Here is a 112,005-nt window from a genome sequence, read left to right on the forward strand (position 1 = left end):
GGGTGCGGCGGCGGCCGGCTGCGGCGCGGCGTCCGGCCCGGCGGGCCGTGGCGCCGGCTGCGCCACCTGGGCCCGCAGCGCATCGAGGCGCGGCCCCTCGGGCTCCGGCGCCAGCCGGGCGCTGCCATTGCTGGCCGGGCCGCGGTTGCGCTCGAAGATCAGTTCGTCCTGGTTCGGTACGCGCAGCCCGCCGGGATCGTCCGGGCGGACCTTGAAGGGCCGCGGGTCCGGTTCGATCAGCGGCACGGATCGCGGCCCGCCGCCCATGCGCGTCATGCCCCAGACCAGCGCGGCGCCGACCAGCAGCGCAGCCGCCAGCCCGCCGCCGATCGCGAGCAGGCGCCAGGGCGGCCCGCCATCGTCGGAAGGCCGCACCCGATAGGACGGCACAGGTACATCGGTCACGCCCCACCCCCTGACTGCCGAGGGGCCTGGGCCAGCCCGTCAGCGCATCTCCTCGACCGGCGTCACCCCCATGACGCCCAGGCCCGAGCGGATCACCGTTGCCGTCGCGGCAACAAGGGCCAGCCGGGCCCGGGTCGCCTCCGGTTCGTCGGCCCGGATGAACCGGAGCGTCGAATCGTCGCGACCACGGTTCCACAATACGTGAAAGTCCGAGGCCAAGTCTTGGAGAAAGAACGCGATCCGGTGCGGTTCACGCGCTGTTGCGGCCGCTTCCACCGTGCGCGGCCAGGCGGCGATGCGCCGGATCAGCGCCATTTCCGCCGGATCGGTCAGCGCATCGAGCGGTGCTGCCTCCAGCCCGACCGGGTCGCCTGCCTGCCGCAGCACCGACCGGCAGCGCGCATGGGCGTACTGCACATAGAACACCGGATTGTCGCGCGACTGCTCGACCACCTTGTCCAGGTCGAATTCCATCTGCGCGTCCGACTTGCGCGTCAGCATGGTGAAGCGCACCGCGTCGCGGCCCACTTCCTCGATCAGGTCGCGCAGCGTGATGTAGGTGCCGGCGCGCTTGGACATCCGCACCGGCTCGCCGCCCTTCACCACGTGCACGATCTGGCACAGCACGATCTCGAGCGGCACCTCGCCATCCGACACCGCGCGCACCGCCGACTGCATGCGCGAGACATAGCCGCCATGATCCGCACCCCACACGTCGATCAGCAGCTGGTGGGCGCGGCGCACCTTGTCGACATGATAGGCGATGTCGTTGGCGAAATACGTGTTGCTGCCATCCGACTTGCGCAGCGGGCGGTCCACGTCGTCGCCGAATTGCGTCGCGCGGAACAGGGTCTGCGGGCGCGGTTCCCAATCGTCGGGCGTCTTGCCCTTGGGGGGTTCCAGCACGCCCTCGTAGATCAGGCCCTTCTCCTCGAGCAGCCGCACCGCGCCCTCCACGGCGCCGGCCTGCACCAACGCGCGCTCGCTGACGAACACGTCCTGCGTCACGCCCAGCAGCGCGAGGTCCTCGCGGATCTCCGCCATCATCATCGCCACCGCCATCTCGCGCGCGGTATCCAGCCAGGCCGATCGCACCAGCCAGCCGCGGTCGAGCGCGGGGGCAAACGCCGAGAGCGTCTCCTCCGCCGGCAGCATCCCCGGCTGGATGCGCTGCGCCATCAGCGATTCGCCGAAGCGTTCGGCCAGCGCGTCGCCCACCGCCACCAGGTAGTCGCCGCGGTATTGCAGCGCGACGCCGAAGCGCTGCTCGGTCGCCTCCGCGGTCCAGTCGCCGTCGTCGAGCGTGACCGCGCGCAGATACCGCCAATACGCGGCCCAGCCCAAGGCCACCACCTGGTTGCCGGCATCGTTGACGTAGTATTCCTTGCTGACGTCCCAGCCGGCCTTGGCCATCAGGTTGGCCAGCGCATCGCCCACCACCGCGCCGCGGCAATGCCCGACATGCATCGGCCCGGTCGGATTGGCCGAGACATATTCGACATTCGCCCGCACGCGCGCGCCCAGCGTGCTGTCGCCGAAGGCCTCGCCGGCGCGCAGCACGGCGGGCACCTGGCCGCGCAGGAAGGCTTCGTCCAGCCGCAGGTTCACGAAGCCCGGCCCGGCCGGCGTCGCTTCCACCACCATGGGCAGCGCCACCAGGCGTTCGGCCAGCGCGGCGGCCAGCTTCTGTGGTGCGAGGCGCGCGGGCTTCGCCGCGACCAGCGCGGCATTGGTCGCCATGTCGCCATGCGTCGCGTCGCGCGGGGGTTCCACCTGCACGCGCGCCAGCGTCTCGGCCGGCAGGTCGGGCACCAGGGCGGCCAGCGCGCCGCGCACCTCCTGCGTGAGCAGGGTGAAGATGTTCTCGGTCATGGTGCGTCAGCCTGGAATGTCTGGGTCGTTCAGGCGCCGGTGTTCCTCCAGCGCGTAGCGGTCGGTCATGCCGGCGATGTAGTCGCACACCACCAGGGCGCATTGCGCGGTCCCCGCATCCCCGGCGCGCGCGCGCCAGATCGGCGGCAGCATCTGCGGCCCGCCATGAAGGTGGCTGAACAGCATCTGCACCACGCGCTTCGACTTCGCCATGGTGCGATTCACACGCCAGTGGCGGTACATGCGGGTGAACAGGAAGTCGCGCAGCGGCAGGTTCGCCTCGGCCATGGCGTCGGAGAAGGCGATCACCGGGCGGTCGGCGCGGCGGATGTCGTCCACGCTGGCGGGTGCGAGGGCGGCGATGCGGCGGCGCGATTCCGCCACCACGTCGCGCACCATGGCGTTGATGACGCGGCGGATCATCTCGGGCGCCAGGCGTTCGGCCGGCGCGTCCGGGGCGGCGGCACGGGCCTGCGCCAGCGCCTCGCGCACCAGCGGCAGCGCGCCCACTTCCTCCAGCGTAAACAGCCGGGCGCGCAGCCCGTCATCCAGGTCGTGGTTGTTGTAGGCGATGTCGTCCGCCAGGGCGGCGACCTGCGCCTCGGCCCCCGCATGGGTGTGCAGGTCGAGCGGGTGCTTCGCGTCGTACTGCGCGATATAGGGCGCCGGACGGCGCAGCGGGCCATTGTGCTTGGCCAGGCCCTCCAGCGTCTCCCAGGTCAGGTTGAGCCCGTCGAAGCCGGCATAGCGCGCCTCCAGCAGCGTCACCGCCTTCAGCGACTGCGCGTTGTGGTCGAAGCCGCCATGGGGCTTCATGGCGCTGTTCAGCGCATCCTCCCCGGCATGACCAAACGGCGGGTGGCCCAGGTCATGCGCCAGCGCCAGCGCCTCCGCCAAATCCTCATCGAGCGCCAGCAGCCGCGCGATCGACCGCGCGATCTGCGCGACCTCGATGCTGTGGGTCAGCCGCGTGCGGAAATGGTCTCCCTCGTGATAGATGAAGACCTGCGTCTTGTACTGCAGCCGCCGGAACGCGGTCGCGTGGATGATCCGGTCGCGGTCGCGCTGGAAGGGCGAGCGCGCATCGCCCCCCGCTTCCGGATACAGCCGGCCGCGGGAGGTCTCGGGCCGGACGGCGTGGGGCGCGAGGGACATCGCCCCGGGCCGTAGCACCCGCCCCCACCCCCCGGCAACCGCGCCACGGCGTTGGAACCACGCCGCACAGGCCCTATGTTGGGCATCCGAGGAGTCCCACCCGCCATGCCCGACGGCACGACCACCCTGCCCGCCTTCCGCGTGACCGAGCGCGCCGCCGCCCAGGTCGCCGAGATCGCCACCCGCGAAGGCCGCCCCGCCGCCGGGCTGCGCCTGGCGGTCGAGGCCGGCGGCTGCTCCGGCTTCCAGTACAAGTTCGGCCTGGAGGACAGCCCCGCCGAGGACGACCTGGTGGTCGGCGACGGGCCGGGGCGCGTCTTCGTCGATCCGGTCTCGCTCGACCTGCTGGCAGGCGCGGAACTCGACTGGGCAGAGGAACTGATCGGGGCACATTTCGCCATCCGCAATCCGCAGGCGGTGTCGGCGTGTGGGTGCGGGACGTCGTTCTCGGTCGGCTGAAGAAAAAAGGTCGGGGGAGGACACCTCCCCCGAATCCCCCACCGTTTTCTGGAAATTGCACCGGTTGCCAAACCAGGCGCGGGGCGCTTCCCTCGCAGCCGCATGAAACTCGCCACCTTCAACGTCAATTCCATCCGCCAGCGCGCCGGGCATGTCGCGCGCTTCCTGCAACGCGCGCAGCCCGACCTGCTGTTCCTGCAGGAAACCCGCTGCACCGCCGAACAGGTGCCCACCACCGAATTCGAGGCGCTGGGCTACCACACCCACGCGGTCGGCCAGGGCGGCGGGCGCAACGGCGTCGCCGTCATCGCCCGCATCCCCTTCGACCTGGTGGCCGACCACCTGCCCGGCGACACCGAGGACACCCAGGCCCGCTACATCGAAGTCCAGGCGGGCGGCATCAACGCCGCCGGCATCTACCTGCCCAACGGCAATTCCGGCGGCGAGGCCGGCTACGCCTACAAGCTGGCCTGGATGGACCGGCTGCGGGCGGTGGCGGCGGACCGGCTCGATGGCTTCACGCCCTTCGCCATCCTGGGCGACTTCAATGTCTGCCCGACCGATGCCGACCTCGCGCCCGGCACCTTGCCGCCAACGGATGCCCTGGTGCGCCCGCAGACCCGCGCGCGCTTCCGCGCCCTGCTGCACCTCGGCCTGACCGACGCGCTGCGCGCCCTGCATCCGAAGGACACGCTGTTCACCTACTGGGACTACGGCGCCGCCTTCGAGACCAACCGCGGCCTGCGCATCGACCACGCGCTGCTCAGCCCCGACCTGGCCGAACGCCTCGAAGCCTGCGAGGTCGACACCATGCCGCGCAGCGAGGCCCAGCCCTCCGACCACACCCCGGTGATCGCCACGCTACGCTGAGCGACCGCTGACGACGACGCCGCGCGCCCACGCCCCGGCACCAACCTTCGCGACGGGTCTCCAGGTCAGATCGCGTTCAGATGGAACCCTCTGAACGCGTGAAGATGCTCTGAAAACGACCGGCCAGGGCCTGCGACGTGAGCGCGAGGGAACGCAGCATGCTCCACGCGCGCCCTACCAGCGCCGGTAATACGGCCGGCCCCAATAGCCGCCGGGCCGCGGCCCCCAATACCCCCTGCCCCAGCCAAGGCCCACGCCGATCCCGACCGCCGGCGCGACCACCACCGGCGGCGGCGCGGGGGCCGGCACCACATAGGTCGGCACCCCCTGGTAGGGCACGTCGTAGCCATGGCCGTAGACCGGCGGCGCATAGGCGACGGGCGGCACCGGCGCCGGGATCGGAACGCCAGGCGCCGGCACCGGCCCCAGGCTGCCATCCGGATAGACGACGCAGCCGCCCAGCAGCAGGCAGGCCAGGGCAGTCAGGACAGGGCGCATGGCGCTCCCTCCATGGCGCGTCAGCGCCAGTAGCCGCCCCAGCAGCGACCATAGCCGTCGCAGCGCCGCGGCACCCATTGCCGGCGGGGGCGCGGCTGAACATAGACCCGCTCGGGCGGCGGCGCGACATAGACCGGCCCCGGCGCCGCATAGACCGGGCGCGGCGGCGGCGCATAGGCCACCGGCTCCTGATAGGCCACGCAACCGGCCAAGCCGGCCCCGGCCAGGCTGACGCAAATCAGGCGGCGCAACATCATGGGCATCCTCCGGGTGCGACAGGACGAACGTTCCGCCACACCGGGAGTTTCTGCCGCGCGCTGATGGCAGCGCGATGGCATGCGAAATGTAACGCTACTGGTCGGCGTAGCAGTGCGTCTCGGCCGCGCCGCCCGGATGCGTCACGGCGCCCAGGTGCGCCGGGCCGACCAGCTGCGCATATTTCCACAGCCCGCCGGCATTGTAGTCGTGGCCGCGCGGCGCCCAGGCGGCGCGGCGGCGCGCGATCTCCTCCTCCGGCACCATCATGTCGATGGTGCCCTTGTCCGCGTCGATGACAATCCGGTCGCCATTCTGCAGCAGCGCGATCGGCCCGCCGACAGCGGCTTCCGGCCCGACATGGCCGATGCAGAAGCCGCGCGTCGCACCGCTGAACCGCCCATCGGTGATCAGCGCCACCTTGTCGCCCATGCCCTGGCCATAGATGGCGGAGGTGGTGGACAGCATCTCGCGCATCCCCGGCCCGCCCCTGGGGCCTTCGTAGCGCACGATGATGACGTCGCCCGCCTTGTAGGCGCGCGCCTCGACGGCGGCGAAGGCGTCTTCCTCGCAGTCGAAGCACAGCGCGGTGCCGTCAAACCGAAGGTTTGCCATGCCCGCGATCTTCACGATGGCGCCATCGGGCGCGAGGTTGCCATGCAGCGCCACCACGCCGCCGATCGGGCTGATCGGGCTGCTGGTCGGGTGCACCACATCCTGGTCCTGCGGGATGATGACGTCGCGGTGGTTCTCGCCCAGCGACTTGCCCGTGACCGTCAGGCAATCGCCCTTCACATAGCCGCCATCGAGCAGCGCCTTGATGATGACCGGCACGCCGCCGATGCGGTGCACATCCGCCGCGACGTATTTCCCGCCCGGCTTCAGGTCCGCGATATGCGGCGTCTTGCGCATGATCTCCGCGACATCCTGCAGCGTGAAGCGGATGCCGGCTTCGTGCGCCATGGCCGGCAGGTGCAGCGCGGCATTGGTGGACCCGCCGGTGGCACCCACGATGGCCGCGGCATTGTGCAGGGCGTCCAGCGTCACGATGTCGCGCGGTCGCAGGTTGCGACGGATCAGTTCCACCACCGCGCGGCCGGACGCCACGGCATACTCGTCGCGTTCCTCGAACGGTGCGGGTGCGCCGGCCGAGAACGGCAGCGCGAGCCCGATGATCTCCGACACGCAGGCCATGGTATTGGCGGTGAACTGCCCGCCGCAGGCGCCCGCGCCGGGGCAGGCGTGGCGTTCCAGCTCGTCCAGCTCCTCGGGCGACATGTTGCCCGCCGCGTGCTGGCCGACCGCTTCGAAGATATCGAGCACCGTGACGTCCCGCCCATGGTGCTTGCCGGGCATGATCGACCCGCCATACATGAACACGGACGGCACGTTCAGCCGCAGCATCGCCATCATCACGCCCGGCAGCGACTTGTCGCAGCCCGCGATGCCCACCAGCGCGTCGTAGCAATGCCCGCGCATGGTCAGTTCGATCGAATCCGCGATCGCCTCGCGCGAGGCCAGCGAGGACTTCATCGACTGGTGCCCCATGGCGATGCCGTCGGTCACCGTGATGGTGGTGAATTCGCGCGGCGTCGCCCCGCCTTCCTTCACGCCCTTCTTGGCCGCCTGGGCCTGGCGTGACAGCGCGATGTTGCACGGCGCGGCCTCGTTCCAGCAGGACGCCACGCCGACCAGCGGCTGGTCGATCTCCTCGCGCGTCAGGCCCATGGCATACAGGTAGGACCGGTGCGGCGCGCGCTCCGGCCCCTGGGTGGTGTGGCGGCTCGGCAGGCGGGACTTGTCCCAGGTGGTCATGGCGTTGCTCCCCAGCGGTGTCGGCGCGGTCCGCCGAACGATGTCATGCGATCCAGTCGGGCTGCGCGCTCAGCCGGCGATGCGCGCCATCGCGGCATCCAGGCGCGCCACCTCGGTGCGCTGGGCGTCCAGCCGGTCGCGCATTTCCTGCACGATCTCCTCGGGCGCGCGCGAGACGAACACCTCGCTGCCGAGCTTGGCCGCGGTCTTGTCGGCCTCGGCCGCGATGCGCCCGCGTTCCTTCGCCAGCCGCGCGCGTTCGGCGGTCAGGTCGATCACATCGGCCAGCGGCAGCATGACCGTGGCCTCGCCGACCACCGCCTGAACCACGCCCCTGGGCGGTTCGCCCTCCAGCGCGCGGATCTCCGTCGCGCGGGCCATGCGGCGGATAGCGTCGGCCCAGCGGCCGGCGCGCGCCAGGCTCTCGCCCGACGCGCCGGACAGCAGCAGCGGCACGGTGATGGACGGCGCGACATTCATCTCGGACCGCACGGTGCGGACCTCGTTCACCAGCCGCACCACCCAGTCGAGTTCCGCGCGCGCCTCGGCCGCGCCCTGCACCACGGACGGCTCCGGCCAGGCCTCGCGGATCAGGCTGCACTCGGCGCCATAGCCCATGCGGTGCCACAGCTCCTCGGTGATGTAGGGCATCACCGGGTGCAGCAGGCGCAGGATCACGCCCAGCACATGCTGCGCGGCGCCCTTCACCTCATCCTTCTCAGGCCCGTCGGGGCCGAGCAGCACCGGCTTGGCGAATTCCAGGAACCAGTCGCAGAAGCCGCCCCAGGTGAAGCGGTAGCAGGCGGCCGCGTAGTCATCGAAGCGGAAGGCTTCCAGCGCCGCATTCGCCTCGGCCACCGCGCTGTTCGCGGCATCCAGGATCCAGCGCGACAGCGGCAGCGTGGCGGACGCCGGGTCGAAGCCGGGCATCGGCGCGATCCCGTTCATCTCGCAGAACCGCGCCGCGTTCCAGATCTTGGTGGCAAACGCGCGATAGCCGTCGATGCGCTGCTTCGCCAGCTTGATGTCGCGCCCCGGCCCCGCCAGCGCGCACAAGGTGAAGCGCACCGCGTCCGCGCCATGCGCGTCGATCAGCTCCAGGGGATCGAGCACATTCCCCTTCGACTTCGACATCTTCTGGCCCTTCTCGTCGCGCACCAGGCCGTGGATGCAGACGGTCTTGAAGGGCACCTCCCCCATGACGTGGATGCCCATCATCATCATCCGGGCGACCCAGAAGAAGATGATGTCGAAGCCGGTCACCAGCACGTCGCCGGGGTAGTACTTCGCCAGCTCCGGCGTCTTGTGCGGCCAGCCGATCGTGCTGAAGGGCCACAGCGCGGAGCTGAACCAGGTGTCGAGCACGTCCTCGTCGCGCACCAGCTCCACGTCGCGCCCGAACTTCGCGCGCGCCAGCACCGCCGCTTCCTCGGCGGTATGCGCGACGAACACCTCGCCATCCGGCGCATACCAGGCCGGGATCTGGTGCCCCCACCAGAGCTGGCGCGACACGCACCACGGCTGGATGTCGCGCATCCAGGCGAAGAAGGTGTTCTCCCACTGCTTCGGCGTGAACACGGTCTGCCCGGTCTCGACCGCCTTGATCGCGGGCGCGGCCAGCGTCTTGGCATCGACATACCACTGCATGGTCAGCCGCGGTTCGATCGGCACGCCCGATCGGTCGCCATGCGGCACCGCATGGGTGTGGGGTTCGATCTTTTCGACCAGTTCCAATTCTTCAAGCCGCGCCACGATCGCCTTGCGCGCGGCGAAGCGATCCTGCCCCGCCAGCCCGCGCACGAAGTCGATGTCCGCCACGCCCTCAACCGCGACGAAGCCCGCCGCGATCTCCTCCAGCATCACGCGGCCTTCCGCATCCAGCACGGAGGGCATCGGCAGGTCGTGCCGCTTGCCCAGTTCGAAGTCGTTGAAGTCATGCGCCGGCGTGATCTTCACCGCGCCCGAGCCCTTCTCCGGGTCGGAATACTCATCCGCCACCACGGGAATCGCGCGCCCCACCAGCGGCAGGATCACCTGCTTGCCGACCAGGTCGCGGAAGCGCTCGTCATCGGGATGCACCGCCACCGCGGTGTCGCCCAGCATGGTCTCCGGCCGCGTGGTGGCCACCACCAGGAAGCGGCCAGGCTCGCCCTCGACCGGGTAGCGCAGGTGCCACAGATGGCCCTTCACCTCCTTGCTCTCGACCTCCAGGTCGGAAATCGCGGTGAGGAACTTCGGGTCCCAGTTCACCAGGCGCTTGTCGCGATACAGCAGCCCTTCCCGGTACAGCCGCACGAACACCTCGCGCACCGCCTCGGACAGGCCCTCATCCATGGTGAAGCGTTCGCGCGGCCAATCGAGCGAGGCCCCCAGCCGCCGCAACTGCCGCGTGATGGTGCCGCCCGATTCAGCCTTCCAATCCCACACCCGCCGGATGAAGGCCTCGCGCCCCATGGTGCGGCGGTCGGCATTGCCTTCCTGCGCCAGCAGCCGTTCCACCACCATCTGCGTGGCGATGCCGGCATGGTCGGTGCCCGGCTGCCACAGCGCATCGCGCCCCTGCATCCGCCGCCAGCGGATCAGCACGTCCTGCAGCGTGTTGTCGAGCGCATGCCCGATATGCAGCGACCCCGTCACATTCGGCGGCGGAATCATGATGGTGAAGGGCTTGGCCGGGGATGCCGGGTTCGCCGAGAAGGCGCCGGCGCTCTCCCAACCCTGGTACAGGCGGTGTTCGATCGCGGCGGGGTCGAAGGACTTGTCGAGCATGGCCGCATCCCTTCCCCGGCCGGGGGGGCTGCGTCAAGGGCGCGGGGCGCGGTTCAGCCCAGCGCGCGGCCCGTCACGCGCTCGATCTCGGCGCGCACCAGGCGCTCGACGATGGCGGGCAGGTGCTGGTCCAGCCAGGACTTCAGCAGCGGGCGCAGTTCCTCGCGCACCACATCCTCGATCGACGGCCCGCCGCGCGTCACGGTCGCGCCGCGTTCGGACGAGACGGCCCGCAGCAACTGCCCGACCGAAGCGGTCGCCGCGGCCGCGACCGCCGGCGCCAGGAGCGAGTCCAGCCCGGCCTCAGGCAGCGCGATGGCGGGCTGCGCCGCGGGCAGGGCCGGCGCGGGTGCCGCCGGCTCGGGGACCATCATGTCCTCGGTGAGCAGCAGCGGCTCAGGCTCGCCGGGGGCGGCCGGCGCGGCGGCGGGCGCGGGCGCGGCCTCCTCGGCGGCGGGCGCCGCGGCGCCATCGGGCGAGGGCTGCGCCTCATCCTCGTTGAGGATGCGGCGGATGGAGGCCAGGATGTCCTCCATCGACTGGTCGGAAGCGACACCCGCGGGGGCGGCGCCGGCCGGTGGCGTGGTCTGTCCGCTCATGGGCTTCTTCGCACGGGGGTTGTGGGCGCCAGGGTCTGCACCTGCACCACGCCGGCAGGCGGCGGGGTGCCGGCGCCATCGGAGAAATCCCCCGTGCCGAACCAGCGGTCGCGCACCGCGTTGTAGTAGTTGCGCGGGTCATACACCTGCACCGGAAGGCCCAGGTCCTGCGCGGTCAGCCGGCCCATGGTGGTGGCCAGCGCATAGGACGCGTTGATCAGCGTGGCCAGCGACCGCACCAGGTTGACGCGGGCCTGGAGCAGTTCCTGCTCGGCATTCAGCACATCGAGCGTGGTGCGGCTGCCGACGATGGCCTCCCGCTGCACGCCATCCAGCGCGATCTCCTGCGCGCGGATCTGCGCACGCACCGATTCCACCTGGGCGCGGGAGGAGCCGAGCGTCTCCCACGCCTCGGTCGCCTGCTGCGCGGCCACGCGGCGCGCATCGGCCACCTGCTGGCGGGCCTGCTGGGCCTGCTGGCGCGCCTGGCGCACCAGCGCGTGCTCGGCGCCACCCTGGTACAGCGGCACATTGAGGTTCAGCGTGACCTGCGCGCCGGTCTGGCGCGACCCTCGCGCGGCGTTGTTGTCCAGCCGGAAGGCCGACGCATTCGCCGTCACCTGCGGCAGCAGCGCGGCGAACTGCACGTCGATGAAGTCGCGCGCCGCGGATTCGTCGAACAGCGTGGCGACCACGGTGGGGTTGTTGTCGGTCGCGAACCGCACCGCTTCCTGCTGCGAGCGCACCGGGGGCGCCAGCGGCGGCGGTGCCGTCACGCGCAGCGGCTCAAGCCCGGTCCAGCGGATGAAATTGGCCCGCGAGCTCTGGGCCACGCCCTGCGCCTGGTCCAGCTGGAAGCGCGCCAGCGCCAGGCGGGATTCGGCCTGCGCCACGTCGGTGCGGGTGATCTCGCCGACGCGGAAGCGTTCGTTGGTCGCCTGCAGCTGGCGCACCAGAACCTGCACGTTGTTGGTATTGAGGCGCACTTCCTCCTGGTCGCGGATGAAGAACACATACGCCCGCACCGATTCGAACAGCACCTCCTGCTCGGCGATCAGCAGGCGGGCGCGCTGGGCATAGACCTGGTTCTCGGCCCGCCGCGTCGATGCGGTGGTGCGCCCGCCGCGGTAGATCGGCTGGCTGACGGTCGCCTGCAGCGTGCCGGTGCCGCGGTTGGAATCCGTGTAGTTCGAGAACGGCACCTGCGGCGTGCGCCCCAGCCCGGTGACGAAGCCGGTCGCCGGGTCGGTGACCGGGAAGATCGCGCCGCCGGCGGTCTGCTGGGTGCGCGTGGTGGTCTCGGTATAGCCGGCGGCGCCGGCGATCACGACGGTCGGCCGCCAGCCGGCCAGCGCCTGGGGCACGTTCTCGTCCACCGCGCGCGCGGCGGCGCGCGCCGCCAGCAGGCGCGGATTGCCCGAATAGGCGGCGGCCAGCGCCTCCTGGAGGCTCTGCGACCATCCCGGGGTGCTTGGCAGCACCGCCAGGGTGGCGGCCAGGGCGGCCGATTGAAGCATTTTGCTGCGCAGGCTCATGATCACCTATGCCGTCCCCCGGGAATGGCCGGCCGGACACGCAACCCGGGATGAACCCCGCGCCGCGCGCCGGAAGTCTCGCCGAAATGTCTTAACGCACCGCAACAGCGGCGCGCCACCCCTGCTCCGGCAAAGAAGTGTGTCGCCCGATGCCGGGCGCCCGGCAGCGCGCGGACGCCGGCCATTGCGCGCCAGCAGGATACGCGACCGGACCAATCGATCCGGCGGTTACCGTGTCAGAAGGCGAAGGCCGGCGCGGCAGCGAAGCCGGGCAGCACCGGGGCATGCGCGTCGAATTCGCGCGTCGTCGAGACGGTGCCCCCCGCGCGGCGCGCCAGCAGCGCCCGCCCCGGCGGGCCGCCCTGCAGGCTGATCGCGACCAGGCGCCCGCCCTCGGCCAGTTGGTCCTCCAGCGCGCGCGGCACCGCCGCCACGCCGCCTTCGACCATGATGACGTCATAGGGCGCGCCGGCGGCGTGGCCCAGCGCGGGATCGCCCTCGATCAGCGTCACCGCCCCGGCCGGCACCGCCGCGGGCAGCGCGGCGCGCGCCATCGCCAGCAGCGCCGGGTCGGCCTCGACCGCCGTGACCGACCCGCCGATCGCCGCCATCAGCGCCGCGCCGAAGCCGGTGCCGGCGGCCACCACCAGGGCGCGTTCGCCCCGCCGCAGGCCCGCCAGCTGCACCAGCTTCGCCAGCACCATCGGCTGCATCATCGCGCGCCCGCCGGGCAGCGGCAGGTCGGCATCGGCATAGGCGCGGGCGGCCAGCGCGGGCGGCGCGAAGCGTTCGCGCGGCAGGTCGCGCAGCGCGGTCACGATGCGCGGGTCCTCGATGCGGTTGGGGCGCAGCTGGCAATCGACCATGAAGCGGCGCGCCTCGGCAAAATCCATCGTGCTCGGCCCTGTGCAGGAACGCCCCGGTTATAGGTCGGGCGGCGGCGGCACGCCAACCCGGCGCTTGACCGCGCGTCGCGCGCGGCCGATATGGGGCGCCCGCGCGGTCCGGTGGCCGAGTGGTCAGGCACAGGTCTGCAAAACCTGCTACGTGGGTTCGATTCCCGCCCGGACCTGATCGCGCGGGCGACTTTACAGTGGTGGCGCCCCACACTATACGCGGCGCCCGGCTCCTGATCCCCGATAGCTCAGCTGGTAGAGCGCGGGACTGTTAATCCCTAGGTCGTTGGTTCGAGTCCAACTCGGGGAGCCAGAGCACCACCCCCAAGGTTTATGCGGCACGCGGCGGCTCACCCGCCCCGCGCCGCGATCCCTCGCGTCGCCAGCATCACCGCCGAGAGCAGCGCGAACAGCCCGATCGCGCCGGCCAGCAGCGCCATGCTCTCCATCCGCAGCACCACGTACAGGAAGCCGAACAGCGCCGCGAGCACGCCCCCGAAGACCGCGGCCAGCCGCACGCGCCCCGTCACGCCCGCCGTGTAGAGGCACGCCTGCGCCATCACCATCGCCGCGCTGACCGCATAGGCCAGGCCGAAGCCGACCGCCTCCGAGATCGCCAGCAGCAGCATCGGGAACAGCACCATCGACAGCCCCAGCAACCCGTACTGCAGCAGGTGGATCCGCACGCGCGAGACGAGTTCGAACAGCCAATAGGTCATCACCGCCAGCAGCACGAACAGCGCCGCGTATTTCGCCGTGCGGTTCACCATGCGGTAGGTCGGCACGCCCTCCAGCAGCGCCACGCCCATCCCCGCGCCGCGACCGAGCACCGCGCCGCACCCATCCGCCGGCAGGCGCAGCGACCGCTCGGCCATGCCGCCCACCCATTCGGCGCGGAAGCCGGCGCCATCGCCGGAGGTCCGGTGCGGCAGGCTGCTGCCGAAATAGCTCGGCGTCTCCCAGGCCGCCTCGGCCGAAAAGCGCAGGCGCCGGGCGATCGGCAGCATCGCCAGCGCCTCGGTGCCGCGCAGGTCCATGCTGCCGGCGAAGGCCAGGCCGGGCTCCGGCGGTCCCTCCAGGCCAAGCGGCCAGCGTAGCGCCTCCACCGCGCCGCAGCGCGCGGCTCCCTCGCGCTCGACCGGCAGCGCGCGCCCGCCCAGGCTCAGCGTCGGCGCCTCGGCGGTCGGGCGCAGGTCGGTGGCACCGGTCAGCAGATAGGCGCCGCGCCAGTCGGGCGTCACATCCGCGGGCAGCGCGGCCGCGGCATCGCCGAGCCGCCCGGTGATTTCAATGCGCGCCGCATACACGATCGCCTCGAACAGCCCGCGCCGCCGGGCCTCGGGCCGCAGCGTCGCGGCCATGGACAGCTCCGCCGCGGGAATCGCGATCGCCCCCGGCTCGCTTCCGCGCACCGCCGCCTGGAGCACCGGCACCACCAGCACCGGGCCTAGCACGGTCTGCGGTGCGCCCCAGGCGCGGCCGATCTCGGCGCGCACCTCGCCCTGGCGTTCCTCACGCTCGGCGATCAGCCCGGCGACCATGTATTGCGGGACCAGCAGGGCAACGACCAGCGCGCCGACCAGCGCCAGCTTCAACCCCGCCGGGCCGAGCAGGCGCGCGCCTTCGGCCAGCGGGTTGGCGGCCGGCGGGGCGGGTTCCGGCGGGGCGGCGGTGTCGGACATGATGGGACCTCCTGCAATGTCGGTCCGCCCAGCCTGGCGCGCCGGCATGCAGGGGCGGTGTCGCGCCCTTGCAGGTGCCAGGGATGTTTGGTGCAAATGTCGTGCAGACCATGCCGAAGATCCTGATCGCCGACGACGACCCGCATATCCGCAACGTCATCCGCTTCGCGCTGGCGCGCGACGGGCTTGTGGTGGTCGAGGCGGCGGACGGCGCCGCCGCGCTTGCGCTGATCGCGCGCGAGGCGCCGGACCTGGTCATCCTCGATGTCATGATGCCCGAGCTGGACGGCACCGAGCTGTGCCGCCGGCTGCGCCGCGACAGCGACGTGCCGGTGATCTTCCTCTCCTCGCGCGGGGAGGAGGTGGACCGCGTGCTCGGCCTCGAGCTCGGCGGCGACGACTACATGACCAAGCCGTTCAGCCCGCGCGAGCTGGTCGCGCGCGTGCGCGCCCTGCTGCGCCGGCGCGAGGGCCGCGTCACCGACGCACCGCGCGCCCCCGCGCCCTTGCGCCGCGGCGCGCTGAGCCTCGATGCCGATCGCTTCGAGGCGCGCTGGAACGCCGCACCGATCCCCCTCACCGTCACCGAGTTCCGCCTGCTGCAGGCGATGGCCGCGCATCCCGGCCGCGTCTTCACGCGCGACACGCTGATGGGCGCGGCGCATGCCGAACCGCGCATCGTGGCCGACCGCACCATCGACAGCCATGTGCGCCACCTGCGGGCGAAGCTGGCCGCGCTCGGCGCCGCGCCGATCGAGACGGTGCACGGCCTGGGCTATCGCTACCGGGACGACCCCTGAGCATGCGGCACCACAAGCCGCGCATCCTGGCGGTCCTGCTGCTGGCCAACCTGGCGCTGCTCGTGCTGCCGCTCGGCGGGTTGTGGATGCTGCGCCTGTACGAGAGCGCGCTGGTGCGCCAGACCGAGACCGAGCTGATCTCCCAGGCCGCCATCATCGCCGCCGCGCAGCGCGCCGCCTGGCTGCGCGAGGCCGGCCAGGACGCCGCCCCGCAGGCGATCGACTGGGCGCCGCGCTTCGCCAGCCTCGACCTGGCGCGCGACCCGATCCTGCCGCCGCCGCCCGATGCCGCGGCGCCGGACCGCCCGGCCGATCCGCTGGCGCGTGCCGCCGGCGCGGCGATCGCGCCGGTGCTGGCCGAGGCGCAGCGCGTCACCCTCGCCGCCATGCGCGTGACCGACCAGGCCGGCGTGGTGGTGGCCAGCACCGGCAGCGAGGACGGCCTGTCGCTGCGCGCCCTGGAAGAAGTCGCCGCCGCCCTCGCCGGCCAGCCCGCCGCCCGTGTGCGCGCGCGGCGCGAGGCGGTTCCCGCCGGCGCGGGTTCGATCAGCCGCGCCGCGCCGTTTCGCGTGTTCGTCGCGCTGCCGGTGCAGGCGGGCGAGCGTGTGATCGGCGCGGTGCTGCTCTCGCGCACGCCCTCCAGCCTGCGCCAGGCGCTGCACGGCAAGCGGTGGGAGCTGGCGGCGCTCAGCCTGGCGATGCTGGTCGTCGCCGGCGGGCTGGCGGGCTTCATCGCCTATACCGTCAGCCGGCCGATCCGCGCGGTGGCGGACCAGGCCCGCGCGGTCGCCGCCGGCGCGCGGGTCGAGGTGCGCCGCGTGCGCCGCAGCGCGGTGCGCGAGGCCGACGAGCTCGCCACCGCGATCGCCGGCATGGCCGAGACGCTGGAACGCCGCGCCGCCTATATCAGCGACTTCGCCGCCGCGGTCAGCCACGAGTTCAAGACACCGCTCGCGGCGCTGCGCGGCGCGCTGGAACTGCTGCAGGACCACGGGCCCGGCATGTCCGCGCAGGAACGCGCGAATTTCCTCGCGCAATGCATGGAGGATGTGCAGCGCCTGGACCGCCTGGTGACGCGCCTGCTCGACCTTGCCCGCGCCGAGACGCCGCAGCCGCAGGACACCGGCCGCGCCGCGATCGGCGACGCCTTCCGCGACGCCGCCGCCGGCCGCGACATCGCCTTCGCCGGCGACGCCACCGCCGAGGCCGCCATCGCGCCCGAGGCGCTGCGCAGCATCCTCGGGATCCTGTTCGACAACGTCCGCCAGCATGCCGGCCCGCAGGCACGCTGCGCGGTCGCCTGCCGGATCGAGGGCGATGTGGTGCGAATCGGGGTCAGCGACAACGGGCGCGGCATCTCCGGCGCCAATGCGCGGCGCGTCTTCGACCGCTTCTTCACCACGGCGCGCGCGGCCGGCGGCACCGGGCTCGGCCTCGCGATCGCGCGCAGCCTCGCGGAAGCGGCGGGCGGCGGGCTCGACCTGCTTCCCGGGGCGCCGGGTGCCACCTTCGAACTGCGCCTGCCGGCCTGGCCGCGGCGCTGACCTGTCGCGCGACTTGACGCGGCGTGCCCGCGGCGGCTCCCATGCCGCGCCCCGGGACACGAAGATGGACACCGCGCCACCGCCGATCGCGCCACATGCGACCCTGCCGCGCCACTATGCCGACGACCGCCAGCGCGACCGCTTCGTGCAGGCGCTGTTCGACCAGGGCGCGCCCTCCTACGACCGCATCAACGCGATCTTCTCGCTCGGTTCCGGCGCAAGGTATCGCCGCGACGCGCTGCGGCGCGCGGGGCTCGCGCCCGGCAAGCGGCTGCTGGATGTCGCGACCGGCACCGGGCTGGTGGCGCGCGAGGCCGTGGACATCCTGGGCGGGGCGGCGGATGTGGTCGGGCTCGACCTCAGCGCGGGCATGCTGCGCCAGGCGCGCGCGGCGCTGCCCATCGCGCTGGTGCAGGCGCGCGCCGAGGCGCTGCCGCTGGCCGATGCCTCGGTGGACCTGGTCAGCATGGGCTATGCGCTGCGCCACGTGCCGGACCTGGTGCGCGCCTTCGCCGAATTCCGCCGCGTGCTGCGCCCGGGCGGGCGGGTGCTGCTGCTGGAGATCGACCAGCCGTCGAACCGGGTCGCGCTGGCGGCGCTGCGCTTCTACCTGGGCGGCGTGGTGCCGGCGCTGTCGCGCCTGGTCGGGCGCGGCCAGGCCGACCAGCGCATGATGCGGTATTTCTGGGACACCATCGACGCCTGCGTGCCGCCGGCCACCATACAGGCGGCGCTGGAGCGCGCGGGCTTCACCGGGATCGGCTGCGACGTGCAGCTCGGCGTGTTCCGCGCCTATGGCGCGCAGCGGCCGGCGGAGGGTTGAGGCAGCGGCTGGTGCCGCGCGCGATGCGCCCCGTTTCTCAGCGCGCGATGCGCCCCGTTTCTCAGCGCGCGATGCGCGACGCCTCCCCCGGCGCGATCCAACCCAGCCGCCCCGCGGCAAAGACCGCGACCGGCGCGCGGGCTGCCGCGTCGACCACCACCACATCCCCGCGCAACCCGGGCGCGAGCCGCCCGCGGTCCGCCAGCCCGCAGGCACGCGCCGGATTCTCCGACACCAGCGCCCAGGCGCGCGGCAGGTCGAGCACCCCGCGCTGCGCCATCGCGAAAGCCGCCTCCATCATCGCCGGCCAGACATAGTCCGACGCCAACACGGTCACGATGCCACGCTCCGCCAGCGGCGCCGCGCTCGCCCAGCCGAGATGGCTGCCGCCGCGCACCACGTTCGGCGCGCCCATCACCACGGGCTCGCCCGCATCGCGCGCCGCCGCGCCGACCGCCTCGGCCATCGGGAATTCGCAGATGGTCGCGCCATGCGCGCGGTAGTGCTCGCGGTCCTCGATGGTGGCGTCGTCGTGGCTGAGCACCGGGATGCCGGCCGCGCGCGCCGCCGCCGCCAGGCGCGCGCGTGCCGCCGGCACCTCGTCGCGCCGCGCCGTCACCGCCGCCGCCAGCTCGGCGAAATCCGCCGCCGCCATGCCCGCGCGCCCGGCATATTTCGCCACCTGCACCGGGTCCTTCAGCCGCTTCACGATGGCCGGCGTGTGGTCGTTGAAGCCCAGCAGATGCACCGACCCGTCGGCGATGCCCGCCAGCGCGTCGTCCAGCGCGTCCAGGTTGTCGGCCTCGAAGCGCAGATGCACGCGCAGGTCGGTCGCCGCGCGCGCGCGCGCCGCGGGCAGCGCCGCCTTCAAGGCCCGCCAGGCTGCCAGCGACCGCAGCCCCGGCTCCCAGGACAGCGTGACGCCAAGGTAGGCGGTGGTGATGCCGCAGGCGATCAGCTGCGCCGCGGAATCGCGCAGCGCCAGCGCGGTCGGCAGGTCCACCCCGGGGCGCGGCTGCAATTGCCGTTCATGCGCGTCACCATGGATGTCGACCAGCCCCGGCATCACCAGCAGGCCGGTCGCGTCGAACCGCGCGGCACCAGCCGCCGGCTGCTCCGCCACCGCGCCGCCGGCCAGCGCCAGCGCAGCCTGCGCCATCGCGCCGTCCCTCAGGACGGTGCCGCCCGTCACGATCCAATCCATCCCTCAGGGCTCCACCACCAATTGCACGCGTCCCGCGGCATAGACCGCGAGCGTCCAGTCCACCGGCTGGCCGTCGGGGTCGACATTGATCGATTCCGCCACCATCACCGGGCGCGAGCGTGACTGCTGCAACAGCGCCGCTTCCTCCGGCGTCGGCAGGCGGGCGGTGATGCGCGAGGAACGCCGCCGGTAATCCGGCACGCCGCAGGCCGCGAGCGCCGCGGTGATCGACGGGTCGCTCTCCAGCGCCTCGGCCACCCCGGCGCAGCGCGGCAGCGGGAAGTGATGATGGCCGAGCACCATCGGCCGCCCATTCACCAGCCCAAGCCGTTCAGCCCGCAGCACCAGCCGCCCGCGCCGGATGCCGAGGGCTTCGGCGAGCTGCGTCTCGGCGGGCATCTCGCTCACGCGCAGGATGCGCCCGGCGGGTTCGCGATTCTCCCGCCGGATCAGCTCGGAGAACCGCGTGCGAGGACCGAGGCGGTAATCCACCACATCCTCGGCCACGAAGGCGCCGCGCCCCTGCTCGACGCGGATCAGACCGCGCGCCTCCAGGTCCTCGAGCGCACGGCGCACCGTGTGGCGGTTCACGCCGAAGCGCGCGGTCAGCACCGCCTCGGTCGGCAGGCGTTCGCCGGCGGCGGCGCGGCCGCGGCTGATCTCGGCTTCCAGCGTCGCGGCGATCTGCCGCCACAGCGCCACCCCCTGTCCGCGCGCGATGCCGGCGCCTGTCATCGAAACTTCAACCATGCGCGGTCATGTCCGTGGGATATCCGTGTGGACTTTCTCGGGCATGGACGTCTACATGTCCAGACAAATCCGATGACCCAGCCCATGCCCCACCCTGCACCGGAACGCCGCGCCTGGATGGCCGTGCTGGCGCGCGCGCCGGCCGACGACATCGCCGCCCTGCTGCCCGCCCTGCCCGCCCACGACCGCCTGCGCGCGCCCGAGACCGGCCTGGTCATGGTGCGCGGGCGCGCGGGGGGCGACGGCGCCCCCTTCAACCTCGGCGAGATGACCGTCACGCGCTGCGCCGTGCGGCTCGGCGATGCGGTCGGCCACGCCTATGTCGCGGGGCGCGACAAGCGCCAGGCGGAACTCGCCGCGCTGGTCGATGCCGCCTTGCAGGACCCGGCGCACCACGACGCGCTGATGGCTGCCGTGATCGCCCCGCTCGCCGCCCGCCAGCAGGCCGTGCGCGACGCCGAGGCCCGCCGCGCCGCCGCCACGCGCGTGGAATTCTTCACCATGGCGACCATGCGATGAACGCCCTGACCCCCGGCTTCGCCGACCCCGTGCTGGACGCCCAGGCCGCCTTCCGCGCGGTGCTGGAGGCCATGAGCCGCCCCGGCCGCGTGGTCGTGGCCGGCAGCGCGCTGCAAGCGCCCGCACCGCTGTGCCGCGCCGCCGCCGCCGTGCTGCTGGCGCTGGCCGATGCCGATACGCCGCTGTGGTCGGATGCCGGCGCGGATGCGCAGGCCTGGCTGCGCTTCCATTGCGGCGCGCCCATCGTCGCCATGCCGGGCGATGCCGCCTTCGTGCTGGCCAGCGGCGCGCCGCCGGCGCTGGCGGCGCTGCAGGCCGGCACCGAGGAACAGCCGCAGCGCGGCGCCACGCTGGTGCTGCAGGTGGCGGCGCTGGAACCGGGGCGCGGCTGGCGCCTGACCGGCCCGGGAATCGAGCACGAACACCGCCTGGCCGTGACCGGTGCGCCGGACGGCTTCATCGCCGCCTGGGCCGCCAGCCGCACGCGCTTCCCGCGCGGCGTCGATGTCGTGCTGTGCGCCCACGACCGCCTTGCGGCGCTGCCGCGCACCGTCGCGATCGCGGAGGGCTGAGCGATGTATGTCGCGGTCAAGGGCGGCGGGCGGGCGATCAGCGCCGCGCATGCCTGGCTCGACGAAACCCGGCGCGGCGACCCGTCGCTGCCCGAGCTGGGCGTCGCGCAGATCGAACAGCAGATGGGCCTGGCGGTGGATCGCGTGATGGCGGAAGGGTCGTGCCACGACCGCTTCCTCGCGGCGCTCGCCATCAAGCAATCGAAGGGCGACCTGATCGAGGCCGCCTTCCTGCTGCGCGCCTATCGCACCACGCTGGTGCGCTTCGGCGCGTCGGACCCCATCGAGACCGCGGCGATGCGCCTGCGCCGGCGCATCAGCGCCACCTACAAGGACCTGCCCGGCGGCCAGGTGCTGGGACCGACCTTCGACTACACGCATCGCCTGCTGGACTTCGCGCTGGCGGCGGAAGGCGCGCCGCGCGAAGCGGCGCCGGAAGCCGGCGCGCCGGTCGGCGAGGTGCCACGCGTCACCGAATTGCTGGCCCGCGAGGGGCTGATGCAGCGCGAGGTGCCCGACGATGCCGAGCCCGGCGACCTGACGCGCCAGCCCCTCGCCTTCCCCGCCGCGCGCCCGGTGCGGCTGCAGAACCTGGCGCGCGGCGACGAGGGCTTCCTGCTGGCGCTGGGCTATTCCACCCAGCGCGGCTATGGCGGCAACCATCCCTTCGTGGGCGAGATCCGCGTCGGCCATGTCGCGGTGGACTTCACCCCGCCCGAGCTGGGCTTCGCCATCGACATCGGCGACATCGCCATCACCGAATGCCAGATGGTCAACCAGTTCGCCGGCAGCCGCACCGAACCGGCACAATTCACGCGCGGCTACGGGCTGGTCTTCGGCCATGGCGAACGGCGTGCGATGGGCATGGCGCTGGTCGATCGCGCGCTGCGCGCCCAGGAGCTGGGCGAGGACGTGACCGCGCCCGCGCAGGATGCGGAATTCGTGCTCTATCACTCGGACAACATCGAGGCGACCGGCTTCGTCGAGCACCTGAAGCTGCCGCACTACGTCGATTTCCAGAGCGAGCTCGAGAACCTGCGCACCATCCGCCGCAGCGCGATGCAGGACCTCGCCGAATGACCGCGCCCGAGACCGGCTACACCTTCGCCTACCTGGACGACGCCACGAAGCGGATGATCCGCCGCGCCATCCTCAAGGCGGTGGCGATCCCCGGCCACCAGATCCCCTTCGGCGCGCGCGAGATGCCGCTGCCCTATGGCTGGGGCACCGGCGGCATCCAGGTGACGGCGTCGATCCTTGGCCCGGACGATGTGCTGAAGGTGATCGACCAGGGCTCGGACGACACCACCAACGCGATCTCGATCCGCCGGTTCTTCACGCGCGTCGCCGGCGTCGCCACCACCGAGCGCACGGCGGACGCCACCATCGTGCAGACCCGCCACCGCATCCCCGAGCGCGCGCTGCGCGAGGACCAGGTCATCGTCTACCAGGTGCCGCAGCCCGAGCCGCTGTCGAAGCTGGAACCCCGCCGCGCCGAGACCGAGCGCCTGCACGCCCTGGCCGACTACGGCCTGATGCATGTGCGGCTGTACGAGGACATCGCGCGCCTCGGTCACATCGCCAAGGCCTACGACTACCCGGTGATGGTGAACGGGCGCTACCTGATGTCGCCCTCGCCCATCCCCGCCTTCGACAACCCCAAGATGGACCGCATGCCCGCGCTGCAATTGTTCGGCGCGGGGCGCGAGAAGCGCATCTACGCCATCCCGCCCTACACGTCCGTCCGCAGCCTGGACTTCGAGGACCACCCCTTCCGCCCGATCCGCGCACCCCACGCCTGCGAATTGTGCGGCAGCACGGACAGCTACCTCGATGAGGTGCTGACCGACGATGCCGGCGGGCGGATGTTCGTGTGTTCCGACACGGATTACTGCGGCGAACGCCAGGCCGGCGCGAACAAGGCGGCCGCCGAATGACCGCGCTGCTCACCGCCACCGGCCTGGACCTGCGCTTCGGCGCCATCCCCGCGCTGGTCGATGTGGCCATCGACATCTCGGCCGGCGAGGTTGTGGCGATCGTCGGCGAATCCGGCTCCGGCAAGACCACGCTGCTGCGCGTGCTGTCGGGCATGATGGCGCCGGATGCCGGCACGGTGCTCTGGCAGGGCCAGGACCTGCGCGCGATGGGCGAGGCCGCGCGCCGCCGCCTGATGCGCACCGACTGGGGCTTCGTCCACCAGAACCCGCGCGACGGGCTGCGGCTGAATGTCTCGGCCGGCGGCAATGTCGGCGAACGCCTGATGGCCGTCGGTGCGCGGCACTACGGCAACATCCGCGAACAGGCGCTGGACTGGCTGAAGCGCGTCGAGGTGGATGCGTCGCGCATCGACGACCTGCCGCGCACCTTCTCGGGCGGCATGCAGCAGCGCCTGCAGATCGCCCGCACGCTGGTGACGCGCCCGAAGCTGGTCTTCATGGACGAACCGACCGGCGGGCTGGATGTCTCCGTGCAGGCGCGCCTGCTCGACCTGATCCGCGGGCTGTCGCGCGAACTGGGCCTGGCGGTGCTGATCGTCACGCACGACATCGCGGCCGCGCGGCTGCTGGCCGACCGCATGCTGGTGATGCGCCGGGGGGAAGTGGTGGAACAGGGCCTGACCGACCGCGTGCTGGACGATCCGCAGCATCCCTATACGCAGCTGCTCGTCTCCTCGGTGCTCGCGGCATGAGCGCGGCGCTGCGCACCGAAGGGCTCGGCAAGGCCTTCACGCTGCACCTGCAGGGCGGCGTGCGGATACCGGTGCTGGGTGGTGTCGATCTCGCCGTGCATGCGGGCGAATGCGTGGCGCTGTGGGGGCCGTCCGGGGCGGGGAAATCCACGCTGATGCGCTGCCTGTACGGCAACTACGGCGCGGGCGGGGGGCGCATCCTGCTGCGCCATCGCAATGGCGAACTCGACCTTGCCACCGCCACGCCGCAGCAGGTCATCGAAGCGCGGCGGGAGACGATGGGCTATGTCTCGCAATTCCTGCGCGTCATCCCGCGCGTGGCCACGCGCGACATCGTGGCCGAACCGCTCATCACGCGCGGCATGGCACGCGAGGACGCCGCCGCGCGCGCGACCGACTTGCTGCACCGGCTGAACCTGCCCGACCGCCTGCACGGATTGCCGCCCGCCACCTTTTCCGGCGGCGAACAGCAGCGCGTGAACCTCGCGCGCGGCTTCGCCCCCCACTACCCGGTGCTGCTGCTGGATGAACCCACCGCGAGCCTCGACGCCGCCAACCGCGCAGTCGTCATTGGACTGATCCGCCAGGCCAAGGCAGAAGGCAGCGCCATCATCGGCATCTTCCACGACACCGAGGTGCGCGAGGCGGTGGCCGACCGCCTGTACGACGTGCTCCCCCAGCAGGACGCCGCATGACCGCCGAGACCATCCTGACCAACGCACGCCTCGTCCTGCCCGACGCGGTGATCCACGGCACACTGATCATCCGCGACGGCCGCATCGCCGAGATCGCCGCCGGCCGCAGCCACGCCGCCACCGCGCGCGACCTGGATGGCGACCACCTGATCCCCGGCGTGGTGGATGTGCATACCGACAACCTGGAACGCCAGGTGCAGCCGCGGCAGAACGCCCGCTGGCCCTCGCGTTCCGCGATGATCGCGCATGACGCGCAATGCGCCGCCGCCGGCGTGACAACCGTGTTCGATGCGCTGTGCCTGGGCGACCTCGGCTTCGACCAGGGGCGCGGGCAGACCTTCCTCGATGGCGTGGCGGACCTCGACGCGCTGGCCGGCACCGGCGCGCTGCGCGCCGACCACTACCTGCACCTGCGCTGCGAATTGCCCGCGCCCGACATGATGCCCGCCGTCGATCCCGTGGCCGACCACCCGCTGGTGCGCATGGTCAGCCTGATGGATCATTCGCCGGGTGTCGGCCAATACCGCGACCTGGTGCGCTATGTCGCCATGCGCATCCGCCAGACGCAGATGACCCAGGCCGAGGTGCAGGACCGCATCGCCTTCCTGCTGGACCAGCGCGAGCGCATCCGCAGCCCGCAGCGCGCCTGGCTGCTCGACCGCATCCGCCATCGCGCCCTGCCGCTCGCCTCGCATGACGACGACACGCCCGACGATGTGCGCGCCAACCTGGCCGACGGCATCACCATCAGCGAATTCCCGGTCACCATGGACGCCGCGCAGGCGGCGCGCGACGCCGGGGTCGAAGTCATCGCCGGCGCGCCCAACATCGTGCGCGGCGGCAGCCATTCCGGCAATGTCGCCGCCGCCGACCTGGTGCGCGCGGGTGCGGCCGATGCCTTCGCGTCGGACTATGTGCCGGCCTCGATGGTCGAAGCCGCCTGGCGCACCGTGCAGGACACCGGCATCAGCCTGCCGCGGGCCGTGGCGATGATCACCGACCGCCCCGCCCGCATGGCGCATATGCCCGATCGCGGGCGGCTCGAAGCCGGGCTGCGCGCCGACCTGGTGCAGCTGCGCGACGTGCAGGGCATCCCGGTGGTGCGGCGCGTGTGGCGCGAGGGCACGCGCGTCGCATGACGCCCCATCGCCTGGCGCTGTACTGGGCGCCCGCGGTCGACGACCCGCTGCATGCGCGCGGCTCCGCCTGGCTCGGCCGCGATGCCGAAGCGGGCGCCGCGATGGCGCAGCCCGTGGTCGATGGCATCGACCTCGCGCAGGCCACCGACGACCCGCGTCGCTATGGCCTGCACGCCACGCTGAAGCCGCCCTTTCGCCTGCGCCACGGCTACGCGGCTGCGCGCGAAGCGACCGTGGCCTTGGCCGCGCGCATCGCCCCCTTCGACCTGCCGCCGCTGGCGGTCCACGACCTCGACGGTTTCCTGGCTTTGCGCGAGACCACGCCCTCCCCGGCCCTGCATGCGCTCGCCGATGCCTGCGTCATCGCGCTCGACGACCACCGCGTCCCGCCCGACGCCGCCGAGATCGCGCGCCGTCGACCCGAACGCCTGAACACGGCGCAACGCGCACATCTCGACCGCTGGGGCTACCCCCATGTGTTCGAGGAATGGCGCTTCCACGTGACGATGACGCGGCGGCTCTCACCGGACGAGAAGGCCGTGCTCATGCCGGCCGTCACCGCCTTCCTGGGCGATGCGCCCGCCCTGCCGCGGCGTATCGGCGCCATCAGCCTGTTCGTCCAGCCCGCGCCGGGCGCGCCCTTCACGATCGCCGAGCGTCTTCCGCTGCGCGGCTGAGCACGGCCGCCACCCGCGCCGCGCCGTCCTGCGGCGTCGCGTCGTTCATCACGGTGGTGACATCGAGACCCTCCGGCAGCACCGCCTCGCGCGCCAGCCGCGCGGCGATGTCGGACGCCGCCTCGCGCCCGCGCGCGGCAAGGCGCGCCGCCAGCACCGCGACCGGCGCGGTGATCACCAGCACCCGCAGCCGGTAGCGCGTCGCCGCCTGCGCCAGCACGCCGCGCGACAGGTTCGCCACCACCACGCGCCCGGCCGCCATGTCGTCCTCGATGCCGCGCGGGATGCCATAGGACAGCCCATGCGCCGCCCACCACAACGCGAAGCCGCCGGCGGCGCGTTCGGCCGCGAATTCCGCCGCGCTCACCGCGCGATGATCCTCGCCGCCGGCCTCCGCCGGGCGCGTGATGGCGCGCTGGACAAACACGAAGCGCGCATCGCCCGCCAGCTGTGCCCGCGCGGCGCCCATCAGCGTGTCCTTGCCCGCCCCGGACGGGCCCACGACAGCCACCAGCATCGCCTTCGCTCCCGCAGGATTGACGCGCCCCGTGTGCTGCGCGACGACATTCCACGCAAGCCCTGAAGGATGCGCGCCGATGCCCTTCGACCGACTGGCGACGATCGGCTTCCCGGCCAAGGAGCCGCCCAGCATGTTCACCACCCGCCCCGAGATCATCGGCACCTTCGGCGCCGTCGCCTCGACCCACTGGATCGCCAGCCAGGTCGGCATGTCGGTGCTGGAACGCGGCGGCAATGCCTTCGACGCCGCCGCCGCCGCCGGCTTCGCGCTGCAGATCGTCGAACCGCACCTGAACGGCCCGGGCGGCGACTGCCCGATCATCCTGCACAGCGCGCGCATCGGCACGCAGCAGGTCATCTGCGGGCAAGGCCCCGCACCGGCGGGCCTCACGGTCGCGCATATGCGCAGCCTGGGGGCGGAGATCATGCCCGGCACCGGCCTGCTCGCCACCCCCATCCCCGGCGCCTTCGACGCCTGGATGCTGATGCTGCGCGACCACGGCACCTGGTCGGTGCGCGACGTGCTGTCCTACGCCATCGGCTATGCGCGGCACGGCGCGCCGATGGTCCCGCGCGTGCGCGCCACCATCGAGAGCGTGCGCCCGCTGTTCGAATCCGAATGGCCGACCTCGGCCGCGCTGTGGCTGCGCGATGGCGGGCCGGAGCCGAACGGCCTGTATGCCAACCCCGTGCTGGCCGATACCTACGACCGCGTGGTGCGCGAAGCCGAAGCGGTCAGCGGCCGCGAAGCGCAGGTCGATGCCGCCCGCAACGCCTGGTATCGCGGCTTCGTCGCCGAGGCGATCGGCAGGTTCGCCGCCACGACCGAGGCGATGGACACCTCCGGCCAGCGCCACCGCGGCGTCATCACCGCCGACGACCTGGCCCGCTGGTCCGCGACGATCGAGGCGCCGCTGACCTACGACACCCACGGCCACACCATCCTGAAATGCGGCCCCTGGAGCCAGGGCCCCGCCATGCTGCAGACCATGGCGCTGATGGCGGGCTTCGATGTCGCGGCCATGGACCCGCTCGGCGCCGAATTCATCCACCATGTGCTGGAATCGATGAAGCTCGCCTTCGCCGACCGCGAGGCCTTCTACGGCGACCCGGCCTTCACCGACGTGCCGATGGCGACGCTGCTGTCGCCCGCCTACACCGATGCCCGCCGCGCGCTGATCGGCGCGCAGGCGAACAACGCCTTCCGCCCCGGCAGCCCCGATGGCCGCGAAGCGCGCACCGACTACGCCGCCGCGCTGCGCCGCGCGCAGGACCTCGCCGCCGCGATGGGCTCGGGCGAACCGACCGTCTCGCGCCTGGGTGCCGCGGGCGGCGACACCTGCCACGTCGATGTGATCGACCGCCACGGCAACATGGTCAGCGCCACGCCATCGGCCGGCTGGCTGCAATCCTCGCCGGCCATCCCGGAGCTCGGCTTCTGCCTGGGGTCGCGCTGCCAGATGTTCTGGCTGGATCAGTCGCTGCCCAACGGCCTGCAGCCGGGCAAGCGGCCGCGCACCACGCTCTCGCCCTCGATGGTGCTGCGCGAGGGCAAGCCCTGGATGTCCTTCGGCACGCCGGGCGGCGAGCAGCAGGACCAGTGGCAGGCCATCATGCTGCTGCGCATGATGCATCACGGCTTCAACATCCAGCAGGCGATCGACCTGCCCGCCTTCCATTCGGAACACTGGATCAGCAGCTTCTGGCCGCGCGGTGCCAAGCCCGGCAAGGCGGTCATCGAGGGCCGCTACGCGCCGGAGGTCCTGGCCGACCTGATCGCCCGCGGCCATGCCGCCGAGATGGGCGGCGAATGGTCCGAAGGCCGCCTCACCGGCGCGCGGCGCGAGGCCGACGGCACCATCCGCGCCGGCGCCAATCCGCGCGGCATGCAGGGCTACGCGGTGGGCCGCTGATGCGCGTCCTGCTCGCCATCGTCCATTTCTTCCGGGCCGAGGAACGCTCGACGCATTCCTCGACCGACGCGCATCGCCGCGACCAGCGCGCCGCCGTGCTGCGCGGCGTGATCGATTCCTGGCGCGGCACCTTCGGCCCCGCCACCGCCATCAACATCGAGACGAAGCGCTTCGACCGGCTGCGCGGCAGCGTCGATGGGCTCGACATCGCCGTCATCACCAATGGCAGCGACCACCTGCTGGATGACGCGCACGCCAAGGCGCGCGGCGTGCGCCACATCAAGGTGCAGGTGGACAACCCGCGCATGCTGGGCTTCGCCGCGCAGAAGGTCTTTGCCGAAGCGCGCAACAGCTACGACCTGTTCTGCTACTCCGAGGACGACCTGCGCGTCGGCGACCCGGGCTTCATCGACAAGCTCATGGCCTTCCAGGACTGCTTCGGCTGGAAGCGCGTGCTGGCGCCCAACCGCTTCGAATGGAACGCCGCCGGCCCCACGCTGAAAACCTGGATCGACGGGGATCTGCGGCCCGGCGCCATCGCGCAGTGGGTGGATGCCCTGCCCGACGAAGCCTTCCTGCACCGGCCGGTTCCGGGCCGCCCGGCGCTGGCCTTCCGCCGCGCCGCCAATCCGCATAGCGGCTTCTACGCCCTGACCGCCCAGCAGCTCGCGCATTGGTCGCGCCAGGCGCATTACCTCGACCTCGACAGCAGCTTCATCTCGCCGCTCGAAAGCGCCGCCACGCTCGGCGTGATGAAGACCTTCCCGATCTACAAGTCCTTCGGCACCGATATGGGCCATTTCGAGGTCGAGCACCTCGACACGCGGTTCTCCTCCATGAAGCTGCCGGGAGCGTGAGCATGCGGATCATCGACGCGCAGGTGCATATCTGGGGCAGCGGCACGCCCTCGGGCGACCACCGCCAGGTGTCATCCTTCACGGTGGATGAACTGCTCGTGGAAATGGACGCGGCCGGCGTCGACGCCGCCGTGCTGCATCCACCGGTCTCCTGGGACCTCGGCGCGAACGCGCTGTGCGAGGCCGCCGCCGCACGCCACCCGCAGCGCCTGTGCATCCTGGGCCAGGTGCCGCTGGACCAGCCCGCGACCAGCCGCCCGCTGCTCGCCACGTGGCGCGAGCGCCCCGGCCAATGCGGCCTGCGCTATCCGCTGGTGCGCGCCGACCAGCAATCCTGGCCCTTCGACGGCACCATGGACTGGCTATGGCCCGCGGCCGAGGAGGCCGGCCTGCCGGTCGCCACGCTGGCCTGGCGCTTCCTGCCCGAGCTCACGCGCATCGCCGAGAGACACCCCAACCTGCGCCTGATCATCGACCATTGCGGCGTGAAGCGCAGCGGCAAGGGCGCCGAGGCCTTCGCGGATATCGACGCCGCCTGCGCGCTGGCGCGATTGCCGAATGTCGCGCTGAAGGCGACCGGCGCGCCGTGCCATTCCCTGCTGCCCTACCCCTTCCGCGACATCCATGACGGGCTGCATCGCCTGTACGACGCCTTCGGCCCGGACCGATTCTTCTGGGGCACCGACATCACCCGCATGCCGTGTTCCTGGCGCCAGTGCATCACGCTGTTCACCGAGGAACTGCCCTGGCTGCAGGGCCCGCAGCTGGAGCGCGTGATGGGCCAGGGCATGGTGGATTGGATCGGCTGGCGCGCGCCCTGACGTCGCGCGCCGCCGACCGCGTCAGTCGAGCCTGATCTCACGCACCTGCACCTGGTTGTCGGCGCGATGTGCCACAGTCACGCCGGTACGATGCGCCCAGGGGATCATCATGTGGTACATCGGGATGTGCCCGAGCTGCGCATTGTGCAGCGCATGCGCCTGGCGGATCAGGCCGCGCCGCGCCTCGGGGTCCTGTTCGGAATCGATGCGCGGCAGCAGCGCGTCGAATTCCGCATTGCTCCAGCCCCCGGCATTCCAGGTGGCCGCGCCGCCGACGCTGCGCGACGCCATGACGGCGCGCAGCGTATAGCTGGCATCGAAGGTCGGCACGCCCCAGGACAGGCCATAGAGCATCGGCTCCTGCCGCCGGACACGCTGCGAGAAGACCGCATTCGGCTGGATGGTCAGCGTCGCGCGGATGCCGACGCGCGCCAGCATCCCCGCCACCGCCTGGCAGGCCTCGTCATAGGTGCCGGTCGGGCATTCGAAGGGCACCGAGAAGCCGTTCGGATACCCGGCCTCGGCCAGCAGCGCACGCGCGCGGTCGGGGTTGTAGGGCGTGCGCGTATCGGCATCCTGCGACCAGCCATTCACGTATTGCGTCCACATGCTGCCTGTGGGCACGCCCTGCCCGCGCAGCGTGGTCCGCCGCAGCGCATCGAGGTCCAGCGCATGCGCCATCGCCTGGCGGACCCGCAGGTCGCGAAAGGGGTTGCGCCCGCGCACGTCGCTGCCGGCCAGTTCCTCGAGATCCTGGCGCATGCCGAGCCACACGGTCCGGTTCTCCTGCCCCTCCAGAACGCGCAGGCGCGGGTTGCGCTGGATGCGCGCGACATCCTGCACCGGCACCACATGCACCATGTCGACCTCGCCCGAGAGCAGGGCCGCGATGCGCGTCGCGTCCGAGGTCAGCGTGATGTGGTGGTATTCGCTCACGTTGCCGCCCGCGGACCCCGCACCCCACCAGGCCGGGTTGCGCGCCATGACGGTGCGCTGGTCCACCTCGCGCGACCGGATCACGAAGGGGCCGGTGCCGTTCGCGTTGCGGACGGTGAAGGTCTCCTCCCGCTGTGCGAAATTCTGCGGGATGGTCGCGCGGTTCGCCTCGGACCAGCCGCGATCCATGATCATGATGCGCGTCATCTTGTCGGGCACGACCGGGTCGGGCACGCGCGTGACGATCTCCACCGTCTGCGCGTCGCGCGCCTCGGCCGAGACCACCGTATCGACGAAGATCCCGTAGTTCGAGGTCGGCGCCAGCGCGCGCTGGATGCTGAACACGACGTCATCGGCCTCGAAGGCCTCGCCGCCGGCGAAGCGCACGCCCGGGCGCAGGTGGAAGCGCCAGCGCGTCGGTTCCACCTGTTCCCAGCGCAGCGCCAGGCCCGGATGCACCTTCAGGTCGTCGCCGCGCCAGGTCAGGCCTTCATAGACCTGGTGCACCACCAGGAAGGTGAACAGCGCATTGGTCGCATGCGGGTCGAGCGTGGCGGCATCCACGCTGGTCGCCATGCGGAACACCCGCGGCTGCGGCGCCTGCGCCAGCGCGGCCTGCCCGCCCATCACCGCGGCGATCGCGCCGCCCAGCATCCAGCGCCACTGCGTCATGCTCGTGCGTCTCCGTATCGGGGTCCGCGCGACTGTGCCGGCTTCGCCGCCGCGCGGCAATTCAGAAGGCGCCGATCTCCATGCCCGCCGCCAGCGTCGCACCAAGTTCGGCACAGCGCGCGAGGTCCTGCACGCCGATCACCTTCGGCGCCAGGATCTGCTCCGGCGTCTGCGCGCGGGTGCAGACGATCAGCGGCTGCGCCACCGCGCGCAGCCGCCAGCCTGTCGCGATGCGCGCCACCTGCCGCGCGGCGTTGGTCCCGTCCGACCCCGCGCAGACCATCAGCGCATAGGGCCGCCCCTCGATCCGCCCGAGCACGGCGTAGTAGCAGCGATCGAAGAAATCCTTCATCGGCCCGGCGATCGCGGCGAGCGTCTCCGGTGTCGCGAAGATGCAGCCATCGGCGCCCTGCACATCGTCAGGCCCAGCCGCGCCCGCAGGCAGCAGCCGCACGCGCACGCCCTGCCCGGCCGCCGCCTGCGCCGCCGCCTGCGCCATCGCGGCCGTGCCGCCGGTGGTCGAATGGAACACCACCAGCAGCGTCTTCGTCATGGCCGCCCGCCGCGCCTATGCTGCCCGCAGGAGGACCCCGCATGACCGACGAGACCGCCCACGATGCCCTTCGCACCACCGGCCGCGCCGCGATGCGCGAAGTGCTGGGCGATGCCTACATGGCGAAGCGCGATGCCTCCACCACGCCGCTGAACCAGGCGCTGCGGCATCTGTCGGAGGAATTCCCCTACGCGTCGTTGTGGACGCGCGACACGTTGACGCGGCGCGAGCGATCCATGGTCACGATCGGCATGCTGGTCGCACTCAGCCAGCATCACGAACTGCGCGGCCACCTGGTGGGTGCCATCAACAATGGCTGCACCGAAGCCGAGATCGCGGAGGTCATCACCCATGCCTGCGCCTATGCCGGCTTCCCCGCCGCGATCGCCGCGATGCGCACGGCGGAGGAGGTGCTGCGCGACATCCGCGGCGGCTGAGCGCCGGGGTTTCGCGCGCAGCCGCCACGCCGGTGCTGCGCGCCGCACCGCACCGCGCTGCGAAGCGGCCGTCTCAGCGCGGCCGCGGCCCGGTGCGCCGAGGCGCCGGCGTGCGCGCCGCCTGCGCGGGCACCGGTGCGGCCACCCCCGCCGCCTTGGCCGCCTGCGCGCGCAGGTCGGCGATGGTGGCGCGGTTGGTCACCTGCTCGGGGTTGGTGCGGACCTCGACCACCGCGGGCTTGCCCGAGGCCAGCGCGCGCTTCACCGCGGGCACGAACTGCTCGGTCGTCTCCACGATCTCGCCATGGCCGCCGAAGGCCTCGATGAACTTGGCGAAGTCCGGGTTGGTCAGCGCGGTGCCCGACACGCGCGCCGGATAGGCGCGTTCCTGGTACATGCGGATGGTGCCGTACATCTGGTTGTTGAACACCAGGATCACCGGGTTCACCGCATGGTGGAACGCCGTCGCGATCTCCTGCCCCGTCATCAGGAATCCGCCATCGCCGACGAAGCCGATCACCGCGCGATCCGGGTGGGTGATCTTCGCCCCGATCGCCGCCGGCACCGCATAGCCCATCGCGCCGTTCGTCGGCCCGAGGAAATCCTGCTTCTCGCTGAAGTGCATGAAGCGGTTGGGCCAGGTCGCGAAATTGCCGGCATCGGTGGTGAAGATCGTGTCCTTCGGCAGTTCCTTCTCGAGCGCCTGCAGCGCGGTCGCGAGGTTGAGCGGCCCTTCGTAGTCCTGCGGCTTCGCCTGCGCCACGCGCAGCCCGCGCAGTTCCTTCGTCCAGGCGCCCCAGGCCGGCTTCTTCACGGCGCCGGCCGCCTTGGCCGCCGCGGCGAAGGCATTCAGCTCCGACACGATGCCGAGGGCGGGGCGATAGACGCGCCCGATCTCCGCCTGGTCGGGATAGACATGGATGATCGGCGTGGCGCCCGCCATGTCGAGCAGCGTGTAGCCCTGGCTGACCGGCTCGCCGATGCGCGTGCCGATCGCCAGGATCAGGTCGGCCTCCTTGGCTTTCGCCACCAGCCCGGCATCGGCCCCGACGCCAAGGTCGCCCACGTAGTTCTCGCTGGTGCCGTCGAACAGCCCCATGCGGCGGAAGGCCACCGACACCGGCAGGTCATTCGCCAGCAGCCAGTCGCGGATATCGGCGCGGCCCTGGTCCGTCCAGCGCGACCCGCCCAGCACCACCAGCGGCTTGGTCGCCGCCGCCAGCATCTTCATCACGCGCGGCAGCGCATCGGGCGCGGGGTGCGGGGGCAGCACCTCGGCCGGGCCGATATCGGGCACCGCGGCCAGGCGCTTCTGCATCTCCTCGCTGATCGCCACCACCACCGGGCCAGGCCGGCCCGAGGTCGCGACATCGAAGGCATGCGCCATCAGTTCCGGGATGCGCTTCTCGTCGTCGATCTGCGTGACCCACTTGGCCAGCGGGCCGAACATTTGGCGGTAGTCGACCTCCTGGAAGGTCTCGCGATCGGTCTCCTCGACCGGTATCTGGCCGACCAGCAGCACCAGCGGAGTCGAATCCTGGAAGGCCACATGCACGCCGATCGCGGCATGGCAGGCGCCAGGGCCGCGCGTGACGATGGCGACACCAGGCCGCCCGGTCAGCTTGCCATGCGCTTCCGCCATATGGACCGCACCGGCCTCGAAGCGGCAGGTGACCAACTGCAGCCGATTGCGCACCGCATAAAGCCCATCCAGCAGATCCAGGTAGGATTCGCCCGGCACGCAGAAGACATGCGTCGCACCCTGGGCCACCAGCGCATCGGCCAGCAGCTTCCCCCCCGTGCGCCCCGCAATGGCGCGACGTCCTTCAGTCATGCGGCGATCCTTCCCGAAGCCGTGTCAGCATGGGCGGGAGGCTAGAGCATTTCCTTCCCAGGCGGAATCGCCTGGCCGTGCGGAAAATGCGCGATGGACGACAGCCGCCGCCGTCCAGCCCGCGGCATCACTCAGCAGGCTGCGGCCCATGCCCCTTGCCACGATTCGATTCCAGCGCGGCAAGCTTCGACGCGATCGCCCCGATCGGCTTGGTGTAGGGCGCCAGCAGCAGATACAGCGCCGGCACCGCATACAGCGTGACGAAGGTGGACAGCGTGATGCCGCCCACGATCACCACGCCCAGCGCCTGGCGGCTTTCCGCCCCCGCGCCGGTCGCCATCGCCAGCGGCACCGCGCCCAGCACGGTGGCGATCGACGTCATCAGGATCGGCCGCAGCCGCACCACCGAGGCTTCCAGCACCGCATCGCGCACGCTCATGCCACGGTCGCGCAGTTGGTTGGCGAATTCCACCACCAGGATGCCGTTCTTCGCCATCAGCCCGATCAGCAGGATCATGCCGATCTGGCTGAACACATTCAGCGACGACCCCGTCCACCACAGCGCCAGCAGCCCGCCGGTGATGGCCAGCGGCGTGGACAGCAGGATGATGAAGGGGTGGATGAAGCTCTCGAACTGCGCCGCCAGCACCAGGAACACCACCAGCAGCGCCATCGCGAAGGTCAGGTACAGCGCGCCCGAGGATTCGCGGAACTCCAGCGACTGCCCGCGATAGGAAATGCGTGCCTCGCCCGGCAGGATCTCGCGCGCCACGTCATCGAGGTAGGCCAGCGCATCGCCCAGCGAATAGCCCGGCGCGAGGGAGGCCGTGATGGTGATGGCCCGCACCCGGTCCTCGCGCGACAGGGTCTGCGCGCGCGCGCGCTCGCTCAGCGTCACGATGTTGGACAGCGGCACGAGCCCGCCCGACGCCGTACGCACGAACACGTTCTGCAGGTCATAGGGCGACAGTCGCGCTTCCTCGGGCGCCTGCAGCAGCACCTTGTACTCCTGCCCGCCCACCACATAGGTCGTGACCTCGCGCGATCCCATCATCGTCTCGATGGTGCGCCCCACCGCGGCGATCGACACACCAAGGTCCGCTGCCTTGCGCCGGTCGATCTCGACCCGCACCTCGGGCTTCGTCTCCTTGAAGTTGTGGTCGAGGTTCAGCAGCCGCGGGTTCTCCCGCGCGCGCGCCAGGAACCGGTCCCGCCAATTGATCAGCGTGTCGTAGTCCGGCCCGCCGATCACGAACTGCACCGGCGGCTGGAAGCCGCGCGCGCCCAGCGATGGCGGGTTCAGCGCGAAGCCGCGCACGCCCGGGATCTGCGCGATGACCGGGAAGACCTCGGCGGCGATCGCCTGCTGCTTGCGGCTGCGCTCCGCCCAGGGGGCCAGGCGGATGAAGATGTTCGCCACATTGCCCACCGCCGGGCGCTGGAAGCCGCCCACCGTGGCGAACACCGCCGCCGCCTCGCCGCTGTCGACATAGCGCTGCAGCAGGCGCTCGATCTGGATCACGTGTTCCATGGTGTAGCCGAAGGACGCGCCCTCCGGCCCTGTGGTCGGGATGATGACCACGCCACGATCCTCGGTCGGCGCGAATTCCTTCGGCAGTGCCGCATACAATACCACCGCGAAGGCCGACAGCAGCGCCGACCCGCCCAGCACCAGCAGCGGCGCGCGCAGCGCGCGATCGAGCGTCCAGCGCAGCGACCCGTTCAGCGCCAGGAAGGCGGGCTCCGTCTTGCGGATCAGCCAGCTCTCGCCCTCATGCGCCTTCAGCAGCTTCGAACACATCATGGGCGTCAGCGTCAGCGCGATCAGCCCGGAGAACAGCACCGATGCCGCCAGCGCCAGCCCGAATTCCGTGAACAGCCGCCCGGTATTGCCGCCCATGAAGGACAGCGGCACGAAGACCGCGACCAGCACCAGGGTGGTGGCGATCACCGCGAAGGCGATCTCCCGCGCCCCCAGCAGCGATGCCAGCAGCGGGTCCTCGCCTTCCTCGATGCGGCGATGGATGTTCTCCAGCACCACGATCGCGTCGTCCACCACCAGGCCGATCGCCAGCACCAGCCCCAGCAGCGTCAGCACGTTCACCGAGAAGCCGAGCGCGGCCGTCGCGATGAAGGACGCGATGATCGACACCGGGATCGCGACGGCGGGAATGATGGTGGCGCGCACCGATCGCAGGAACAGGAAGATCACCCCCACCACCAGCGCGAGGGCGATCATCAGCGCATGCTCGACCTCGTAGATCGACTGGCTGATGAACAGGCTCTCGTCATAGCCGGTGATGACGTCGATGCCCTCGGGCAGCGTCGGGCGGATGCGCTCCATCTCCGCCTTCACGCCATTGGCGACCGACAGCGTATTGGCGGTGGATTGCCGCAGGATGCCCAGGCCGATCGCCGGCCGCCCGTTGATGCGATAGGCACCGCGATTGTCCTCGGGGCCGATCTCGATGCGCGCCACCTCGCCCAGCAGGACCTGCGCGCCGGTCGCCGCGCGCGTGACGACAATCTCGCGGAACTGCTCGGGCCGGCTCATGCGGCTGTCGGTGCGCACGGTCAGCTCGCGCTGCGTGCTCTCGATGCGCCCGCCGGGCAGCTCCACATTCTCGCGCCGGATCGCGTCCTCGACGTCCTGCACGGTCAGGTTGCGCGCCGCCAGCGCCTGGCGGTCGATCCACACCCGCATGGCGAAGCGCCGCTCGCCGGAGATGATGACCTGCGCCACCCCTTCCACGATCGCGAGCCGATCGACGATCCGCCGCCGCGCGATGTCGGTCAGGTCGAGCGGCGTCAGCCGGTCCGACGCCAGCGCGATCCACAGGATCGGCCGGCTGTCACCGTCCACCTTGGCCACCACCGGCGTATCCGCCTGCTCCGGCAGCCGCGCCAGCGCGCGCGCCACCCGGTCGCGCACGTCATTCGCCGCGCTGTCCACGTTGCGCGACAGCAGGAATTCCATGGTGATCTGGCTGCGCTCGTCGCGCGACTGCGACGACATCACCTTGATGCCCTCGACGCCCGCCACCGCCCCTTCCAGGATCTCGGTGATCTGGCTGTCCACCACGGGGGCCGACGCACCGCGATAGGTGGTGGTGATCTGGATGATGGGCGGGTCGATCGCCGGGTATTCGCGGATCGGCATGCGCTGCAGCGCGAACAGGCCAAGCACCGTCAGCAGCAGCGAGATGACGGTCGCGAAGACCGGCCGCTTGATCGAGACGTCGGAGAGAACCATGGCGTGTCAGCTCGTCGGTCGTGTCAGGGTCTCGACCACGCGCACCGGCAGGTCGTTGCGCAGCCGCTGGATGCCGCGCACCACCACGGGTTCGCCTGCGTTCAGCCCTTCGCGGATCTCGACCTCGCCGGGCAGGCGCAGCCCCAGGCGCACTTCCTGCCGCCGCGCGCGCCCGTCGCGCACCACGAAGACGAAGGCGCGGTCGCCGACCGGGTCGATCGCTTCCTCGGCCACCAGCAGCGCACGCTCGCGTTCCTCCAGCACCAGTTCCACGGTCAGGAACAGGCCGGGGCGCAGCGCCTCGTCGGCATTGTCGAATTCGCTGATGACGCGCACCGACCGCGTGGCGGGGTCGATGCGCGTGTCGATCACCGCGACGGTGCCGCGGAAGCGCCGGTCGCCATAGGCGATGCTGCGCGCCGTCACCCCGCTGCCCACCCGGATGCGCGCCAGATGCACCTCGGGCACCGAGAATTCCACGCGCACCCGCGCCGTGTCGTCCAGCGTGGTGATGACCGTGCCCGGCTGGATCAGCGCGCCGGGGCTGACCTGGCGCAGCCCGACCCGCCCGGCGAAGGGCGCCGTCACGCGCAATTCCTCGAGCCGCGCCTCGGCCTGGCGCACCCGGCCCTCGGACTGGCGCGCCAGCGCCTCCAGCGTCTCAAGCCGCTGCGCCGCGATGGTCTGCCCCGCCTGCAACTGCCGCGCCCGCACCAGCTGGTTGCGCGCATCGTCCAGCAGCGCCCGCGCCTGGTCGAGCTCGGCCCGCAGCGCCGCGGCATCGAGCTGCACGAGCGTGGACTGCGCCGCCACCAGCTGCCCTTCGGTGAAGCCGATCGTCTCGACGATGCCGGCGACCTTGGAGGTGATGGTCACCGCCTCGCGCGCACGCACGGTGCCCACGCTCTCGACCTTGTCGACCACCTGCGCCACGCGCACCGGCTGCACGATCACGCCGACCGGCCCGCCCGGCCCGCCGCCGCGCCCACCGCCCTGCGCCGGCGGCGCCTGCAGGCCGAGCATCTCGAGCGGCGGCTTCAGGCCGACCTTGTCGCCATGGAAGTGCCAGGCCGCGCCGGCCCCGCCGATCACGGCCAGCACAGCCAATTGGGTTATCGTCCGCATGGGGATCCCACTTCGCCGTCACGCCTATGTGACGGCGCCGCCGGATTTCGGCAAGGCCGCCGCCCGAGACTCACGCCACCGCCACCTTGATGCAGCGCGTCATCCGCCCCGGACCCGCCGGGCGCGGCGGCGGCACGCCCTGCAGGCAGGCCGGCTCGGCCAGCGTGCAGCGCGGTGCGAAGGCGCAGGTGGTCGGCGCGGTCTCCAGGCTGGGCGGCGCGCCGGGAATGGTGGTCAGGCGCTTGCCGCGCATGCCCGGATGCACCGTCGCGCCCAGCAGCCCCTGGGCATAGGGATGCAGCGGGCCGCCCATGAAGGGGCCGACCGCGCCTTCCTCGACCACCCGCCCCGCATACATCACGGCGACGCGGTCGGCGATCTCCCCGGCCACGCCCAGGTCATGCGTCACGAAAATCACGCCCATGCCGAGCCGTTCCTGCAATTCGCGCAGCAGCAGCAGCACCTGAATCTGCACCGTGGCATCCAGCGCGGTGGTCGGCTCATCCGCCAGCAGCAGCTTCGGCTTGCAGGCCAGCGCCACTGCAATCATGGCGCGTTGCCGCAACCCGCCGGACAACTCATGCGGGTAGGCCGCCAGCCGCCGCTTGGCCGAGGGAATCTGCACCAGTTCCAGCAATTCCAGCGCGCGCGCATCGGCGGCCGATCGCGACACGCCCTCGTGCCGCTGCACCGCCTCGGCGATCTGCCGGCCGATGGTGAAGACCGGGTCGAGCGCGGTCATCGGCTCCTGGAAGATCATCGCGACATCGCCGCCGCGGAACTCCGACAGCTGGCTCTCGCTCATGGCCTGCACGTCGCGCCCGGCCACCTCGATGCTGCCGCCCACCTTGGCCTGCCTGGGCAGCAGCTTCATCAGCGCGCGCAGCGTGACCGACTTGCCCGACCCGGATTCCCCCAGCAGGCACAGCACCTCGCCCTGCGCCAGGTCCAGGTCCACGCCGTTCACCGCATGCACGGTGCGGTCGCGGGTCTTGAACAGCACCGACAGGTCGCGTGCGCGCACCAGCGGCTGCGCGGCGTCCGGCTTCAGCGCCGCGCTCATGCCGCGATCCTCGGCGCCGCGCTGTGGCCGCTGCCGGGGATCACCGCATGGCAGGCGGCCTCGTGCCCAGGGGTCAGCGCGGTCGGCGGCGGCTCGCGCTCGGCGCAGAGGCCCTCGGCCATCACGCAGCGCGTGCGAAAGCGGCAGCCGGAGGGCGGGTTGACCGGGTTGGGCGGGTCGCCGGTCAGCGGCGGTTCCGTGCGCCGCCGCGCCGGGTCCATCGACGGGCGCGAGGCCAGCAGCGCGCGCGTATAGGGGTGCGCCGGGCGGTCATAGATCTCCTCGACCGGCCCTTGCTCGGCCACCTTGCCCAGGTACATCACCAGCACGCGGTCGCTGATGTACTGCACCACGTTCAGGTCGTGGCTGATGAAGGCATAGGTCAGGCCGAACTTGTCCTTCAGATCCACCAGCAGGTTCAGCACCTGCGCCTCCACGGATTTGTCGAGCGCGCTGACAGGTTCGTCCAGGATCACCAGCCGCGGCTGCAGGGCCAGCGCGCGGGCGATGTTGATGCGCTGGCGCTGCCCGCCGGACAATTCATGCGGATAGCGCCGCGCGAATTGCCCCGGCGCCAGGCCCACCGCCTCCAGCAGGTCATGCGACCGCTCCCGCGCCTCATGCGCCGACACGCCATGCACCTTGGGGGCGAAGGCGATCGTCTCCTCGATCGTCAGGCGCGGGTTCAGCGACGCGTAGGAATCCTGGAACACCATCTGCACCTGGCGGCGATAGTCGCGGATCGGCAGGCCGCCGGCCTGGTCATTGGCGCCCACCTTCTCGCCATCGAACACCATCTCCCCCGCATCGGGGTCGAGCAGGCGCATCAGCAGCCGCGCGGTGGTGGATTTCCCGCAGCCGGATTCCCCCACGATGCCCAGCGTCTCGCCCTTGCGGATGGACAGGCTGACGCCGTCCACCGCCCGCACATCGGCGACCTTGCGGCCCAACAGCCCGCCACGGATGGGGAAATGCTTCACGAGGCCCGTGACCTCGAGCAGCGGCTGCGCGGGTCCGCCGCGGTCGGGCGCCTGGGTGAATTCGGTCATGTCATCGGGGCTAGCAACTGTCATGCCGGTCCTTTCGGGACTGCGACTCCGGGCTGCGCGCAGAGACTGCCCAAGGCTTGGGCAAGACCATCCTTGCAGCATCCGCGGCGGGCATGAAGCGGAACCTTGCCGTGGCCGGCCGGGTCCGGGCGGCGCCGCCACCGCCCCCGGCGCGGTATCCGGCGCCTTCGCCATGTGCTGCTATCGCCCGGCGAAGCGCCCGGACCGCAGGCGCCCGGAGAAGCACCCATGCGCGCGATATTCGTCATGATCAAATGCGAGATGGGCCAGGCCTATCGCGTGGCCCGCGAAATGGCCGACGGCATCGAGGAACTGTCGGAGATGCACTCCGTCTCCGGCCAGTACGACCTGCTGGGCAAGTTCTACCTCGCCGCCGACCGGGACATCGGCCTGTTCGTGGTCGAGCGCATCCAGACCGTCGCGGGTGTGAAGGACACCTATACGCTGCAGACCTTCAACGCCTTCTCCGGCGCGCAGGGCTGATTAAGGCGTGGCGCCGCAATGGCGCCGCAACGCCAACATGGACGCCAGGCAATGTGCTGGATGCCAGGAGGACCTGCACCATGCGCCTGCTCCCCGCCATCGCCCTTTCCGCCAGCCTCGCGCTCGGCGCCTGCACCAACTACGACGGCTCGCCGGACTATGCCGGCACGGCGGCGCTGGGGCTCGGCGCGGCGGCGGTGGTCGGGCTTGCCGCCATCGCGGCCAACAACAACAACCGCACCAGCAACAACGACCACTACTACCGGGGCCGTGGCTATGACCGCCGCCACGGTGGCTACCGGCACGACCGCTACGCCTACCGGCACGACCGCGGCTATCGGCGCTGGTAGCCGCCGACGGCCCGACCGCCGGCAGGCCTGTTCGCACCGCGCGACCCGCGCGCGACCGGCCGCTGCGCCCGCGCGCTCAGGGCCCCTTCGCGACCGCGCCGGGCGGTGCCGTCATCGACGAACGGCCGGTCAGTCCCAGCCGATCGCGCCGGGCACCTCGCGGATCGGCTGAGCCGCGCGCAACGCCGACAGGTCGGGCACCGGGCGGCGCAGCACGGCGTCATGCGCGAAGGCGGCCTCGATCGCCGCCGCCACGCGCAGCACCAGCGCATCGCCCCCGCGCGGGCCGACGATCTGCAGCCCGAACGGCATCCCCAGCCGATCCAGCCCCATCGGCAGCGAGATCGCCGGATGCCCGCACAGCGTCGGGTAATAGGCGCAGGCCAGCCAATGGAAATACGTGCGCGTCGGCACCCCATCGATCTCGGCCGGATACAGTTCCTTCCACGGACGCGGACTCAGCGTGATCGCCGGCGTGACCAGCACGTCGTGCCGCGCGAAGAAGTGCTGCCAGGCGCGGTACATGCGCGTCTGCCCCGCCGAGGCATTCGCCACATCCTCGGCGGTGTAGCGCAGCCCTTCCTCGACATTGGCGGTCACGTTCGGCCCGACATCCTGCGGGCGCGTGCGGACCTTCTCCAGGTGCGAGCTCAGGATCGCGGTGGCGCGCAGCACCTCGAAGGCCTCGTCGCCGCCGCGGCAATCGGGGTCGGCCTCCTCGGCGGCGCCGAACAGCGGCGCGATGGCGCGCGCACGGATGGCAAACGCCTCGCGCACCAGCTTCTCGACCGGCGCCTGCCCGAAATCGACACTGATCGCGACCCGCAGCGACGCCAGGTCGACCGGCGCCAGCGGATGATAGCGCGCCGCCACGCCGCGCACGGCTTCGCCCGCCAGCGTATAGGCCAGCGGGTCCATCGCATCATCCGACGCCATGGCACTCAGCAGCAGCGCGGTATCCGCCACGTTGCGCGCCATCGGCCCGAGCACCGGCAGCCCCGACCAGCCATGCCCGCGCTTTTCGGATGGCACCACCCCGGGCGAGGGCCGATACCCCACGATCCCGTTGAACGCCGCCGGGTTGCGCAAGCTGCCGCCGGTATCCGACCCCGAGCAGATCGGCGCCATGCCACAGGCCAGCGCCACGCCTGACCCGCCGGAGGACCCGGCCGCCGACTTCATCGGGTCGAAGGGATTGCCCGTCACGCCATAGACGGCGTTGCGCGTATTGGCGCCGGCGCCGAATTCCGGCGTGTTGGTCTTGCCCATCACCACCGCGCCGGCGCGGCGCAGGTTCGCCACCATCCCGCAATCGGCCTCGGGCACGAAGTCCTTGAAGATCGGGCTGCCATAGGTGGTCCGCAGGCCCTTGGTCTCCTCCAGGTCCTTGATGCCGACCGGCAGGCCGTGCAGCGCGCCGAGCGCGCCGCCCGCCATCACCGCCTCCTCGGCCGCCTTGGCGGCGGCGCGCGCGGCGGGCTCGTCGATCGCGACCATGGCGTTGACCGCGTGGTTCACCTCGCCCACGCGCTTCAGGCAGGACTCCAGCAATTCCACGGGCGACAGGGCGCGCCGCCCGATCAGCGCGCGCGCCTCGACGGCGGAAAAATCGCAGGGTTCGGTCATGCGCCGAGTTCCTTTTCGTACAATGCCAGCATGGGCTGGTCGAAGCAGGCGAAGATCACGTCGATCCCGCCACGACTTTCCTCCCGCACCGTCGCGACGGCAATCCGCGTCGCGGCATCCGCCGGATAGCCGAAGATGCCGGTCGAGATCGCCGGAAAGGCGATGGACGCGCCGCCCGCCTGGCGCAGCAGGCGCAGGCTCTCGCGGCAGCAGGATGCCAGCAGCGCGGCCTCGCCCGCCCCGCCGCCGCGCCACACCGGCCCGACCGCATGGATCACGAAGCGTGCCGGCAGCGCGCAGCCGGGCGTGATGCGCGCCTGCCCGGTCGGGCAGGGCGCGACCGGCGCGCAGGCCAGCGCCAGCGCCAGCGCCTCGGCGCCGGCCGCGCGGAAGATCGCGCCGCACACGCCCCCGCCCGTCAGCAGCGCCGCGTTCGCGGCATTCACCACCGCATCCACGCGCAGCGTCGTGATGTCGGCGCGGATCGCGCGCAGCCTCATTGCCCGCGCGGCACCGCCTTGGGGTCAATACCCCAGCGCACACCCATCCTTGCGCGGGTCGGACCCGCCGACCAGGCAGCCCTTCTCGCGGTCGATGAAGATCGCCTGGCCACCGCCATGCGGCTTGTCCACCAATTCGCAGGTGTGACCCAGCCGGTTCAGCCGGTCCACAACTGCGCCGGGGATGCCGGCCTCGACCTGCACCTTGTCACCGCCCGGGCCGTCCTGCGGCATCAGCCGCGGATGGTCGATCGCCTCCTGCACATCCAGCCCGAATTCGAAGTGGTTGGTCAGGAACAGCGTCTGCCCGGTCGGCTGGAAGCGCCCGCCCATCACGCCATAGGGCATGATCGCCTGGCCGTCCTTCATCACCATGCCGGGGATGATGGTGTGCAGCGGCCGCTTGTTGGGCGCGATGCAGTTCGGGTGGCCTTCCTGCAGCCGGAAGCCGAAGCCGCGATTCTGCAGCATGACGCCCGACGTCTCGGCCAGGATGCCGGTGCCGAAGCCTTCGAACAGCGAGTTGATGAAGGAACAGGCATTGCCGTCGCGGTCCACGACGCACAGGTAGACCGTGTCCTTGTGCTTGCCGAGGTCGCTCTCGCCGGCCGGCGGCAGCTCGGGCATCGCGGCGTCGTCGCGGATCAGCCTGGCGAGGCGCTTCAGGTAGTCGGACGACAGCAGGCGATCCACCGGCACATCCACCTGCGAGGGATCCGCGAGGAAGGCATCGCGGTCGCGATAGACCAGGCGCGCGGCTTCGATATGGCGATGGAAGCGCTCGGCGCTGAACGGCCCCTGCTCCGGCGTGTCGAGGTTGCCCAGGATTCCCAGGATCTGCAGCACATGCATCCCCACCCCGTTCGGCGGGCACTGGAACACCTGCATGCCGCGCCAGTCGATCGAGATGGGTTCGACGAATTCCGCCACGTCGGCGCCGCGGGCGAAATCCTCCTCGGTGTGCAGGCCGCCGGCGGCGCGCAGCGTCGCGACGATGTCGGCCGCGACCTCGCCCTCGTAGAAGGCCTTCTTCCCCTGCGCCGCGATGGCCCGCAGCGTGCGCGCCAGCTCGGGCTGCACGAAGCGGGTGCCGAGCGCCGGCGCCTGCCCGTCGCGCAGGAAGCGCCGCGCGGAGGCCTCGTGCTTCATCAGCTTGCCGACCGCCCCCACCCAGTCGGTGGCGACGCGCGGGGAGATCGCGAAGCCTTCCTCGGCATGGCGGATCGCCGGCTGCAGGATGACATCGAGGCCGAGCCGCCCATGCGTGCGGTTCAGCAATTCCCACGCGCTGATCGCGCCAGGCACGGTCACCGAATGGGCCGAGGTATTGACCATGCCGGTCATCCCCGCCGCGCGCAGCGCCTCCGGCGTCGCCCCCGCCGGTGCGCGGCCCGACCCGTTCAGCGCCACCACCTTCGACGACCCGGCCGGCACATACAGGCAGAAGCAGTCGCCGCCGATCCCGGTCGAGGCCGGTTCGATCACGCACTGCACCGCGCAGGCGGCGATCGCGGCATCCAGCGCATTGCCGCCGGCGCGCAGGATATCCAGCGCGGCCAGCGTCGCCTGCGGCATGGAGGTGGCGGCCATGCCGTTCACGCCATAGGCGGGGCTGCGGCCGGGCAAATGGAAATCGCGCATATCGGGTCCGTTTCCGTCGAGGTTGCCCCCTCCATGCAACGGGACGCCCGCCTTGGAAAGCCCATGGGGCGCCACGGCGGCGGCAGGCCCCCCTCGCGCCGGCCCGGCTTCTGTTCTAAGGGCGCTGCATGGACAGCACCGCCAGCATCGAGGATTTCGACCGCCTCGACATCCGCGCCGGCACCGTGGTCGACGCCCAGCCCTTCCCCGAGGCGCGCAAGCCCGCGATCCGCCTGTGGGTGGATTTCGGCGGCACACTGGGGGTGAAGCGCTCCTCCGCGCAGGTCACCGTGCACTACGCGCCGGACCGGCTGATCGGGCGCCAGGTGCTCGCGGTGGTGAACTTCGCGCCCCGCCGCATCGCCGGCTTCGAAAGCGAGGTGCTGGTGCTCGGCGTGCCCGACGAGAACGGCGCGGTGGTGCTGCTGAAGCCCGACCTGCGGGTGCCCGACGGCGGGAGGATGTTCTGATGGCGCCGAAATACTACACCGTCACCTGGGACCAGCTGCACCGCGACAGCAAGGCGCTGGCCTGGCGGCTGCTGGAACGCGGCCCCTGGCGCGGCATCGTCGCCATCACCCGCGGCGGGCTGATCCCGGCCGCGATCATCGCCCGCGAACTCGACTGCCGGCTGATCGAGAGCGTCTCGATCGTCACCTACGACGACGAGAAGCGCGGCGAACCGCATGTCGCCAAGCGGCCCTCCGCGGCCGGCGATGGCGAGGGCTGGCTGATCGTGGACGACCTGGTCGATACCGGCACCACCGCCCGCGTGGTGCGCGCGCTGCTGCCGAAGGCGCATTTCGCCACGGTCTATGCGAAGCCCGCCGGCAATCCGCTGGTGGACACCTTCATCACCGAGGTCTCCCAGGACACCTGGATCCTGTTCCCCTGGGACACCGAGCCGCAATTCGTGGCGCCGATCGCGCGGAGCTTGGCGAAGTAGTCACGCCGCCACTTCCTCCCGGCTCGCCAGCACCTTGTCCACGCGCCGGCCGTCCATGTCCACGATCTCGAACCGCCAGCCGGCCCATACGATGCGGTCGCCTTCCTTCGGCACGCGGTTCAACAAGGCCAGCATCAGCCCCGCCACCGTGTGATAGGTGCCGGCCCCCGGCAGTTCCGGCAATTCCAGCCGCGCGCGCAGCTCGTCCGAGGGCATCGACCCGTCCAGCAGCAGCGACCCGTCATGGCGTTCCACCGCATCGCCGCCGGCCACCGGCTCGGCCGCGCCCAGCTCGCCCACGATCGCCTCCAGCAGGTCGGCGGCGGTCACCACGCCCTCGAAGGACCCGTACTCGTCCAGCACCAGCGCCAGGCCCAGCCGGTCGCCGCGCAGGCGCTCCAGCGCATCGAGCGCGGTCAGCGTATCGGGCAGCGCCAGCGGCTGGCGCAGCACGGCATCGAGCACCATCGGCGCGCCCTCCAGCAACTGGTCCAGCAGGTCCTTCGCCACCACCACGCCGACCACGTTGTCCACCCGCCCATCGGCCACGATGAAGCGGGTCACGTCGCTCTCGCGCAGCGTCGCGGCGATATCCGCCGGCGTGTCCGACCGGTCGAGCCAGGCCAGGTCGTTGCGCGGGGTCATCAGCGCGCGCACCGGCTTGTCGGCCAGGCGCAGCACGCGCTCGATCATGTGGCGTTCCTCGGATTCCAGGGCGCCGGCCTGCACGCCCTCGGCGACCACGGCCTTCACTTCCTCCTCCGTCACCGACTGCTCGCCCGGCCGGGCGGGGCCGAAGAAGCGCAGCACGAAGGCCGAGGATTGCCCGAGCACCCAGACCACCGGCGACGACACGCGCGCCAGCATCGCCAGCGGCCGCGAGACGATGACGGCGACGCGCTCCGGATTGCGCAGCGCGACCTGCTTGGGCACCAGCTCGCCCAGGATCAGGCTGAGATAGGTGATGGCGATGACGACCAGGGTGAAGGCGATCTCACCGCCATAGGGCGCGACCCCCGGGATGGCGTTCAGCGCCTCGCCCAGCGTGCCGGACAGCCGGGCGCCGCCGAAGGCGCCGGCGAAGATGCCCACCAGCGTGATGCCGACCTGCACGGTGGGCAGGAAGCGCTGCGGGTCGTCGGCCAGGGCCAGCGCCGCCTCGGCCCCCAGGCTGCCCTGGCGCTGCATGGCCATCAGCCGCGACCGGCGGGAGGAGACGATGGCCAGCTCGCTCATGGCAAAGGCGCCGTTGATGAGGACAAGCAGCAGGATGACGCCGATCTCGAGCACGGTACCCATGGCTGACGCATAGAGCATCCGTGCGAAGGCCGTAACCGGGGAAAGCCACGACGGGGCGACCGCGCCTGCGGGGACTCACGCGACTGTGATGCACCCAAGGATTGCGGGGCCTGGCAGACGCGATCGGCCCGGTGGCGCTCACATCCGGTCGAGAAAGCGCTGTCAAAACATTGAAAACACGTTAAAGATGCTCATCGCATCCAGCCTGCCGCCACGCGCAAGGCGCCGCGTTTTTTCGCGACGATTTCTTGAAACCGAGACAATTTCCTCTCGCCTCAGCCGCGGAGATTCACTAAGAGAATATTAACACGCCCTGTCGAGGCCCCATGTCCGCACCGCTCCCGCCGACACCGTCGCCCGCCGCCGCGGACCCCGCGCTGCCAACGCAGGCCGACGTCGCCTTCTTCCCCCAGCGCCCGGAAGATCGCCTGCGCCTCGCGCTGCGCCGCCTCGACGAGGCCGTGGCCGAGCAATCCGAAGCCACCGCCGGCCTGCGCGCCGCCATCGGCGACCTGTCCACGACCATGGCGCGGCTCGGGCAGAGCGTCAGCGGCTATCGTTCGGCGCTCGACACCACCGCCACCGAGATCGAACGCGCCCTCGCCTCCTCCCGCACCTTGCAGGCCACCGCCAGCCGCATGGCGGTCTGACGCGCCGGCGCCTGCTGTCCTGCCGATCCTCGCCGCTTGCCGCACATCGCGGCGAATGTCGCGGGGGGCAAGCCGGCGCGGCTGCCACCCGTCCTGCCGCACGTCACCGCCTGCATATCCCTGCTTGCACGACCATCGTCACCCGACCGGATGATTCCATCTGGTTGGGGTCCGCGCGCGCGGGGCTTGCCGCGGCGGCGCCGACGGCCAAGCATGGCGGCCCCACAGGGCCCGATGCCATGCACCCGCTGATCCCCCGCCTGCGCGCCGCGCGCATCATCCCGGTGGTGCGCGCCAGCACCGCCGCGCGCGCCGCCACCGCCGTCGCCTGGCTGCAGGAAGCCGGCATCACGGTGTTCGAAATCACCATGACGGTGCCCGAGGCCCCGGCCCTGATCCGCGCCCTGGCCGCCGACCCCGCCTTGCTGGTGGGCGCCGGCACCGTGCCTGACGCCGCCACGGCCCGCGCATGCCTCGATGCCGGCGCGCGCTTCATCGTCGCCCCCTGGGTCGATCCGGCCCTGGCCGCGCCCTGCCGCGAGGCCGGCGCCTGCCTGATGCTGGGCGCCCTGACCCCCACCGAGGTCCGCGCCGCGCTGTCCGCCGGCGCCGAGGTGGTGAAGATCTTCCCCGCGAACTCCGCCGGCGGCCCGTCCCATGTGAAGTCGCTGCGCGCGGTCTTCCCCGACGTCGCCTTCTGCCCGACCGGCGGGGTCGATGCCCGCAACGCGCCCGACTACCTGGCTGCCGGCGCCGCCTTCGTGGGCATCGGCGGCAAGCTGGTGGATGAATCCCTGGTCGCCGCCGGCAACCGCGCCGCCGTCATGCAGGCGGCCGAGGATGCGCTCGGCATCATGCGGGCCTGACGCCGATGCCCGACCTGCTCTGCCTCGGCGAACCGATGCTGGAATTCAACCGCCAGCCGGCAGGCCCCGATGGCCGCGTGCTGTACCTGGAGGGCCATGGCGGCGACACCTCCAACGCCGCCATCGCCGCGGCACGATCGGGTGCCCGGGTCGGCTATGTGACCGCCATCGGCACCGATGCGCCGGGCGACAGCTTCATGGCGCTGTGGGCGTCCGAAGGCATCGACACCGCGACCGTGCGCCGCACCGCCGATGCGCCGACCGGCCTGTATGTCGTGACGCACGACGCCGCCGGCCACCACTTCACCTTCTACCGCAGCGGGTCCGCCGCCGCCCGCCAGCGCCCCGACGACGTGCCGGACCAGGCGATCCGCGCCGCCCGCATCCTGCACCTGTCGGGCATCAGCCAGGCGATCTCGGACACCGCCTGCGACGCCGGCTTCCGCGCCATGGAACTGGCGCGCGCGTCCGGCGTGGCGGTCTCCTACGATACCAACCTGCGGCTGCGCCTGTGGCCGGCCGCGCGCGCCGCGGCGGTGATCCATGCCGCGATCGGCATGGCCGACATCGCCCTGCCCTCGCTCGACGACGCGACGGCCCTGACCGGCCTGGCCGACCCCGACGCCGTGGCCGATTTCTACCTGCGCCTGTGCCCCACCGTGCTGCTGAAATGCGGCGCCGCCGGCTGCCTGGTCGCGTCGCGCGATGCCCGCACGCGCATCCCCGCCCATCGCGTGGCGGCGGTGGACGCCACCGGCGCGGGGGATACCTTCGCCGGCGCGCTGCTCGCGCGGCTGCTGGCCGGCGATGATGTCGTCACCGCCGCGCGCTACGCCAATGCGGCCGCGGCGCTGGCGACCACCGGCTATGGCGCGGTGGCGCCGATCCCGCGCGAAGCGGCGGTGCGGGCGTTGCTGGCAACGACGCGATGACGCCGATGTTTCCCGACCCGCCGTGACGCGGCACCGCCCGGTCACGCAACCGCGGCCGTTCGCGCGCCGCGCAGTGGCCGTCCGGGGACGCGGCGTTCGGCGCCGTCTCCGGCCAGGTCAAAGCCTCAGGCCATGCGTGGCCTGCGCCGCGCGCATCGGCGTGAAGCCGCAGCCCTCCCAGAACGCCGCGGCGGAAGCCGGCGCGCGCAGCCGGATGCAGCTGGCGCCCGACGCCCGCGCATGGTCCAGCACCGCCATCGCCAGCGCGCGCCCCAGCCCGCCGCGCCGCGCCTGCGGCCGCACATAGAAGCGCCGCATCCGCAGCCCCGGCCCATGCGGGTCGCGCGTGATCCCGCCGATGCCGAGCAGCGATCCCACCGGATCGCGCGCCGCGAACAGCGCGCAGCCTGGCGCGGTGAAGGGCGCGAAGCCCTCGGCCAGCAGCGTGCCGACCATGCGGAACCCCTCCGCCCGCGCGGCCGCATCGAGCAGCGCGACATCCGGCGGCAGCGCATCGAGGCGCAGGATGCGCGCCGCCGTCACAGCCGCGCCAGGAAGCCCAGCAGCGCCTCAATCGACGCCGCGCGCGCCGCCGGGTCCGTCCCGATCGTGACCGTCTGCCCGTTCGGCAGCAGCCGCGCGCGCTGCGGCGCCGAGGGATGGTCGAAATTGTGCCGCGCGCCGCGGTATTCGACCATCTCGACCCGCGCCGGCGCGCGCGCCGCCAGCGCCAGGCATTGCGGCGCCGGCGTCCAGTCATCCAGTTCGCCCAGCAGCATCAGCAGCGGCACCGGCGCCGACCAGCCCGGCGCGCGGCGCACCACCGCCCCGCAGCCCGGGTAGAAGGCCACCGCGCCGCGCAGCAACCCCGCGCGCGGCGGCGCCGCCAGCGTCCAGAGCACCGTGCTGCCGCCATGCGACCAGCCGAGCAGGATGCCCCCGCCCGGCGGTTCCCCCGGCTGCGCCGCCGCCCAGGCGAGTGCCGCGCGCGCATCGCCGGCCCGCACGCCCTGCGGTGTCACCGGATGATCGGCGCGACCGCAGGCCTCGCCCAGGCCGCGGCTGCCGAAGCTGTCGGGGAACACCACCGCATGGCCGCGTTCCGCCAGGCGCGCCGCCCAATCGGCCTCGCGCGCCGGCAGGCGCAGCGGGCGATCCGCGCGCGCCAGGCCGGAACAGCCATGCAACGCCACCACGCTGGGCCGGCGCGGCACGCCCGCCGCCGGCGCCACGCGGATGGCCCGCAGCGTCGCGCCGTCCTCGGCGGGGAAGCTGACCTCCTGCGCGCGCGGCGTGCCCGCCATCAGCACCAGCAGCAGCGCGACGATGACGCCGCGCATCACCGATTGGCGCCCGGCCGCAGCCGCAGCCCCGGGCGGATATTGGTGAAGGGCAGCACGGCGGGGTCCGCCACCACCGGCCCCGGCGCGGCCACCACGATCACCTCCGCGGCGATCGGCTGGAAATCCGCGCGGAAATGCACCGAGGACTTCACCGCGACGATCCGCTGGTCCGCCGGCTCCACGCCGATGTGCCGGAACAGCGCCTGGTCATGCGCCTGCATCTTGCGCGTGACGATGATGACGCGCACGCCCGGCGCCACGCGCACCAGCGCGCAGGGGCCGAGATTCGCCGGGTTGCCCGCGCCCATAGGCCCGGTCAGGGTGAAGCGGCCATCCGACAGGCGCTCGATGGTGGCGCTGACGCTCAGCGGCGCACCATCGCTCTTGCCACCCAGGGCGAGCGTGATGGTCGCACCCTGCCCCGCGGCGTGGCAGGCGGCGGCGGCCTCGGCATCGTTCATCGGCGCGAGCACGGCGCCCTGTGCCTCCTGGCGGATCAGTTCCGCGAGCAGGCCGGTGGTGTCGCCATGCCCGCCGCCGCCGGGATTGTCCTGCGTGTCGGCCAGGATCACCGGACCCTTGGCTTGGCGCGGCGCCATCGCACGCGCCACGCCCTCGGCCGCCGGCAGCACGCCGAGGGCGAATTCATGTTCCTTCGATGCGATGAAGGCGGCCAGCGCCTCGGCCGCCTGCGCCGCCTGGCCGGGCGTATCGGCAAAGGACGCGATGGCCATGCCGCAGCCGGGGAAATCCGCATAGGGAAAGCCGAAGCAGAAGCCCAGTTCCCACACGCCGGGCGCGGCGCCCAATCGCGCGCGTTCGGCCATGACGTCCGCCATCGGCGCCACCATGGTGCATTGACCCGGCAGCGGGGTCCAATAGTCGATCTCGCGGAAGATTTTCGCGGGCCGGCGGCCCTCATGGATCATCCGCAGCAGCAGCCGCGCGGCCTGCGCGCCGGCCGGCTTCATGTCGACATGCGGATAGGTGCGGAAGGGCACCAGCACATCGGCATAGTGCACCATCGCCGCGGTCTTGTTGGCATGCGGGTCGAGGCTGGCGGCGATCGGCACCTCGGGCCCGACCACGGCGCGCACGCGGCGCAGCACCTCGCCCTCCGCATCGTCGAAGCCGACCGCGACCATGGCGCCATGCAGGTCGAGGTAGACGCCATCCAGCGGGCCGTCTTCCAGCGCATCGGACAGCGCGGCGACCAGCAGCGCGGCGATGCGTTCGAAGGCCTCGGCGGTGACGGGGCCGGCGGGGTTGGCGAAGCACCAGGCGAGCGGGGCGACCTGCACGCCGGATTCCTCCGCCACCATGATGGCGCCGGCGGCGGGGCAGGATGTGGGGCGCAGCGCGTCCAGCATGGTGCTGGCCTTCTGCAAGGGCGGGAAGCCGCCGGGCTTGACGAAGTCGCCCCAGGTGGTGGGCAGGGGGGCGAAGGAATGGCTTTCGTGCAGGAAGCCGCCGATGGCGATGCGGGTCATGGGGTCTCCTTCAGGCGCGACCGGGCGCGCGTGGCGCTGCGTTCACCAGGTGCGGTGGTCGATGGGCAGTGTCGCGCCATTTGGCGCGCCCGTCATGGTGCGCCATTTGGCGCGCCCGTCATGGCGCGCCATTTGGCGCGCCCGTCATGGTGGGGAACTTGGCGCGCCCGTCGTCGGATGGGAGGCATGCGTGGCTGCAAGTGGCCTGGCCCCAGGCGTTGCGGTCAGCCCTTCACCACGCCCGCCGTCGCCAGCACCGCATCCGCCAGCACGCGCATCCCGGCTTCCGCCCATGCGGGCGTGATGCTCTCGGCCTCGTTGTGGCTGATGCCGCCATGGCAGGGGCAGAAGATCATCGTGGTCGGCACCTGGCGCGCGACATAGACCGCGTCGTGGCCGATGCCCGTGGGCATGTCCATGTGCCGGTAGCCCAGGCGCGCCGCCGCATCGCGCACGCGCCCGACCAGCGCCGGGTCGAAGGGCGTCATCGGCGAATACCAGAAATCGGCGACCGCGATCCGCACGCCGCGCGCCGCCGCGATGGCGACCGCGCGGGCGCGGATCTCCTCGGCCATCGCCGCCAGCAGCGCGGGGTCATGGTGGCGCGTGTCGATGCTGAACCACACGCGCGAGGGCGCGATGTTGCGGCTGTCGGGATAGACGCTCAGCCGCCCGACGGTCGCGCGCCCCGGATCGCCGGCCGGTGTCACGGCGGCCAGGGCGATCTGCTCGATTGCCGCGATCAGCGGGGCGGCCGCCATCAGCGCATCGCGCCGCCCGGCCATGGGGGAGCCGCCATGCGCCTCCTCTCCCTCGATCGTCACCTCAAGCCAGTTCTGCGCCAGGGCGTGCGTCACGACGCCGATCTCGCAGCCGGCATCCTCCAGCAGCCTGCCCTGTTCGATATGCAGTTCGACATAGGCGCCGATGTCGCGCAGCGCGGCGGGATCGGCATCACCGTGCCAGCCGATGCGCGCGAGTTCCGCGCCGAACACTGCGCCCTCGCTGTCCTGCTTGGCCAGCACCTCGGCCTCGGTGAAGATGCCCATCGCGCCGCCGCTGCCCATCATGGGCGGGGAGAAGCGCGCACCTTCCTCATTGGTCCAGTTGATCAGCATCAGCGGCGCCGCGGTCTCGATACCCGCCTCATGCACCGCGCGCAGGATTTCCAGCCCGGCCAGCACGCCCAGCACGCCGTCGAACTTCCCGCCGGTCGGCTGCGTATCCAGGTGGCTGCCGAAGGCAACCGGCTTGCGCGACGCATCGCGCCCGGGGCGCAGCAGCGCCATGTTGCCCAGGCGATCGACGGTCATCGTGCAGCCCGCGGCTTCCGCCCAGCGGCGCAGCAAATGCCGCCCTTCGGAATCGAGGTCGGTCAGCGTCTGCCGGTTCGACCCGCCCTTCGCGGTGGCGCCGATGCGCGCCATCTCCATCAGGCTGTCCCACAGGCGCGCGCCGGAGAGCGGGATGTTCATGCGGCTTTCTCCAGCCCGCACCATTGCGCCATGGTCAGCGCGATGGTGCGCGTGATGTCGTGCATGGAATCGAGGCCGACGCTTTCGTCGATGCCATGGATCTCCTGCGCGTCAGGCCCGAAGCACGCCACCGGCGTGTCCTGGTACAGCGTGAAGAAGCGCCCATCGGTCAGCCCCGTCGCCGGGTAGTCGCGCAGGAAACCGCCCGAGACATCGGCGAAATGCCCCTTCGCCATGGTGACGATCGGCGCGTTCATGTCGAAGACGCAGGGGTCGGCCATGAAGCCCTTGAACTCCAGCGCGACCGTGGCGCCGGCCAGCGCCGGGTCCTGCGCCGCTTCGGCAACCAGCCGCTCGATGTCGGCCTTCGTCTGCGCGGCGGTATAGCCCATCATCACACCCACCCGCATGCCGATGCGCGCGCGTGTGGGCACGGAGGAATTCCACTCGCCGCCCTGGATCGTTCCGAAGTTCACATTCACCGGATGGTTCACGCCGCGAAAGGATGCGTGGATGCGTTCGGCGCGATTCATCTCGGCCTGGTAGTCCTCGAAGCGCGCCGCGATGGCGTTCGCCGCCTTGATGGCATTCAGCCCCGCCTGCATGTCGCGCACATGCGCCGGCCGGCCGGAGACCGTCACCCAGGCCCAGACCACGCCGACCTCCGCCGAATACATCGCCGGCAATCCGGGACCGGGTTCGGGGATGATGACCGCATCGGTGCGCGGCAGCGCCAGCATGGCGGCGAGCGCGCCATTGCCGGTGCATTCCTCCTCGATCACCGACTGCATCTGCACCTCGGCGGCCGGTTGCAGGCCGGCCAGGCGCAACGCCTTGAAGGCCGCGACATAGCTGACGATGCCCGCCTTCATGTCGCCCGCGCCGCGACCATACATGCGCCCGTCGCGGATCGCGGGTTCATACGGCGGGGTCAGCCACATGTCGGCCGCCCCTTCCGGCACCACATCCACATGGCCCTGCAACGCCAGCGATCGCCCGTGGCTTTCGCGCGGCGTGAAGACCGCAACCACATTGTCGCGCCCCTCATACCCGATCAGCGGCGGCGAGAATCCCGGATGCGCCGCCAGCTGTTCCGGCACCGTCGGCACGCGCCGCGGCACCAGGCCCAGCCCTTCATAGATGCGCGCCATCTCGTTCAGCGCCGAGGCCTCGTTGCCCAGCGTGGACGGGCAGCGCACCAGGCGTTCCAGCATCGCCACCGCGTCATCGCGCAGCGCATCCACGGCCTCCAGGATCGCGCGGCGCGCGCCAGGGTCGATCATCGGCGTCTCCTCAGGCGGCGATCACCGGCGGCGTCCAGTTGCGCCCCGGGATGCTGTCCAGCAATTGCCGGGTATAGGCGTGCTGCGGATGGCCGAAAACCTCCGCCGTCGCGCCCTGCTCGACGATCGCGCCGCGCTGCATCACCGCGATGCGGTCGCACACCTGTGCCGCCACGCGCAGGTCATGCGTGATGAACAGCATGGTCAGCCCCAGCCGGTCGCGGATATCCGCCAGCAGCGCGAGCACCTGCGCCTGCACCGACACGTCCAGCGCGGAGACCGGCTCATCCGCGATCAGCAATTCCGGCTCCATCGCCAGCGCGCGCGCGATGCCGATGCGCTGCCGCTGCCCGCCGCTGAATTCATGCGGGTAGCGGTCCATCGCGCCGGGATCGAGCTGCACCAGCGCCAGCAAATCCCGCGCGCGCGCCTCCGCGGTCGCCCGCGGCGTGCCATGCGTGATCGGCCCTTCGGCAATGATCTCGCCCACCCGCCGGCGCGGGTTCAGCGACGCAAACGGATCCTGGAAGATCATCTGGATCTTGCGGCGATACGGCTTCCACGCACCGCGACTCAACGGGCGCAGATCCGCGCCTTCGAAGATGATCTCGCCGCGTTCCGGTTCCACCAGCTTCACCACGCAGCGCGCCAGCGTCGACTTGCCGGACCCGGATTCACCAACCAGCCCCAGCGTCTCGCCGCGCGCCAGGGTGAAGTCGGCATCATGCACCGCGCGCACCACCGGCTTCGGCCCGAACCAGCCGCCGGATCGGCGATAGGTCTTTTCGACCCCCTTCGCCACCAGCACCGGCGCGCCGCTGTCACGCACCCGCGCCGCACCTGGCGCGCCATGCGGCACGGCGGCGATCAGCGCGCGGGTATAGGCATGCTGTGGCGCGTTCAGCACATCCTTCGCCGCGCCCTGTTCGACAATGCGCCCATGCTGCATCACCGCCACGCGGTCGGCGATCTCGGCCACCACGCCGAAATCATGGGTGATGAACAGCACGCCAGTGCCGCGGCGCGACTGGATCTCGCGGATCAGCCGCAGGATCTGCATCTGCGTGGTCACATCCAGCGCCGTGGTCGGCTCATCCGCGATCAGCAGGGATGGTTCCAGCGCCAACGCCATGGCGATCATCACGCGCTGCCGCTGCCCGCCGGACAGCCGGAACGGATAAGCGCGCGCCGTCGCCGCCGGATCGGGCAGGTTCACCGCGGCCAGCAGTTCCGGCACGCGCCGCGCCGCATCGCCGCCCGCACCATGCACGCGCATCGCTTCCGCGATCTGGTCGCCCACGCGCATCACCGGGTTCAGCGCGGTCATCGGTTCCTGGAAGATCATCGCGAGCCGCTGCCCGCGTAGCCGGCGCATCGGCTCGGCGCCCAGCGCCAGCAGGTCCTGGCCTTCGAACAGGATGCGCCCCGCGCGCACCGGCAATGGCTTCGGCAGCAGCCCCATCACGGCATTGGCGGTGATCGACTTGCCCGATCCGGATTCACCAACGACGCAGACGATCTCGCCCGGATCGACGCGCAGCGTGATGTCCTCCACCGCATGCGCCCGGTCGCCGCCCGGCGGCAGCGCGACGCTCAGCCCCTCGACCGACAGCAGCGTCATGCCGGCCCTCCGCGCTGGCGGGCAAGCCGCGGATTCAGCGCATCCGACAGCCCCTCCCCCACCAGGTTCAGCGCCAGCACGGTGAAAAAGATCGCCAGCCCCGGAAACACGCTCATCCACCACGCGAGCCTGATCACCGACCGCCCCGACCCGATCAGGAACCCCCAGGTCATCAGGTTCGGATCGCCCAGGCCGAGGAACGACAATGCGCTCTCCAGGAGGATCGCGGAGGCCACCATCAGCGACGCCAGCACCACGATGGGCGACATCGCATTCGGCAGGATGTCGGTCACCACGATGGCGATGCGCGACTTCCCCAGCACCTCCGCCGCCTGCACGAATTCGCGCGATCGCAGCGACAGGAATTCCGCCCGCACCACCCGCGCCACCGGCGGCCACGACACCACCGCGATGGCGAAGACCACCGAGGAAATGGTCGGCGTGAAGATCGCCACCAGCAGGATGGCAAACACGAAGGACGGGATGGTCTGGAAGAACTCGGTGAAGCGCATCACTGCGTCATCGACGAAGCCACCCAGATACCCCGCGATGGCCCCCAGCGTGACTCCGATCAGCAGCGCCGCGACGGTCGAGACGGCGCCCACCATCAGCGACACCCGCGCCCCATGCGCGATGCCCGCCGCGACATCCCGCCCCAGGCTGTCGGACCCCAGCAGCATTCCTTCCTCGCCCGGCGGCACGAAGGGCGCCGTCGCCATGTCCCACGGACTGCCCGGGTAGATCACCGGCGCGAGCGCAGCCATCAGGAAGACCAGCAGCAGGATCAGCAACCCCACCACCGCGCCGCGGTTGCGTCGGAAGCGGCGCCAGAAGTCGCTCATCCTTCCACTTCCACGCGCGGATCCACCACGGCATAGAGCAAATCCGTCACCAGGTTGAACCCCACCACCATCACGGATGTGCAGAAGAACACCCCCAGCAGCACCGCATAATCGCGCGCCAGCAGCGCATCGAAGGCGAGCCGCCCGATCCCCGGCCAGGCAAACACCGTCTCCACCAGGATCGACCCGCCCACCAGCTGCCCCGCCTGGATGCCCGCGAAAGTGATCACCGGCAGCAGCGCATTCCGCAGCACATGCCGGCGCACCACCTGCCCTTCCGGCACGCCCTTCGCCCGCGCCGTCTTCACGAAGTCCTGGTCGGCCACTTCCAGCATCGTCGCGCGCGTCAGCCGCGCATAGACCGCCAGGTAGAACAGCCCGAGCGTCGCCGCCGGCAGGATCAGGTGCTTGCCGATATCCAGCCACACATCGATCCCGTGCAGCTCGACACCGACCGACGACATGCCGAAGCTCGGCAGCCATTCCAGCCAGACCGAAAACACCAGCACCAGCATCAGCCCCACCCAGAACAGCGGCGTGGCGTAGAAGGTCAGCGCGATCACGGTGATGACGCTGTCCGACCACGTCCCCACGCGCCGCGCCGCCAGCGTGCCCAGCGTCACCCCCGCCACCACCGCAAACGCAAAGGCCGCGCCGGTCAGCAGCAGCGTGGCCGGCAGCCTTTCGCTGATCAGCGACCACACCGGCAGCTGCTGCCGATGGCTGAAGCCGAGGTCGAGCGTCAGCACCCCCTTCAGGTAGATCCACAGCTGCACATGGAAGGGCCGGTCCAGCCCGAACTGCTCGCGCAGCTGCGCCAGGAACCGTTCATCCGCCGCCCCCGACTGACCGGCGATCACGCTCGCCGGGTCGCCGGGTGCGGCATGGATCAGCAGGAAATTGCACACCACGATCGCGAGGATGACGAACAGCGCCTTCACCCCGCGCCGCAGCAGGAATCCCGGAAGCTTCGACGCCTCCATCAGCCGGCGAGGAACACGTCGTCGAAGGGCGCATGCACGCCCACGCCGGAGGTGATCACATTGTTCAGCCGCCGGTCATGGATGGTCGGGAAGGCGAGCTCCGTCAGCCAGATCTGCGGCACCTCCTCGACCAGGATCTTCTGCACCTCGCTGAACGCCCGCTGCCGGTCGGCGGCGGCGGCCGAGGTCCGCGCCGTCTGGAACAGCGCATCCACCTGCGGGTTCGCATAGCCGCCCGTATTGGTGAAGGTCACGCGCTGAATGTTGGTGGAGACATAGGTGCGCTCCACGCCCAGGGTCGGGTCGCCGAACTGATAGACGAAGTTGATCGTGGTCTCGTATTCCCAATTGCCGACGCGCCGCGCCCAGGACCCGGCGTCGGTGCTCTCCATGTCGAAATTCACGCCGATGTTGCGCATCGCCTGGCGCAGGTATTCCGACAGCCGCGTCCAGATCTCGCCATAGGGCAGCGCCATGTGCTTCAGCGTGAAGCGCACGCCCTGCGCGTTGCGTGGGAATCCCGCCTGGTCGAGGATGCGGTTCGCCTCGGCCACGTTGAAGGCGGCGATGCGCGCGCTGGCATCATGGAAGCGCGTGGTGGACGCAACCGGGTTGGTCGCCGGCTTGCCCACGCCGAACCACAGCCGGTTGACGATGAAGTTGCGGTCGATCGCCATCGACATCGCGCGCCGCACCCGCGCATCGTCCAGCGGCTTCACGCGATGGTTCAGCTCGATCCACGACAGCGGCGACTGGTATTCCCACCCGGCCGGATTCACCACCAGGTTCGGGCGCGAGCGCAGCGCCGGCACGTCGAAGGGCTCGATGTCCGATGCCTGCGTCAGCTGCACCTGCCCGGTCTCGATCGCCAGGCGCCGGCTCTGGCTGTCGGGAATGATGCGATAGATGATCGCATCCAGATACGGCTGCCCCGGCTTCCAATACTGGTCGAAGCGCTCCAGCCGGATGAAGTTGCCGCGCTGCCATTCGGCCAGGCGGAACGGCCCGGTGCCGACCGGCCGCTGCACCGCCGGCGCCTGCCGGTAATCCTGCCCGTCGAACAGGTGCTTGGGCACGATGCAGGTCGTGGTCGAATGGAAGATCAGCAGGAAGGGCTGGAAGGCCTGCTTCAGCACGATGCGGATGGTGAGCGGGTCGCGCGCCTCCATCACCTCGATCAGTTGCAGGATGGGGCGCGCGCGCGGCGTCACCTCCATGTGGAACTTCATGATCGAGAAGATCACGTCATCGGCCGTCATCGGCCGCCCGTCGTGGAACTTCACGTTCTCCTGGAGGCGGAAGATGTATTCGCGCCCATCGGCGCTGACCTCCCACGACTTCGCCAGCGCCGGCCTCGCCTCCAGCGTCGGCGAATATTCCAGCAGCCCCTGGAAGATCTTCGACCCGGCGATGCCGGTCGGCCCCTGGTTGTTCACGCCGAGCTGCAGCACCGGCGGCTCGGGCGACAGGATGGTCTGTAGCGTGCCGCCGCGCCGCGGCGCGATGCCCTGCGCCATCGCCTCGGAGGCGCGCATCAGCACGGGCGCGGTGGCGGAAGCGGCCAGCAGGCCGCGGCGCGAAATGCCCATCGTGAAGTCTCCCCTTCGTTCTGCGCGAGGCTAGACCCCGCTTGCCCCGATGGACAAGGCTCACGCCCGCCCATAGCCTTCCCCGCGCATGAAAACATTCGCGCATCCGGCCCAGGCGGCCCATGGCCCCCGCTTCTCCATCCAGCGCGGCAATGTCCGGCCCAACTTCGAGATTCCCGCGCGCGCGGTCGCGCTGGAAGCCGCGCTGCATCGCCTCGGCCTGCCGCCCGAAACGGCACAGGCTGCCACGCGCGACGCCATGCTGTCGGTGCACGCGCCGGACTTCGTGGATTTCCTGGCGAACGCCATGACCGAATGGGAGGCATTGCCCGACCACGGCCCCGAGGTCGTCGCCAACGTCCACGCCTCCGACGAGATGATGACCCATGGCGCGCGCCCCGGCCCGGGCATCGTCGCGCGCGCCGGCTGGTACACCGCCGATACCTCCTGCCCGATCGGCCATGGATCCTGGGAGGCCATCGCCGGCGCCGCGGGCTGCGCGCTGGCCGCCGCCGCCGAAGCCGCGCAAGGCCGCAGCGCCTACGCCCTGTGCCGCCCGCCTGGCCACCACGCCTATCGCGCGCGCGCCGGCGGGCATTGCTTCGTCAACAACGCGGCCCTCGCCGCGCAGCACCTGCGCGATGCGGGCGCCAAGCAGGTCGCCATCCTCGACATCGACAGCCACCACGGCAACGGCACCCAGGGCATCTTCTGGGAAAGGCCGGACGTGCTGACCATCTCGATCCATGGCGACCCGGATGGCTACTATCCGTGGTTCGTCGGCCGCACGCATGAACGCGGCGGCGGCGCGGGCGACGGGCGCAACATGAACATGCCGCTGGCGCGCGACACCGGCGATGCCGGATGGCTCGATGCGCTGCGCTACGCGTTTGCCGCCATCCGCGACGTGAAGGCGGATGCGCTGGTGGTGGCCCTTGGCTTCGATGCATCGGAACACGAACCGCTGCGCTTCCTGTCGGTCACCGCGGACGGCTTCGCGAAAGCCGGCGCGATGATCGGCGGCCTCAACCTGCCCACCGCGATCACCCAGGAAGGCGGCTACAACGTGGACATGATCGGCACCTTGCTCGAACGCTTCCTGACCGGCTGGGGCGACGCATGACCCTGCTCACCCTCGACACGCATATCGACATCCGCTGGCCCGACCCGCCCGATGCCACCACCGAGACCGACCGCCGCGTCGACTTCCCCAAGATGCTGCGCGGCGGGCTGAACGCCGCGGTCTTCATCGCCTACACCCCGCAGACCAAGCGCGATGACGAATCCCTCGCCGCCGCCGCCGCGCGCGCCGAGGCCATGCTGCGCCACATCCGCACCCGCGCCGATGGCAGCACGCGCCGCTTCTGCACCACCGCGGACGAACTCGAAGCCGCGCATGCCGCCGGCGCGCTGTGCGTGCTCTCCGCCGTCGAGAACGGCAACGCGATGGCGCGCGACCTGTCGCGGCTGAAGCTCTGGCGCGACCTCGGTGCGATCTATGTCACGCTGACCCATGACGGCCACAACGACCTGGCCGATGCCGCGCGCCCGAAGCCCGACCTCGGCGATGCGGAACAGGACCATGGCGGCCTGTCGCCGCTCGGCCGCGCCGCGATCGCCGAGATGAACCGCGTCGGCCTGCTGGTCGATGTCTCGCACAGCGCGAAATCCACCATGATGCAGGCGGCGGAACTGTCGCGCGCGCCGATCGCCGCGACGCATTCCTGCTGCCGCGCGCTGTGCGACCATCCGCGCAACCTCGATGACGAACAGCTCGACATGCTGCGCGCCACCGGCGGGCTCGTGCAGATCACCGCGCTCGATGCCTTCCTGCGCGCCGCGCCCCCCGGCGGGCGCTCGCCGGCCACGGTGAAGGACATGGTGGACCACGTGGACTACGCCGTGGCGCGCATCGGCATCGACCATGTCGGCCTCTCGTCGGATTTCGACGGCGGCGGCGGCATTCCTGGCTGGAAGGACGCGTCGGAAACCGCGACCCTCACCGCCGAACTCGCCGCGCGCGGCTACGGCGCGCGTGAGATCGCGCTGCTCTGGTCCGGCAATTTCCGCCGCCTGCTGCGCCAGGTGCGGCGCACCGCCCACACGATGGAATCCTGATGACCCGACTGGCCCTGGCCGCCGCCCTCATCCTCCTCGCCCTGCCCGCCGCCGCACAACCCCGCCCCGCCCCGCCGCCCGCCGACATCGCCGGCGCCGCCGACAACCCGCTGGTCGGGCGCTACGACGGCGCCGTGCAGCGCCTGCGCGAACAGCTCGCCTTCGGCGAGATGCGGATCGTCACCGCGCCCATCGCGCCCGGCGGCCGCCCGCCCGGATCGCCCCGCGCGACCGAGGCGAACAGCACCGCGGTCGCCGGCCGCATCACCCGCATGCGCTACGAAGGCCCCGATGGGCGCTCGCCGCTGGAAGTGGTCCGGAACTGGCAGCAGCGGATGGAACAGGGCGGCTTCCGCACGGTGTTTTCCTGCGAGGCGCGAAGCTGCGGCGGCAATGCCGTCGACCTCTGGGCGGCAGTGACGGGTGCGCTGCCCGGCAATGCGGGCATCGCCTCGAACCACGGCAGCGTCGTCTATGCGGCGATGCGCCTTGAACGCGCCGAAGGCGATGTCTGGGTCTCGCTGCTGTCGGTCAGCGGCCCGCGCGACCGGCCGCAAACGCTGATCGACGTGGTCGAGGCGCGCCCCATGGAAACCGACCGCATCGTCTTCGTCGACGCGGCCGCGATGGACCGCGCCATCGCGGCGACCGGGCGCGTCGCGCTCTATGGCATCGCCTTCGACACCGACCGCGCCGACCCGCGCCCCGACTCCCGCCCGACGATCGAGGAGATCGCCAAGTACCTGCGCGCCAACCCCGGCGTCAGCGTCGTCGTCACCGGCCACACCGACAGCCAGGGCGGCTTCGACCACAATGTCGATCTCTCGCGCCGCCGCGCCGCCGCCATCGTCACGGCCCTCACGCGCGACCACGGCATCGCCGCCGCGCGCCTCACGCCTTTCGGTGCCGGCATGGCCGCGCCGGTCGCCGCGAACGACAACGAGCAGGGCCGCGCGCAGAACCGCCGGGTGGAAATCGTCCGGCGTTGACCATCGCATAAGTTGATTTCCAAGCGGCGTCGCGCCACCCTGGCGCGACGCCATGACCATCGCCCGCATCGCCACCTTCGCCTTCGCCGGCATCGACGCCGTCCCGGTCGAAGTGCAGGTGCAGATCGCCCCGGGCCTGCCCGCCTTCCTGCTGGTCGGCCTGCCCGACAAGGCGGTCACCGAAAGCCGCGAACGCGTCCGCGCGGCACTGACCGGGTTGGGCCTGTCGCTGCCGCCCAAGCGCGTGCTGGTGAACCTGGCACCGGCCGACATCGCGAAGGAGGGCTCGCATTTCGACCTGCCCATCGCGCTCGCGCTGCTGGCGGCGATGGACATCATCCCGAAGGAAGACGCTGCGGGATATGCCGCACTCGGCGAACTCTCGCTCGACGGTTCCATCGTCCCCGTCGCCGGCGTGCTGCCCGCGGCCCTCGGTGCCAGCGCACGCGATCTCGGCCTGATCTGCCCCGCAGCACAAGGCGGCGAGGCCGCCTGGGCCGGTCGCATCGAAGTCCTCGCCGCCCCCGACATCCATTCCCTGCTGAACCACTTCAAGGGCGTGCAGCACCTCTCGCCACCGAAGGCGCCCGCACCCGACACCACGCCGCGCCCCACCGCCTGCCTGTCCGAAGTGAAAGGCCAGGAATCCGCCAAGCGCGCCATCGAGATCGCCGCCGCCGGCGGCCACAACCTGCTCATGGTCGGCCCGCCAGGTGCCGGCAAGTCCATGCTCGCCGCCCGCCTGCCCGGCCTGCTGCCCGACCTCTCGCCCGCCGAGGCCCTCGAAGTCTCCCTCGTCCACTCCATCGCCGGCATGCTCGAAGGCGGCCGCCTGGTCATGCGCCCGCCCTTCCGCGACCCGCACCACTCCGCCTCCATGCCGGCCCTCATCGGCGGCGGCGCGCGCGCGAAGCCCGGCGAGATCAGCCTCGCGCATCGCGGCGTCCTGTTCCTCGACGAATGGCCCGAATTCCCGCGCCCCGCGCTGGAGGCCCTGCGCCAACCCATGGAGACCGGGCGCACCACCATCAGCCGCGTCCACGCCCACGTCACCTATCCCGCGCGCTTCCAATGCATCGCGGCGATGAACCCCTGCCGCTGCGGCTACCTCGGCGACGCCACGCGCGAATGCGGCCGCGCACCGCGCTGCGGAGAAGACTACCAGGGCCGCCTGTCGGGCCCGCTGATCGACCGCATGGACCTCACCATCGAGGTCATGCCCATCCCCGCCGCCGAACTCACCCGCGCGCCGGCCGGGGAAACCTCCGCCACCGTCGCCGCCCGCGTGCTGGCCGCGCGCGACGCGCAGCGCACCCGCCACGGCCCCGACGGCCCGCCCAACAACGCCGAGGCCGAACTGCGCCACCTGCAACCGCTGCTCGACACCGAGGCCGAGGCGCTGCTGGAAATGGCGGCGACCCGCCTGCGCCTGTCCTCGCGCGGGCATGTGCGCACGCTGCGCGTGGCGCGCACCATCGCGGACCTGGCGGGCAGCAGCACCATCCGGCGCGCGCATGTGGCGGAGGCGCTGGCCTTCCGGCACCGGATGCCGGGGCGCAAGGCGGCCTGAAAAAGGGCGGGAGCTCCCCCGAATCCCCCTCCCTTACTTGGCCGTTGGTTCTTGGCGATGGATCGAATGATAAATTCAATCGCCAATTCGGAACGCATCCGCAATCCGCCGCGCCGTCCCATCCGCGGCAACGATCACCACGTCGAAGCGCACACCCGCGGCACCATGGCCCGGGTTCGCCGCCAGCCAGCATTCGGCCGCCGCGACCAGCCGCGCCCGCTGCCGCTTGCCCAGGGCGAAAGCCGCCTCGCTCAACGACGGCCGCGCCTTCACCTCGACAAACGCCAGCACCCCGTCCCGCTCCGCCACCAGGTCGATCTCGCCCGCCGGCGTGCGCGCCCGCCGCGCCAGAACCACCCAGCCCTCGCGCTCCAGCGCCGCCGACGCCACGCCCTCGGCATCGCGGCCCGACGCCTCCGCGCGCCGCCCGCGAATCAGCCGCCGCGTGCGCTGCCCGAAATCCTGCATTCCGCTATCCTGCCGCGATGATCCTCCTCCGCGCCATCCTCCTGGTCCTGCTCGCCACCGGCATCGCGCAGGCCCAGCCCGCGCAACGCCACATGGTCGCGGCCGGGCACCCGCTCGCCGCCCAGGCGGGCCTCGATGTGCTGCGCGAGGGCGGCTCCGCGACCGACGCCGCCATCGCCGTGCAGATGGTCCTCACGCTGGTCGAACCGCAATCCTCGGGCATCGGCGGCGGCGGCTTCCTGCTGCACTTGCACGGCGCCACCGGCCGCATCACTGCCTGGGACGGGCGCGAAGCCGCCCCCGCCGCCGCCGGCGCCGACCTGTTCCTGCGCGATGGCCGGCCGCTGCCCATGCTCCAGGCCATGCCCGGCGGCCGCGCCGTGGGCGTGCCCAGCCTCGTCGCCATGCTCGAAGCCGCCCACAAGGAGCACGGCCGCCTGCCCTGGCCGCGCCTGGTCGCCCCCGCCATCCGCCTGGCGGAGGACGGCTTCCCCATCAGCGATCGCCTGGCGCGCGAGATCGCCCTCGACATGCTGCTGCTGCGCCGCGACCCCGGCGCCGCGGCGTATTTCTTCACCGACCAGGGCCTGCCGCTGCCCGCCGGCCACCGCCTGCGCAACCCCGCGCTGGCCGAGACCCTGCGCGCCATCGCCGAGCAGGGTGCCGCCGCCCTCGCCCGCGGCCCGATCGCCGAGGACATCGTCGCCGCCATCACCCGCCACCCGACCAATCCCGGCGTGATGGCGCTGGCCGACCTCGCCACCTATGCCCCGCGCCGGCGCGAGGCGCTGTGCGCGCCCTATCGCGGGTATCGCGTCTGCGGCTTCCCGCCGCCCTCGTCCGGCGGCATCGCGGTGGCGCAGATCCTGGGCCTGCTCGGCCATTTCGACCTGCCGCGCATGGACCCGCGCGGGGCCGAGGCCGCCCACCTGATCGGCGATGCCGGCCGCCTCGCCTTCGCCGACCGCAATGCCTATGTGGCCGACCCTGATTTCGTCCCGGTGCCCACGCGCGGCCTGACCGATCCCGGCTACCTCACCACCCGCGCGCAGCTGATCGACCGCGACCGCGCCATGCCCGCCCCGCGCGCCGGCAACCCGCCCTGGCGCGAGACCACCCGCCACGCCCCGCAGGCCCAGGACCACGGCACCGGCACCACCCATGTCTCGATCGTCGATGCCGACGGCAACGCGGTCTCCATGACCACCACCATCGAGGCGCTGTTCGGCGCGCGGCTGATGGTGCGCGGCTTCCTGCTGAACAACGAACTCACGGACTTCTCCTTCGCCCCGGAGCGCGACGGCCGCCCCATCGCCAACCGCGTCGAACCCGGCAAGCGCCCGCGCTCCTCCATGTCCCCCACCATCGTGCTGGATGCCGAGGGCCGGCTGCAGGCGCTGACCGGATCGCCAGGCGGGGCGCGCATCATCGGCTATGTCGCGCAGTCGCTGGTGGCGGTTCTCGACTGGGGCCTGACACCGCAGGAGGCCGCGTCCCTGCCCCATGTCGGCACCATCGGCGGCGCGATCGAACTGGAAGCCGACACGCCCGCCGCCGCGCTCGCCCCCGCCCTGCGCGCGCGCGGCCACGAGGTGCAGATCCGCGACATGAATTCCGGCCTGCAGATCATCCGCGTCACGCCACAGGGCCTGCTCGGCGGCGCGGACCCGCGGCGTGAAGGGGTCGCGATCGGTGACTGAAGTGCCCTACACCACTGCGACCGTTCCCGCCCCGCCCGAGCTCCGCGCGCAGCTCGAAGGCCTGACCGGACAGCACGCCGGCGCGGCCCGCGGCGGCCTGCGGCAGATGGCGCTGGTCGTCGTCGCGGTGTTCGGCGCCATCGCGCTGCTTGATCTCGCCTTCGGCATCATCGAGACCGCGCACTGGGTCGTGCTGGTGCTGGGCAGCGCCATCCTGCTGGTGCCGATGCTGCTGATCCACCGCCGCAGCAGCGCTCCGGAGGCGGATGCCTTGATCGACGACCTGCGCGCCGACCTCGCCTCGGGCCTCGTGCTGCGCCACACACTGCTGCGCGACGAACGCCACGCCTTCGTCCCGCACGAGCACGGCGTCATCCATCTGTGCCCCGCCGATCCCGCGCGCACGCTGTTCCTCGACCTCTCGTCCGTCACCGGGGACCCGCGCCATGACCAGTGGTACGCCGAAGGGCTGATCGACCGCGCGCGCTGGACCTGGTTCAGCACCACCAGCGGCGCCGTGCAGCTTGGCTTCGAGGCCGATGGCGCCCCCGTCCCGCGCCGCGTGATCGATGCCGCCGACGAAACCGCCCTGTTCGAGGCGCTCGGCTCGCCCACCGATGGCGACGTGATCGCGCGCCCCTGGGCCGAGATGGAGGCTTTCCTGCGCGCCGGCGCGTGACCAGATGCGTGCTGCCGCGTTGACGCCACGCACCCACCACCGGAGCCCGCCCATGCCTCGCCTGATCGCCGCAGTCCTGGCGCTGCTGATCGCCCTGCCCGCCGCCGCCGAGGAGACGACGCGCATCGGCTTCGTCAACACCGCCATCACCAACCTGGGCCTGACGCGCAGCCACCGGGTGGTGGTGGAACGCTTCTCCGACCCCGAGGTGGCGGGCGTGTCCTGCTACATCAGCCAGGCCCGCACGGGCGGCCTCAGCGGCATGGTCGGGCTGGCGGAGGACCCCGGCCGCTTCTCGCTGGTCTGCGTCGCGACCGGGGCGGTGCGCGTGGCCGACGGCGCCCGCCGCGGCGAACGCGGCGAGCTGGTCTACGAAAGCGACACCTCCCTGTTCTTCAAGGAGACCCGCGTCCACCGCTTCATCGACGAGGCGGCGAACACGGTCGTCTACCTGGCCTGGTCGACCCGCCTGATCGACGGGTCGCCCTACAACGCCGTGGCGGTGGTGCCCTTCGCGCCGCCGCGCTGATCAGGCGAACCAGCCGCCGCGCCGCGGCATGGCCCGGGGATCGCGCGCGATCTCCTCCGCCGCGCGGCGCCAGGCCGCCAGCCGCTCCGGCCCGGCCGGATGGGTGTCGAACCACGACGTCGTCTGGTCGCCCGACAGCTTCGTCATCTTCGCCCACAACCCGCCGGCGCGCTCCAGGTCATAGCCCGCCCGCGCGGCGATGAAGGCGCCGAGGTAATCCGCCTCGCGCTCCTGCGCCTTGGAGAAGGTCAGGCTTGCCGCCTTCGCGCCGGTCTCGGCGCCCAGTCGCGCCAGGCCGAGGTCGATGCCCACCACATCCTGCGCCGCGCGGCCGACCGCAGCGCCGATCGTCGCGGCCACCTGCGCCCGCCGCGTGCCCTCGGCCAGATGGCCCGCGACGTGATGCGCGATCTCATGCGCCACCACGCCGGCCAATTCGTCGTCATTCGACACCAGGCGCAGCAGCCCGGTGGTGACGGTCACGCCATTCGCATCATGCGCGAAGGCATTGGGCGTCGCCGCAGGCATGATGCCGACCTGGAAATCGCACCCGCTGCCGAGCTCGGCCTGGCAGAAGGGCTGCGCGGCACGGATGGTGCGCGCGGCCACGCGCGACAGCATCGCGGCATCCTGTTCCGGGCTGCGCAGCGTGGGGCGCGGCATGGGCGCGGCGGCGATGTCGCGCGTCGCGGCCGCGATCGCGGCGCGATCCACCGGCGGGGGCAGCATGGCATCGTCGCAGCCCGCCAGCAGCAGGGCGGGCAGCGCCAGCAACGCGAGAACGGGACGGCGGGTCGCCATCGGACCGGATACCTCCTGCGCGGCCCGGCCCCATGCCGGCCCACGTCAGGCGCGAGTGTAACAGCGCCCGCCTTGCGGCCGGGTGTCGCGATGCAACGGCGCGTAACGGATGGCGCGGCACCTGCGGCATCCGTGCCCGCGCAGGCCGCGGGCCTGCCGGGTGCGGGGCATCCGCGCGGCTTCGGCTGACGCCGGCCGAGGGCGATCCGCGCTACGCGGCGTCCCGCGCGATGGCGGGCATCGGCATGGCGTCGTCGCGCCCTTCCTCGACCGCGTGGCAGGCCACCATCGCGTCGCCGGCCGGCTTCAGTTCCGGCCGCTCCCGCTTGCAGCGGTCATTGGCCAGCGGGCAGCGCGGATGGAAGGCGCAGCCGGATGGCGGGGTGATCGGCGACGGCACCTCGCCACCCACCGGGATGCGTTCGCGCCCGGTCATGTCCAGGTCCGGGATCGCCTCCATCAGCGCGCGCGTATAGGGGTGGCGCGGGCGGCGGAACAGCGTCTCGGCCGGTGCCAGTTCCGCCAGCCGGCCGAGATACATCACCCCGATCCGGTCGCTCACCTGCCGCACCACCGCCAGGTTGTGGCTGATGAACAGGAAGGTGAGGTTGAGGCGCTGCTGCAGCTCCTTCATCAGGTTCAGGATCTGCGCCTGGACCGACACGTCCAGCGCGGAGGTCGGTTCGTCGCAGACCAGGAATTCCGGGTTGGACGACAGCGCCCGCGCGATGGAAATCCGCTGCCTTTGCCCGCCCGAGAATTCATGCGGGAATTTCTGCCGATCGAGCGGCGACAGCCCCACCTGCGTCAGCAGTTCCGCGACGCGGTTGTCCTGCTCGGCGCGCGTGCCCACCAGGCCGAAGGCGCGGATGGGTTCGGCGATGATGTCCCCCACCCTCCAGCGCGGATTCAAGGACGCATAGGGGTCCTGGAAGATCATCTGCATGCGCCGGCGCTGGTCGGCCAGGGCGCGCGCCTGCGCCAAATCCCGCCCGTCGAACACCACCTTGCCGGCGGTCGGCGCATAGAGCCCGACGCACAGCCGCGCGACGGTGGATTTCCCGCAGCCGGATTCCCCCACCAGCGACAGCGTGGTGCCCTTCGGGATGGCGAAGGAAATGCCATCCACCGCGCGCAGCGTCCGCCGGCCTTCGCGCGCCACCATCCGCTGCAGCAGCGGCCGCGACACGTCGAAATGCCGCGCCAGGTCGCGCGCCTCGAACATCAAGGTCGCGTCAGCCACGGGCCACCTCCGTGTCGAACAGCCAGCAGGCGGCGCGGGTGGTGCCGGCATCCAGCAGGTCCGGGCGCAATGCGCGGCACTTGCCGAACACCTGCGGGCAGCGCGGGTTGTACGCGCAGCCTTGAGGAATCGCGGAAAGCCGCGGCATCGCGCCATCGATCTGCGCGAGCCGTTCCACCCGCCGGTCCAGCGGTGGGATCGACCCCATCAGCCCGGCGGAATAGGGGTGGTTGGCGTGCTTCACCACCTCGCGCACCGGGCCGATCTCGGCGATGCGCCCAGCATACATGACCGCGACGCGGTCGGCGGTCTCGGCGATCACGCCCATGTCGTGGGTGACCAGCATCATCGCCGTGCCCTTCTCGCGCGCCAGCGTCTTCAGCAGCGCGATCACCTGCGCCTGGATCGACACATCCAGCGCCGTGGTGGGTTCATCGGCCACGATCAGCTTCGGTTCGGCACACAGCGCCAGCGCGATCACCACCCGCTGGCGCATCCCGCCCGAGAATTCATGCGGGTAGCTGTCGATGCGCTGGGCCGCGGCCGGGATTCCCACAAGCTCCAGCCATTCGATGGCGCGCTTCTTCGCCTCGGCGGGGCCGATCGGCAGGTGTGTGGTCATGGTCTCCGCCAGCTGCCGGCCCACAGTGTACAGCGGGTTCAGCGTGGTCAGCGGGTCCTGGAAGATGGCGCCGATCTCGCGCCCGCGGATGCGGCGCATCTGTTCGTAGCGCAGATTGTCGATGCGCTTGCCGTTCAGCAGGATCTGCCCCTTGGCGATCCGCCCGGGCGGTTCCAGCAGGCCGATGATCGCGGCACCCGTCATCGACTTGCCGGCGCCCGATTCACCCACCACGCCCAGCACTTCGCCGGGTGAGATGGAGAAAGACACGTCATCGATCGCGACCAGCGTGCCCCGCCGCGTGGGGAATTCCACGCGCAGGTTCCGCACTTCAAGCAGGGGTTCGGACATCAGCGCAGCTTCGGGTTCAGGGCGTCGCGCAACCAATCGCCCAGCAGGTTGACCGACAGCACCATCATGATCAGCGCGATGCCGGGGAAGATCGTGATCCACCACTCGCCGCTGAACAGGAAGTCGTTGCCGATCCTGATCAGCGTGCCGAGCGAAGGCTGCGTCGGCGGCACGCCGACACCAAGGAAGGACAGCGTCGCCTCGCTCAATATCGCCAGGCCGAGGTTCAGCGTGGCCACCACCAGCACCGGCCCGAGCACATTGGGCAGCACGTGGCTGACCATGATGCGCGCGCGGCTTACGCCGATCACGCGCGCCGCCTGCACGTATTCCTTGTTGCGCTCGACCAGCGTGGACCCGCGCACCGTGCGCGCGAATTTCGGCCATTCGCTGATGCCGATGGCGAAGATCACGACGAACAGCGCGATCTCGGCATGCACTTCCCGCGGCAGGGCCGCGCGCACCACGCCATCGACCAGCAGCGCCACCAGGATGGACGGGAAGGTCAGCTGGATGTCGCAGATGCGCATCAGCAGGCTGTCCAGCGCGCCGCCGACATACCCCGCCAGCAGCCCCAGCGACACGCCCAGCAGCGTGGCGAACACCGTGGCCGACACGCCCACCAGCAGCGACACCCGCGCGCCATACATGATGGCCGAGAGCACGTCGCGCCCCTGGTCATCCGTGCCCAGCGCGTATTCGCGCGCACCTTCCTCGGTCCAGGCCGGCGGCTTGAAGGCGTCCGACAGATTCAGCGAAGCCAGGTCGAAGGGGTTGTGCGGCGCGATCCACGGCGCGAAGACCGCGCCCAGGATGCACACCGCGGCCACGATGGCGGACACCACCGTCACCGGGGATCGCGTGAAGGAAAACCACAGGTCGGAATCGAAGAAGCGCTTCACCGCGGCGGCCATGGTTCAGTGCCCCCCCTTCCCGCGCCCGATCCGCAACCGCGGATCGACGGCGTAGTAGAGCAGGTCCACGATCAGGTTGATGGTCACGAAGACCAGCGCGATCAGCAGCAGATACGCGCTCATGACCGGGATATCGGCCGCACCGACCGACTGGATGAACAGCAGCCCCATCCCCGGCCACTGGAACACGGTTTCCGTCACGATGGCGAAGGCAATGATCGCACCCAGCTGCAGCCCCACGATGGTGATGACCGGCACCATCGTGTTCTTCAGCGCATGGCCGAAATGCACCGCCCGGTTCGGCAGGCCGCGCGCGCGGGCGAACTTGATGTAGTCGGTGCGCAGCACCTCCATCATCTCGGCGCGCACCAGGCGCATGATCAGCGTCAGCTGGAACAACCCGAGCGTGATCGCCGGCAGCACCAGCGCCTTCACCCCGCTCCAGGTCAGGAAGCCGGTCGTCCACCACCCCAGCCGCACCGTATCCCCGCGCCCGAAGGACGGCAGCCAGCCGAGCGAGACGGCAAACACCAGGATCAGCAGAATGCCGATCAGGAAGGTCGGCAGCGACACGCCGATCAGGCTGAAGGTCAGGAAGAAGCGCGACAGCCAGGAATGCCGGTACAGCCCGGTATAGACGCCCATCGGCACGCCCACCGCCAGCGCCAGGATCGCCGCGGTGAAGGCCAGCTCCAGCGTGGCCGGCGCGCGTTCCGCGATCAAATCCGCCACCGGCCGCGACAGCCGGTAGGACAGGCCGAATTCCCCCTGCACCGCATTGCCGATGAAGGTCGCGAACTGCACCCAGAACGGCTTGTCGAGCCCCAGGTCGGCCACCAGCGCATCGCGCTGCGCCTGCGTGTAGTCCTGCCCCAGCATGATCGCCACCGGGTCGCCCACATAGGCGAACATGGCGAACGAAATCAGCGCCACCGAGAGCAACACGGGCAGCGCCTGCAGGATGCGGCTGATGATGAAGGCGAACATGCAATCACTCCGGCGCGGGCGCGGCGGCAATCACCGCCGCGCACGCGGTTCAGGTCAGTTCATCCGCGCCCAGCGGAAATAGGGCTGGTTGTTCGCCATGTGCGGGATGGTCAGCGTCGAGCGCATCGCCCAGGGGATCATCTGGTGGTGCAGCGGGATATGCGGCACGTCCTCGCGATAGATGCGCAGCGCCTCGCGGATCGCGGCGTTCCGCGCCTCGCCCGACTGGTTCACCATGATGTCGATCAGCTGGTCCATGCGCGGGTTGGAATAGCGCCCGTAGTTCCAGATGCCGTTGCCCTGCCCGCCATCGCGCGAACGCACCAGCGACTGGAAGGAATACAGCGCATCGAGCGTCGGCACGCCCCAGCCCAGCAGGTAGATCGACGTATCCTCGCGCTGGATCTTCGCGAAGAACGGCGCCAGCGGCATCGCGTTCAGCTGCGCGCGCACGCCGATGCGCGCCCACATCGCCACGATCGCCTGGCAGATCTGCTCGTCGTTGATGTAGCGGTTGTTCGGGCAATCGAGCGTGATGCCGAAGCCGTTCGGATAGCCCGCTTCCGCCAGCAGCGCGCGGGCGCGCGCCTGGTCATAGGGCAGGCGGACGTCTTCCTCGCGCGAATACCCGTTCACCTGCGGCGGGAAGAAGGTGCCGGTCACCACCGACTGCCCGCGCATGGTGGTGCGATGGATCGCCTGGATGTCGATCGCATGATACAGCGCCTGGCGCACCCGCAGATCCTTCAGCGGATTGCGGTCGGTCACGTCGGAATACAGCAGCCGGTCGCGATGCACGTCCATCGCCAGGAAGATCGTGCGGACCTCCGGCCCTTCGAGCACGCGGATGCCCTGCGCCGCGCGCAGCCGGTTCAGATCCTGCAGCGGCGGGTCGAGCACGAAGTCGACCTCGTTGGACAGCAGCGCCGCGATGCGCGTCGCATCCGACGAGATCGGGCGATAGACGATCTCGGTGATATTGGCCTCGCGGCTGGCGGGTTCGTTCCAGCCCCACCAGTCGTTGTTGCGGACCATCACCGTGCGCACATCGGGCTCGCGGGTCTGCAGGCGGAAGGCGCCGGTGCCGTTGGTGGCGCGCGTCGTGTGCATTTCCTCGCGCGCGCGGGTGTTCTGCGGGCGCGTCGCGTTGTGCTGCTCGGACCACGACCGCGACATGATGAACAGCGACGCGATCTTGTTGGGCAGGATCGGGTCCGGCACGCGGGTGATGACATCCACCACCATCGGCTCGACCGCCACCGAACTCGCGATGGTGTCCACATAGATGCCGTAGTTCGACGTCGGCTGCTGCGCGCGGGTGATGGAGAACACCACGTCATCCGCCGTGAAGGCCTGGCCTTCGTGGAACTTCACCCCGGACCGCAGCCAGAAGCGCCAGCGGTTGGGCTCCACCTGCTCCCACCGCGTCGCCAGGCCCGGCGCCAGGCCCAGCTCCTGCGTGCGCTGGATCAGCGGGTCGTAGATCTGCTGCAGCACCATGGTGACGGTGCCGACATTCTGGCTGTGCGGATCCATGGTGTTCGGATCGCCCGAGGCGGCCCAGCGCACCGTCCGCGCTTCCGAAACGCCCGCGCCCAGGCCCACGGCCAGCGCGGCTGCCATCAGCAGCTTCCGCATCCCTTTGTACTCCCTGTTGTCGCGCGACCCGTCCCGCGGCCCCCGGAAGCCGGCGCCTATACGGCGCCCGGTGGCGGCGGGGAAGGGTCTTGTGCGCCATCCTGCGCGCCACCGGCGAATTCCAGCAACAGCGTATATCCCACCGCCAGCACCACCGGCCCCAGGAACAGCCCCAGGAAGCCGAAGGCGAACACACCCCCCAGCGCGCCCAGGATGGTCAGCAGCAGCGGCAGGTTGGCCCCGCGCGCGATCGCCCAGGGCCGGATGAAGTTGTCGACCGAACTGATCACCAGCGCCCCATACAGCGCCATGAAGATGCCCCAGCCGGTCTGGCCCTGGGTGAACAGCCACAGGCTGGCCGGGATCCAGACCAGCGGCGCGCCGACCGGAAAGATGGAGATCACCCCCGCCACCACCGCCAGCAGCACCGGCTGCGGCACGCCAGACAAAGCCAGGCCGATCGCGGTCAGCACGCCCTGCGCCAGCGCGGTGCCCAGCAGCCCCCAGACCACCCCGCGCGTCACATCGGCGGCCAGGTGCAGCATGCGAATGCCGGTCGCCCCGCCCAGGCGGTCCATCAGCGCCGTGGCGCGCCGCGCCATGGCCGGCCCGTCGCGGTAGAAGAAGAAGGCCAGCAGGATCGCCAGCAACAGCTCCGCCAGGCCCGACAGCACCGCCAGCAGCACCGTGACGGTGTGCTGCGTGATGGTCCCGGCATAGGGGCGCAGCAGCCCCGCCAGGCCCAGCAGGTCGAATTCCGCATCGCCCAGGAAGCCGCGGATCCACGCGCCCACCACCGGCAATCCGCCGAGCCAGCCGCCCAGCGCCGGCAAGCCGCCGACCAGCAGCGCCTCGATCTGCGCCGTCAGGGCTTCCACCTCGCCGCGGCTGGTCGGCGCCGCCAGCACGATGGGCAGCCCCACCAGCAGGAACATCGCGCCCACCATCAGCGCCGCCGCGCCAGCGGCGGAGAACCGGTCGTTCTCCCGCAGGATCGCGAACACCGGCCAGGTGGAGAAGACGATGATCACCGCCCATAGCAGCGCGGAGATGAACGGCCGCAGCACCAGCAGGCACGCGACCGCCAGCGCCGCCAGCACCGCGATCCCTGCCAGCCTGGCCGTGCGCTTCGCCTGAATCGCCATCGCCCCCATCCTGCCCGAAGCGGCGACGCCGCGCGAGACGCCGCCTTCCGTCGCGGCGGCGGCGGCGATAGCCTCCGCCGCCTTGTTCGCCCAGGGGGGACCCAGAATGCCGCGCTTCGCCGCCAACCTGTCGATGATGTTCACCGAGGTGCCGTTCCTCGACCGCTTCGCCGCGGCCGCCCAGGCCGGCTTCAAGGCGGTCGAGTTCCTGTTCCCCTACGACTTCCCCGCCGCCGAGATCGCCGCGCGCCTCAAGGACAACGGCCTGCAGCAGGTGCTGTTCAACGCGCCGCCCGGCGACTGGACCAGGGGCGAGCGCGGCATGGCCGCCCTGCCCGGCCGCCAGCAGGAATTCCGCGACGCGATCCGGAAGGCGCTCGACTACTGCGCCACGCTGTCCTGCCCCCGCCTGCACGTCATGGCCGGGCTGGCGCCCCAGGGCGTGCCGCACGACACACTGACCGCGGTCTATGGCGCCAACCTGGCCTGGGCGGCCGACGAAGCCCACAAGGCGGGCGTGAAGCCGGTGATCGAACCGATCAACCACCGCGACATACCGGGCTTCTTCCTCAACACCACCGACCAGGCGGCCGCCATCATCAACGCGGTCGGCCCCGACAAGGTCGGCATGCAATTCGACCTCTATCACTGCCAGATCACCGAGGGCGACATCGTCAAGCGCGTCGAGAAGCACCTGCCGCTGATCGCGCACATGCAGGTGGCCGACAATCCGGGACGCCACGAACCCGGCACCGGCGAGGTCAACTGGCCCTTCGTCTTCGACCGCATCGACGCGCTGGGCTTCCGCGGCTGGATCGGCTGCGAATACCGCCCGGCGAACGAGACCGTCGCCGGCCTCGGCTGGTTCAAGCCCTACCGGGCGTAGCGCGCCAGGGGGGCGACGCCAGGCGTGGTGCCGGCGCGCGGCTGCGCGCTGCGCTGCGCGGCGCAATCATGCGCCAGGGCACCGATCTCGCGCGCGAGGCTGTCGAGCCCGACCGCGACACCAAGGTCGGGGCCGACCAGCAGCACCGCGCTGGTGGTGCCGGGCGCCTCCCCCGCCGCGCGGGCGCGCGCCAGGGCCGCGCGGAACGAGGCCTCATCGACCCCCAGGCGGAGCCAATCGGCATCGGGCCGCTGCACCGACAGCAGCCGGACCTCGTGCCAGTCGCCGCCGGCGCCGCCCAGGTCCAGCGTGATGGCCGCGCCGTCCGGGAAGCGCGCACCGCGCAGGTCGAGGCTCCAGCTTGTATGGCCTGGGCAGGAGAATTCGAGCGTCAGGCTGGCCGGCACCTGGCCGACCCCGGACCCCAGCACGGACAGCAGCGGCCGCCCGGTGAGGAAATCGGCCTCGCGCACGAAGCTGTCCTGCGCGCGCGCGGCGCCTGGCAGGGCGGCCAGCGCGGCGACCAGCAGGATCGACAGTTTCGGCGATGCGCGCATACCGGACCGGGTCATTTTTTGGACCAGACGAAGACCCTAATCTACCATTGCGATAGAAACACGTCACCCAGAATTTCCTTGCAACATGCCTAACGCCGGAGTCGCGCCGACACCGGCCGCCACGCATGTTCGCAACCCAGCGCCTGCGCTATGTCTGCCGCCGCCCCTCGCATCCTCGTCGGAGAGAAACGCATGAAGATCGCCTTCATCGGCCTTGGCATCATGGGCCGCCCCATGGCCGGCCACCTCAAGACCGCCGGCCATGACATCACGGTGGTCGAACGCGCCAGCCTCACCGCCGAGGACCGTGCGGCCCACGCCGTGGCCCCCACCATCGCCGCCGCCGTCGCCGGCGCCGAGGCGGTCATCCTGATGGTCCCTGACACCCCCGACGTCGAGGCCGTGCTGTTCGGCGCCCACGGCGTGGCCGAGGGCCTGAAGCCCGGCACGCTGGTGATCGACATGTCCTCGATCAGCCCGACCGAGACCAAGAAATTCGCCGAGCGCATCGCGGCCAAGGGCGGCGACTACGTCGATGCCCCGGTCTCCGGCGGCGAGGTCGGCGCCAAGCAGGCCAGCCTGACCATCATGTGCGGCGGATCGGATGCCGCCTTCGCCCGTGCCAAGCCGCTGTTCGAGGCGATGGGCAAGAACATCACCCTGGTCGGGCCGGTCGGTGCGGGGCAGACCTGCAAGGTCGCCAACCAGATCATCGTCGCGCTGACGATCGAGGCGGTGGCCGAGGCGCTCACCTTCGCGTCGAAGGCCGGCGCCGACCCCGCCAAGGTGCGCCAGGCGCTGATGGGCGGGCTCGCCACCTCCCGCATCCTGGAACTGCATGGCGAGCGCATGATCAAGCGCACCTTCGCGCCGGGCTTCCGCATCCGGCTGCACCAGAAGGACCTGAACCTGGCGCTGTCGGCCGGGCGGGACCTGGGCGTGGCGCTGCCCAACACGGCCTCGACCCAGCAGCTCTTTGCCGCGGTGTCGGCCGCCGGCGGGGCGGAGCTGGACCATTCCGGCCTGGTCAAGGCGCTCGAGACGCTGGCCGCCCACAAGGTCGCCGAGGACGCCTGACGACGCGCGCCTGCGCGTTTCCCGGTCGGGTGGTAGCACCTGATCGGGCGAGGCTGCGCGTGACGACAAGGTGGCGGAGCAGACCTCGACCCGATGCGGTCACCCGATCGGGTTGAGATGCTCGTCACGACCCTGGCTTCGGCGGCCTTGCAGCGAGCCACGGCGCGCGAGACCGGCCCTGGCCCCGCCGCCCATGCCCGACCCGGCTGGCCGGCTGGTGCGCGCGGACATCCCCCCGGCTTGTCCGCCCGGCCCGGATCGGCGCCCCGGGTCGCGTCGCGCCGCACGGCCATCACGGGAAATCACGTCGCCACCCGGCCTGTGAGATTGCGTCTCGAAATCCGAGGCACGTTCCGTTAATCTGGGTCGCCTTACCCCCGGAGGGTCGATATGCGTTTCGCCGAAATCGGTCAGCAGTTGCGTGCCTACAGGCTTGAATCCGGCCTGCGTGCCGAGGAAATCGCCGCACGCCTCGGCGTCTCCCGCGCCGCCCTGTATCGCTACGAGAAGGGCGAGGTCATCAAGCTCGACACCATCCGCCGGTTGGCGGAACTGCTGAAGATCTCGCCGCTTTCGCTGCTGGGGATCGGCGTCGAGTACTTCGGCCGCCCCGCCGCCTTCGAGGAACGCCTGCGCCAGATCGAGGAACAGTCCGACCAGGTCCTCCAGGTCGGCGGCGCGGTGGTCTATCCGGTGGCGACCGAGGCCTTCGACGGCGCGCTGGCGGAGGCCTGGACCGAGGCCGCCGACAATTCGACCGATCGCCTGCTGGCGCGCAGCCAGGTCGAGCAGATGCTCGGCCTGCTGACCGCGCGCAAGAAGCTGCACCAGTCGCGCAAGCCCAACATCACGGCGATCCTGGGCGAAGGGTCGATGCGGCGGATGCTGATCGATGGCGTCGCCCCCGGCCTGGCGCTGTCCGAACGCGCCCGGATGCGCTGCCGCCTGGCCGCCCGGGCCGAGGCGGAAGCCATCGCCGAGGCGCTGGACTCCGTCCCGATCGGCCTGCAGCTCGGCCTGATCTCGGGCGCCGAGCCCGCCGGCCCCTTCATGGTGATGCGCGGGCGCGAACGCGCCCATGTCGTCGGCAGCTGCTTCGCCCCCGACGCCCACCCGACCACCGCCAGCGGCGTCGCCTTCATCACCGGCGCCGACGAGGCGATCGGCACCCACCAGCGCGTCGCCGAGGGCGCGTGGCGCGACGCGCTGAAGGGCGCGGAAGCCGCGGCACGGGTGCGGGCGATGGTGAAGGATGCGTTTCCGGGGTGATCCACTGACGGGCGCGGCAGCCGGCGCCGCGCAGGCCGCCCCGGGTATGTCGACCACGGAGGGCCGGGCCGGCTGACCTCGTTGCCAGGATGATCCGCGCGGCGGGCCCCGGCGGGGCACCGCCGCGCGGTTCAGCGCGATCAGGCGGCGCGGGTCACGCCGGCTTCGGTGGCGAGCAGCTCCGCACGCGCCGCGAGGCGGGCACGGATCGCCGCCGGCACCTGCCGCGCCGACTTGGCGTGGGGCAGGTCCATCTCCCCGACGACGCGGCCCTCGGGATACAGCGCGGCGAACTCCGCGTGGTTGTCGAAATGCTCGCGCCCGACGCTGTCGCAGAAGGACTCCACCGGCGCCCCTTCCGCCAGGATCGCCTCATGCGCCGGCAGTTCCAGGCTGTAGTAGGTGAAGACCTCGGTCGGCGCCGGCAGCGGGCGGATCGTGCGGCCATTCTCCAGCGCCTGCGCGAAGCAGAAGGCCTCGTCGAACACGATGGCGTGGTGCGGCGACACCCACAGGTCGCGCGACGGCACGCCGGCGTCCAGGGCGCCGGCCGCCACGCGGATGGGGCGCGACGCCTCGGGCGAGGCGAAGCGGGCATGGATCGTCTGCGTGCCGATGAACAGGACCGGCACCGCGCGGCCATCCGCGGTGGTCACCAGGTCGCCGATGCGCAGCGCCTCGACGGCGCGCTCGCCCTCCGGGGTGCGGATCAGGGTGCCCTGCAGGAAGCACACGTAGCGCTGGTCGCTCAGGCCGCTGGTGTCGATGTCGCCAGCGGACTCCGTCTGCACGTAGAAGCGATAGTTCTGGTCAGGCAGGCTGGCCAGGTTCACGCCATTGATGTTGTAGGTATTGGTGCCGTTCGTGTAGGATTGCGTGCCCTCGTAGACCAGCACGGGGGATCCGCCCCCGGTCACAGGTTCGGCGAAGATGCGCACGGTGGCCGTGCCGCCGCCGCCGCCGGCATTCAGCCGCACCGAGAAGTCACCAACGTCATTGTTCACGTTGGCCACTGGTGTGTGGATCGTATTGATGGGCGCCCCGGCACTCCTGCTAGCTGATTTGTGCGGCGTTGAAACACCGCCTGGATCGATCTTACCTTACCGCATTGACGCAACGCAACGAAACGTCGCCCCAGGGCATGGTGCGGGCCGGCGCCGTCAGTCTTCCCTCACCGGCAGGGCGGCGATCGACAGCCGCGCCTCCATCACCTCCGGCTCCTGCGCGCTCGCCTTCACCCGGAAGCCCAGCGCCCGCACGAAGGCCAGCATCGGCCCGTTCTCCGCCAGCACCTGCCCCGCCACCTCGCGCACGCCGACCTCGCGGCCCCAGTCGAACAGCCGCTCCATCAGCGCCCGCGCCAGCCCCTGGCCCTTCCAGGCCGGGTCGATGATGACCGCGAACTCCGCCTCCGCGCCCCCCGGGTCGCGGATCAGCCGCGAGACACCCACCGTCCGGTCCGGCCCGTCGACCGCGTGCTCGACCGCCACGAAGGCCATTTCGCGGTCGTAGTCGATCTGCGTCATGCGGGCGATCTGCGCCGTGCTCAGCTCGCCCAGCGCCGAGAAAAAGCGATACCGCACATCCTCGGCGGACAGCCGCCGGAAGGCCTCGGCATGGGCGGTGGCGTCCTCGGGGCGGATCGGGCGCAGCAGCACCTCGCGCCCGTCCCGCCCGCGGAAAGGCCGCGCCAGCTCGGCCGGATAGGGCGGGATGGCCAGCAGCGCGACCTGCCCCTCGGGCCGCAGCCCCAGCGATGCATCGAGCGCCAGCACGCCCTCAGGATCCGCCAGCAAGGGATTGATCCCGCAGCTTTCGATCTCCGGGAAATCGACCGCGACCTGCGATAGCCGCACCAGCACATCGGCGATCGCCGGGATCTGCGCCGGCGGGTGGTCGCGCCAGCCTTCCAGCAGCCGCGCCGTGCGCGTGCGCCGGATCAGCCCGCGCGCCAGCGCCAGGTTCAACGGCGGCAGGTCGAAGCCCTCATCCGGGTCGATATCCGCCGCCGTCCCGCCGCGGCCGAAGGAAATCCATGGGCCGAACATCGCATCATCGCCCAGCCGCAGCCGCAATTCCTGCCCGCGGCCGGCCTGGCGCTGCACCAGGAAGCCGGTGACCCGCGCCGCCGGGCGCGCCCGCGCGACGCGCTCGGCCATCGCCGCCGCCGCATCGCGCACCGCCGCCGCCGAGGCGAGCCCCATCACCACCCCGCCAACCTCCGTCTTGCGCGGAAGGTCAGGGCTCAACACCTTGAGGACGACAGGAAACCCCAGCATGGCCGCGGCATCCCCGGCCTCGGCCGCACCGCCGACGGCGCGCCCCGGCACGGTCGGCACGCCATAGGCGGCCAGCACCGCCAGCGCCTCCTCCTCCGTCAGGTCGCGCCGCCCGGCCGCGCGCACCCGCGCCAGGATGCGCGCCACCGTCGCGCGGTCCGGCGCCAGGTCCAGCACGTCGCGCGCCGGCAGTTCGGCCGCGGCCGCGCGGTTGCGCCGGTCCTGCGCGAGGTGCAGCGCGCCGCGCACCGCGGCCTCGGGCGTGGCGAACACCGCCACCCCGGCCTCGGCCAGCGCCGCGCGCTGCGGGCCGGCGCTGGCCTGCCCGGCCCAGCCGACCAGGATCGGCGCGCCACGGCTCGCCTTCACCGCGGCGGCAAGGGCTTCGCGCACCACCGCCGCATCCTCGGCCGGCGCGGGGGCATGCAGCGCCACCACGGCATCGACCTCCGGCAGGGCAGCCAGCATGGCCGAGGCCTCGCCCAGCCGCGCTCCGCCGAGCGGCCCCAGCGCCAGCGGGTTGCGCCCCGACCAGCCTTCCGCGAGGCCCAGCGCCACCGCCGCCATCCCGGCATCGCCCGGTTCCGCCAGCCGCCCGCCGCCCGCCACCACCGCATCCGCCGCCAGCAGCCCCAGCCCGACGCCGTTGGTGACCACCGCGATGCGGTCCCCCGGCCCGGTCGCGCGCGGGGAAGGGCGCACCCGGGCCAGGGTCTCGGCGGCGGCCAGGAAATCCTCCAGCCCCGCCACCCGCAGCACGCCGGCGCGGCGCAGCGCGGCTTCCATCACCTCATCGGCCAGGCCCGATGCATCCACCAGCCGCCCGCCGGCGCGGATCGCCACCACCGGGCGCGTGCGCGCCGCCGCCCGCGCCGCCGAGACGAACATCCGGCGGTTTCGGATGCGCCGGATATCCAGCAGGATCGCCCCCGTCGCCGGGTCGCGCGCCAGCCAGTCGAGCACGCCGGAGAAGCCGAAGCCCTGGTTGCCGCCGATCCCGACCACATGGCTGAACCCCACCGATTCGGCCGCCGCCCAGTCCAGCACCGCCCGCGCGATGGCCGAGGACTGCGTCACCAGCGCGAGCCGCCCCTTGGCCGGCGCGATGTGCGACAGCGTCGCATTCAGCCCGATGGCCGGCACCGCGATCCCGAACGACCCCTGCCCCAGCGCCTGCACGCCCGTGCGGGCCGACAGCGCCGCGAGGTCCGGCGCCGGCCCGGGTACCACCGCGGCCAGGCACCCGCGCGCGGCCAGCGCGGCCATGGCCGGCCCCAGCGCATCCGGCGCCAGGCACAGCACGGCCAGGTCGGGCACCACCGGCAGGGCCTCGATCGATGGCGCCGTCTCGAAGCCCTCGCGCGCGGGACCGACCGCCATCAACCGGCCGCGGAACGCGCCGGCGGCCAGGTTGCGGGCCAGCACCGGCGCCTCGTGGCTGGCCTCGTCTGCCAGCAGCACGACGCTGTCCGGGCGCAGCAGCGCGCGGTCGCGGAACCCGCCGCCGCGCGCCGGCCAGGTGAAGGCATCAGGCATTGTGCGATGCAGCATGATCCTTCCCGCCCCATCCCGCAACGCCGCGATGCGGCCATGGCGCGCCGTGGCCGGCGGTGCGCCATCGCGCCGGCCCCGCCGCGCGCCCCGCCCCTGCCGCACCCCCCTTGCCGCGTCCGCCGCGCCCGGTTCCACTGCGGCCCGCACCACAAGGATGGCAGGCCCATGAGCCAGGATCGCTGGGACCCCGAGATGCGCGCCTTCACCGCCATGATGGAGGAACGCGGCCGCGCCTTCCCGCCGGTGGTGCTGGGCATGCCGATGGATGCGGCGCGCGTGTCGAATGACGGGCCGGGCCTGACGCTGGCCGCCGGCGGGCCGATGATGGCGGAAAGCACCACGCGCTGGCTGCCCATCCGCGGCCGCCGCCTGGCCTGCCGGGTACATCGCCCCGCCACCGACCGCCCGCTGCCGGTGGTGGTCTATATCCATGGCGGCGGCTGGGTCTGGGGCAGCATCGACACGCATGACCACATCATGCGCGCCTATGCCGCCGCCGCCGGCTGCGCGGTGGTCGGCCCGGACTATGCGCTCAGCCCCGAGGCGGTCTTCCCCCAGGCGCTCGAGGAATGCGCGGCGGTGGTGCGCTGGGTCGCCGGGCATGGCGCCGAATGGGGCCTCGATCCCGCGCGCATCGTGGTCGGCGGCGATTCCGCCGGCGGCAACCTGGCCATGGCGACCGCGCTGCTGCTGCGCGAGACCGACCCATCACTGGCCCTGCGCGGCCTGCTGCTGAACTACGGCGTCTTCGACAGCCGCACCGACACGCCGTCCTACCTGGACTTCGCCACCGGCCACACGCTGACGCGCGAGAAGATGGAGTTCTACTGGCGCCTGTATGCCCCGCGCGAGGCCGACCGCCTGCACCCCCTGGCGGCGCCGCTGCGCGCCGACCTCGCGGGCCTGCCGCCCTGCCTGCTGCATGTCGCGGAACTCGATGTCCTGTCGGGCGAGAACCACGCCATGGCGGCCCGCCTGCGCGCCGCCGGCGTGGATGTCGAAGCCACCACCTTCCCCGGCGTGCTGCACGGCTTCCTGCGGTCGATCGGGCATGTGAAGGCGGCCGACCGGGCGGTGGCGGAGGCCGCCGCCTGGCTGGCGCGCCGCCTGGCCTGACCCCAGGCACGCAGGACGGCGCGGCGCGATAACGAGCGAAAAAGCGCCGCTACAGCGCCACGCCCGGCCATTCCTCGCCGGTGATCTCCGGCTCGTCGAAGGCCGCGTGCCGCGCCGCATGCTGCGCGATATCCGCCGCCAGCAGCCGCGCGCAGATCGCCCGCGCCAGGCGCTGCGCCCCCGCGCTGATCGCCGGCACGTCGCCGGTCAGCTTGCCGTGGCTCAGCGTGGCCGCGAAGTTGAAGCAATGCAGCCGCGCCAGGTGCGGCGCCGCCCCCGGCACGCGCTCGGTGAAGGCGAAGCCCTCATCCAGCCAGGGGTTGAGGCCCAGGGACGCATCGCGTTCCTCCGCCGGCGGCACATAGGCATCGCGCCACAGCCGGATCTCCCCCGCCACCGCCGCCAGCTCCGGCCGCAGCGCCGCGTCCTGCAGGAATCCGGTGCCGAGCACCACGAAGTCGGCGCGCACATCCCCGCGCGGCGTCGCCAGCACCAGCGCATCGCCCTCGCGCGCAACGCCCTGCACGCCCGCGCCGGTCAGCAGCGTGGCGTTCGCGTGCGCCGCCACGCGCCGCACGCTCTCGTGCGGCGGCGGCGTCTGGCGCCGTTCGACCGACAGCGCCAGCCGCCAGCGCCATTCGGCCGGCAGGGCGTGCCAGCCATGCCAGAAGCCGCGCCCCTCCATCGACTTGCCGGAATTCACCCGCGGCAGCGCAGCACGCCGCAGCAGCATGGTCAGCCGCCCGCAGCCCGCCTCCAGCGCGGCCGCCGCATTGTCGAAGGCCGAGGCCCCCGCGCCCACCACCACCACATGCTTCCCCGCAAGCCCGGCGAAGTCGATCGCATCCGCGCTATGCGCCCACAGCCGCCCGCGCCACGCCGCGTCGAAGCCCGGCAGCAGCCGCGGCCCGCCCAGCCCATCGCGCCCCGTCGCCAGCACCACATGCCGCGCGAAGGCAACGCCGCCATCCGACAAGGCCAGCCGGAACAGCGCGCCCTGCGGTTCGATCCGCGCCACGCCCACGCCGTTGCGGACATCGACCCCCGCCACGCGCCGGTACCAGCGCAGGTAGTCCATCCACATCGCGGTCGGGATCTTGCCCAGCGCCGCCCAGGCCGCGGCGCCGTGCTGCGCCTCGAACCAGGCGCGGAAGGTGAGGTCATCGAGGCCCAGCGCCGGCCCCGCCAGCTGCTTCGGGCTGCGCAGCGTCCGCATCCGGGCATAGGTGACCCAGGGGCCTTCCGCGCCCCCGGGCGCCGGGTCGAACAGCGCGACCCGCACCACCCCTTCGCGCCGCAGCGCGAAGCCCGCGGCAAGCCCCGCCATGCCGGCGCCCAGCACCGCGACATCCAGCACGACGGACCCATCCGGCGCGCGCGTCTCGGGCACCCAGGGCGTCGAGGGTTCCTGCAGGCGCTCCAGCGCGGCGGCGAGCCGCGCCTCGAGGGCGGGCAACCCCGCCGACGGATCGAATGGCATGCGCCGATGCTACACCGCCCGCGGCCCGCGCGGGAGATGCGGCGCGATCAGCCCCCCGCCAGCGCCCGCTTCGCGACCTCCGCCAGGAAGCCCGCGGCCACCGGCAGCACGTCGTCGTTGAAGTCGTAGCGCGGGTTGTGCAGTTCGCGGCCATCCTCGGCCGGGCCATTGCCGATCCACACGAAGGCACCCGGCACGTCGCGCAGGAACCAGGCGTAGTCCTCCCCGGTCATGGCCGGCGGCAGGTCGCGGCGGCATTCGCTGACCGCCGACGCCGCCAGCGCGGCCAGCTCGCGCTCCGCCGGCGTATTCGCCGTCACACCCACGCCCTGGCGGAAGGAGAAGGCGGCCTGCACGCCGAAGGTCGCGGCGATGCCATGCGCCACGCGATCGAGCCCGGCGCGGATCGTCTCGCCATCCTCGTCGCGCAGCCAGCGCGCGGTGCCCTTCAGCGTGACGCGCGCGGTGATCTGGTTCTGCGCCTCGCCGCCCTCGACCACGGTCACGCTCACCACGCCGCCATTCAGCGGATCGAGGTTGCGCGCCACGATCGACTGCACCGCCACGATGGCATGCCCGGCCGCCACCATCGGGTCGCGCGTGAGGTGCGGCAGCGCGGCGTGGCCGGCATGGCCGTCGAACACGATCTCGAACCGCGCGCCGGCGGCCATCACGGCGCGGTCATGCACCGCGATGGTGCCGACCGGCAGCCCGGGCCAGTTGTGCCAGCCGAAGATGCGCTCCATCGGGAAGCGGCTGAACAGCCCGTCGGCGATCATGGCGCGCGCGCCGCCGCCGCCTTCCTCGGCCGGCTGGAACACCAGGCGCACCGTGCCGGTCCAGGACGGGTCGTCCAGCAGCAGCCTGGCCGCCCCCAGCAGCGCGGTGGTGTGCCCGTCATGCCCGCAGGCGTGCATCACGCCGGGGACGGTGGATTTCCACGGCAGGTCGTCGGTCTGTTCCTGGATGGGCAGCGCATCCATGTCGCCGCGCAGCCCGACGGCCCGATTCCCGCCGCCGCGCGCGATGGTCGCAACCACCCCATGCCCGCCGACGTTCTCAGCGATGTCGGTGATGCCCATCTCCCTCAGCCGGGCGGCGACGAAGGCCGCCGTCTCGCCTTCGTGAAGGGTCAGGCCCGGGTTGGCGTGCAGATGGCGGCGCCAGGATGTAAGGGTCGCGGCGAGATCGGTGTGCATGACCCCCCAACCCTATCCCGCCCGGCCGTGCCGCACCATCGCCCTTGGACTGGCGTGGCTGCTGGCCGTGCTGGCGCTGGCCTGGCCGGCCGCCGCGCAGGATCCGCCGGACGCCGCCGGCATACCCTATCGCACCGAGGTGATCGCGCCGGAGGATAGCGGCCTCGCGGCCCTGGCCGCCGGCGTGGCGCAGACCCTCACGCTGCGCGAACGCGCACCCACCGACGCCTTCGGCCTGATCGGCCGGGTCCGCGGCGACCTGCCCCGGCTGCAGGAGGTGCTGCGCGCCCAGGGCTATTGGGGCGGCGAGGTGCTGGCGACGATCGATGCGCTGCCGCTGGACGACCCGGGCCTGCCCGCGCGCCTGCAGGCCGCGACGCAGGCGGCCCCGGCCGTCGTGGTGTTCCGCCTGGTCCCGCGCGAAGTGTATCGGATCGGCCGCATCACGGTGGACCCCGCGACCGGCGCCGACCCTGCCCCGGTGCGCGCCGCCGCCGCCGAATCGGGCCTGTCCCCCGGCGACCCGGCGCGGCCCGAGGCGGTGCTGGCGGCCGAATCCGCGATGCGCGAGGCGCTGCGCCGCGCCGGGCATCCCCTCGCGGCCGTGGCGGGGCGCGAGGCGGTGGTGGACCACGACCGCCACACCATGGACGTGACCTGGCGCCTCGCCGCCGGCCCGCGCGCCACCTTCGCCCCGCCCGAGGTGGTCGGCCAGGTCCGCACCACGACCGGCCTGCTGGAACGCACCGCCGCGCGGCAGATCGCCGGGCGCGACTATTCGCCCGCCGCGCTCGAACGCGCCCGCCGCGCGCTGGTCGCCCTCGGCGTCTTCGAGAGCGTGCGCGCCGAGCCCGGCACCGCGCTGCTGCCCGGCGACCGCCTGCCGGTGACCTTCCGCGTGGCCGAGCGCCCGCTGCGCGCGATCGGCGGCAGCCTCTCCTACGAAACGAACTACGGCGCCGGCGCGGCGCTGTTCTGGGAGCACCGCAACCTGTTCGGCGGCGCCGAGCGGTTGCGCCTGGATGGCGAGGTCGCGCGCCTGGCCGCCGGGGACTTCTCCAACGCCACCTGGCGCGCCTTCGCCACGCTGACGCTGCCGGAGATCTGGCGGCGCGACATCCGCCTGACCGCGCGCGCCGGCGCGGTGCGCGAATTGCTCGACGCCTATGACCGCGAGGCCATCATCGTCTCGGCGCTGGCGGAACACCGTCTGAACGAACGCCTGGCGCTGCAGGGCGGCCCGCTGTTCGAGACCGGGCGCATCGGCCGCTACGGCACGCTCGATCCCTTCACCCTGGTGGGTGTCGTGATGGGGGCGCGCTGGGATGGCACCACCAGCCTGCTCGACCCCACCAGCGGCGCGCGCGCCAGCATCACCGCGACGCCCTATTGGTCGCTCGACAATGGCGTGACCTACACGCGGCTGATGGCGATCGGCAGCACCTATCTCGACGTGACCGGGGACCAGCGCGGCGTGCTGGCGCTGCGCGCGGCGATCGGCGCGGCGCTGGGCGCGACGCGCGACGAGATCACCCTGGACAAGCGATTCTATGCCGGCGGCGGCGGGTCGGTGCGCGGCTACGTGTTCCAGTCGATCGGGCCGCGCGATGCCGGCAACAAGCCGCTCGGCGGCGCCAGCCTGGTCGAGGGCAGCATCGAATGGCGCCAGCGCATCTCCGGCCCCTGGGGCGCGGTGGTCTTCGTCGATGCCGGCGCGGTCGGCGAGGACGCCATCCCCGGCACCGGCGGGCTGCGCGTGGGCGCCGGCGTCGGGCTGCGCTACCTGACGGCGATCGGGCCGATCCGTGTCGATGTGGGCGTGCCGCTGAACCCGCAGCGCGGCGACCCGGCCTATGGCCTGTATGTCGGCATCGGGCAGGCCTTCTGAGATGCGGCAGGCGCTGACCACGGCCTTGCGGCGGGTGCCGCGCTTCGCCGCCAGGGCACTGCGTTTCGTGCTGGTGGCGCTGCTGGTGCTGCCGGTGCTGGTCGTCGCGCTGCTGGGCGGCGCGGTGCTGTGGGCGAATACCGATGGCGGGCGCGCCTTCGTCGAACGGCAGGCCGCCGCCTTCGTCCCGGGGCTTTCGCTGCAAGGGCTGACCGGGCCGCTGCCCGGCCGCATCGGCGTCGCGCGGCTGGCCATGGCCGACGCCGCCGGCGCCTGGCTGGAGGTCGAGGATGCCGAGGTCGCGCTCGACCTCACGGCGCTGCTGCGGCGCGACCTGCGGATCACCAGCGCAACAGCCCGCCGCATCGCGCTGCACCGCCTGCCGCCCGCTGCCGACCCGCCGCCGCCGCGCGATCCCGCCGCACCGCTGATCCCCGCGCTGCCCTCGCTGCCCGTCGCGGTGCATCTCGACCGGCTGGCGCTGGAGCGCATCGAGCTCGGCGCGCCGGTCGTCGGCGTGGCGGCGGTGCTGACGGCCGAGGGCACGGCCTCGCTCGCGGGCGGTGCGCTGTCCGCGCGGGTCGATGCCCGCCGCATCGATGCCCCGGCCGAGGCGCGGCTGGTGCTCGACCTCGCCCCCGGCGCGGACCGCCTGGTGGCGCGGCTCGATGCCAGCGAACCGGCCGGCGGGTTGCTGGCCACCGGGCTCGGCCTGCCCGACCGCGCGGCGCGCGCGCGGCTGTCGCTCGATGGCCCGGCGAGCGGCGCGCGGCTGGAGCTGGACGCATCCCTCGGCGAGGACATCGCGCTCACCGCGCAGGGCGAGGTCCGGGCGGCACCGGATGGCGCCGCCGGCGCGCGGATCGACCTGCGGATCGCCGCCGCGCCGCTGCTGCCCGCCGAGCTCCGCGCTGCCGCGATGCCGGCCGAGGTGACGCTGCACGCCGCCATCGATGCCGCGCGGCGCGTCGCGCTCAATCGGCTGGCGCTGCGCGTGCCGGCCGGCGAGGCGACGGCGCAGGGCAGCGCGGACCTGGCGGCGGAGACGCTCGACATCACCGCACGCGCGACCATCGGCGCGAGCAGGGTGCTCGGCGCGCTGCTGCCGCCGGTCGCGCAATGGACGTCGCTCGGCATCGAGGCACGCGCCACGGGCGCGATGGCGGCGCCGCGCATCGCGATCGACGCCGCGGTGCAGGGCTTCGGCAGCGATACGCCGGCGCTGGCCGCCGCACTGGGCGGCGCGCCGCGCGTCACCCTGCGCGCGGCGCTGCCGGATCGTATCGACAGCCTGGTGATCGATGGCGCCGCGCTGCGCGTCAGCGCCGCGGGCGATGTCGGCGCGACGCTCGATGCCACGCTCGGCGTCACCGCCGCCGACCTCGCGCCGCTGGTGCCGGGCCTGGCGGGCGGGTTGCAGGCGCAGGCCCGCCTGACCGGGCCGCGCGACGACCCGTCCATCGCGCTGACCGCGCGCGGCGAACGCCTGGAACGCGACGGGCAGGTGCTGGAGGCCCCCGAATTGTCGCTGTCCATCGCGACCCCGTTCTCCGCCCCGCGCGCCGAGGGCAGCCTGCGCGCGACCTATGCCGGCCTGCCCGCCACGCTCGACCTGCATGGCGTGCCCGAGGGCGAGGCGCTGCGGCTCGATCGCCTGGTCTTCGCCTTCGGCCCGGCGCGGCTGGAGGCAAGCGGCGTGGTCGATCCGCGCGCGGCGACCTTCGCGGGGGATGTCACGCTGGATGTGGCGGAGCTCGCGCCGTTCTCGGCGCTGGCCGGCACGCCGATGGCCGGGCGTGCGGGGCTGCGCGCCACGCTCGACATCCGCGACGGCGCGCAGGGCTTCGACGTGACGGCGGAGGTGCCGCAGGCGCGCATCGCCGGCACGGCGCTGGAGGGCCGGCTGACCGCGCGCGGCACGCTGGACGCGCTGGACGCCGCGCTGGAGGCGCGCGCCGACGATGCGCGCCTCGCGACGCGGGTGAGTGTCGCGTCGGTCGGCGATTCAGATGGCACGGCGCCGGTGGGCGCGCGCGGTGGCGTCGCGCCGGCAGGCGCGCCCGCCAACGTCGCGCCGGCAGGCGCGCCCGGCCCAGCCGCAGCCCCGCCCGAACCGGCCCCACCCGCCGCCGCGCGCCGCATCGAGGTGCCCGACCTGCTGCTGCGCCGCGGCGCCGACAGCCTGCGCCTCGGCGCCCCCGCGCGCATCCTGGTGAACCCGGACGGCGCCATCGTCATCGAGTCCCTCGCCCTGACCACCAGCCGCGGCGGCACGCTGCGCGCCGAAGGCCGCTGGGGACCCGAGGCGGCCGACCTGCGTGTCACTCTCGCCGCGCTGCCCGCCGCCGCCATCGCCGCGCTCGCCGCCCCCGGCCAATCCATCGAGGGCAGCATCGCCGGCGAGGCGCGCATCACCGGCCCCGTCGCGGCGCCCAGCGCGCGGCTGCGCCTCGATGCCAGCGGCCTGCGCAATGCCGATCCTTCCTTCCGCGGCATGCCGGCCGCGCGCCTGGTGATCGAAGGCACTGCCGGCGCGACCGGCGCCGACCTGCGCCTGGACGCCAATGCCGGCACCGCGCTGCGCGCCAGCGGCACGGCGCGCGTCACCGGCGGCTTCGGCGCGACGGCGCCGCTGGCGGCGCGCCTGGAAGCCAGCGCGGATCTCGCCGCGCTGACCGGGCCGCTGCTCGCCGCCGGCGCGCAGCGCGTCACCGGGCGCGCCACGGTGAATGCGGAAGCCGCCGGCACGCTCGGCGCGCCACGCCTGTCCGGGCGCGCCAGCCTGGCCAATGGATCCTTCCGCGACCTCGCCCAGGGCATCGCGCTGACCGACATGGCCGCGACGCTGCGCGCCGAGGGCGACCGCCTGGTGGTCGAACGCTTCGATGCGCGCACCGCCGGCGGCGGCACGCTGGCCGTGGCGGGCAGCGTCTCCCCGGCCGCGCCGGGGCTGCCGGCCGACCTCACGCTGACCGCCCGCCGTGCCCGTCCGCTGCGCTCCGACCTGGTCACCACCGTCTTTGACGCCGACCTGCGCCTCGCCGGGCGTCTCCTGGAGGATGCGCGCCTGAGCGGCCGCGTCGCGGTGAACCGCATGGACATCACCGTGCCCGAGCGCCTGCCCGCCGCCGTGCAGACCCTGCCCGGCGTGCGCGAACGCGGCCGCCGCCCCGCCGGCACGCCGCCACTGGCCCCGCCCGCCCCCCCGGGCACGGCCAGCGCGCTGCCGCCGATCGCCATCGAGATCGCCGTGGAAGCACCGCGCGCGGTGTTCGTGCGTGGCCGCGGCATCGATGCGGAATTCGGCGGCACGCTCGGCATCGGCGGCACCATCGTGGCACCGCAGGTCAGCGGCGGGCTGGCCATGCGGCGCGGCAGCCTGGTCTTCTTCGACCGTCGGCTGGACTTCCGCCGCGGCGCGGTCAGCTTCGACGCCGGCACGCTGGTGCCCACGCTCGACTTCCTCGCCTCCTCCCGCGCGCGGGAGGTGACGGCGAACATCACCATCACCGGGCCGGCCAACGACCCGAAGCTGGAATTCTCCTCGACCCCCGAACTGCCGCAGGACGAGATCCTGTCACGCCTGCTGTTCGACCGCCGCGCGAATGAACTCAGCCCCTTCCAGCTCGCGCAGCTCGCGCAGATCCTGGCCGGCGCGGCGGGGATCGACACGCCCAATGCGGGCGGCATCCTCGATCGCATCCGCCGCACCCTCGCCCTCGATCGCCTCAGCGTCGGCGAGGAACGCAACCGCGAGAACACCCGCACCCAGGGCGCCACGCTGGAGACCGGGCGCTACGTCGCGGACGGCGTCTATCTGGGCATCCGGCAGGGCACGGAAGGCGGGCCGCCGCGCGTGGGGGTGCAGGTGGACATCGCGCCACGGGTGCGCCTTGAAGCCGAGACAGGGGGGAACAGCGCGGGGGGGGACCGGGTGGGGCTTTCCTTCGAGTGGGAGTACTGAAAGGGAAGCGCGGGGGAGGACCACCTCCGCCGATTCCCCCTCCGTTTTCTGGACCTCACGCGGGCGGGCGGCCCAGCGCGTCCATCACCGCGGCGCGCTTTTCCAGCCACCAGCCGTGCTGCGGCGGCCAGGGCGCATAGACATCCTCGGTCGAACCCGGCTCCAGCACGCCACGCGCCATCAACGCCCAATTCGGGTTGGCCATCGCCTCGCGGCCCACGGCCACCAGGTCGGCCTCGCCCGACGCCAGCACCGCCTCGGCCTGCTGCGCGCCGATGATCAAGCCGACCGCCATCGTCGCCACGCCCACGTCGCGGCGGATCTCGGCGGCATAGGGCACCTGGAACCCATACCCGCGCGGCACGCGCTTCGACCCCGTGGCACTCCCGCCGATCCCACCCGACGAACAATCCACCACATCGACGCCGAGCGGCTTCATCGCGCGCGCGAAGGCCAGGCTGTCCTGCATGGTCCAGCCGTCATCGACGCCATCCACCGCGGAAATCCGCACGAAGACCGGCCGGTCCTGCGGCCAGGCCGCGCGCACCGCGGCGATCACCTCCAGCGGAAGGCGCATCCGCCCGGCCAGGTCGCCGCCATACGCATCGTTGCGCGTGTTCGACACCGGCGAGAGGAACTGGTGCAGCAGGTAGCCATGCGCGCAATGCACCTCGACCGCCTCGAACCCCGCCGCATGGGCGCGCTTCGCACCGGTGGCGAAGCCCTCAACGACCCGCGCCATGCCCGCGGCATCGAGCGCGGCGGGCGTCAGGAACCCCTCCCCGATCGGCGCGGCGACGGCCGAGACGATGTCCCACGTGCCCTCCCCCTTCGCGAATTGCGCGGCGCCCAGCGGGCCATTGCCCTCCCATGGCCGCTGCATCGACCCCTTGCGCCCGGCATGGCCGAGCTGCACCGCCGGCACGCTGCCCTGGCCCTTGATGAAACCCGTGATGCGCTTCAGCGGCGCGATGTGGTCGTCGGACCACAGCCCCAGGTCGCCATGGGTGATGCGCCCGTCGCGCAGCACCGAGACCACCTCGGAGAACACCAGCCCGAAGCCGCCCACCGCGAAGCGGCCCAGTTGCACCATGTGCCAGTCATCGGCCATGCCCTCGGTCGCGGAATACTGGCACAGCGGCGGCACCACGGCGCGATTGGGCAGGACCAGGCCGCGCAGCGTCAGCGGCGAGAACAGCAGCGATCCCATGCGGGACATCCTCCGGGCGTTTCCGCCGCGCAGCATGGGCCGAGCGGCGCGGCCTGGGAATCCCGCCTATGCCGCCCCGCCCAGCATTGCGCGGATGCGCGCGGCATCGCCCGGCGCGGCCGGGGTATAGACCACCATGGCAAGGTCCGGCCGGCCATCCACCGCGAAGCCGGAATACTCGAACGCGAGCGCACCGAGCACCGGGTGGCGCAGCCGCTTGGTGCCCTCGCCGAACACCGCCACTTCCTGCCCGCGCCACAGGCCAGCGAAATCCGCGCTGCGGGCACACAGCTCCTCGACCAGCCGCGCCGCGTCCGACCCCGCCCCGGCGCGCGCCGCATCGGCCCGGAAGGCAGCGACCACGAAGCGCGCCACCGCGTCCCAGTCCTCCTGCGCGGCGCGCACGCGCGGGTCGCAGAAGATCAGCCGCAGGATGTTGCGCCGGTCGGGCGGCAGCGCGCCGTAGTCGGTCAGCAGGACCGCCGCGGCGCGGTTCCAGGCCACCACGTCCCAGCAGGCGGTCCGCACGATCGCCGGGCTCACCTCCAGCGAATCGAGCAGCCGCTGCAGGCGCGGCGTGACGCCCGCCGGCGGCATGGAGCGGCGGTCGGGCGGATGGCCGCGGCCCAGCACGAACAGGTGTTCGCGCTCGGTCTCGGTCAGCATCAGCCCGGCCGCGATGCGCTCCAGCGCCGCGGCCGAGGGCGCGCCGCCGCGCCCCTGTTCGAGCCAAGTGTACCAGGTCGCGCTGATATTGGCGCGTTGCGCCACTTCCTCGCGCCGCAGCCCGGGCGTCCGTCGGCGCGAACCGGCCAGCCCGAGACCCGCCGGGTCCAGCCGGGCCCGGCGATCCTTGAGGAAGGCGCCGAGGGCGCGCGGCGCGGGGGCGGCCCGATCCATGGGGGTGGTGGCTTTTATACCAGGATAATATCTCGACTTTAACAGGAAGCTGCGCGCCGCCAAACCCACGCCTCCTCCACCCCAGGCACAGGGACAGGCTGCCATGCGTATCTTCCTCACGGGCGCGACCGGCTTCGTCGGCGCGCGGGTCCTCGCCGAGCTGACCGGGGCCGGCCACCGCGTGCTCGGCCTCGCGCGCTCGCCATCCGGCGTGCGCGCGCTGCTCGCCGCCGGCGTCGAACCCGTGCCGGGCGACATCGAAGACCTCGATGGCCTGCATCGCGCCGCCGCCGACTGCGACGCCGTCATCCACACCGCCTTCGACCACGACTTCACGCGCTACGCCGCCAATTGCGCCAAGGACGCCCGCGCCATCGCCGCCCTGGGCGGCGCGGTGCGCGGTTCGGGCGGCCTGCTGCTGATCACCTCGGTCACGCCGGTCGGCACGCTCGCAGCGGGCCAGCCGGCCATCGAGACGGCCTTCGACGCCCATCACCCGCTGCCTCGGATCGCATCGGAACTGGCGGGCCAGGCGGCGGCGGCGGCCGGCGCGCGCGTCGCGGTGGTGCGCCTGTCGCAGATCCACGACACGCGCCGCCAGGGATTGGTCAGCGAACTGGTCGCCCTGGCGCGCCGCACCGGCGTCTCGGCCTATGTTGGGGATGGTGCCAACCGCTGGTCGGCGGCGCATGTCGCGGACACCGCGCGGCTCTATCGCCTCGCACTCGAACACGGCGAGCCCGGCAGCCGCTTCCACGCCGTCGCCGAGGAAGGCGTCCCGGTCCGCGCCATCGCCGAGGCGATTGCCCGGCGCATCGGCGTGCCGGTCGCCGCCCTGCCGCCGGACCGCGCGGGCGCGCATTTCGGCTGGCTCGCCGCCTTCGCCGGCCGGGACATGTCGGCACGCAGCGATGCTACGCAGGCGCGCCTCGGCTGGCGCCCCGAAGGCCGCGGCCTGCTGGCCGACATCGATGCGCTGGAGGATGGCTGACGCACAGCGCCCCGGCGGGGGGGGCGAGGTGCGCCCGCGCCCTACCCCGCCAGGTGCCGCCGCCGCAGCACCCGCCCCAGCACCCCATCCACCGGCCCCGCCAGCACCGAGACCACCCAGACCCCGCCCGCCACCAGCACGATCGCCGGGCCGGTCGGCACATCCAGGTGATACGATACCAGGATGCCGGTGACCGACGCCGCCAGCGCGATGCCGACCGCGGCATAGGCCATCCCGCCGACCTCCCGCGCCCAGTGCCGCGACGCGATCGCCGGCAGCATCATCAGCCCCACCGCCATCAGCGTCCCCAGCGCCTGGAAGGCCGACAGCACGTTCACCACCACCAGCGCCTGGAACACCATGTGCCACAGCCCGCCGCGCGCGCCGGCGGCCTGCGCGAAGGCCGGGTCGAAGCATTCCAGCACCAGCGGCCGCCAGGCGAAGGCGAGCACGACCAGCGTGACGCTCGCCACCCCCGCCATCAGCAGCAGCGCGGCGTCATCCACGCCCAGCACGCTGCCGAACAGGATATGCGACAATTCCGCCGACCCGCCGCCCATCGAGATCAGCGCCACGCCCAGCCCCAGCGCCACCAGGTACAGCGCGGCCAGCGTCGCATCCTCCCGCCCGCCGGTGGCGCGCGACAAGGCCCCGGCGCCGACCGCCACCAGCAGCCCCGCCGCCAGCCCGCCCAGCCACAGCACCGGCGCCGACATCCCCGCCAGCAGGAAGCCCAGCGCCACGCCCGGCAGCGCGCCATGCGCCAGCACATCGGCGGTCAGGGACATCCGCCGCAGCACCAGGAACACGCCCAGCACCGGCGCGCTGACCGACAAGGCCAGGCAGCCCACCAGCGCGCGGCGCAGGAAGCCGAATTCGACGAAGGGCGAAACGACTACGTCGTACATGATTCTTTTTTCGCCCTCAGACGCCGGGCGCCGGCATACGCCGGCTTGGCTTGCGCGCCGCGCACTGGCGCACCGGGCGCCGCGCGCGGGTTGGGCGCGGTCGCGCCGTGCGCTCCCGGATCGCGCCATGCGCGATCCGCCTGCCGGTGCCGGTGGCCGTGGTCATGGACAGCGTCGGGGCGCGCCGCGCGCTCCGCCGGGTAGGCGCGCGCGCCGCACCGGTGCGCCGGCGTGCGGGTTGGGCGCGGTCGCACTGTGCGCTCCCGGATCGCGCGGTGCGCGATCCGCCTGCCGATGTCGGTTGCCGTGGTCATGGGCAGCGTCGCCGGGCGCCTCAAGCAGCGCGGTGGCAGTGTTCCGCTTCCTCGGCCCAGGCCTCGGCCATCATGCGCGCCTTCAGCCGGTTCGCCGCGCTCAGCGCCTGGCCGGTCGCGCCCCAGGCGATCGCATCGCGCGCCATCAGCAGCGTGTCCGGGAATTCGCGCGCCACCAGGTCGAGGTCATGCAGCACCGCGACCACGGTGCGCCCCTCGCCATGCCAGTCGCGCACCAGCCGCAGAAGGTCGGCCGACGTCTTGGCATCCACCGCGTTGAACGGTTCGTCCAGCAGCAGGATATCGGCATCCTGCACCAGCAGCCGGGCAAACAGCAGCCGCTGCGTCTGCCCGGCCGAGAGCGAACCCACCGGCCGTGCCTCGAAGCCCGCGAGCCCCACCGCCGCCAGCGCCCGACCCGCCCGGTCGCGTTCCTCCGCCGGCACCCCGCGGAAGGCGCCGATGCGTGGCCACAGCCCCTGCATCACGACATCGCGGCAGGCGATCGGGAAGCCGCGGTCGAGCGCGGCCAGCTGCGGCAGCAGCGCGATGCGCGCCGTCCCCTCATGGGCGATGCGCCCGCCGCCGGGCTTGTGCAGCCCCGCCAGCGCCCGCAGCAGGGTGGACTTGCCCGCCCCGTTCGGCCCGACCACCGCGGTCAGGCTGCCCGGCGCGAAGCGGCCGGAGACATGATGCACCGCCGGGTGCCGCCCATGCGTCAGCGTGACATTGTCCAGCACCAGCCCGGCCGGGGCGCGCCGCGCACTCATGCCGCCATCGCCCAGGCCACCGCCGCCCACAACAGGACCCCCACGCCGCCCGCCAGCACCAGGCGGGACGCCGCGCCGGAGGACAGCGCCAGGGGGTCGGTCGGGAAGGGCATGATACGATATGATGTAACATCACCCCCGGGCTGGGCAAGGGCAGGCCGGCGCCTTATCTCCGCGACCCATGCAGGGCAGCCCCGCGACCGACCCCGATGCCGACCTCCGGCGCGCCCTCACCCGCCATCGCGCGCTCGCGACCGGCATGCTGGTGTGCATGGGCGGGCTGCTGGTGGGCACCTATTCCATGCCGCCGGGCTACTGGACCGAGATGCTGCAGGCCAGTGCGAAGGCCGGCGTGGTCGGCGGCCTGGCCGACTGGTTCGCGGTGACGGCGCTGTTCCGCCGCCCGCTCGGCCTGCCCATCCCGCATACCGCGATCGTGCCGAACCAGAAGGAAAGGCTGGGCCGCGCGCTGGGGCGCTTCGTCGCCGGGCATGTCATCACGGAAGCCGAGGTGCGGCGCGTGATCGGGCGGCTCGACCTCGCGCGGATCCTGCAGCAGTTCCTGGCCGACCCGGCGGCGTCCAAGCCCGCCGCGGTCGCCATGGCCGGCAGCCTGCCGCGCATCCTCGCCAGCCTCGAGGACGGGCGCGCCAAGCGCCTGATGGTGCGGCTGCTGCCGCGTATCGTCTCGGGGCCTGCCGGCGCGCGCCTGGTGGCCCGCGTGCTGCGCGCCTTCGTGGCATCGGGCCGCCACCAGGAGGTGTTCAGCCTCGCGGTCGGGCGCATCAAGACCATGCTGACCGAACGCGAGGACGCGCTGCGCACCGCCATCGCCAGCCGCATCCGCGCCGAGGGCGGCGCGCTGATCGGCTGGCTGGCGGGGGCCACCATGGCCAACCGCATCCTGCACGCCATCAACGCCGAGCTGGAGAAGGTCCAGCCCGAGGATTCCGACCTGCGCGCCGCCTTCGGCGAATGGCTGCGCACCGAGATCGACCGCCTGGAGACCGACCCCGAGCGTGCCGAGGCCATCGGCCGCGTGCTGCGCGATGCGCTGTCGCATCCCTCGGTCGCGATCTGGCTCGGCGATGTCTGGACCCGCCTGCGCACCGCCATGACCGTCGATGCCGCGCGCGAGGATGGCCGCACCGTGGCCCTGCTGTCGGGCCTGTTCGCCAATGCCGGCGCGCTGCTGGCCGAGGACCCGGCCGCGCGCGCCCGCCTGAACGCCGCGGTCGAGGGCGTGCTGATCCGCCTGCTGCCCTCCGCCCAGGCGCAACTATCCGATTTCATCGCCGGCGTGGTCGGCAACTGGGATGCCCGCACCGTCGCCGACAAGATCGAACTGCGCGTGGGCCGCGACCTGCAATACGTGCGCATCAACGGCACGCTGGTCGGCTTCCTGGCCGGTGGGGCGCTGTTCGCGCTGCTGACGGCCGTGTTCGGCGGCGTGGCGCATTGACGCGCCGGTTGCCCCAAGGCGCCGGCGCACCCTACGCTCGCGAGATGAAACCTGCGACCAAGGGCGGGAACGGAACGCCCCGCCAGGGGCTGCGCTTCACGCGCATCCTGCTCCGCAATTGGCGGAACTTCCGCAATGCGGAGGTGGCACTCCAGCGCCGCGCCTTCATCGTCGGCCCCAACGCCTCGGGCAAGTCGAACCTGCTGGACGCGCTACGCTTCCTGCGCGACATCGCACGCCCCGAGGGCGGCTTGGCATCGGCGCTGGCGGAACCCTCGCGTGGAGGGTTCAAGCAGGTGCGCTGCCTTTTCGCGCGCGACCCAAGCGCGCTTGTCATCGAGGTCGATGTCGGCACCGACGACGCGCCTGCGCTCTGGACCTACCGGCTGGTGCTGCAGTCGCGCCGCATCGCCGGCGCCGGCGAACAGGTGCTGGTCGAGGAGGAGAAGGTCCTGCACGAGGGCGTGCCCCTCCTCGACGAAGTCCGAGGCGACGGCAAGACGCCGGACTGGCTCGTCTGGACCCAGACGCGGCTCGAGCAGGTGCAGCAGAACGGCCAGTTCCGCGACCTGGTCGAGTTCTTCGCCTCGATCCGCTACCTGCATGTGGTGCCGCAGATCGTGCGCGACCCGCGCCGCATGCTCACGGCCGGCGACGACCCCTTCGGCGGCGACCTGCTGCTGCGGATGAAGGCCACGCCCAAGAAGATGCGCGAGCCGCGCATGCGCCGTCTGTCCGAGGCCCTGGCCGTCGCGGTGCCGAATTTCGGTCGCCTCGATCTTCAGGACGACGCCGCCGGGCGACCGCATCTGGTGGCCGAATTCCACAATTGGCGCCCGCACCCCGCGAAGCACAGCGAGGAACTCTTCTCCGACGGCACCCTGCGCCTGATCGGCTTCCTGTGGTCCATCACCGAACGCGGCGGCCCTCTGCTGCTGGAGGAACCCGAACTCTCGCTGCACGACCAGGTCGTCGCGCAACTTCCGGCCATGATCGCCCGCGCGCAGCGACTCTCCGGCCGCCAGGTGATCGCCTCCACCCATTCGCAGATGATGCTGGATGCGCCGGGCGTCGGCCTCGACGAGGTGCTTCAGGTCAAGCCGGGGCGCAACGGCAGCACCATCGCGCAGGTCGGCGACGATCCCATGGTCAGGGATCAGGTCATCGAGGCCGGCTGGCCGATCGGCCAGGCGGTTTTGCCGCTGACCGCACCCATCGACATCCATCGGCTCGCCACGGCGAATGTCATCTCCGATTGACTACGCCGGCGAGGGCGTCACCGACGCCATCCTCGCGCGGCGTCTGATCGCAGCAGTCGGTGCCATTCCAGGGACAGACTACGTCACCGCCCATCGGGTGCGCGGCAAGGACGCGCTGGACCGGCGCCTGCCCGGCTTCGCGGTCGCCGCGCGGCACGGCAGGAAGCTGCTGGTGCTGCGGGATCTCGATGCCGAGACCTGTCCGCCCGCGCTCCTGCAGCGCCTCATGGCGGCGCCCGTGACCCGCCTGTGCCTGCGCATTGCGGTCAGGACTGCGGAAGCCTGGCTCATGGCGGATCGTTCGGGCATCGCCGGCGCACTCGGAGTGGCAATCTCAACGATCCCGCGCGATCCCGAAGCCGACCCCACGCCGAAGCAGCGTCTGCGACGCATTGCGGAAGGTGCGCGCAACCGTTCGGTGCGCGCGGCCTTCGCCGGTTCCGACCAGCAGGCGCAGGCCTGGGTCGCGGACTTCATTCAGACCCGGTGGTCGCCCGAACGCGGGCGCGCGCTGGCGCCTTCGCTGGACAAGGCTCTGCTGCGCCTGGCCGCGCTCGCGCGCAGCTGACGCCCCCTCAGCGCCAGCGCAGCCCCTGCGGCGTGGCGATCAGTTCGCTGACCGCACACACATTCACCCGCCGCGCCTCGGCCGCGTAGCCATTGTCCAGCACGAAGCGGAAATCATACGGTGCTGCCTGCGACAGCCGCACGCTGTACACCTGCCCCGGGCGCATCACGTTGGCGCCCAGCCGGTCCGGGCCCCAATTGCTGGTGCTCGACGGGTTGTAATACAGCTGCTGCACCACCCGGTTGGTCTGGTTCAGGAAGCGCACCGTGGTGTTGCAGCCCTGCGCCGCGGCCGGCGCCGGCGCCAGGCTGCCGGCCAGCAGGGACAGGGTCGCGAGAAAGCCGAGGCGGCGAGCGAAGGGCATCAGGGTCGTATCCATTTGTTCATCTCTGTTCATATTTGAGATGATTCTCGCCACCCCCGCAAGTGGATTTGCAACATGCCGCGACCGCGCGGCGCCATCACCGCCGCCGCCCGCCGAGCACAAGCCCCGCCACCAGCCCCGCCGGCGCGCCGAGCAGCCCGCCCAGCGCGGCGAAGACCGGTGCCATCAGCGTGCATGATCCCGGCCGATGGCATTCCGGGTTCACCGCATAAACCCCAAGCCCGACAATCCACCCCAGCACCAGCCCGCCGACCAGCCCGCCGGCGCCCAGCAGCACGCCCAGCAGCAGGGCGCGGCCGATCCCGCCGCGTCGCCCCGGGCCGCGCAGGGTGCAGCCGGCCTCCGCGAGGGCGTCGCGCGTCACGGCCTCGGGCGCGCCCGAGGCCACGGCGACCAGGCCGCGGGCCGCGTCCACCCAGCACCGGGCCGCCGGGTCGCGCCGCCGCAGCGCCGCGGTGATGGCCGCGACACGGTGCGGCCCGTCCAGGCCCGCAACTTCGTACACCCGCGCATCCGGCGGCGGTGCCTCCGTCATGCCCGCCTGCCCTGCCGGATCGCCTGCATCCGCATCGCTCCACCGCGCCGCGCCGATCTTCGCGCCGGCCGCGCCGTGATCAAGCCCCCGTCAGCGCCGCGCCGCCGGGTCACGAGACCGTGGCCTTGCGGCAACAGTGTCGCAGGCAAGAGGCATCGCGCGGCCGCAAAACACGGCCCGCGACAGCCCTATCCGGTGACACAACTGTTGCGCGACCCACATCTGGTTGCCTACACGCCACCGGACCACAAGATCCTGGGATCCCGGCGCATTGGCGCCTCGGCAGCCAACCCGTTGATTTTATATCAATAGAGTCGTTAATTTCTGAACACAGGGCCAGTTCGAGGGGGACAAGGTGGACGAATCCCTGATTGCCGCACTCCATTCCGAAGAACGCATGATCCTCGCCGAACTGCGCGGATCGCTCCATTTCCGCCGGCTGGAGGAAATCCGCCATCTGCTCGGCCTGTATGTCGAGCATCAGGCGGCCCAGGCCGGGCAGGATGCGCCGATCGGCGCCGTCCTGGACGCCCTGCTGGGCGATGGCGCCAGCCGCCGCGCGCCGGCAGCGCCCAGCCGGCACGACGTCATCGCCCTGCGTGCCGAACGCGCCATCGCCTGACCCGCGGGCCGCGGCGCGGCGATGGCGGGCGGATGGCGCCGGCACCGCGCGAACCACCCCTCCCCGACCGCGCCAGCCATGCTTAACTCCCGCGCATGACCGGCTTCACGCTTTCCGCGCTCGACCAATCCTCCGTCGCCTCCGGGCGCACGCCCGGCGAGGCGATCCGCGAGACCATCGCCCTCGCGCAGCATTGCGATGCCCTCGGCTTCCGCCGCTACTGGTGCGCCGAGCACCACAACAGCGCGTCGCACGCCGGCACCGCGCCCGAGGTGCTGATGGCCGCCATCGCCGCCGCCACACGGCGCATCCGCGTGGGCTCCGCCGGCATCATGCTGCCGCACTACGCCGCGCTGAAGGTCGCCGAGCAGTTCCGCGTGCTGGAAGCCATCGCGCCCGGGCGCATCGACCTGGGCGTCGGTCGCGCGCCGGGCTCGGATCAGCGCACCGCCTTCGCGCTGAACCCGCAGGCCAACCAGGCGGCCGACCGCTTCCCCGCGCAGGTCATGGAGGTGCTGGGCTGGCACGGCGATGGCCTGCCCGAGAACCACCCCTTCCGGTCCATCATCGCCCAGCCGGCGGTCGAGACGCGGCCGGAGATGTGGATCCTGGGCAGTTCCGACTACGGTGCGCAGGTCGCCGGCTACTTCGCCCTGCCCTATTGCTTCGCGCATTTCTTCAGCGATGGCGGCGGGTCCGAACAGGCGATCGCGATCTATCGGGAATGCTTCCAGCCCAAGCCCGGCATGCCCGGGCGCGTCGCCGCGCCGCACCCGGCCCTCGCCGTCTATTGCCTGGTGGCGGATACCGAGGCCGAGGCGCTGCGCCTGTTCCGCTCCCGCGAATTGTGGCGCCTCAAGCGCGACCGCGGCCTTTACCTGCCGCTGCCCAGCGTCGAGGAAGCCCAGGCCCATGCCTATAACGACCTGGAGCTGGCGCGCATCGAACGCATGCGCGACAGCGCCATGGTCGGCACCCCCGAACAGGTCAAGGCGAAGCTGGAGGCGCTGTCGGCCGCTCATGGCGGCATCGCCGAATTCGCCGTCATCACCCATTGCCACGACGCGCAGGCGCGCCGGCGATCCTACACGCTGCTGGCCGAGGCCTTCGCCCTGTCCGCCGACGGCGTGGCGCTGGCGGCGGAGTAGCGCCAGGCCGCGGCCGCCGGTGTCGCGCCCGGCGCCGATCAGCCGGCCATCACGTTGCGCAGCGTGCCGATCCCTTCGATCGTCACCTCCACCACCATCCCCGGACGCATCGGCAGCGCACCGACCGACGTGCCGCAGGCGATCACGTCGCCCGGCTCCAGCGTCACCTCGCGCGACAGCAGCGCCACGATGCGCTCCGGCGGCAGGATCATGTCGGCGGTCGGGTAGTCCTGCCGCACGCGCCCGTTCAGCGCCACCTGCACCCGCAGCCCCGACCAGTCGAGCCCGGTCGCGATGGCCGGCCCGATCGGGCCGAAGCCGTCGCAGGACTTGGCGCGCGCCCATTGCGGAAAGGACGGGTCGGCGTTCAGCAGGTCGAGCGCGGTGACATCGTTCACCGCCGTCAGCCCGAAGATCGCGGCGCGCGCCTGGTCCTCGTCGGCATCCTTGCAGCGCCGGCCGATCACCAGGCCGAGCTCGCCCTCGTACAGCACCTTGCCGGCATAGCCGGCGGGCGGCGCGATCACCCCATCCGGGTCGTTCAGGCTGGTGCCGGCCTTGAGGAACCACAGCGGCGTGTCGGGATGCGCCGCGCCGGTCCTGGCGGCGAGCTCGCGATAGTTGTTCCACAGCCCGATGAACTTGCCGGGGATGACGGGGGCGAGCAGCCGCACCGCATCGCGCGCGATCACCTCGCCGGTCGGCGCGGGCTGCGCGAAGACGTCACCGCCATGCACGGCGATGGCATCATCCGCGATGCTGCCGAAGCCGGTGGTGCCGTCATGCCGTGCGAAGCGAATCCATAGCGCCATGCGCCGTCCTCCCCCATCCGTCGCGCGGGGTTATGGACCGGCGCGCGCGGCGCGTCAGCGGCGGGTGAAGACGAAGCGCACGCCCTCGGGCAGCGTGCCGTTCTGCCGCGCGCGCCGCATCCGCCACCACAGGGAGGCCGCGCCGATCGACCCGGCCACCAGCGCCACCGGCAGCAGGATGCTGATGGCAAGCACCGCGAGCCCGGCGAGCAGCAGCCCCCCGGCGACCAGCGCCACCAGCATGCCGGCGGCGCCGATGCGCGCCAGTGCGCGGTCGAGAGGACCGGCGGGCCTGCCGCCCGGGGCGGCCGCGTCGCGGAACTCCCCGTCGGGCGTCATGTCGATCACGGGCGGGCGTCGTTGCGTGTCCATGGTGCCACTGACGTGGCCCGCGCGGGCGCGCCGGTCAAGGCTTGTCACAATCCGTGACGTGGCGCGGCGGCGCGCCGGCGCCAGGCGCCCGCCCGGGGGCTATTCCGGGCGCACCACCAGCGTCGTGCCGTCCACGCCCTCGACCCGCACGCGCGTCCCGGCCGGGCTCTCGGCCACGTCGCGCGGCAGCCGCGCCGCCCAGTCGGAATCGCCCACCCGCACGCGCGGGCCGGCGGCGCCGGGGTCGGTCAGCACGCCGAAGCGGCCGATCAGCCCCGCATCGGGGGTGTTCACGCGCGGCCGCGGATGCTGCGACCGCCGCAGCCGCAGCGCCACCGCGATGCCCGCCGCGAGCAGGATGACGAAGCACGCCGTCGTCACCCAGAAGGGCGGCGCCACGGCAAACAGCAGCAGTCCCGTGCCCAGCGCCGCGATCCCCACCCACAGCAGGAAAACGCCCGGCAGGATGGTCTCCGCGCCGAGCAGCACCAGCCCGGCGAGGATCCAGATCAGCGCGGGGTCCATGGCGAGGGCACCTCCGCGGCGGGGGCAGGCGGGCGCGGCGGGCGCGGCGGGGCCTGCCCATCCGGCCCGCGCAGCAATTCCATCGCCTGGGTGATGCCACCGGCCAGCGCGCTGCTCTCCATCGGCACGATCACCAGCTTCTGCGCGGTATTGCCGGCCAGCACCTCGAACGCCTTCACGTATTTGTCGGCGATGAAATACCGCAGCGCATCGGTGCCAGCACCGGAAGCGGCCTCGCCCACCATGCGCGTCGCGTTGCTCTCGGCCTGGGCCAGGCGCTCGCGTGCCTCGGCATCGCGCTTGGCGGCTTCGAGGCGACCCTCGGCTTCCAGGATCTGCGCCTGCTTGGCACCCTCGGCGCGCTTGATCTCCGCCTCGCGCTCGCCCTCGGCCTTGGCGACGGTCGCGCGGCGCTCGCGCTCGGCGGTCATCTGCAGGTTCATGGCACGGATCAGGTTCTCCGGCGGCTCGATCTTCCTGATCTCGACGCGCGCGATCTTGACACCCCAGGGGTCGGTCGCGCCGTCCAGGATGCTCAGCAGCTGCGAATTGATCCGATCGCGCGAGGACAGCGTCTGATCGAGGTCCATCTCGCCGATCACCGCGCGGATGTTCGTCATGGACAGCGCGGTCAGCGCCTGCTGCAGGAACTGCACGGCATAGGCCGCCTTGGCCGCATCCATCACGCGGTAATAGACGATGCCGTCCACCGCGACGGTCGCGTTGTCGCGCGTGATGACCGACTGCTCGGGGATGTCGAGCACGACCTCCTGCACGTTCATCCGCCGGCCGATCGTGTCGATGAAGGGGATGATGAAGTTCAACCCCGGGTTCAACATGCCGGTGAAGGCGCCGAAGCGTTCCACCGTCCAGACCTCGCCTTGCGGCACGGTGCGGATGCCGCGCGTGGCGACCAGCACCGCCAGCAGCAGCACGACAATGAGGACGATGGTGGTGGGCGAGATGAATTCGAGGATGTTCATGGCCCGGGCATACTAGCCGCAGTTCGGCCCGGGCGGTATCGCCGCGCACGCCGCGGCGCGAAGGGCTTCACCGCCCCTTGCCGGCACGCCCGCCCCGCCGGACCATGCGCGGCGTCGAACGGGAAGGAACAGCAGCATGTCCGGCAACAGCCAGCCCCTCACGGTGGACCTCGGCGGCCTGCGCGTCGCGATCAGCGCGGGCGCGGGCGGCATCGGCCGCGTCATGGCCGACAGCTTCGCCGCGCGCGGCGCGCGGGTCTTTGTCTGCGACCTCGATGCCGAATCGCTGGCCGCCTGCCCCCACCCCGCCATGCGCGCCGACATGGGCGAGGTCGCGGAATGCGAAGCCTTCGTCGAAGCCGCCGCGAAGCAGCTCGGCGGCCTCGATGTGCTGGTGAACAATGCCGGCATCGCCGGGCCCACCGCGCGCGTCGAGGATGTCTCGCCCGAGGCCCTGGAAGCGACCCTGCGGATCGACCTGGCCGCCATGTTCCACTGCGCGCGCGTGGCCGTGCCGCACCTGCGCGCGGCCGGCGGCGGGTCGATCGTGAACCTGTCCTCGGCCGCCGGGCGCTTCGGCTTTCCGCTGCGCAGCCCCTATGCGGCCGCGAAATGGGGCGTGGTCGGCTTCACCAAGTCGCTGTCGATCGAACTCGGGCCGGACCGCATCCGCGTCAATGCCATCCTGCCCGGCCTGGTGGCGGGCGACCGCATCCGCCGGGTCATCGAAGCCAAGGCCCAGGCGCAGGGCGTGCCCTTCCGCGACAAGGAAGCCGAACTCCTGCGCGACGTCTCGCTGCGCTGCTACGTCACGCAGCACGACATCGCCAACATGGCGCTGTATCTGTGCTCGCCCTTCGGCGCGACCATCAGCGGCCAGGCGCTGTCGGTGGACGGGGACCAGCAGCGGCTGGGGTGATCAGACCGCGCGCATGCGGTTGTTGCGCGGATTGCGTTCGACCTCCGCCAGGCCCAACGCCGCCAGCACCGGCGGGACATAGACGCCGAAGCGCCCGCGCAGGCCCTTCTTGAGGCCATACCACCCGCCCACCGGGTTGCCGGGGTCGCGGCCCCAGGCCTCGACGCTGCCCTCGGCCGCGGGCTTCTGTTCGTCCGCACCGCCCAGCGGCACCCAGTCGCCGCGCGCGCGCAGCATGGCGTGCAGGTCCTCGATGCAGCGCAGCCGGTAGCGGAGTTCGGTCTTGCCGACGCGCACCACCAGCGCCGGCGGGTCGGCGGCGGCGTCGCGGAAGGCGGAGAAAACGCTGCCGCCGCTCGGTGTCGTCAGCATCCAGGGGCTCTCGCGCGTGCCTTCGCCCTCGGCCATGGCGTCCTCCTCCTGCAGCAGGATCCTCTGCCGCGCGCTGGGGGTTGCGGCCCCGCCCGGTGCCTGCGCGCCGCGCCAACCCGAACCAGACACCTTGCGTTCCGGATGCGCAAGAACAACGGCGGGGCGCTGCCAGCGCCGACGCGCAGCGGGGCCGCGCGCGAATTCAGCCGCGCGAGGGTTTGCTGTAGGGTCCGCCGCGATGACCGACCCCATCCGCTCCCTCGACGACCTCGCCCCCGGCATGGCCTGGGACCTCGGCACGCTCACGCTGTCGCATGAGGAGGTCGTGGCCTTCGCGTCCAACTACGACCCGCAATACTTCCACCTCGACCCGGTTGCGGCGCGCGAAAGCATCTTCGGCGAGCTGGTCGCGAGCGGTCTGCACACCCTCTCGGCGGTCTTCGGGCGCGTCATGGGCAGCGGGCTGCTCGCGCAGGTCTCGCTCGGCGGCAACCAGATCGACACGAAATGGCCGGCGCCGCTGCGCCCGGGCGAGGAGATCGCCATCCGTACGGAGGTGCTCGAACTGCGCCCCTCGCGCTCCGGCCGCCCGCTCGGCATCGCGAAGCTGAAGCATACCGGCAAGCGCCTGTCCGACGGCGTCGTGGTGATCGAGGCGGTGGGGACGCATTTCCTCAGGCGTTGAGGCGGGCCAGCGTCACCGCGTTGCGTCAGGCGGCGACGCCCGACAGCGTCACCGCGTTATGTCAGGCGGCGACGCCCGGCAGCGTCACCGCGTTATGTCAGGCGGCGACGCCCGGCAGCGTCACCGCGTTATGTCAGGCGGCGACGCCCGACAGCGTCACCGCGCCATCGGCCAGCGCCACGACGACCAGCGTCTCGGTCTCCTGCGGTGGCGGCGCAAGCCCGGCCAGCGCCAGGTGCCGCGCGCCCGGCATCACGCTGGTCACCCGCGCGATCGGCAGCGCCGCGCGCCAGGCCACCGCCCCCGCCGCATCGACGCGCAGCAGCGTCAGCCCCTGCCCCGGCATGCCTTCCAGCACCAGCACCCCGGGCGGGTCGGCGAGCAGGATCGGCGCCTCGCCCCCCGCGGTCAGGAAGCCGGCCAGCGTCAGCCCGGCCACGCCCGCCAGGCGCGCCACATCGACCAGCCTTTCCGCCTGGCCGAAGCGGTCGGGAAAGTTCGCCGGCCAGCCGGGCGGCGCGGCCGAGCCCATCCTTACCGCACCGCGCCACAGCTGCTGCGTGGTGCCCGCCCCCGGCGCGGTGGGTGACAGGAAGCGCGTGCCCGGCCCGCGCGCCGCCACCGGCGGGTCCAGCCGCGCATCCCTGGGCGGCAGGCCGAACCAGGCCTCGCCCAGCCGTGCCTCCAGCACCCGGAAGGCGGTCGGCCCGCCCGGGCCGAAGGCGGCGGCGGCGCTCAGCGCCGGCAGCGGCCGCGGCGCGGGCGCCGTCGTCGGCGAGGCCACGAAATCACGCGGGTCGATCCGCCAGGCCGGCCCACCGCGCGGGTCGAACACCAGCGCATCCGCCAGCCGCACTTGCCCGCGCACCGGGCTCGCGAGCCCGGGCACCGCCGCATTGCGCCCGGCGATGCCGGCCTGGTCGGCCAGCACCTGCCCATCCACCGCCGAGACCGCGCCGAGCCCATCCAGCCACAGCCAGATCGTCGCCCCCTGTTCGCCGATCAGCCCGTCGCGCATGTCGTGGCTGCCGCGGCTGTCGATGCGCCGGCTCTCCATCGTCACAAGGTGCGCGACGAAGCGCGTCACCAGCTCGGGCAGCGCGAGGGCGTGCAGTTCCACCCGCTCCCGCGGCGCAGGCTGGCCGGGTGCGTCGGTGGCGTCCTGCTCGCTGCGCCGAGTGAGAAGGAACAGCGTGTCCTGCCCGCCCAGGCTGGTCCGCAGCGGCGGCGGCAGCAGGCGGCGCGGACCCAGGCGCTGCGGCGGCGTGCCTTCGAAGGCCGCGTAGATCGCGCCACCGACCAGCGCGGTCGCCAGCAGCCCGACATAAAGGCCGGCCGTCACCAGGTGGCGCCGGCCGGTCCCGCCGGGCGCCGGCGGCGCGGGCGCGTCGCCCTGCCCCGGCGGCCAGGTCACTGCCGGGCGCTCAGCGGCAGGAACACGACCCGCCGGCGCCGCCGAAATTGCGCCGGGCGAAGTTCTCGGCATCCGATCGCGTGCTGAAGCCCGGCCCCATCTGGCAGAAGGACGTGCCGCGCGCGATGCGCATCTGGTCGGGGTCGCGCATGTCGACCTCGATGCGCCCATGCGAGCAATAGACCCAGTAATCCGCGAGGGCTGCGACCGGCGCCATCAGCGCGGCAGCGACCAGCAGCGCCGGGGCGCGGCGCATCAGCGGCACGAGCACGGCCGCCCCGCGCCACCGAAATTGTTCCGCGCGAAATCCTGCGCGGAGGACAGGAAGCCGAATTTCGGCCCCATCTGGCACACGCCCGACCCGCGCGCGATGCGCATCTGGTTGGGGTCGCGGCTGTCGACCTCGATGCGGTTGTTGGCGCAATAGACATAGTAGTCGGCATGCGCGGCGGCGGGCACGAGCACCGCGGCCACGGCCGCGGCGGCGAAGACCAGTCTCATGGCGGCGATCCTCCGGATGGTTTCCCCCGGGGAAGGATGCGGCGCGGCGGCGGCGGGCCGCAAGTGACGCCTGTTACGAAAACGGCGCGCGGGGATGCCCCGGCGCGCCGTTCGCTGAAGCGTTTCAGACCGC

Annotated in this window: 104 protein-coding genes, 2 tRNA genes and 3 pseudogenes; 47 read left to right on the forward strand and 62 right to left on the reverse strand. The window is 72.1% G+C overall.

Features of this window, described 5'->3' with window-relative positions:
* The 3 genes and pseudogenes from LQ222_RS10085 to LQ222_RS10095 form a co-directional block, all read right to left on the reverse strand.
* Positions 1-405, reverse strand: a pseudogene (locus LQ222_RS10085) (hypothetical protein); the annotation flags it as partial.
* Positions 406-444: 39 nt separating this feature from the next.
* Positions 445-2,277: an arginine--tRNA ligase gene (locus LQ222_RS10090; RefSeq protein ID WP_230166181.1), complete on the reverse strand. Its 1,833-nt coding sequence runs from the start codon at positions 2,275-2,277 to the stop codon at positions 445-447.
* A 6-nt stretch (positions 2,278-2,283) separates the two neighbouring features.
* Positions 2,284-3,432, reverse strand: coding sequence for a deoxyguanosinetriphosphate triphosphohydrolase (locus LQ222_RS10095; RefSeq protein WP_230166182.1), 1,149 nt, complete (start codon positions 3,430-3,432; stop codon positions 2,284-2,286).
* A 105-nt stretch (positions 3,433-3,537) separates the two neighbouring features.
* Between LQ222_RS10095 and LQ222_RS10100 the strand changes: the two genes are divergently transcribed.
* Together LQ222_RS10100 and LQ222_RS10105 are read left to right on the forward strand one after the other, a co-directional pair.
* A complete protein-coding gene (locus LQ222_RS10100) occupies positions 3,538-3,891 on the forward strand; it encodes an iron-sulfur cluster assembly accessory protein (RefSeq protein ID WP_230166183.1) in 354 nt (117 codons plus the stop codon).
* A gap of 102 nt (positions 3,892-3,993) precedes the next feature.
* On the forward strand, positions 3,994-4,761 hold the full coding sequence (locus LQ222_RS10105; protein ID WP_230166184.1) for an exodeoxyribonuclease III: 768 nt from the start codon (positions 3,994-3,996) through the stop codon (positions 4,759-4,761).
* 174 nt (positions 4,762-4,935) lie between these two features.
* Here LQ222_RS10105 and LQ222_RS10110 read toward each other — a convergent pair whose 3' ends face one another.
* The 7 genes from LQ222_RS10110 to LQ222_RS10140 all read right to left on the reverse strand — a co-directional run bounded on the left by LQ222_RS10110 (position 4,936) and on the right by LQ222_RS10140 (position 13,125).
* A complete protein-coding gene (locus LQ222_RS10110; protein ID WP_230166185.1) occupies positions 4,936-5,259 on the reverse strand; it encodes a hypothetical protein in 324 nt (107 codons plus the stop codon).
* 20 nt (positions 5,260-5,279) lie between these two features.
* The gene (locus LQ222_RS10115) at positions 5,280-5,516 is read right to left on the reverse strand and encodes a hypothetical protein (RefSeq protein ID WP_230166186.1); all 237 of its coding nucleotides are present in this window, start codon (positions 5,514-5,516) and stop codon (positions 5,280-5,282) included.
* Positions 5,517-5,610: 94 nt separating this feature from the next.
* The gene (ilvD, locus tag LQ222_RS10120) at positions 5,611-7,329 is read right to left on the reverse strand and encodes a dihydroxy-acid dehydratase (protein WP_230166187.1); all 1,719 of its coding nucleotides are present in this window, start codon (positions 7,327-7,329) and stop codon (positions 5,611-5,613) included.
* Between the two features lie 69 nt (positions 7,330-7,398).
* On the reverse strand, positions 7,399-10,098 hold the full coding sequence (locus tag LQ222_RS10125; RefSeq protein WP_230166189.1) for a valine--tRNA ligase: 2,700 nt from the start codon (positions 10,096-10,098) through the stop codon (positions 7,399-7,401).
* A 53-nt stretch (positions 10,099-10,151) separates the two neighbouring features.
* On the reverse strand, positions 10,152-10,697 hold the full coding sequence (locus LQ222_RS10130) for a DUF2497 domain-containing protein (RefSeq protein ID WP_230166191.1): 546 nt from the start codon (positions 10,695-10,697) through the stop codon (positions 10,152-10,154).
* Positions 10,694-12,232 carry a TolC family outer membrane protein gene (locus tag LQ222_RS10135; RefSeq protein ID WP_230166193.1) on the reverse strand — a complete coding sequence of 513 codons (1,539 nt, stop codon included), beginning with the start codon at positions 12,230-12,232 and terminating at the stop codon, positions 10,694-10,696. Before LQ222_RS10135 ends, LQ222_RS10130 begins: the two co-directional genes overlap by 4 nt.
* Before the next feature lie 236 nt (positions 12,233-12,468).
* Entirely contained in the window at positions 12,469-13,125 is a 657-nt protein-coding gene (locus LQ222_RS10140) for a protein-L-isoaspartate O-methyltransferase (RefSeq protein WP_230166194.1), read from the reverse strand.
* Positions 13,126-13,233: 108 nt separating this feature from the next.
* Between LQ222_RS10140 and LQ222_RS10145 the strand changes: the two genes are divergently transcribed.
* A tRNA-Cys gene (locus tag LQ222_RS10145) sits at positions 13,234-13,304 on the forward strand.
* A gap of 61 nt (positions 13,305-13,365) precedes the next feature.
* Positions 13,366-13,441 (forward strand) — tRNA-Asn (locus LQ222_RS10150).
* A gap of 37 nt (positions 13,442-13,478) precedes the next feature.
* Here the strand turns inward: LQ222_RS10150 and creD are convergent.
* Positions 13,479-14,810, reverse strand: a complete 1,332-nt coding sequence (creD, locus tag LQ222_RS10155; protein ID WP_230166195.1) for a cell envelope integrity protein CreD — start codon at positions 14,808-14,810, stop codon at positions 13,479-13,481.
* A 110-nt stretch (positions 14,811-14,920) separates the two neighbouring features.
* Between creD and LQ222_RS10160 the strand changes: the two genes are divergently transcribed.
* The 3 genes from LQ222_RS10160 to LQ222_RS10170 all read left to right on the forward strand — a co-directional run bounded on the left by LQ222_RS10160 (position 14,921) and on the right by LQ222_RS10170 (position 17,977).
* A complete protein-coding gene (locus LQ222_RS10160) occupies positions 14,921-15,610 on the forward strand; it encodes a response regulator transcription factor (protein WP_230166196.1) in 690 nt (229 codons plus the stop codon).
* A 2-nt stretch (positions 15,611-15,612) separates the two neighbouring features.
* Positions 15,613-17,154, forward strand: a complete 1,542-nt coding sequence (locus LQ222_RS10165) for a HAMP domain-containing sensor histidine kinase (protein ID WP_230166197.1) — start codon at positions 15,613-15,615, stop codon at positions 17,152-17,154.
* Positions 17,155-17,218: 64 nt separating this feature from the next.
* Positions 17,219-17,977, forward strand: a complete 759-nt coding sequence (locus LQ222_RS10170) for a class I SAM-dependent methyltransferase (protein ID WP_230166198.1) — start codon at positions 17,219-17,221, stop codon at positions 17,975-17,977.
* 61 nt (positions 17,978-18,038) lie between these two features.
* Here the strand turns inward: LQ222_RS10170 and LQ222_RS10175 are convergent, their stop codons facing one another.
* Both LQ222_RS10175 and phnF read right to left on the reverse strand, forming a co-directional pair.
* Entirely contained in the window at positions 18,039-19,181 is a 1,143-nt protein-coding gene (locus LQ222_RS10175) for an alpha-D-ribose 1-methylphosphonate 5-triphosphate diphosphatase (RefSeq protein WP_230166199.1), read from the reverse strand.
* Positions 19,182-19,184: 3 nt separating this feature from the next.
* Positions 19,185-19,931 carry a phosphonate metabolism transcriptional regulator PhnF gene (gene phnF, locus LQ222_RS10180; RefSeq protein ID WP_230166200.1) on the reverse strand — a complete coding sequence of 249 codons (747 nt, stop codon included), beginning with the start codon at positions 19,929-19,931 and terminating at the stop codon, positions 19,185-19,187.
* An 84-nt stretch (positions 19,932-20,015) separates the two neighbouring features.
* Here phnF and phnG point away from each other — a divergent pair, with 84 nt between their 5' ends.
* Genes phnG through LQ222_RS10220 form a run of 8 tightly spaced genes read left to right on the forward strand, consistent with a single transcriptional unit; the run spans position 20,016 to position 26,222 of the window.
* The gene (phnG, locus tag LQ222_RS10185; protein WP_230166202.1) at positions 20,016-20,450 is read left to right on the forward strand and encodes a phosphonate C-P lyase system protein PhnG; all 435 of its coding nucleotides are present in this window, start codon (positions 20,016-20,018) and stop codon (positions 20,448-20,450) included.
* Entirely contained in the window at positions 20,447-21,022 is a 576-nt protein-coding gene (phnH, locus tag LQ222_RS10190) for a phosphonate C-P lyase system protein PhnH (protein WP_230166204.1), read from the forward strand. Before phnG ends, phnH begins: the two co-directional genes overlap by 4 nt.
* A 3-nt stretch (positions 21,023-21,025) precedes the next feature.
* Positions 21,026-22,102, forward strand: a complete 1,077-nt coding sequence (locus LQ222_RS10195) for a carbon-phosphorus lyase complex subunit PhnI (RefSeq protein WP_230166205.1) — start codon at positions 21,026-21,028, stop codon at positions 22,100-22,102.
* A complete protein-coding gene (locus LQ222_RS10200; RefSeq protein WP_230166207.1) occupies positions 22,099-22,959 on the forward strand; it encodes an alpha-D-ribose 1-methylphosphonate 5-phosphate C-P-lyase PhnJ in 861 nt (286 codons plus the stop codon). The genes LQ222_RS10195 and LQ222_RS10200 overlap by 4 nt, the downstream gene beginning before the upstream one ends.
* Positions 22,956-23,711, forward strand: a complete 756-nt coding sequence (phnK, locus tag LQ222_RS10205; protein ID WP_230166209.1) for a phosphonate C-P lyase system protein PhnK — start codon at positions 22,956-22,958, stop codon at positions 23,709-23,711. The genes LQ222_RS10200 and phnK overlap by 4 nt, the downstream gene beginning before the upstream one ends.
* Positions 23,708-24,406, forward strand: coding sequence for a phosphonate C-P lyase system protein PhnL (gene phnL / locus LQ222_RS10210; RefSeq protein WP_230166211.1), 699 nt, complete (start codon positions 23,708-23,710; stop codon positions 24,404-24,406). Before phnK ends, phnL begins: the two co-directional genes overlap by 4 nt.
* On the forward strand, positions 24,403-25,545 hold the full coding sequence (locus tag LQ222_RS10215; protein ID WP_230166213.1) for an alpha-D-ribose 1-methylphosphonate 5-triphosphate diphosphatase: 1,143 nt from the start codon (positions 24,403-24,405) through the stop codon (positions 25,543-25,545). The genes phnL and LQ222_RS10215 overlap by 4 nt, the downstream gene beginning before the upstream one ends.
* A complete protein-coding gene (locus tag LQ222_RS10220) occupies positions 25,542-26,222 on the forward strand; it encodes a DUF1045 domain-containing protein (RefSeq protein ID WP_230166215.1) in 681 nt (226 codons plus the stop codon). Before LQ222_RS10215 ends, LQ222_RS10220 begins: the two co-directional genes overlap by 4 nt.
* Here LQ222_RS10220 and phnN read toward each other — a convergent pair.
* Positions 26,188-26,739 (reverse strand): phosphonate metabolism protein/1,5-bisphosphokinase (PRPP-forming) PhnN, encoded by a 552-nt coding sequence (phnN, locus tag LQ222_RS10225; protein WP_230166217.1) that lies wholly within the window; start codon positions 26,737-26,739, stop codon positions 26,188-26,190. The genes LQ222_RS10220 and phnN overlap by 35 nt on opposite strands.
* Positions 26,740-26,818: 79 nt before the next feature.
* Here phnN and LQ222_RS10230 point away from each other — a divergent pair, with 79 nt between their 5' ends.
* From LQ222_RS10230 to LQ222_RS10240, 3 genes are read left to right on the forward strand one after another with little or no spacing between them, the layout of a single operon-like run.
* Positions 26,819-28,654, forward strand: coding sequence for a gamma-glutamyltransferase family protein (locus tag LQ222_RS10230; RefSeq protein ID WP_308071587.1), 1,836 nt, complete (start codon positions 26,819-26,821; stop codon positions 28,652-28,654).
* Positions 28,654-29,511, forward strand: a complete 858-nt coding sequence (locus tag LQ222_RS10235) for a hypothetical protein (protein WP_230166218.1) — start codon at positions 28,654-28,656, stop codon at positions 29,509-29,511. The genes LQ222_RS10230 and LQ222_RS10235 overlap by 1 nt, the downstream gene beginning before the upstream one ends.
* A 2-nt stretch (positions 29,512-29,513) precedes the next feature.
* Positions 29,514-30,332 (forward strand): amidohydrolase, encoded by an 819-nt coding sequence (locus LQ222_RS10240; RefSeq protein WP_230166219.1) that lies wholly within the window; start codon positions 29,514-29,516, stop codon positions 30,330-30,332.
* Positions 30,333-30,353: 21 nt separating this feature from the next.
* Here the strand turns inward: LQ222_RS10240 and LQ222_RS10245 are convergent, their stop codons facing one another.
* Together LQ222_RS10245 and LQ222_RS10250 are read right to left on the reverse strand one after the other, a co-directional pair.
* Complete coding sequence (locus LQ222_RS10245; protein ID WP_230166220.1) at positions 30,354-31,940, reverse strand: ABC transporter substrate-binding protein; 1,587 nt, start codon at positions 31,938-31,940, stop codon at positions 30,354-30,356.
* A gap of 61 nt (positions 31,941-32,001) precedes the next feature.
* The gene (locus LQ222_RS10250; RefSeq protein WP_230166221.1) at positions 32,002-32,493 is read right to left on the reverse strand and encodes a flavodoxin family protein; all 492 of its coding nucleotides are present in this window, start codon (positions 32,491-32,493) and stop codon (positions 32,002-32,004) included.
* A gap of 41 nt (positions 32,494-32,534) precedes the next feature.
* Between LQ222_RS10250 and LQ222_RS10255 the strand changes: the two genes are divergently transcribed.
* Positions 32,535-32,930, forward strand: coding sequence for a carboxymuconolactone decarboxylase family protein (locus LQ222_RS10255; protein ID WP_230166222.1), 396 nt, complete (start codon positions 32,535-32,537; stop codon positions 32,928-32,930).
* A gap of 73 nt (positions 32,931-33,003) precedes the next feature.
* Here LQ222_RS10255 and LQ222_RS10260 read toward each other — a convergent pair whose 3' ends face one another.
* The 5 genes from LQ222_RS10260 to LQ222_RS10280 form a co-directional block, all read right to left on the reverse strand.
* Positions 33,004-34,764: a thiamine pyrophosphate-dependent enzyme gene (locus LQ222_RS10260; RefSeq protein ID WP_230166223.1), complete on the reverse strand. Its 1,761-nt coding sequence runs from the start codon at positions 34,762-34,764 to the stop codon at positions 33,004-33,006.
* 127 nt (positions 34,765-34,891) lie between these two features.
* The gene (locus LQ222_RS10265) at positions 34,892-38,017 is read right to left on the reverse strand and encodes an efflux RND transporter permease subunit (RefSeq protein ID WP_230166224.1); all 3,126 of its coding nucleotides are present in this window, start codon (positions 38,015-38,017) and stop codon (positions 34,892-34,894) included.
* Positions 38,018-38,023: 6 nt separating this feature from the next.
* Positions 38,024-39,142 (reverse strand): efflux RND transporter periplasmic adaptor subunit, encoded by a 1,119-nt coding sequence (locus LQ222_RS10270; protein WP_230166226.1) that lies wholly within the window; start codon positions 39,140-39,142, stop codon positions 38,024-38,026.
* Positions 39,143-39,212: 70 nt separating this feature from the next.
* Positions 39,213-40,205 (reverse strand): ABC transporter ATP-binding protein, encoded by a 993-nt coding sequence (locus LQ222_RS10275; protein ID WP_230166228.1) that lies wholly within the window; start codon positions 40,203-40,205, stop codon positions 39,213-39,215.
* On the reverse strand, positions 40,202-41,254 hold the full coding sequence (locus LQ222_RS10280; RefSeq protein ID WP_230166230.1) for an ABC transporter ATP-binding protein: 1,053 nt from the start codon (positions 41,252-41,254) through the stop codon (positions 40,202-40,204). The genes LQ222_RS10275 and LQ222_RS10280 overlap by 4 nt, the downstream gene beginning before the upstream one ends.
* Positions 41,255-41,503: 249 nt before the next feature.
* Between LQ222_RS10280 and LQ222_RS10285 the strand changes: the two genes are divergently transcribed.
* Together LQ222_RS10285 and LQ222_RS10290 are read left to right on the forward strand one after the other, a co-directional pair.
* Complete coding sequence (locus tag LQ222_RS10285; RefSeq protein ID WP_230166232.1) at positions 41,504-41,758, forward strand: Lrp/AsnC ligand binding domain-containing protein; 255 nt, start codon at positions 41,504-41,506, stop codon at positions 41,756-41,758.
* An 80-nt stretch (positions 41,759-41,838) separates the two neighbouring features.
* The gene (locus LQ222_RS10290) at positions 41,839-42,108 is read left to right on the forward strand and encodes a hypothetical protein (RefSeq protein ID WP_230166233.1); all 270 of its coding nucleotides are present in this window, start codon (positions 41,839-41,841) and stop codon (positions 42,106-42,108) included.
* Between the two features lie 129 nt (positions 42,109-42,237).
* Here LQ222_RS10290 and LQ222_RS10295 read toward each other — a convergent pair whose 3' ends face one another.
* The 3 genes from LQ222_RS10295 to ggt (LQ222_RS10305) are packed head-to-tail and all read right to left on the reverse strand — an operon-like array spanning position 42,238 to position 45,875.
* Positions 42,238-43,734 carry an amidase gene (locus LQ222_RS10295; protein ID WP_230166234.1) on the reverse strand — a complete coding sequence of 499 codons (1,497 nt, stop codon included), beginning with the start codon at positions 43,732-43,734 and terminating at the stop codon, positions 42,238-42,240.
* A complete protein-coding gene (locus LQ222_RS10300) occupies positions 43,731-44,234 on the reverse strand; it encodes a macro domain-containing protein (protein WP_230166235.1) in 504 nt (167 codons plus the stop codon). Before LQ222_RS10300 ends, LQ222_RS10295 begins: the two co-directional genes overlap by 4 nt.
* Positions 44,235-44,258: 24 nt before the next feature.
* Positions 44,259-45,875 carry a gamma-glutamyltransferase gene (gene ggt / locus LQ222_RS10305; protein WP_230166236.1) on the reverse strand — a complete coding sequence of 539 codons (1,617 nt, stop codon included), beginning with the start codon at positions 45,873-45,875 and terminating at the stop codon, positions 44,259-44,261.
* Between the two features lie 128 nt (positions 45,876-46,003).
* Here ggt (LQ222_RS10305) and LQ222_RS10310 point away from each other — a divergent pair, with 128 nt between their 5' ends.
* Entirely contained in the window at positions 46,004-46,345 is a 342-nt protein-coding gene (locus tag LQ222_RS10310) for a tRNA-binding protein (RefSeq protein WP_230166237.1), read from the forward strand.
* Positions 46,345-46,821 carry a xanthine phosphoribosyltransferase gene (gpt, locus tag LQ222_RS10315; protein ID WP_230166238.1) on the forward strand — a complete coding sequence of 159 codons (477 nt, stop codon included), beginning with the start codon at positions 46,345-46,347 and terminating at the stop codon, positions 46,819-46,821. Before LQ222_RS10310 ends, gpt begins: the two co-directional genes overlap by 1 nt.
* Here the strand turns inward: gpt and LQ222_RS10320 are convergent, their stop codons facing one another.
* Complete coding sequence (locus LQ222_RS10320; protein WP_230166239.1) at positions 46,822-48,120, reverse strand: hemolysin family protein; 1,299 nt, start codon at positions 48,118-48,120, stop codon at positions 46,822-46,824.
* 326 nt (positions 48,121-48,446) lie between these two features.
* Here LQ222_RS10320 and LQ222_RS10325 point away from each other — a divergent pair, with 326 nt between their 5' ends.
* The 3 genes from LQ222_RS10325 to LQ222_RS10335 all read left to right on the forward strand — a co-directional run bounded on the left by LQ222_RS10325 (position 48,447) and on the right by LQ222_RS10335 (position 50,568).
* Positions 48,447-48,770: a hypothetical protein gene (locus LQ222_RS10325; RefSeq protein ID WP_230166241.1), complete on the forward strand. Its 324-nt coding sequence runs from the start codon at positions 48,447-48,449 to the stop codon at positions 48,768-48,770.
* 239 nt (positions 48,771-49,009) lie between these two features.
* Positions 49,010-49,636, forward strand: a complete 627-nt coding sequence (locus LQ222_RS10330; protein ID WP_230166243.1) for a bifunctional 4-hydroxy-2-oxoglutarate aldolase/2-dehydro-3-deoxy-phosphogluconate aldolase — start codon at positions 49,010-49,012, stop codon at positions 49,634-49,636.
* A gap of 5 nt (positions 49,637-49,641) precedes the next feature.
* Positions 49,642-50,568 (forward strand): sugar kinase, encoded by a 927-nt coding sequence (locus LQ222_RS10335; RefSeq protein WP_230166244.1) that lies wholly within the window; start codon positions 49,642-49,644, stop codon positions 50,566-50,568.
* A gap of 117 nt (positions 50,569-50,685) precedes the next feature.
* On the opposite strand, the gene LQ222_RS10340 is transcribed toward LQ222_RS10335, so the two are convergent.
* The 9 genes from LQ222_RS10340 to LQ222_RS10380 all read right to left on the reverse strand — a co-directional run bounded on the left by LQ222_RS10340 (position 50,686) and on the right by LQ222_RS10380 (position 61,194).
* The gene (locus LQ222_RS10340) at positions 50,686-51,111 is read right to left on the reverse strand and encodes a GNAT family N-acetyltransferase (protein WP_230166246.1); all 426 of its coding nucleotides are present in this window, start codon (positions 51,109-51,111) and stop codon (positions 50,686-50,688) included.
* Entirely contained in the window at positions 51,108-51,908 is an 801-nt protein-coding gene (locus LQ222_RS10345) for a dienelactone hydrolase family protein (RefSeq protein ID WP_230166248.1), read from the reverse strand. The genes LQ222_RS10340 and LQ222_RS10345 overlap by 4 nt, the downstream gene beginning before the upstream one ends.
* Positions 51,908-53,401, reverse strand: a complete 1,494-nt coding sequence (locus tag LQ222_RS10350; RefSeq protein ID WP_230166251.1) for a M81 family metallopeptidase — start codon at positions 53,399-53,401, stop codon at positions 51,908-51,910. Before LQ222_RS10350 ends, LQ222_RS10345 begins: the two co-directional genes overlap by 1 nt.
* Before the next feature lie 224 nt (positions 53,402-53,625).
* Positions 53,626-54,876: a Zn-dependent hydrolase gene (locus LQ222_RS10355; RefSeq protein ID WP_230166253.1), complete on the reverse strand. Its 1,251-nt coding sequence runs from the start codon at positions 54,874-54,876 to the stop codon at positions 53,626-53,628.
* Positions 54,873-56,159 carry an ArgE/DapE family deacylase gene (locus tag LQ222_RS10360; protein WP_230166255.1) on the reverse strand — a complete coding sequence of 429 codons (1,287 nt, stop codon included), beginning with the start codon at positions 56,157-56,159 and terminating at the stop codon, positions 54,873-54,875. Before LQ222_RS10360 ends, LQ222_RS10355 begins: the two co-directional genes overlap by 4 nt.
* 10 nt (positions 56,160-56,169) lie before the next feature.
* Complete coding sequence (locus tag LQ222_RS10365; RefSeq protein ID WP_230166256.1) at positions 56,170-57,780, reverse strand: ABC transporter ATP-binding protein; 1,611 nt, start codon at positions 57,778-57,780, stop codon at positions 56,170-56,172.
* The gene (locus LQ222_RS10370; RefSeq protein ID WP_230166257.1) at positions 57,777-58,622 is read right to left on the reverse strand and encodes an ABC transporter permease; all 846 of its coding nucleotides are present in this window, start codon (positions 58,620-58,622) and stop codon (positions 57,777-57,779) included. Before LQ222_RS10370 ends, LQ222_RS10365 begins: the two co-directional genes overlap by 4 nt.
* Positions 58,619-59,605 (reverse strand): ABC transporter permease, encoded by a 987-nt coding sequence (locus tag LQ222_RS10375; protein WP_230166258.1) that lies wholly within the window; start codon positions 59,603-59,605, stop codon positions 58,619-58,621. Before LQ222_RS10375 ends, LQ222_RS10370 begins: the two co-directional genes overlap by 4 nt.
* Complete coding sequence (locus LQ222_RS10380; RefSeq protein WP_230166259.1) at positions 59,605-61,194, reverse strand: ABC transporter substrate-binding protein; 1,590 nt, start codon at positions 61,192-61,194, stop codon at positions 59,605-59,607. The genes LQ222_RS10375 and LQ222_RS10380 overlap by 1 nt, the downstream gene beginning before the upstream one ends.
* Positions 61,195-61,282: 88 nt before the next feature.
* Here LQ222_RS10380 and LQ222_RS10385 point away from each other — a divergent pair, with 88 nt between their 5' ends.
* Genes LQ222_RS10385 through LQ222_RS10405 form a run of 4 tightly spaced genes read left to right on the forward strand, consistent with a single transcriptional unit; the run spans position 61,283 to position 65,871 of the window.
* Positions 61,283-62,317 carry a histone deacetylase family protein gene (locus tag LQ222_RS10385; protein ID WP_230166260.1) on the forward strand — a complete coding sequence of 345 codons (1,035 nt, stop codon included), beginning with the start codon at positions 61,283-61,285 and terminating at the stop codon, positions 62,315-62,317.
* Positions 62,314-63,312, forward strand: coding sequence for a dipeptidase (locus tag LQ222_RS10390; protein ID WP_230166261.1), 999 nt, complete (start codon positions 62,314-62,316; stop codon positions 63,310-63,312). The genes LQ222_RS10385 and LQ222_RS10390 overlap by 4 nt, the downstream gene beginning before the upstream one ends.
* A complete protein-coding gene (locus tag LQ222_RS10400) occupies positions 63,312-64,301 on the forward strand; it encodes an OmpA family protein (protein ID WP_256444022.1) in 990 nt (329 codons plus the stop codon). Before LQ222_RS10390 ends, LQ222_RS10400 begins: the two co-directional genes overlap by 1 nt.
* A 52-nt stretch (positions 64,302-64,353) precedes the next feature.
* Positions 64,354-65,871, forward strand: a complete 1,518-nt coding sequence (locus tag LQ222_RS10405; RefSeq protein WP_230166262.1) for a YifB family Mg chelatase-like AAA ATPase — start codon at positions 64,354-64,356, stop codon at positions 65,869-65,871.
* 75 nt (positions 65,872-65,946) lie between these two features.
* Here LQ222_RS10405 and LQ222_RS10410 read toward each other — a convergent pair whose 3' ends face one another.
* Positions 65,947-66,339 carry a YraN family protein gene (locus LQ222_RS10410; RefSeq protein WP_230166264.1) on the reverse strand — a complete coding sequence of 131 codons (393 nt, stop codon included), beginning with the start codon at positions 66,337-66,339 and terminating at the stop codon, positions 65,947-65,949.
* Positions 66,340-66,356: 17 nt separating this feature from the next.
* Here LQ222_RS10410 and ggt (LQ222_RS10415) point away from each other — a divergent pair, with 17 nt between their 5' ends.
* The 3 genes from ggt (LQ222_RS10415) to LQ222_RS10425 are packed head-to-tail and all read left to right on the forward strand — an operon-like array spanning position 66,357 to position 69,247.
* The gene (gene ggt / locus LQ222_RS10415) at positions 66,357-68,039 is read left to right on the forward strand and encodes a gamma-glutamyltransferase (protein ID WP_230166265.1); all 1,683 of its coding nucleotides are present in this window, start codon (positions 66,357-66,359) and stop codon (positions 68,037-68,039) included.
* Positions 68,032-68,718, forward strand: a complete 687-nt coding sequence (locus LQ222_RS10420; RefSeq protein WP_230166267.1) for a hypothetical protein — start codon at positions 68,032-68,034, stop codon at positions 68,716-68,718. The genes ggt (LQ222_RS10415) and LQ222_RS10420 overlap by 8 nt, the downstream gene beginning before the upstream one ends.
* Positions 68,719-68,770: 52 nt before the next feature.
* The gene (locus tag LQ222_RS10425) at positions 68,771-69,247 is read left to right on the forward strand and encodes a CreA family protein (RefSeq protein ID WP_230166269.1); all 477 of its coding nucleotides are present in this window, start codon (positions 68,771-68,773) and stop codon (positions 69,245-69,247) included.
* Here the strand turns inward: LQ222_RS10425 and LQ222_RS10430 are convergent, their stop codons facing one another.
* From LQ222_RS10430 to LQ222_RS10460, 7 genes are all read right to left on the reverse strand, one after another.
* Positions 69,248-70,048 carry a M48 family metallopeptidase gene (locus LQ222_RS10430; protein WP_230166271.1) on the reverse strand — a complete coding sequence of 267 codons (801 nt, stop codon included), beginning with the start codon at positions 70,046-70,048 and terminating at the stop codon, positions 69,248-69,250. It lies immediately after the preceding gene.
* Between the two features lie 211 nt (positions 70,049-70,259).
* Positions 70,260-71,291: an ABC transporter ATP-binding protein gene (locus LQ222_RS10435; RefSeq protein ID WP_230166272.1), complete on the reverse strand. Its 1,032-nt coding sequence runs from the start codon at positions 71,289-71,291 to the stop codon at positions 70,260-70,262.
* Entirely contained in the window at positions 71,284-72,264 is a 981-nt protein-coding gene (locus tag LQ222_RS10440) for an ABC transporter ATP-binding protein (RefSeq protein WP_230166275.1), read from the reverse strand. The genes LQ222_RS10435 and LQ222_RS10440 overlap by 8 nt, the downstream gene beginning before the upstream one ends.
* Entirely contained in the window at positions 72,264-73,178 is a 915-nt protein-coding gene (locus LQ222_RS10445) for an ABC transporter permease (protein WP_230166276.1), read from the reverse strand. Before LQ222_RS10445 ends, LQ222_RS10440 begins: the two co-directional genes overlap by 1 nt.
* Before the next feature lie 3 nt (positions 73,179-73,181).
* Positions 73,182-74,165 (reverse strand): ABC transporter permease, encoded by a 984-nt coding sequence (locus LQ222_RS10450; protein ID WP_230166277.1) that lies wholly within the window; start codon positions 74,163-74,165, stop codon positions 73,182-73,184.
* 54 nt (positions 74,166-74,219) lie between these two features.
* A complete protein-coding gene (locus LQ222_RS10455; RefSeq protein ID WP_230166278.1) occupies positions 74,220-75,803 on the reverse strand; it encodes an ABC transporter substrate-binding protein in 1,584 nt (527 codons plus the stop codon).
* Positions 75,804-75,859: 56 nt separating this feature from the next.
* The gene (locus LQ222_RS10460; protein ID WP_230166279.1) at positions 75,860-77,092 is read right to left on the reverse strand and encodes an AI-2E family transporter; all 1,233 of its coding nucleotides are present in this window, start codon (positions 77,090-77,092) and stop codon (positions 75,860-75,862) included.
* Here LQ222_RS10460 and otnI point away from each other — a divergent pair.
* Entirely contained in the window at positions 77,055-77,834 is a 780-nt protein-coding gene (gene otnI / locus LQ222_RS10465) for a 2-oxo-tetronate isomerase (protein ID WP_230166280.1), read from the forward strand. The genes LQ222_RS10460 and otnI overlap by 38 nt on opposite strands.
* On the opposite strand, the gene LQ222_RS10470 is transcribed toward otnI, so the two are convergent.
* Positions 77,822-78,391 (reverse strand): hypothetical protein, encoded by a 570-nt coding sequence (locus LQ222_RS10470; RefSeq protein ID WP_230166281.1) that lies wholly within the window; start codon positions 78,389-78,391, stop codon positions 77,822-77,824. The genes otnI and LQ222_RS10470 overlap by 13 nt on opposite strands.
* Positions 78,392-78,583: 192 nt before the next feature.
* Here LQ222_RS10470 and LQ222_RS10475 point away from each other — a divergent pair, with 192 nt between their 5' ends.
* Positions 78,584-79,468 carry a 2-hydroxy-3-oxopropionate reductase gene (locus LQ222_RS10475; RefSeq protein ID WP_230166282.1) on the forward strand — a complete coding sequence of 295 codons (885 nt, stop codon included), beginning with the start codon at positions 78,584-78,586 and terminating at the stop codon, positions 79,466-79,468.
* A gap of 390 nt (positions 79,469-79,858) precedes the next feature.
* Positions 79,859-80,737 carry a helix-turn-helix domain-containing protein gene (locus LQ222_RS10480; protein ID WP_230166284.1) on the forward strand — a complete coding sequence of 293 codons (879 nt, stop codon included), beginning with the start codon at positions 79,859-79,861 and terminating at the stop codon, positions 80,735-80,737.
* Between the two features lie 140 nt (positions 80,738-80,877).
* Here LQ222_RS10480 and LQ222_RS10485 read toward each other — a convergent pair whose 3' ends face one another.
* Entirely contained in the window at positions 80,878-81,750 is an 873-nt protein-coding gene (locus LQ222_RS10485; protein ID WP_230166285.1) for a Hint domain-containing protein, read from the reverse strand.
* Positions 81,751-81,897: 147 nt separating this feature from the next.
* Positions 81,898-84,567 (reverse strand): bifunctional acetate--CoA ligase family protein/GNAT family N-acetyltransferase, encoded by a 2,670-nt coding sequence (locus LQ222_RS10490; RefSeq protein ID WP_230166287.1) that lies wholly within the window; start codon positions 84,565-84,567, stop codon positions 81,898-81,900.
* A 168-nt stretch (positions 84,568-84,735) separates the two neighbouring features.
* On the opposite strand from LQ222_RS10490, the gene LQ222_RS10495 reads away from it, so the two are divergent.
* Positions 84,736-85,686 carry an alpha/beta hydrolase gene (locus LQ222_RS10495; protein ID WP_230166289.1) on the forward strand — a complete coding sequence of 317 codons (951 nt, stop codon included), beginning with the start codon at positions 84,736-84,738 and terminating at the stop codon, positions 85,684-85,686.
* A gap of 49 nt (positions 85,687-85,735) precedes the next feature.
* Here the strand turns inward: LQ222_RS10495 and LQ222_RS10500 are convergent, their stop codons facing one another.
* A complete protein-coding gene (locus tag LQ222_RS10500) occupies positions 85,736-87,166 on the reverse strand; it encodes an NAD(P)/FAD-dependent oxidoreductase (protein WP_230166291.1) in 1,431 nt (476 codons plus the stop codon).
* Positions 87,167-87,213: 47 nt separating this feature from the next.
* A complete protein-coding gene (locus LQ222_RS10505; protein WP_230166292.1) occupies positions 87,214-88,365 on the reverse strand; it encodes an amidohydrolase in 1,152 nt (383 codons plus the stop codon).
* Between LQ222_RS10505 and LQ222_RS10510 the strand changes: the two genes are divergently transcribed.
* Both LQ222_RS10510 and LQ222_RS10515 read left to right on the forward strand, forming a co-directional pair.
* Complete coding sequence (locus LQ222_RS10510) at positions 88,364-90,253, forward strand: autotransporter assembly complex family protein (RefSeq protein ID WP_230166294.1); 1,890 nt, start codon at positions 88,364-88,366, stop codon at positions 90,251-90,253. The genes LQ222_RS10505 and LQ222_RS10510 overlap by 2 nt on opposite strands.
* A gap of 1 nt (position 90,254) precedes the next feature.
* Positions 90,255-94,217, forward strand: coding sequence for a translocation/assembly module TamB domain-containing protein (locus tag LQ222_RS10515; protein WP_230166296.1), 3,963 nt, complete (start codon positions 90,255-90,257; stop codon positions 94,215-94,217).
* A 55-nt stretch (positions 94,218-94,272) separates the two neighbouring features.
* Here LQ222_RS10515 and LQ222_RS10520 read toward each other — a convergent pair whose 3' ends face one another.
* The 3 genes and pseudogenes from LQ222_RS10520 to LQ222_RS26375 all read right to left on the reverse strand — a co-directional run.
* Positions 94,273-95,427, reverse strand: coding sequence for an NADH:flavin oxidoreductase/NADH oxidase (locus tag LQ222_RS10520; protein ID WP_230166298.1), 1,155 nt, complete (start codon positions 95,425-95,427; stop codon positions 94,273-94,275).
* Positions 95,428-95,493: 66 nt separating this feature from the next.
* Complete coding sequence (locus LQ222_RS26370; RefSeq protein WP_374202160.1) at positions 95,494-96,024, reverse strand: hypothetical protein; 531 nt, start codon at positions 96,022-96,024, stop codon at positions 95,494-95,496.
* A 99-nt stretch (positions 96,025-96,123) separates the two neighbouring features.
* Positions 96,124-96,432: pseudogene (locus LQ222_RS26375) on the reverse strand (helix-turn-helix domain-containing protein); the annotation flags it as partial.
* Between LQ222_RS26375 and LQ222_RS10530 the strand changes: the two are divergent.
* On the forward strand, positions 96,431-97,318 hold the full coding sequence (locus LQ222_RS10530; protein ID WP_230166300.1) for an SDR family oxidoreductase: 888 nt from the start codon (positions 96,431-96,433) through the stop codon (positions 97,316-97,318). The pseudogene LQ222_RS26375 and the gene LQ222_RS10530 overlap by 2 nt on opposite strands.
* A 41-nt stretch (positions 97,319-97,359) precedes the next feature.
* Here LQ222_RS10530 and LQ222_RS10535 read toward each other — a convergent pair whose 3' ends face one another.
* Together LQ222_RS10535 and LQ222_RS10540 are read right to left on the reverse strand one after the other, a co-directional pair.
* Positions 97,360-98,226 (reverse strand): metal ABC transporter permease, encoded by an 867-nt coding sequence (locus LQ222_RS10535; protein ID WP_230166301.1) that lies wholly within the window; start codon positions 98,224-98,226, stop codon positions 97,360-97,362.
* Between the two features lie 334 nt (positions 98,227-98,560).
* Positions 98,561-99,229 (reverse strand): annotated as a pseudogene (locus LQ222_RS10540) (metal ABC transporter ATP-binding protein); the annotation flags it as partial.
* 262 nt (positions 99,230-99,491) lie between these two features.
* Here LQ222_RS10540 and LQ222_RS10545 point away from each other — a divergent pair.
* The 3 genes from LQ222_RS10545 (at position 99,492) to LQ222_RS10555 (ending at position 102,599) form a co-directional block, all read left to right on the forward strand.
* Positions 99,492-100,772, forward strand: a complete 1,281-nt coding sequence (locus LQ222_RS10545) for a DUF445 domain-containing protein (protein ID WP_230166303.1) — start codon at positions 99,492-99,494, stop codon at positions 100,770-100,772.
* 44 nt (positions 100,773-100,816) lie between these two features.
* Positions 100,817-102,031 (forward strand): AAA family ATPase, encoded by a 1,215-nt coding sequence (locus tag LQ222_RS10550; protein WP_230166304.1) that lies wholly within the window; start codon positions 100,817-100,819, stop codon positions 102,029-102,031.
* Between the two features lie 97 nt (positions 102,032-102,128).
* Positions 102,129-102,599: a hypothetical protein gene (locus LQ222_RS10555; RefSeq protein ID WP_230166305.1), complete on the forward strand. Its 471-nt coding sequence runs from the start codon at positions 102,129-102,131 to the stop codon at positions 102,597-102,599.
* Between the two features lie 7 nt (positions 102,600-102,606).
* Here LQ222_RS10555 and LQ222_RS10560 read toward each other — a convergent pair whose 3' ends face one another.
* On the reverse strand, positions 102,607-102,963 hold the full coding sequence (locus tag LQ222_RS10560) for a hypothetical protein (RefSeq protein ID WP_230166306.1): 357 nt from the start codon (positions 102,961-102,963) through the stop codon (positions 102,607-102,609).
* 97 nt (positions 102,964-103,060) lie between these two features.
* Complete coding sequence (locus LQ222_RS10565) at positions 103,061-103,519, reverse strand: hypothetical protein (RefSeq protein WP_230166308.1); 459 nt, start codon at positions 103,517-103,519, stop codon at positions 103,061-103,063.
* Positions 103,520-103,874: 355 nt separating this feature from the next.
* On the opposite strand from LQ222_RS10565, the gene LQ222_RS10570 reads away from it, so the two are divergent.
* Positions 103,875-104,141: a hypothetical protein gene (locus LQ222_RS10570; protein WP_230166310.1), complete on the forward strand. Its 267-nt coding sequence runs from the start codon at positions 103,875-103,877 to the stop codon at positions 104,139-104,141.
* Between the two features lie 95 nt (positions 104,142-104,236).
* Complete coding sequence (locus LQ222_RS10575; protein WP_230166312.1) at positions 104,237-105,289, forward strand: LLM class flavin-dependent oxidoreductase; 1,053 nt, start codon at positions 104,237-104,239, stop codon at positions 105,287-105,289.
* 38 nt (positions 105,290-105,327) lie between these two features.
* On the opposite strand, the gene LQ222_RS10580 is transcribed toward LQ222_RS10575, so the two are convergent.
* The 4 genes from LQ222_RS10580 to LQ222_RS10595 all read right to left on the reverse strand — a co-directional run bounded on the left by LQ222_RS10580 (position 105,328) and on the right by LQ222_RS10595 (position 107,981).
* Positions 105,328-106,101: a fumarylacetoacetate hydrolase family protein gene (locus tag LQ222_RS10580; RefSeq protein WP_230166314.1), complete on the reverse strand. Its 774-nt coding sequence runs from the start codon at positions 106,099-106,101 to the stop codon at positions 105,328-105,330.
* 54 nt (positions 106,102-106,155) lie between these two features.
* Entirely contained in the window at positions 106,156-106,473 is a 318-nt protein-coding gene (locus LQ222_RS10585) for a hypothetical protein (protein WP_230166315.1), read from the reverse strand.
* Between the two features lie 99 nt (positions 106,474-106,572).
* Positions 106,573-106,998 carry an NfeD family protein gene (locus tag LQ222_RS10590; RefSeq protein ID WP_230166317.1) on the reverse strand — a complete coding sequence of 142 codons (426 nt, stop codon included), beginning with the start codon at positions 106,996-106,998 and terminating at the stop codon, positions 106,573-106,575.
* Positions 106,983-107,981, reverse strand: coding sequence for an SPFH domain-containing protein (locus tag LQ222_RS10595; RefSeq protein ID WP_230166318.1), 999 nt, complete (start codon positions 107,979-107,981; stop codon positions 106,983-106,985). Before LQ222_RS10595 ends, LQ222_RS10590 begins: the two co-directional genes overlap by 16 nt.
* A gap of 136 nt (positions 107,982-108,117) precedes the next feature.
* On the opposite strand from LQ222_RS10595, the gene LQ222_RS10600 reads away from it, so the two are divergent.
* Positions 108,118-108,900 carry an SDR family oxidoreductase gene (locus LQ222_RS10600; protein WP_230166319.1) on the forward strand — a complete coding sequence of 261 codons (783 nt, stop codon included), beginning with the start codon at positions 108,118-108,120 and terminating at the stop codon, positions 108,898-108,900.
* Here the strand turns inward: LQ222_RS10600 and LQ222_RS10605 are convergent, their stop codons facing one another.
* On the reverse strand, positions 108,901-109,308 hold the full coding sequence (locus LQ222_RS10605; protein WP_230166320.1) for a DUF6855 family protein: 408 nt from the start codon (positions 109,306-109,308) through the stop codon (positions 108,901-108,903).
* A 202-nt stretch (positions 109,309-109,510) separates the two neighbouring features.
* On the opposite strand from LQ222_RS10605, the gene LQ222_RS10610 reads away from it, so the two are divergent.
* Positions 109,511-109,957, forward strand: a complete 447-nt coding sequence (locus LQ222_RS10610) for a MaoC/PaaZ C-terminal domain-containing protein (protein WP_230166321.1) — start codon at positions 109,511-109,513, stop codon at positions 109,955-109,957.
* Positions 109,958-110,090: 133 nt separating this feature from the next.
* Here LQ222_RS10610 and LQ222_RS10615 read toward each other — a convergent pair whose 3' ends face one another.
* Genes LQ222_RS10615 through LQ222_RS10625 form a run of 3 tightly spaced genes read right to left on the reverse strand, consistent with a single transcriptional unit; the run spans position 110,091 to position 111,872 of the window.
* Positions 110,091-111,371, reverse strand: coding sequence for a hypothetical protein (locus tag LQ222_RS10615; RefSeq protein WP_230166322.1), 1,281 nt, complete (start codon positions 111,369-111,371; stop codon positions 110,091-110,093).
* A gap of 10 nt (positions 111,372-111,381) precedes the next feature.
* Positions 111,382-111,642 carry a hypothetical protein gene (locus tag LQ222_RS10620; protein ID WP_230166323.1) on the reverse strand — a complete coding sequence of 87 codons (261 nt, stop codon included), beginning with the start codon at positions 111,640-111,642 and terminating at the stop codon, positions 111,382-111,384.
* Positions 111,627-111,872, reverse strand: coding sequence for a hypothetical protein (locus LQ222_RS10625; RefSeq protein ID WP_230166325.1), 246 nt, complete (start codon positions 111,870-111,872; stop codon positions 111,627-111,629). The genes LQ222_RS10620 and LQ222_RS10625 overlap by 16 nt, the downstream gene beginning before the upstream one ends.
* Between the last annotated feature and the right edge of the window lie 133 nt (positions 111,873-112,005).

It is taken from the genome of Roseomonas sp. CECT 9278, from assembly GCF_918698155.1.
Taxonomy (GTDB): Bacteria; Pseudomonadota; Alphaproteobacteria; order Acetobacterales; family Acetobacteraceae; genus Neoroseomonas.

Coding starts and splice junctions, on each gene's coding strand:
- LQ222_RS10585 (WP_230166315.1), bottom strand. CDS start 106,473: ATGGACACGCAACGACGCCCGCCCGTGATCGACATGACGCCCGACGGG.
- LQ222_RS10240 (WP_230166219.1), top strand. CDS start 29,514: ATGCGGATCATCGACGCGCAGGTGCATATCTGGGGCAGCGGCACGCCC.
- LQ222_RS10105 (WP_230166184.1), top strand. CDS start 3,994: ATGAAACTCGCCACCTTCAACGTCAATTCCATCCGCCAGCGCGCCGGG.
- LQ222_RS10380 (WP_230166259.1), bottom strand. CDS start 61,194: ATGGGCATTTCGCGCCGCGGCCTGCTGGCCGCTTCCGCCACCGCGCCC.
- LQ222_RS10245 (WP_230166220.1), bottom strand. CDS start 31,940: ATGACGCAGTGGCGCTGGATGCTGGGCGGCGCGATCGCCGCGGTGATG.
- phnG (WP_230166202.1), top strand. CDS start 20,016: ATGCCCCACCCTGCACCGGAACGCCGCGCCTGGATGGCCGTGCTGGCG.
- LQ222_RS10600 (WP_230166319.1), top strand. CDS start 108,118: ATGTCCGGCAACAGCCAGCCCCTCACGGTGGACCTCGGCGGCCTGCGC.
- LQ222_RS10355 (WP_230166253.1), bottom strand. CDS start 54,876: ATGAACATCCCGCTCTCCGGCGCGCGCCTGTGGGACAGCCTGATGGAG.
- LQ222_RS10590 (WP_230166317.1), bottom strand. CDS start 106,998: ATGGACCCCGCGCTGATCTGGATCCTCGCCGGGCTGGTGCTGCTCGGC.
- LQ222_RS10475 (WP_230166282.1), top strand. CDS start 78,584: ATGAAGATCGCCTTCATCGGCCTTGGCATCATGGGCCGCCCCATGGCC.
- creD (WP_230166195.1), bottom strand. CDS start 14,810: ATGTCCGACACCGCCGCCCCGCCGGAACCCGCCCCGCCGGCCGCCAAC.
- LQ222_RS10275 (WP_230166228.1), bottom strand. CDS start 40,205: ATGAGCGCGGCGCTGAAGCCGGACGCCGCGCAGCCGCTGGTGCGCGCA.
- LQ222_RS10095 (WP_230166182.1), bottom strand. CDS start 3,432: ATGTCCCTCGCGCCCCACGCCGTCCGGCCCGAGACCTCCCGCGGCCGG.
- LQ222_RS10550 (WP_230166304.1), top strand. CDS start 100,817: ATGAAACCTGCGACCAAGGGCGGGAACGGAACGCCCCGCCAGGGGCTG.
- LQ222_RS10545 (WP_230166303.1), top strand. CDS start 99,492: ATGCAGGGCAGCCCCGCGACCGACCCCGATGCCGACCTCCGGCGCGCC.
- otnI (WP_230166280.1), top strand. CDS start 77,055: ATGCCGCGCTTCGCCGCCAACCTGTCGATGATGTTCACCGAGGTGCCG.
- LQ222_RS10440 (WP_230166275.1), bottom strand. CDS start 72,264: ATGTCCGAACCCCTGCTTGAAGTGCGGAACCTGCGCGTGGAATTCCCC.
- LQ222_RS10350 (WP_230166251.1), bottom strand. CDS start 53,401: ATGACCCGCATCGCCATCGGCGGCTTCCTGCACGAAAGCCATTCCTTC.
- LQ222_RS10345 (WP_230166248.1), bottom strand. CDS start 51,908: ATGCGCGGCGTCATCGTCGCGCTGCTGCTGGTGCTGATGGCGGGCACG.
- LQ222_RS10175 (WP_230166199.1), bottom strand. CDS start 19,181: ATGGATTGGATCGTGACGGGCGGCACCGTCCTGAGGGACGGCGCGATG.
- LQ222_RS10605 (WP_230166320.1), bottom strand. CDS start 109,308: ATGGCCGAGGGCGAAGGCACGCGCGAGAGCCCCTGGATGCTGACGACA.
- LQ222_RS10425 (WP_230166269.1), top strand. CDS start 68,771: ATGCCTCGCCTGATCGCCGCAGTCCTGGCGCTGCTGATCGCCCTGCCC.
- phnF (WP_230166200.1), bottom strand. CDS start 19,931: ATGGTTGAAGTTTCGATGACAGGCGCCGGCATCGCGCGCGGACAGGGG.
- LQ222_RS10255 (WP_230166222.1), top strand. CDS start 32,535: ATGACCGACGAGACCGCCCACGATGCCCTTCGCACCACCGGCCGCGCC.
- LQ222_RS10565 (WP_230166308.1), bottom strand. CDS start 103,519: ATGACGGAGGCACCGCCGCCGGATGCGCGGGTGTACGAAGTTGCGGGC.
- LQ222_RS10505 (WP_230166292.1), bottom strand. CDS start 88,365: ATGCACACCGATCTCGCCGCGACCCTTACATCCTGGCGCCGCCATCTG.
- LQ222_RS10490 (WP_230166287.1), bottom strand. CDS start 84,567: ATGCTGCATCGCACAATGCCTGATGCCTTCACCTGGCCGGCGCGCGGC.
- LQ222_RS10410 (WP_230166264.1), bottom strand. CDS start 66,339: ATGCAGGATTTCGGGCAGCGCACGCGGCGGCTGATTCGCGGGCGGCGC.
- LQ222_RS10330 (WP_230166243.1), top strand. CDS start 49,010: ATGCACCCGCTGATCCCCCGCCTGCGCGCCGCGCGCATCATCCCGGTG.
- LQ222_RS10370 (WP_230166257.1), bottom strand. CDS start 58,622: ATGAGCGACTTCTGGCGCCGCTTCCGACGCAACCGCGGCGCGGTGGTG.
- LQ222_RS10090 (WP_230166181.1), bottom strand. CDS start 2,277: ATGACCGAGAACATCTTCACCCTGCTCACGCAGGAGGTGCGCGGCGCG.
- LQ222_RS10510 (WP_230166294.1), top strand. CDS start 88,364: ATGACCCCCCAACCCTATCCCGCCCGGCCGTGCCGCACCATCGCCCTT.
- LQ222_RS10285 (WP_230166232.1), top strand. CDS start 41,504: ATGCGCGCGATATTCGTCATGATCAAATGCGAGATGGGCCAGGCCTAT.
- LQ222_RS10290 (WP_230166233.1), top strand. CDS start 41,839: ATGCGCCTGCTCCCCGCCATCGCCCTTTCCGCCAGCCTCGCGCTCGGC.
- LQ222_RS10320 (WP_230166239.1), bottom strand. CDS start 48,120: ATGGGTACCGTGCTCGAGATCGGCGTCATCCTGCTGCTTGTCCTCATC.
- phnK (WP_230166209.1), top strand. CDS start 22,956: ATGACCGCGCTGCTCACCGCCACCGGCCTGGACCTGCGCTTCGGCGCC.
- LQ222_RS10390 (WP_230166261.1), top strand. CDS start 62,314: ATGACCCTGCTCACCCTCGACACGCATATCGACATCCGCTGGCCCGAC.
- LQ222_RS10100 (WP_230166183.1), top strand. CDS start 3,538: ATGCCCGACGGCACGACCACCCTGCCCGCCTTCCGCGTGACCGAGCGC.
- LQ222_RS10595 (WP_230166318.1), bottom strand. CDS start 107,981: ATGAACATCCTCGAATTCATCTCGCCCACCACCATCGTCCTCATTGTC.
- LQ222_RS10140 (WP_230166194.1), bottom strand. CDS start 13,125: ATGGATTTTGCCGAGGCGCGCCGCTTCATGGTCGATTGCCAGCTGCGC.
- LQ222_RS10300 (WP_230166235.1), bottom strand. CDS start 44,234: ATGAGGCTGCGCGCGATCCGCGCCGACATCACGACGCTGCGCGTGGAT.
- LQ222_RS10165 (WP_230166197.1), top strand. CDS start 15,613: ATGCGGCACCACAAGCCGCGCATCCTGGCGGTCCTGCTGCTGGCCAAC.
- LQ222_RS10430 (WP_230166271.1), bottom strand. CDS start 70,048: ATGGCGACCCGCCGTCCCGTTCTCGCGTTGCTGGCGCTGCCCGCCCTG.
- LQ222_RS10325 (WP_230166241.1), top strand. CDS start 48,447: ATGTCCGCACCGCTCCCGCCGACACCGTCGCCCGCCGCCGCGGACCCC.
- LQ222_RS10310 (WP_230166237.1), top strand. CDS start 46,004: ATGGACAGCACCGCCAGCATCGAGGATTTCGACCGCCTCGACATCCGC.
- LQ222_RS10480 (WP_230166284.1), top strand. CDS start 79,859: ATGCGTTTCGCCGAAATCGGTCAGCAGTTGCGTGCCTACAGGCTTGAA.
- LQ222_RS10445 (WP_230166276.1), bottom strand. CDS start 73,178: ATGGCCGCCGCGGTGAAGCGCTTCTTCGATTCCGACCTGTGGTTTTCC.
- LQ222_RS10200 (WP_230166207.1), top strand. CDS start 22,099: ATGACCGCGCCCGAGACCGGCTACACCTTCGCCTACCTGGACGACGCC.
- LQ222_RS10160 (WP_230166196.1), top strand. CDS start 14,921: ATGCCGAAGATCCTGATCGCCGACGACGACCCGCATATCCGCAACGTC.
- phnN (WP_230166217.1), bottom strand. CDS start 26,739: ATGCTGGTGGCTGTCGTGGGCCCGTCCGGGGCGGGCAAGGACACGCTG.
- LQ222_RS10400 (WP_256444022.1), top strand. CDS start 63,312: ATGACCCGACTGGCCCTGGCCGCCGCCCTCATCCTCCTCGCCCTGCCC.
- LQ222_RS10250 (WP_230166221.1), bottom strand. CDS start 32,493: ATGACGAAGACGCTGCTGGTGGTGTTCCATTCGACCACCGGCGGCACG.
- LQ222_RS10265 (WP_230166224.1), bottom strand. CDS start 38,017: ATGGTTCTCTCCGACGTCTCGATCAAGCGGCCGGTCTTCGCGACCGTC.
- LQ222_RS10535 (WP_230166301.1), bottom strand. CDS start 98,226: ATGTACGACGTAGTCGTTTCGCCCTTCGTCGAATTCGGCTTCCTGCGC.
- LQ222_RS10125 (WP_230166189.1), bottom strand. CDS start 10,098: ATGCTCGACAAGTCCTTCGACCCCGCCGCGATCGAACACCGCCTGTAC.
- LQ222_RS10450 (WP_230166277.1), bottom strand. CDS start 74,165: ATGTTCGCCTTCATCATCAGCCGCATCCTGCAGGCGCTGCCCGTGTTG.
- LQ222_RS10530 (WP_230166300.1), top strand. CDS start 96,431: ATGCGTATCTTCCTCACGGGCGCGACCGGCTTCGTCGGCGCGCGGGTC.
- LQ222_RS10575 (WP_230166312.1), top strand. CDS start 104,237: ATGACCGGCTTCACGCTTTCCGCGCTCGACCAATCCTCCGTCGCCTCC.
- LQ222_RS10170 (WP_230166198.1), top strand. CDS start 17,219: ATGGACACCGCGCCACCGCCGATCGCGCCACATGCGACCCTGCCGCGC.
- LQ222_RS10335 (WP_230166244.1), top strand. CDS start 49,642: ATGCCCGACCTGCTCTGCCTCGGCGAACCGATGCTGGAATTCAACCGC.
- gpt (WP_230166238.1), top strand. CDS start 46,345: ATGGCGCCGAAATACTACACCGTCACCTGGGACCAGCTGCACCGCGAC.
- LQ222_RS10260 (WP_230166223.1), bottom strand. CDS start 34,764: ATGACTGAAGGACGTCGCGCCATTGCGGGGCGCACGGGGGGGAAGCTG.
- LQ222_RS10560 (WP_230166306.1), bottom strand. CDS start 102,963: ATGCCCTTCGCTCGCCGCCTCGGCTTTCTCGCGACCCTGTCCCTGCTG.
- LQ222_RS10215 (WP_230166213.1), top strand. CDS start 24,403: ATGACCGCCGAGACCATCCTGACCAACGCACGCCTCGTCCTGCCCGAC.
- phnH (WP_230166204.1), top strand. CDS start 20,447: ATGAACGCCCTGACCCCCGGCTTCGCCGACCCCGTGCTGGACGCCCAG.
- LQ222_RS10135 (WP_230166193.1), bottom strand. CDS start 12,232: ATGAGCCTGCGCAGCAAAATGCTTCAATCGGCCGCCCTGGCCGCCACC.
- LQ222_RS10375 (WP_230166258.1), bottom strand. CDS start 59,605: ATGGAGGCGTCGAAGCTTCCGGGATTCCTGCTGCGGCGCGGGGTGAAG.
- LQ222_RS10280 (WP_230166230.1), bottom strand. CDS start 41,254: ATGACCGAATTCACCCAGGCGCCCGACCGCGGCGGACCCGCGCAGCCG.
- phnL (WP_230166211.1), top strand. CDS start 23,708: ATGAGCGCGGCGCTGCGCACCGAAGGGCTCGGCAAGGCCTTCACGCTG.
- LQ222_RS10580 (WP_230166314.1), bottom strand. CDS start 106,101: ATGGCGCTATGGATTCGCTTCGCACGGCATGACGGCACCACCGGCTTC.
- LQ222_RS10515 (WP_230166296.1), top strand. CDS start 90,255: ATGCGGCAGGCGCTGACCACGGCCTTGCGGCGGGTGCCGCGCTTCGCC.
- LQ222_RS10495 (WP_230166289.1), top strand. CDS start 84,736: ATGAGCCAGGATCGCTGGGACCCCGAGATGCGCGCCTTCACCGCCATG.
- LQ222_RS10470 (WP_230166281.1), bottom strand. CDS start 78,391: ATGCGCGCATCGCCGAAACTGTCGATCCTGCTGGTCGCCGCGCTGGCC.
- LQ222_RS10500 (WP_230166291.1), bottom strand. CDS start 87,166: ATGCCATTCGATCCGTCGGCGGGGTTGCCCGCCCTCGAGGCGCGGCTC.
- LQ222_RS10610 (WP_230166321.1), top strand. CDS start 109,511: ATGACCGACCCCATCCGCTCCCTCGACGACCTCGCCCCCGGCATGGCC.
- LQ222_RS10195 (WP_230166205.1), top strand. CDS start 21,026: ATGTATGTCGCGGTCAAGGGCGGCGGGCGGGCGATCAGCGCCGCGCAT.
- LQ222_RS10455 (WP_230166278.1), bottom strand. CDS start 75,803: ATGCGGAAGCTGCTGATGGCAGCCGCGCTGGCCGTGGGCCTGGGCGCG.
- LQ222_RS10270 (WP_230166226.1), bottom strand. CDS start 39,142: ATGCGGACGATAACCCAATTGGCTGTGCTGGCCGTGATCGGCGGGGCC.
- LQ222_RS10405 (WP_230166262.1), top strand. CDS start 64,354: ATGACCATCGCCCGCATCGCCACCTTCGCCTTCGCCGGCATCGACGCC.
- LQ222_RS26370 (WP_374202160.1), bottom strand. CDS start 96,024: ATGCCGCCGGCGGGCGTCACGCCGCGCCTGCAGCGGCTGCTCGATTCG.
- LQ222_RS10230 (WP_308071587.1), top strand. CDS start 26,819: ATGCCCTTCGACCGACTGGCGACGATCGGCTTCCCGGCCAAGGAGCCG.
- ggt (WP_230166265.1), top strand. CDS start 66,357: ATGATCCTCCTCCGCGCCATCCTCCTGGTCCTGCTCGCCACCGGCATC.
- LQ222_RS10130 (WP_230166191.1), bottom strand. CDS start 10,697: ATGAGCGGACAGACCACGCCACCGGCCGGCGCCGCCCCCGCGGGTGTC.
- LQ222_RS10235 (WP_230166218.1), top strand. CDS start 28,654: ATGCGCGTCCTGCTCGCCATCGTCCATTTCTTCCGGGCCGAGGAACGC.
- LQ222_RS10115 (WP_230166186.1), bottom strand. CDS start 5,516: ATGATGTTGCGCCGCCTGATTTGCGTCAGCCTGGCCGGGGCCGGCTTG.
- ilvD (WP_230166187.1), bottom strand. CDS start 7,329: ATGACCACCTGGGACAAGTCCCGCCTGCCGAGCCGCCACACCACCCAG.
- LQ222_RS10625 (WP_230166325.1), bottom strand. CDS start 111,872: ATGAGACTGGTCTTCGCCGCCGCGGCCGTGGCCGCGGTGCTCGTGCCC.
- LQ222_RS10365 (WP_230166256.1), bottom strand. CDS start 57,780: ATGACGCTGCTGTCGGTCGAGGGGCTGAGCGTCGCGCTGCCGCCGGGC.
- LQ222_RS10295 (WP_230166234.1), bottom strand. CDS start 43,734: ATGACCGAACCCTGCGATTTTTCCGCCGTCGAGGCGCGCGCGCTGATC.
- LQ222_RS10110 (WP_230166185.1), bottom strand. CDS start 5,259: ATGCGCCCTGTCCTGACTGCCCTGGCCTGCCTGCTGCTGGGCGGCTGC.
- LQ222_RS10220 (WP_230166215.1), top strand. CDS start 25,542: ATGACGCCCCATCGCCTGGCGCTGTACTGGGCGCCCGCGGTCGACGAC.
- LQ222_RS10360 (WP_230166255.1), bottom strand. CDS start 56,159: ATGATCGACCCTGGCGCGCGCCGCGCGATCCTGGAGGCCGTGGATGCG.
- LQ222_RS10385 (WP_230166260.1), top strand. CDS start 61,283: ATGAAAACATTCGCGCATCCGGCCCAGGCGGCCCATGGCCCCCGCTTC.
- ggt (WP_230166236.1), bottom strand. CDS start 45,875: ATGCGCGATTTCCATTTGCCCGGCCGCAGCCCCGCCTATGGCGTGAAC.
- LQ222_RS10520 (WP_230166298.1), bottom strand. CDS start 95,427: ATGGGATCGCTGCTGTTCTCGCCGCTGACGCTGCGCGGCCTGGTCCTG.